The organism is Bradyrhizobium lablabi, from assembly GCF_001440475.1.
GTDB lineage: Bacteria > Pseudomonadota > Alphaproteobacteria > Rhizobiales > Xanthobacteraceae > Bradyrhizobium > Bradyrhizobium lablabi.
This window is the reverse complement of sequence record NZ_LLYB01000103.1, coordinates 148-95,750: the sequence shown is the minus strand read 5'-3', so window position 1 is coordinate 95,750 and position 95,603 is coordinate 148. Positions and strand designations below refer to the sequence as shown.

Below are 95,603 nucleotides of genomic sequence, written 5' to 3'. Positions count from 1 at the left end.
CCCGCGGTCCCGTGTGCAATTGCACTTCAGGAAATGCGCACACGAGCATACAGGTACAGCCGCAGCAGCCCGGCATTCCCTGCGCAATGGGTTTACGGCTTATGCCGCGCTCTCCCTGGAGACGAATTCATCTTGCCTCCATCACCGGCGAATTGACGGTTCACCGAAACCCGGTCGGGCTTCGAAAAACCTCCGCCGGCTTGACACCAGCCACGGGCGCCAGGACCACACGGTTTTGCCGTACGCAGCTTCCTCTGCCGAAGACATCGACCAGCCAAGTGCTTGCCGGCCGAAGTTCTGACGGAGGCGTTTAAGCGCCGTACGTCCTGCGCGCCGTATTCGCTCACGGAGAACCGCCCTGCGAACACCNTCTCGCGCCCGACGCTGCCGCGTCCNNNACCGCAACCCGCCCCAACGTTCGTGACGATGGCCAACGCCCCTCTTCTCGGGACGGGATGGCGGGAGTTGTAGGGGTGATTTGGGTCGCGCGCGAAGCGGTTTATTTTTCGACGCGGGACTGGACGGGGCAAATCAGATTGAAGTTGCGGGGGAAATTCGCGTATTCGCGTAGCGCCCCGGGGCCCTCGAATTGGACTGCCTTAGCAAGTAGGTTGTCCGCATGAGCCAAGCGACATACGGGGACAAAGCAAGACCCGGATGCCGCTTCGCGCATCCGGGCTACGCTTCGTCCTCGCCGCTGCTTCGCACCTAGTTGTAGCCGCTGGTGCCGGCCGACGTGCCGCCGAATTGAGAATCGCCAGTGCCGCTCAACGTGGTCGGACCATCCGGATTTCCGTTCGGATTGCCGTAGTTCGGATGCAGGACGACGTGCGGAGCAGCGTATCTGACTACATGTTCATGATGCGCCGTATTTGCGAATGCATACGTGCTTGAGAGCATTGACGCGGCGACCAGCACTGTCATTGCGACTTTCATGGCTTCTTCCTTTCGAGTTGCTATGCAAAGACCGTTACACAATGAACAGGTGGGTTCGCTCTCCGTCGTTTCCATTAAATTCGGGTTTAGTGAGGTTGCCCGTGCCTGGCAGCGATAGTCGCGCCGTGGATTCTGTTGACGCTCGCACAATTTCTATCGGTATTGCGCGCTAACGCGGCGTGGAGTCCGGGTTCGGCAGGCATAGCGAAAGCAGCAAGAAGCCCGCATGAGCGCAAGCGATATGCGGGACCACTGGCCCCGGATGTCGCTTCCGCCTTCGCTCGTTGAGCTGCGGCGGACAGGCCGCTCATCCGGGCTACGAGTTCTCCCGCGCCCCTACTCCGCCCGATGGCACACCGCCTCGACCTTGTTGCCGTCGGGATCGCGCAGGAAGGCGGCGTAATAGGCGGCATGATAATGGCGGAGGCCCGGGGGGCCGTCATCGGTCCCGCCGGCGGCGATGCCGGCGCGCCAGAAGGCGTCGACCTCGGCTCGCGATTTGGCCTTGAAGCACCAGTGACGGCCGGTGGCTTCGTCCGGTTCCGCGCCCTTGTAGATGGCGACGTAGACGCGGTCCGGATGTGCTGCGTCGGCGCGCTCGCCGTAGCCGAGCCAGCGGTCGCTGCGGCCGACCTTGACGACGTCGAGGGCTGCCATGATCGCGTCGTAGAAGCGCTCGGCGGCGGCGAAATCGGATACGGTGATGGAGACGTGGTCGAGCATCGATCAGGCCCTCGGTGAGAAGCGAGCTATCTCCGTCGTCATTACGAGGAGCGAAGCGACGAAGCTATCCATCTCTCCGCGTGTGGCGCTATGGATTGCTTCCGCCTTCGCTAAAGCTACGGCGGACAAGTCGCTTCGCTCGCAATGACGGGGATAGGCCAGCGCTCTATTATCTCAGGACGCCAGCTTCAGCCGCTCCAGCGCTTCCTGCAGCTTGGCCTTGCGCGCCACGGCCGCCTCGCGCTTTTCCTTTTCCTCTTCGACGATCTCTTCGGGCGCGTTGGCCACGAATTTCTCGTTGCCGAGCTTGGCGTCGACGCGCTTGATGTCGGCGTCGGCCTTGACGATTTCCTTGTCGAGCCGGGTCTTTTCGGCCGAAAGATCGATCACGCCCTTGAGCGGCAGTGCCACGACTTCGCCGCGCACCAGCAATTGCACCGCGCCTTCCGGCGGACGGTCGGCAAACGAGATATCCGACAGACGCGCCAGACGCTTGACGATGTCGCTCCAACGTCCCGCGCGGTCCTTGGTCTCGGCAGACGCCGCCGACAGCACCAGCGAAATCAAGGTCGCCGGCGGAATATTCATTTCCGATTTCAACGAGCGGATCGCGGTGATGAGATCGACCACCCAGCCGATTTCGGCTTCTGCCGCGGGATCGCTGAAATCGCCGGCATCCAGCGCGGCCATCACGGGCGCAATCAAGGGATCACCGGGACCTGCCATCGCCATCGAAGCGATCTGTTCTTCGCTCACCGCGCTCGCCTTGCGCGGCCATTCGGCCAGCACCAGCAAGCCGTCGCGCTTCGCCGTCACCGCCCAGAGTTCTTCGGTGATGAACGGCATGAACGGGTGCAGCAATTTGAGGATCTCGTCGCGTGCCCAGGCGATCATGGCGCGGGTCTCGGCTTTCGCCGCGCCCTCCTCGCCCATCAGCAACGGTTTGGCGAGTTCGACATACCAGTCGCAATAAATGTTCAGGACGAAGCGATACATCGCGTTCGCCGCGTCGTTGAAACGATATGCCTCGATCGCCTCGGTCACCTCGCGCGTGGCGCGCGAGGTTTCGTGCGCGATCCAGCGGTTCAACGTTTCCTTCGCCGCCGTCGGCTCGAAGCCGTCGGGCTTGTCGCAGCCGTTCATCTCGGCAAAGCGGCAGGCATTCCAGAGCTTGGTCGCAAAATTGCGATTGATCTCGACCAGTTGCGGCGAGAGCTTGATGTCGTGGTTGAGCGCCGCACCGCGCGCCAGCGCGAAGCGCAGCGCGTCCGCGCCGAAATCGTCGATCACGCCGAGCGGATCGATGACGTTGCCTTTCGACTTCGACATCTTCGCACCCTTCTCGTCGCGGACGAGACGGTGGATGTAGACGGTGGAGAACGGCGCATCCTTCATGAAGTGCAAGCCCATCATCATCATCCGGGCGACCCAGAAGAAGATGATGTCCCACCCGGTGACGAGCACGTTGGTCGGGTAATAGCGCTTCACTTCCGCGGTGTCGTCGGGCCAGCCGAGCGTCGAGAACGGCCACAGGCCCGAGGAGAACCAGGTGTCGAGCACATCCTCATCGCGCGTGATGAAGCCCTCGCGCTTGGCGGAGTCTTCCGCCATCGCCCGCCCCTGCTCTTCGGTGATGACTTCCTGCTCGACGTAGTAGCCGAGCGCGTTGCCGACGGCCTCTTCCTCGGTCTCGGCGACGAACACCTTGCCGTCGGGCCCATACCAGGCCGGAATCTGATGGCCCCACCAGAGCTGGCGCGAGATGCACCACGGCTGGATGTTCTCCATCCATTCGAAATAGGTCTTTTCCCAGTTCTTCGGCACGAAGCTGGTCGCGCCCGAGCGCACCGCAGCGATGGCCGGCTGCGCCATGGTCTTGGCGTCGACATACCACTGGTCGGTCAGATAGGGCTCGATCACCACGTTGGAGCGGTCGCCATGCGGCACCATGTGCGTGTTCGGCTCGATCTTTTCCAGGAAGCCAAAATCCTCCAGCCGCGCCACGATCTTCTTGCGCGCGGCGAAGCGGTCGGCATTGTGCAGCTCTTCGGCGAGCATCAGCGCGCCTTCCGGCAATCCGCGCAGATAATCCTCGTTGTCGACGAGCGCCAGGCAGCCCTCGCGGTCGAACACGTTGATCTGCGGCAGGCCGTGACGCTTGCCGACCTCGAAGTCGTTGAAGTCATGCGCCGGCGTGATCTTGACCGCGCCCGATCCCTTCTCGGGATCGGCGTAATCGTCGCCGACGATCGGGATGCGGCGGCCGACCAGCGGCAGGATCACGTGCTGGCCGATCAGGTGGCCGATCCGTTCATTGTCAGGATGTATAGCAACCGCGGTGTCGCCGAGCATCGTCTCGGGCCGCGTCGTCGCCACAACGACAAACGTCGAGGGATCGTCGGGGCTGAAAGTCTTGCCCGAGATCGGATAGCGCAGATACCAGAGGCTGCCCTTGACCTCGACCTGCTGCACCTCGAGATCGGAGATCGCAGTGAGCAGTTTCGGGTCCCAGTTGACCAGCCGCTTGTCCTTGTAGATCAGGCCTTCGCGGTGCAGCTCGACGAACACCTTCACGACCGCGCGCGAAAGGCCCTCGTCCATCGTAAAACGTTCGCGCGACCAGTCGCAGGAAGCGCCTAGGCGCTTCAACTGGTTGACGATGGTGCCGCCGCTCTCGGCCTTCCACTGCCAGACGCGCTCGAGGAATTTGGCGCGGCCAAGGTCGCGGCGGCCCGGCTCCTGCCGTTCCATCAATTGCCGCTCGACCACCATCTGGGTCGCGATGCCGGCATGGTCGGTGCCGGGCTGCCACAACACGTCGCGGCCGCGCATGCGCTCGAAGCGGCAGAGGATGTCCTGCAGCGTGTTGTTCAGCGCGTGGCCCATATGCAGCGAGCCCGTCACGTTCGGCGGCGGGATCACGATGGTGAACGGCGCGGCGTCTTTCCGTTCCGGACGGCCGGCCATGAACGCGCCGCTCTCCTCCCAGATCCGGGACATGCGGCTTTCGATATCGGCGGGCTGGTAGTTTTTCTCGATCATGACAATGCAATTGGGGTGCTGGGGAAGCGCCTTCGAGCCATCCGTTACCGGACTGCTCAAAGAATACGCATCAAATCAACCTGGTAGCGGCCGGTTCTGATGTGATCGACGCCGGACGGCCCCTAGAAAGCCGCCACAGCGCCTCAAGTCAACCTGACAACTTTGGTCCGGGGCAGCCGGAAGCCGCGATAACGCCGGTTTGAATATCCTGATGGGGGCCTGATGCCGTCTCGCCAGGCGTCCTGGAACTAGCGCCCGCGCGAAACCCGCTCGATCTCGGCCTTGACGATCCGCTCCACCAGGCCCGGCAGATTGTCGTCCAGCCAGGACTTCAGCATCGGCCGCAGCATTTCCTTGACCAGATCTTCCAGTGTTCGCGCGTTGTTGCTCAGCACGGTATTGGCCAGGGAATTGAAGGCGGACTCGACGGCGGAAACGGTTGAACGCGACAAGATCGGTGGCCCGGGTGGTGAGTTGTCGAACGGCGGCTCTTGGACCGGCTGCCTGGCCCTGCGGGCCTCGCTGAATTCGATGTCGTCCGCCGGCTCGATCTTGCTGAACGACGATGCCGGTGGCGGTGGCGGCGCCGGATCAGGCAACGCCATCTCGTCAGTGAGTTCGAACACGTCGGCCTCCGGCTGCGCCGCCGGCCTGACATCGGCCTCGGGCGTCGCCGCATCGAGGCTCGCCAGCATCGCGTCGATGTCGTCCTGGTTGTTGCTGGCGGCCGGTTCGGGCGCCGGCGCTGGCGCGGGCTTCGGCGCCGCCGGCTTCGGCGCGGGAGCAATCGCCGAGGGCGGAATGTCCTTCATCACCGGTTTCGGTGCCGGCGCGGCAGCGGCCTCCGGCCTGGCGGCCGCGGGCTTGGCCTCGTCGTCAGCGATGATGCGACGGATCGACGCCAGAATCTCCTCCATCGAGGGCTCTTGGACCTTTGCAGGTTGCGTCATCTCCGACTCCACATCGAAACCATTTTATACCAAAGCCACGAAGGAATTGCCGGTTCCGGATATGCAGGCCGGGAATTTCACCGCAGAAGCCTGACTTGTCCCCAGATCAAGCCCGCCCGCTGTATCGCGCGGGAGGTCCTGCTTCCCCCTCAAGACAACCCGACGCGCGTCCATGAGATGCAAGGACGCGGGCCACGAATCGCTCAGCTCGCCCCGGAAACGGTACGTCATGGCCACAAATGATTGCAAGCAAAGCGCCCGGCGCAACAGGCGCCGGGCGTCGATATTCGTCCCGACTGTGCGGGAATAGACTCAGATATCAGCGGCCGTCGGGCGTGCGAACGCCAGCCCAGCTGTCGCGTACCTGATGATAGTGCACGCTCGGATCGTAGACGGTGGTGGGCAGGTTGAGCACCTGCGGCGACAGCCGCCCGATCGTGTTCAGCACCGAATATGAGGCCACCACGCGATCGTGCTGGGCGGTGACGAGCGCAACACGCGCATTCACCAGCGCCTGCTGTGCGTTGAGCACGTCGAGCGTGGTGCGCTGTCCGGCCTTGGCTTCCTCGCGCACGCCGTTGAGCGCGATTTCCGACGCCTGGACCTGCGATTGCGCCGATTGCACCTGCGCCTTGCCGGCAACGAGTTGCCCCCATGCCGTGACCACGTTGGCGCGGGTCTGATCCCGGGTCTGGTCGAGAACGAGGCGCTGCTGTGCCACCGTTTCCTTGGACTGGCGGATCAGCGAGTATTCGGCGCCGCCCTGATAGATCGGAACGTTGAGCTGCGCGACCGCGGACGCGCCGAACGAGCGGAACTGGATCAGGCTCTGCTCATAGGACTGTTGCACGGAGGCCTGCAGCGTGACCACCGGCAACAGCGCGCCTTCGGCCACCTTGACCTGGAGATAGCTGACATCGATGCCGAACATCGCCGCGGTGACGTTCGGATTTTGCGTCAGGCCGAGTTCGACGGCGGCCGGCAGCGTCGACGGCAGGAAGCGGTCGACCGGCGAGCCCGGCGCCAAGTTTTCCGGCTCGTTGCCGATGATGCGGCGGAAGTTCGAGCGCGTCGTCGTCAGATTGGCTTCCGCGGTCAGAAGCTGGGTCTTGCCGGCGGCGAGTTGCGCTTCTGACTGCGCCACGTCGGTGCGGGTGACTTCACCGACATTGAAGCGGTCGCGCGTCTGCTTCAGCGTCTGCTCGAGCACGCGAACGTTGCTCTTCTGCACCTCGACGATCGCGGAATCGCGCAGGTAGTCCATGTAGATCGTGGCGCCGCTGAGCAGCACGGTCTGTTCGAGCGACCGCAGCGCCTCGCGCGCGCCGGAGACCTGGCCTTCCGCCGCCCTGGTCCGGTTCGCGGTTTGCTGGCCGTTGAACAGCGTCTGCGTGATGGTGGCGCCGACGCTGCGCGGCGGGTTGGCGCCGTGGATCGGGGTTCTCACGAGGTTGTTCGCGTCGCCGCCCTGCGTGCTCAGCGTATCCGTATATTGATAGCCCGCGCTCGCCGTGACCGCGACCCTCGGACGGTAGCCCGACAGCGCTTGCGGCACGTTCTCGTCGGTGATGCGCACCTGCGCGCGCTGCGCATTGAGCTGCGGATTGTTCTGATAGGCGCGCACCAAGGCCGCCTCAATCGTGTCGGCCAAAACGGGCGTCGAGCCCATGCATACTAATAGAAGGGCCGAAGCTGCTGCCCCGGCAAATTCCTTCACCCCACGCATCCCAAGCAATCCGATCTTTTTGGTCGCCCGGCCCATGACCATGGTCCCACATGATCATTAACCGAACGTCGCTTCATTCGAAGTGAGTCCCAGCTCACCTTAGTCCGCACGTAAGCTCTACGGAACTACCCCGGAAGGATACTCCGTCGAAACTCTTCACGTGGGGCAATCCGGCCACACTTCTGATTTCGAAGAGGATTTAGCCGGCCACGGAGGGCAAATATTGGGCGTCGGAAGGGCTGAAACGCTAGAAAACGAAGGCCGGAACAAGTTCCATGCCCGGCAGCACCGGGGCAGCAGCGTCGAACAGCGTGCGATGACCGAAATCGCCGTGCGAAGCGGTCACGATGGTAGCCCGTGCAGGTCGCGACGTCGCAAAAACGCCGACCAATCGGCCACCGCTGCGCAATTGTCCGTAGAGCTGCTCCGGCACGATCTCGGTCGCGCCATTCAGTATGATGACATCATAAGGCGCGCTCGCCGCGTCTCCATCCGCCGTCGCCGCGGTCCGGACCGCAACATTTCCACAGCCATTGGCGGCCAGAATCGTCTGCGCCTTCGTCGCCAGCGTCGAATCGCTTTCCGTCGCGCTCACCTGGGACGCGAATCGGGCGATCACGGCGGCGGCGTATCCGGTGGCGCAGCCGACCACCAGGATGCGGTCGCTCTCCTTGATCTCGGCCGCCTGCAGCATCTTCGCCAGCACCGCGGGCTTGATCAGGTAGCGCTTGGCCGCGCCGCCTTCGCTGACGTCGAGATCGAGGTCCAGATAGGCCAGGGCCCGCTTGTTCTCGGGAACGAAGGCCTCCCGCGGCACCGCCAGCATGGCATCGATGATTCGGGAATCGGTCACGTCGCTCGGACGCACCTGACCATCGACCATATTCTGGCGCGCGGCCGCAAAACCGGACATAGGCTAAGACCCTGAAAGCATGCGGCGTTACCGCAGGAGAACTGGAACCGGGAGCTGAAAGCTAAGGCCATCTTTTGGTACAAGCTCCGGCAAAACGCAACATGCGCCCGGCTGCGGCCGGGTTATCCGCCACTGACGCGGAAAAGCCGTCTACTCGACCGTGACCGCCAGCCGGGCGATCAGCCGCGCGACCTCGTCCAAATGGTCGGTATCGTGCGCCTCATCGTGCGCTTCAATGGCCTGGGCGAGCCGAAGCAGGCATTCGTCGTCGCTCATGGCGGGAATGTCGCTCGGGACGATTGAAGGAACAGACTGAGTCAGGTCGGTTGCAATGGCTGGCATCGAATCAGCTCCCTTGAAACCCGGTACACCGGAGGCTCCGGCCCGATTGAGTCGAATTGGCGGCCGATCCATGCCGGTTGGGGATGACGGAATTGCACGGGATTGGTTCCGCTGCCCGCCCGAGACGCCTAAAATGCCGACAAATCATTGTCGGACTGGGACTTTCCGGCCCGCTTCAGGCAAATGCGCCGGCTGTGATTTGGTCCTTTGCAAGCCCGGAAGGCTTTGTTATACGCTCCCCGCTCGCGAGCCTTCGGTTCGCCTATTCCTCGGTAGCTCAGCGGTAGAGCATTCGACTGTTAATCGAATGGTCGCTGGTTCGAATCCAGCCCGGGGAGCCAGCCATGGCGTTTGCCCTCACGGCTTTTGTCGATTCTCCAACACGACAGATAATCTACGCGGTCCCGGCCGGGAGAATACCCATTGCCGTGCCTCGATTTAAAGCCTGTCAGCGCGGGATTTCCGAGAAGAGCTCAGCGCCTGCCCTCCAGCAGGCGGGCCTGATTACCTGTTTACCCTATCGGCAAAGGCCTATGGCAAAGGTTCGGGGCCTCGATCCGGGCCGCCCGCCGTGAAGCGAGCGCGCGCCACCATGCAACCTCTCGGTATTTAATTTTGGAAATTAAACATACCACACTTGACTACCTATATAATACCTGAAAAGGTTCCATTAAATTAAATGCAAAAAATGGGGCATCATACTATGAGCAGGATATTTAAATTATTGGCCGCGGGCTTGTTCGCCGGTTTGGCGCATGCCCCGGCAAACGCAGCCGTCGTGAGCTTCACCGGTGACGGCAATTTTTCCAACATCTCGAATTGCAACGGCGGCAGCCCGACCTGCTCCATTACCAATAACAACAACGTGCTCAAAATGTCGGGCGCGGCGAATAATAACAAGCCGAGCACGCTGACGATCACGGATATCGCCGGCAACATCACGACGAACCAGAACGATTACGTCATCGGCAAGATCACCTGGGTGAATCTTGCGACCTACAACACCGACCAGAACTTCAACGTCCAATATACCTTCACGCTGAATTTCACATCGCCGANACAGCACGTTTGATTCTCAGGTGTTCAACCTGAACATCCAGCAGACGACCAANCCCGTCGCCTGACAACGTGTTCAACATCAGCCAGACACTGCTCAACAACCTTGGTCCGTTCACCCTCAATGGCGTCAAGGTGTCCGACATCCACTTCGCTGAATATGGCGATGGCTGGTACGACAAAAACACCGGCAAATGGACGAACCCCGAGGGCAAGACGTCGACGCTCAAGATCCTGGCAGACTTCACCTTCGAAACCGCCGCGCCGCCGGTGCCGGAACCCTCAACCTGGGCGATGATGATCCTCGGTTTTGCGGGCGTCGGCTTCATGGCCTATCGCCGCAAGCGTAATGGAAGCGCACTTACGGCGGCCTGATCGCCCGCGCTGAATAAAATTCGAAAGCCGCCCTGCTCCGGGCGGCTTTTTCTTTGCGGGCCTCTCCTTACTTCGCCGCAATGGCCGCAACAAACAGCGCGCAGGCCAGCGTGGACGCGAACGTCCGCACGTGGTTCCACATGGTCCAGTCCGTCAGGTAGCGCGCCCACAGCGAGGCGGCCTCCTGGCTTGCGGGATCGGCCGCGGCAAGCGCGTTGTTCAGCGGCACGTTGAAGATCATGGTGACGACGAACATGCCGAGCACGTAGAGCACGCCGCCGGCCAGCATCGCCATTGCGCCAGGCTCGCCCCAGCGCACCAGCGCCATCACCGCCAGCACAGCGCTCGTTGCTGTCGTTGCCAGGAAGACCGGCAGGAACAGCGACTGCACGATGACGACATTGATCGCATTCATCGTGGCCATGCCGGCGGCCTGACCGACGCGGTCGAGCGCCGTCATGATGAAGGTCGAGAATGCGAAATAAAGCCCGGCGAGCAGGCCGCAGCCGATGGCGGAGAACCACAGCAAGCCCGTGATCAACATCTGCAGCATGATCAAGCTCCCCACACACCGGTCGCGGCGGTCCGGCGGGCGTAGTCCGAAAAGTCTCGCGCGGGGCGGCCGAGCGCCTGCTCGACGCCATGCGCGACGGCGGAATTGCGCCCGTCGAGCACGACGGTAAACAGCTCCAGCATCAGCTCGATGACCTCCTCGGGCACATGGGGGCGCATGGCGGCGGCAAAATCCTGCGGCGCGACCTGCTGGTACTGAACCGGGCGCCCCGCGGCCTCGGCGATCTCGGCCACGGCCTGCGCAAAGGTCAGCGCGCGCGGTCCCGTCACCTCATAGAGCTTGCCGGCATGGCGTTCTTCCGTCAGCGCCGCGACCACGACCTCGGCGATATCGTCGACATCGATGAACGGTTCGGGCACCGCGCCCACCGGCAGTGCGATCTCGCCGGCCAGCACGCCGTCGAGCAGATAGCCTTCGGAAAAATTCTGATCGAACCAGCTCGCGCGCACGATGGTCCAGGCAACGCCGGACCGCTGCAGCGCCGCCTCCGCCCGCTCGGCGCCCGGCTCGCCGCGGCCCGACAACAGGACGACGCGCTCAAGGCCGTTCTCGCGCGCCAGCCGGCCGACTTGCGCGATCGCCTCGGCCGCGCCTTCGACGGCAATATCCGGCTGGTAGGTGACGTAGGCCATCGAGACGCCGGCAAGCGCCGCCGGCCACGTTTCGGGCCGGGTCCAGTCGAACGGCAGGGACGTCGAACGCGACACCGGCCGGGTCGAGATCCCGCGCGACTGCAGCAGCGCATTGACGCGCGCACCGGTCTTGCCGGCGCCGCCGATGATCAGGATGGGGAGTTCGGACATTGGAAAATCCTTTCAGGACGCAATACGAGAATGTCTCGTATTTGCTAAATGCGATAAACTCTCGTATTGGTAACGTCAAGTCGCTTTTATGTGAGAGGACCGATGCCGCGGGCGAAAGCCGGACAGAAAACAACCGCCAAGGCTGCGCCTGCGTTGGCGCGCCTGGTCCCGACCCAGCAGCGCAGCCGCGAGCGGTTCGAGAAAATCCTGGCATGTGCTGCGGAACTGATTGCGGAGAAAGGCAGCGAAGCCTTCCGCATGAGCGACGTCGTCGAACGCAGCGGTGTGCCGTTCGGCTCGCTCTATCAGTACTTTCCGGACAAGACGGCGATCATCGGCACGCTGGCGGAACGCTACAACGCGGTCGGCCGCGACTGCGTCCGGCGCGACCTCGCGGTGGTCAAGGCTACCCGCGATCTGCATCCGGCGTTATGCCGCATTACCGACAGCTACTATCGGATGTTCATGGACGTGCCTGTCATGCGCGACATCTGGCAGGCGACGCAGGCCGACCGTGCCCTGCAGAAGCTCGACGAGGAAGACGGCGCCTATCTCGCCGGGCTGCTCGACGAGGCGCTGCGGCGGATCGCGCCCGATGTGCCCGCATCCGCGCTGGCCTCGTTTTCCCAACTGATGATGACGCTGATCGCTGCGACCGTCCGCCACGCCATCACGCAGGACGCGAAGGAAGCCGCCCGCATCCTCACTCTATTCAAGCGGATGCTGCCGAAGAATCTGGCGGCCCTGGAGGCGTGAGGATGTCGCGCGAGTGCCGGGTCGCGCCCCTCACCGCTCGAACACTGCAGCGCAAGCCGAGCTCAGGCTTCCCTTTTGCCTGCGCAGGCAGGCGGTGATCGCCCGCACATTGGGGATTTCGCCGGCGCAGAGCCGGTAGACGTCGGGCGTACAGGCCCTGCGCTGTTCCGGCGTGCCCTGCTGGGCATGGACTGAGCTGCCCGCCATCAGCATCAGCAGGAAACCGAGCATTGACGCCCGGCGGTAACGACGGAGCAGTGCCGCACTTCGCGCAAACCTTGCCTTCATGACCGCGCCTCCTGGGTTGCACCCGCCCTCACAAGGCAGGCTTCATCCAGCCGGATACGCGAACTAAATTTTGCAAAATGTGATTTTTCTCACACGCGCCCCGCGTGCGAAGCGCCTAACGTTCGCGCGGGAACTCACATTTCATTAACCAGCCTTGCCGCGGCCGCCGAATCGTTAAAATTCGAGCGATCTGCTCAATCTGGAAACAAACTTGTTTTGCGACCGTCGCCCTCTGGAGCCCCGGAGAGCGCGATGAGCGAAGCTGAATACAATTTGCTGCTGGAAGCCGTTCAAACGGCCATCGCGCCAGCACCGGAGGATGAACTCGTGGTCCAGACCCAACGCTCTTATCCGTCGCCGCGCGCCGCCAACGACAACCGGACCCTTTGGCCGCTGGTTCCGTTCCCCGAGGGCTGGCAGGCCGCCTACTGAAAACGGCCGGCTTGCGGCGGCCCCTCATATAGTCAGCCTAAGTCATTGATTATATGGATGGAGGCCACGACCAGAATTGAACTGGTGTGCACGGTTTTGCAATTCTGACGATCATGTACCTGTTCGTCCCATTCCGTAACCATCCAGTTGCTCTGGTTGAACTACCTGCCGCAACAAATATCAGGCGCTGTTGTCCAGTCACCGGTTGTGCGCCCTAGTTGGGTAGCGAATCCGCGCCACCGATCCGCCTTCGCGCAAGTACGTCATGGATTGTGGGGATACAATCGGTCTCGTCCGTACCATCCCGCCCTTCGTACCCGACTCGAGATTCAAGCGCGGGCCCAGCATGCGATGCGATTTGAGATCGGCCTATGTCGACAGACTTGTAGGAGTCTGGCGTGGATCATTGCACGAAATGGCTCTAGCGCACGGGAGAGCAGGAATATCGGCATGACGCTTTCGGATACGTCGAGAGCGTTCGTCCTATGCTCTTTCTAGCGCTATCTATGATCAGGTCGACGTGGATGCCTTGGCGACCTGGTGCGATATCTCATTCAGATGCAGTTGCTTGACTTCGATGTCGACGTTCGACGCGAGCGCGGCGCCGATTCCGCGCGCGGGACAGATCGCGCCGAACAGGCGAGCGTTCTCATAGTTGGGTTGATCGGCGGGTTGACGCGGTCTCGTTGCAAGCGGTCCCTGCAATCGCCTTCCGGAGTACTCACAATTGGTGGCTGCACAACCCCCCGATGAACTCGGTCGACATGTTTTATCCTGGACCCTTTTGTGATATCCGCACGCCCTCACTACTGTGAGCAGGAAGGGGACGCCATGGGCGGATTCGATCTTCCGGTAGTAGTCATCGGTGCGGGGCCATTTGGCGTCTCGACCGCGGCCCATTTGCAATCTTGCGGCATGGAGTTCCGTATCTTCGGCTCGCCGATGAATCGGTGGCGGACGCAAATGCCGGCGGGCATGTTCCTCAAGTCTGACGGATTCGCTTCGAACCTCGCGGATCCGACCGGGCGCCACACCTTAGAGCAGTTCTGTGAGGAGGCTGCGCTGCCCTACGGGGACGAGCCTGTGTCGCTCGAAACATTTACCCGATACGCAGTATCGTTTCAGCAGCGGCTCGTTCCCATGGTTGAAGATGTATCGGTCACCGCGCTGGATCGACAATCCAACAGGTTTCAGTTGCGGTTGGCCACGGGCGAAGAGGTGAGAGCCACCAAGGTGGTTGTTGCGACCGGGCTGTCGCACGCCGAATACATCCCTGCTGAGCTGGCGAAATTGCCTGCGGAACTGCTGTCCCACAGCAGCAATCACTACGATCTGGGCAAATTCAAAGGACGCGAGGTAGTCGTCATCGGTAGCGGTCAATCGGCGCTCGAGACGGCCGCTCTCCTATACGAAGGGCAAGCGACGGTAAGGCTGCTCGTACGGCGCCCATCAATCGAGTGGCTTGATGGTCCAACGCCAGGACCGCGATCGCTGTGGCAACGGGTGCGCCGGCCAGCCTCGCCGATGGGAAATGGGCTTAAACTGTGGTTTTGCGCCACTGCTCCGATGGTGTTCTATCACCTGCCCGAGCAACTGCGCATCGATGTGGTGCGGACGTACGGGCAACGTCGCGGGACGCCTCTAGAGGTGCTTGGCCCAGCGGGTTCGTGGTGGCTCAAAGAGCGGGTCGTGGGCCGAGTACCGATATTGCTGGGTCACAACGTGCAAAGAGCCGAAATGAATGGCAGCAAAGTGGTTCTGCACGTCGCCGGCCCAGATGGAAGATCTCGCCATCTCACCGCCGACCACATCATTGCAGCGACCGGCTATCGCTTTAGCGTAGGATCACTCCCATTTCTAAGTCAGAGGCTGAAATCCGAGTTGCGCTGCGTACAGGAGGCTCCCTCGCTGTCGTCCAGTTTCGAGTCCACGATCCCAGGCCTCTATTTCACTGGCATAGCCAGTGCGTACAATTTTGGACCCGTGATGCGGTTCCTATGCGGCACGGACTACGCGGCCCGGTGCATCTCCAGCGATATTGCCCGTAAGCAAAATCGTTCTCGGTCGTCAGCTTCTGNTCGAACTTGCTTCCGCACGCAATCGAACCGCTTGTTGAGACAAATGGCGAGTNGCAAACGAAGGTATGTCGCCCTTCCCGGTACTCATCCTGAAGACCGGCCACTATGTCTTGCATCATGGTGGCCTCGGCATAATTCGAAGCCTGGGGATGCTGGGAACACCGGTATTTTCAGTTATCGAGGATCACTTCGCGCCGGCCGCCCTTTCTAAATATCTGACAGGAACATTCGTCTGGGACACGCGCGATTTGCCAAGATCGCGGCTGCTTGAGGGGTTGGAAAGGATTGGACGACAGCTAAAACGGCCCACGATCCTCGTTCCAACAGATGATGCTGGTGCGATCTTGATTGCCGAGGAGGCCGTCACATTGCGGCAATGGTTCTTGTTTCCGGACGTGCGTTCAGACATTCCACGGAGCTTGGCCGACAAATCACGCCTGCATGCACTGTGCAAGCAACTCCGGGTACCGTGTCCTCAAGCAATATCACCCCGCACGATTTCGGAGGTTTACGAATTTGGTGACACTGCAGCCTTCCCGCTGGTGGTCAAGCCATCGAAGCCGTGGCTTAAGCCAAGGATCAAAACGTCCATTGTTCACTCCCCGCAGGAACTCCTCGATCTCTACCGCCGATCAGAAGAGCAGGTTCGTTCCAATTTGCTGATCCAGGAATACATTCGTGATGGGGAGGATTGGCTCTTTAACGGATATTGCAACGCGACGTCGGAGTGCCTGGTTGGCTTCACAGGCAGAAAGCTGCGCTCTTTTCCGCCTCATTTAGGTTGCGCAACGTTGGGGCGATCTGTCTCCAACCCCGCGCTCCTCCGGCAGGCCGAGGCTCTGGTCAAAGCCATTCCTTATGCCGGCATAATGGACGTCGACTATCGATTCGATAAACGAGATGGTCAATACAAACTGCTTGATTTCAACCCGCGCATCGGCGCTCAGTTTCGCTTGTTCGAAGATAGCGAGAGAATTGACGTCGTGAGAGCGCTCTATCGCGATCTCACGGGCGTGTCCGTGCGAAAGTCTCCACAGATCGATGGGCGAGTGTTTGTTGTCGAGCCCCATGATTTCGTCACCAGCATGCACCACATCTTGCGTCGCGGGCTCTCGGTCAAAAATTGGTGGCAATCATTCAAGGGGACCAGGGAATTTGCCTGGTTCAGATGGAATGATCCGGTTCCATTCATCATGATTTGGATACGGCTTGCCATGGAATCCGTCGCCAAAGCGGTGCGTGTTCTGCATTTTCCCTTCCGTAGGTCGCAACCCCTGCACGGCTGATCGGCAGCGCGCCACTTCTCCTGTTAGCCTTGAGTAAGATTGGAGCGTTGACGATGACGAATGTTGCGCGCTGGTGGCGGACACCCTGAGGGGGCTTCTGCCGCCGAGGAAGCCCAAAAACGGTTGGAAATCGTGATCTCTCGGTATGGCTCGGATTCCCCCTCCTAGACCATCAAACGAACTGGCCTCGGCGTTGGGCAATGGGGATAGCCGCCGGGGGCCGCTTCGCTTCCTCAACCCGCTTTTCCGACGCGCGATCCAGCCGGCAAGTTCCTACCCGGGATGCAGGAGGACGCCGCCGCGATGGTCGATCGGCCAATATCGGGGGCTCGCGACAAAGGGCGCAAGGGGTAAAGGTCGCAAAGCGGTAGCAGACACGTTCCCACGAACAAGCGAAGAAACCATTTCCTATTAGAATCAAAAGGATAGAGTGGAGGCCACGACCAGAATTGAACTGGTGTACACGGTTTTGCAGACCGTTGCGTAACCACTCCGCCACGTGGCCCCATCGGAGCGGATCAATACAGGCGATCAATCACTTAGGCAACCTTCCTCTACTGCCTCTCCTAAGCTTCTGAAACTCCGATTCCGTCGCTATTTTAAAACTCGCGTGCGCGGTCTGACGTGGCACCGTCCACCAGATCATGTTCAGTGCGCATCCTAAATGTGTCGGCCTGCTACCGGCAGCTTGCGAAGGAGCGCCAGTGGCTCGGCACCGGCGCAATTGAAGGCGAGCGGCCGGTTAGGCCTCAGCGTTCTCAATTAGTCAGCCGAATAAACCTATGTCTGATTGAGAGCAGGCGAAGTCTGGTTTCTGTAGCTCTCACGACCGACTCAGCTGGGGAGAGCCGATGCCACGCTACTACTTCGACTTTCGAGACGGAGATAATCTGTCATTTGATGAAGACGGGATGGAGCTTTCGAGCATCGCGTCTGTCCAGGAAGAGGCCGCGAAAACCTTGGCAGAGATGGCCCGGGACACGGTGCGCTCCCCAAAATTCGATGGCACCGAACACCGTCGAATGGCGGTCGAGGTCAGAAATGACGCTGGCCCTGTCCTGCAAGTGAAATTCACATTTGAGGTCGCCAGGTACCTGAGCTGATTGCCTGAACAAGAGAAGGGCCTCAAGCGGCCGCCGAGACCCTCCTTGGGCTGAGGTGTCGTCCGTAGGGGGAAGATGCGATATCGCTTCAACCCACTTCGTTCGCATTCCTAACGCGCCTCAGTCGGCGGAGGTATCGCCGAGGCGATTGTTCCGAAGCCCCAGCTTGGCCGTCCTCGCGCGGATGCCCCCGACGGTCCGCTTCATTTCCAGCGCAATCGCCCTCGGTGGCTTGCCGCTGCCGATCAACGATCGCAACAGTGCATCGTCGTCCGTGGTCCATTCAGCGCCGCTCAGTTGAAAGCGCTCCTCGCGGTTCGCTTCCCTGGCTGGCGTCGCAAACCGCTGCCAGCCCAGCGTCTCCTCGAAAATGACGACGAAGGCAATCCAGAGAACGACGGCGCGTCCCTCCGACAAGACAGCCGCTTTGAGATGTTCTGCGCCGAAGGTCGCCGGCCGCAAGGCGTCCAGTGCGGGCCAGATGTCGCCCACGATCGAATTGACGACATGGACGTACAGCGACACGACGGGGCCGGAGATGATGGCGCCGATGGCCGCGATCAGCCAAAGCGGCAGCCTTCCCTGAACGCGTTTGCTCACCAATTGGGTGGCAAAGCCGGTCAGCCACCAGGGGACAATGGCGAGCGAGAGGACATAGGCGATCGCGCCCTCGGTTCCGAAAATTGACACATATGGTCCGAGAACGGTGGAAAGCATCGCCAGCACGATCGGAACGGCGCAGAAGAAAACGAGATCGAGCTTGGCCTGCTTCGACAGGCGCAACTGCGCAGCCAATTCCATACCGTTGCTCCCTCTATCCGACTTGTCCGTGATAGTGCGCACACAGGAATGCAGCAACTTCGTGATAGTATAACACTACCGTCCGCCCTTGACCCTCGCACAACGCCCGACTAACAGTGAGGCGAAGGAGAGCCTGCTTGAAGCGCGTTGGATCACGCATTGCGAATTACGATTGGCGACGACTGATCACGGTCGTGTGCCTCTCCGCATTCGTTCTGCTGACCATCTGCCACGCAGGCCATTGCTTCGCACAGCCCACCGCCAAGACGACTTGGAGCATGGCCGCCGCGGATGGAACGGATCACGGCGCTGCTGCCGGCGCCGAGTCCGTCTGTCAATTCTGCGTGCAGATCGCGGAAGAGCTGACATTCGTGGCCCTGGCCGGCCACAACCCCCACAGCGTGCGGGTTGAAACCGTCGTGTCCAAACTTTCGACACGGCCGATTCCGGCAGAATTTCCACCACCCATAGCCTGACATCGCAAAGACCGCGCTTGCCGCGGCGGACGTGACGCGTCCGTTTGCCGGCAGCACTGCTGCATCTTTCGATGATTCGGGAATTCAAACTTCATGCGCGCGCGCCTTCCGTTCGCCGTCGCTGCCATCGCAAGCCTTCTCGTCGCCCAGACGCACGCCCAAGCGAGCGAGCGCGTGCTGACGCTTGCGGGCGCGCTGTCGCGCGCGCTGGCCACCAACCCGCGACTGACCGCCGCCGAGCGCGATATCGGCATCGCCACCGGCCGGCGCATTCAGGCAGGCGCGATTCCCAATCCCGAGCTTTCGGCCGAACTGGATGACTCGCTCGGCAGCGGCAAGTATCGCGGCACCAGATCAGCGGAAACGACACTACAGATCAGCCAGGTCGTCGAACTCTGGGGCAAGCGCGACGCCCGCATCGCCGCCGGCATGGCCGAGGTCGATGCCGTCACATGGCAACGCCGCGCCACGCGGCTTGAGATTCTCTCCGAGACGGCGATTGCGTTCTTTTCGGTGCTCGGCCTGCAGCGCCGCGTCGAGATTCTCACCGAGCAGGTTGCCTCGCTCAATCGCCTGACCCCGCTCCTGCAGCGGCGGATCGACGCCGGCGCGGCATCTCCCGCCGAGACCGGCCGCTCGACCATCGCCGCCGACCTCGTGCGCGTCGATCTCGAGCGTACGCGCGGAATGCTCGCCAGCGCACGGCGCGAACTGGCGATCCTGATGGGCGACAACGCGCCGTCGTTTGCTTCGGTGACGGGGCGGTCGGTCGCTATCGGCAGCGCGCCGCCATTCGCGAAGATTCTCGCGGCGATCGAATCAAATCCGGCGCTGATGCGCTGGACGTCGGTCCGGGCGCAACGCAATGCCGAACTGTTGATCGCGCGGCTGAAGCCCTACCCCGATCTGCGGCTCTCGGCAGGCTGGCGGCACTATAACGAAACCGGCGACGACGCCGTGAGACTCGGCGTTTCGGTTGCCCTGCCGATCTGGGATCAGAACAAGGGCGACATTCTCGCAGCCCAGCAAAACCTGGAGAAGACGCGCGCCGAGCGGGCCATCAACCGCGCGGCGCTGCTGCTGGTGGCGGGGCGCGCCTACGACACGCTGACATCATCGCTTCGCGAACTTCAGATCCTGCGCGACTCCACGATTCCGACCGCCCGGACCTCCGCCGCCGCGATCGAGGCCGGTTTCGAACAGGGCCGATTCACGCTGCTCGAAGTGCTCGATGTGCTCGGCTCCGTCGGGCAGGCCAATCTGCGCGAACAGGAGGCGACCCAGAATCTTCATACCGCAATCGCGACGCTCGAGGGTCTCGTCGGCGATCCCTTTGTGCTGGCCCGAGGAGCGAACCGATGAGGCGAATTGTCACCGCTGCTGTGGTGCTTCTGCTGCTGGCCGGCGCGGTCTTTGCCGGCATGAAGATCCTCGACGCCCCATCGCCGGGCAAGGGCAGCACGACCACGGGCCATGGCCATGGCGAGGAGGAACACGGCCATGGCGGCGACGGCGTCACGATGAGTGACGCCAAGGTGCTGGCTGCAGGCATCGAGCTGGAAAAGGTGCAGCCGGGAACGCTCCGAGACGTCCTGCGCCTCAACGGCATTCTCCAGGCCAATCAGGAACAGACCGTGCAGATCACGCCGCGCTTTCCAGGCATCGTCCGCGAGGTGAAGAAGCGCGTTGGCGACGCCGTGCAGAAGAACGAGATCGTCGCCACGATCGAAAGCAACCAGAGTCTCACGCTGTACGAATTGCGCGCCCCGATTTCGGGAACTGTCATCGACCGACAGATATCGCTCGGCGAATACGCCTCCGAACAGAAGCCGGCGTTCACCGTGTCCGATCTCTCGACGGTGTGGGTCGACCTTGCGGTCCCGCGCCGCGACTTCCGTCGCGTCAAGGTCGGCGACGCTGTGATGATCGATGTCGAGGATGGCGGTCCGCCAATCGACGCCAAGATCAGTTACGTGTCCCCGATCGGCGCCGCCGAAACGCAAAGCGCGCTCGCCCGCGCTACCGCCGCCAATGCCGGCGGCCGCCTGCGCCCCGGCCTTTTCGTCACGGCACGTCTGATTCTTTCGGAAAAGAAAGCCCCGCTGGTGATCAAACTCAGCGCGCTCCAGACGCTGGAGAACCGCAATGTCGTCTTCGCGCGCGAGGGGGACAAGTTCGCAGCCCGTGAGGTCGAATTNGGGCGACAAGGACGGCGAGCACGCCGAAGTGCTGTTCGGGTTGAGCGAGGGTNGACGTCTATGCGGCGCGTAACAGCTTCGTCATCAAGGCCGAAATAGGCAAGGCCAGTGCCGCGCACGAGCATTGAGATCCGCCATGATTGAAGCCATCCTTGCGTTCTCGGTCCGCCAGCGCTGGCTGGTGATGATTATTGTATCAGGCATCGCGGCATTCGGCGCCTGGTCGTTCACGCGGCTGCCGATCGACGCCGTGCCCGACATCACCAACGTGCAGGTGCAGATCAACAGCACCGCCCCCGGCTATTCGCCGCTCGAAGTCGAACAGCGGATCACCTTCCCCATCGAAACCGCGATGGGCGGCTTGCCGCACCTCGAATACACCCGCTCGCTGTCGCGCTACGGCTTGAGCCAGGTCACGGTCGTGTTTGGGGACGGGACCGATATCTACTTCGCGCGCCAGCTCGTCAACGAGCGCATCCAGCAGGTGAAGGACCAGCTTCCGCCGGGCGTCGCAACAGCCATGGGGCCGGTGTCCACCGGCCTTGGCGAGATCTTCCAGTTCGCCGTCGAGGCGAGGCCGAATGCCAGGAACGCCGACGGGCAGCCCTACTCCGCGACCGAGCTCCGCACTATCCAGGACTGGATCATCAAGCCCCAGTTGCGCACCGTTCCCGGTGTCGTCGAGGTCAACACGATCGGCGGCTACCAGCGGCAATTCCATGTTCTGCCGGACCCGGCCCGCCTGATGGCCTACAAGCTGTCGTTCCGCGACATCATGACGGCGCTTGCATCCAACAATGCCAATGTCGGCGCCGGCTACATCGAGCGCAATGGCGAACAGTATCTGGTGCGCACCCCCGGCCAGGTCGCTGATATCAACGAGATCAGGGACATCGTGATCGGCTCGCGGCAGGGCGTGCCTATTCGCATCTCGGATGTCGCGACCGTGGAGGAAGGCAAGGAGCTTCGCACCGGGGCCGCCAACGTCAACGGCAAGGAAGCCGTGATCGGCACGGCGATGCTGCTGATCGGCGAGAACAGCCGCGCCGTGGCGCAGCGCGTCGACCAGAAGCTGAAGGCGGTGGCCCCTTCGCTGCCGGAAGGCGTCGTCGCGCGCACGCTGTACGACCGCACCGCGCTGGTTGAAGCCACGATCGCGACCGTCGAGAAGAACCTGCTCGAAGGCGCCCTGCTCGTCGTCGCCGTGCTGTTTCTGGTGCTCGGCAATTTCCGGGCCGCGATTGCGACCGCCTGCGTCATTCCGCTGGCGATGCTGATCACCGTGATCGGGATGGTCCATAGCAAGACCAGCGCCAATCTGCTGAGCCTCGGCGCCATCGATTTCGGCATCATCATCGACGGCGCCGTGATCATCGTCGAGAACTGCCTGCGCCTGCTCGCGCGGGAGCAGACCCGCCGCGGCCGGATGCTTGCGACGCAGGAGCGGTTCGACGTCATCATCAAAGGCGCCAAGGAGGTTATCAGCCCGAGCCTGTTCGGCACGCTGATCATTGCCGTGGTCTATCTCCCGATCCTTACGCTGACCGGCATCGAAGGAAAGATGTTCAAGCCGATGGCGATCACCGTGCTGATGGCGCTCGGGGCGGCGGCGGTCCTTTCCCTGACATTCGTGCCGGCGGCCGTCGCCCTGCTGGTCCGCGGCAGGGTTTCCGAGCATGAGAACTGGTTCATGCGGATGAGCAGCCGGCTGTACGCCCCGATGCTCCACGCCAGCATCCGAAATCGGGGTGTCGTTGCGCTTTCCGCTGCGATCATCGTGGTGCTGACGGGCCTGGTTGCGAGCCGCATGGGCGGCGAGTTCATTCCGAGCCTCGATGAAGGCGACATCGCATTGCACGCCATGCGCATTCCCGGAACCAGCCTCAGCCAGGCGATGGAGATGCAGAAGACGCTGGAGACTGCGATCCGCGAATTTCCCGAGGTGAAGGAAGTGTTCTCCAAGGTCGGCACGGCCGAAGTCGCCACCGATCCGATGCCGCCGAACGTTGCCGACAATTTCATCATGTTGAAGCCGCGCGACCAGTGGCCGGATCCCAAAAGGTCGAAATCCGACCTCCTCGATGCCCTGGAGAAGCGGGTCGAGGAAGTTCCGGGCAACAACTATGAATTCACCCAGCCGATCCAGATGCGTTTCAACGAGCTGATCTCGGGTGTCCGCAGCGACGTCGGCATCAAGATATTCGGTGACAATCTCGATACGCTGTTGCAGGTCGCGGGTCGCGTACAGGGCGTCGTTCAGAAGATTCCCGGAGCCGCCGACGTCAAGACCGAGCAGGTCAGCGGGCTGCCGGTGCTGACGGTCAAGCTGAACCGGGGCGCGCTGGCGCGCTACGGCCTGTCTGCCGCAGACGTCCAGAACATTGTCGAGGTCGCCATCGGCGGCAAGCATGCCGGCCTGGTGTTCGAGGGTGACCGTCGCTTCGAACTCGTCGTCCGGCTACCCGAACATCTGCGCGTCGATACCGACGCCATCCGCTCCCTGCCCATCCCGCTTCCGGCGCTGGAGGAAAAGAGTGCAGTCGCCGGCGCCGGGGCACGCGCGGCGCCGGCGAGCCTTTCGCCGGCCTTGCAGCGCTACGTTCCGCTCTCCGCGGTTGCGACGGTGGAGTCCGCGCCCGGTCCGAACCAGATCAGCCGCGAGAACGGCAAGCGGCGCGTCGTCGTCACCGCCAATGTGCGTGGCCGCGACCTCGGCTCCTTCGTTTCGGAAGCGCAGGCGGCGATCGCCCGCGACGTTCAATTGCCGGCGGGCTACTGGATCGGCTGGGGCGGCCAGTTCGAGCAACTGGTCTCGGCCGCCAAGCGCCTCACCATCGTAGTGCCGGTCGCGCTGCTGTTGATCTTCCTGCTGCTGTTCATGAGCCTTGGTTCGGCAGCCGACGCCGCGCTGGTGTTCAGCGGCGTGCCGCTCGCGCTCACCGGAGGCGTGGCCGCGCTCCTGCTGCGCGGCATTCCGCTGTCGATCAGCGCCGGCATCGGGTTCATCGCGCTGTCAGGCGTCGCCGTGCTGAACGGTCTCGTCATCATCGCCTTTATCGAGAAACTGCGACGCGAAGGCCGGTCGGTGATCGATGCCGTGACCGAAGGCGCCCTCACCCGGCTGCGCCCGGTGCTGATGACGGCGCTTGTCGCTTCCCTCGGCTTCGTGCCGATGGCGATCGCCACGGGTGCGGGCGCAGAGGTGCAGCGCCCACTGGCCACCGTGGTCATTGGCGGCATCATCTCCTCGACCATTCTCACCTTGCTCGTGCTGCCGGCGCTCTACGTGCTGTTCCGGCGCGATTCAGCGCCCGTCGCCGCTCAACCCCAACCAACCAATGGAGTACAACATGCGTAAACTCGCGATGATCGTCGCTGCTTCCGCCCTGCTCGGATCGCCTGCATTTGCCCAGCAGCATGATCACAGCAACATCCGGGGTCCCAATGGCGGCCCGGTCAAGGACGTCGCTGGTGTCCATGCCGAGTTCGTCGCGTCCGGTACCACGGTGAGGTTCCATATTCTCAACGAGGACAACAAGCCGGTCGCGGCCAAGGGCTTTACCGGCGCGGCCTTGATCGTGAGCGGCTCGGAGCGCGAGACCGTTGAGCTCACCGCCGGCGACAATTTCCTCAAGGGCGAGGCGAAGAAGGCCCTTCCGTCCGGCGCGGCCGTTACCCTGCAGGTCAAGACTGATGCCGGAAAATCCGGCCAGGCCCGCTTCAACAAGTAGACCGGGCGGAACCGGACGGCGCCAACCCGCGGCGCCGTTCCGTTATCGTGTTCGCTCAGGCCCGCCCCATCGCCTGAAGCCGTGGCCGTCCACCGGCAGGCTCGAGCGAGCGGCGCAATTGCTCCTCCAGTTCGTCCAACAGGAAGAAGCTGACGTCGTCGACGGAGCCGCGTCCCTTGGCGAAGGGCTGTTCGAGCAGCCGGATCAGGTACAGGACGTAGACGAACATGTAGGTGATGAATCCGAACAGCAAGGCCGCGGCCGGATCGCCCTCCGTCTTCAGCATGAGCAACAACACGATGATCGAGAATACCAGTGTCTGCACGAGCACATGCACCGAAGGAACGAACTCGACGCGCTGGATGGTGTAGATCCGCAGCAGGGCCCGGCGGATCGTGTCCTGGTTGGCGCGAAGGCGCACCACGAAATTCGCGGCCATGCCCATGCCTTCCAGGCGCCCGAGGATAGGCGTCAGCTTGCCAAGCTCGGCGAGCACGGGGGCAATGTTCTTGTGGTCATAGGTGTGGCCGAGACCGTCACGCAGCTTTCGGATCACGCCGAGGAGGATCAGCCGCGCTTCCCTGAGATTGAAGCGCTCGTTGGTCGGCGCGAAGCATTCCAGATCGCCGTCGATCGCCTCGATCGCGGTGCGCAGGACCGTCGGGATCTGCTCGGCTTCCTTGTAGTCCTTGAGAATGCTCGACAGCAGGAAGCCGATAATGAAGATGGCGCCGCCGATGCCGCTCGTCACCAGGCCGTTGAGATCGAGGAATTCGAACCCGAAATAGTGAACCATCGCCTTGACGCTACCCAGCACCAGCACGACGGCGCCGACCGTGAAGAACAGGCGAAATTTCTTCCTAAGGCTGAGTTCGGACCCGCCGAAAGGAAGATGCGAGGAGATCGAAGACGGCAAAGCGTGAATATCCTTTCCCTGGAGAACGAAGGCGGAAACAGTTCCGCCCGTTCCAATCGAGCATTTGCCAATCCAGCATTTCCGGGGGCGAATCCATCGAATTTCGAAGCCGGTTGTCCACCATGCTTCGAACGTCGCAGGCCCTGCAGATCGGTGCTGAAGACGGCCGCGCCGCAGCCGCTGGATTACAGATGCATTTGGCCGCAGATAATCATCAAGCGCGCAAATGGCTCCCGGTTTCCGGTCGCGGCGTTGGCGACATATCGCCACAACGGCGCCTCAGGCCGCCGTCGGGGGCCCATTGATCGGCCTGAATTGCCGGTGCGCCGTTAGAATATCCAGCTAATGGCCGCGACGATGAACGGTGCGGCCATTAGCAGAACCGGCCATAGCCGGAATATCACGCGGCCAGATTACTACCTGCGGCAATTTTCTTCTTGAGGGCTTCACAGACGGTGCGCACTTCTGACGTCATCAAGGAACAATCCTCGATCTGCAGGAAGTAGCGCTTGCCTTCCTCGCGATAGTTCGCCGCCAACTCCCTGATCTCGGTCACCATGGCGTGAACGCCCGCGACCATCGCCTCACACTTCTTGGCGGCCTCGGACAGTTCGGCGCCGAGCGCTTCAATCTCTTTCACAGCCGCGTCGTATTCGCGGACCACGGCCTCGGCCGAGAGCTTGCCGACCTGATTGACGCCTTCCTTGTGCTCGACGTAATCGGGCATCGGGCCCTTCGGCAACGGATGATCGTAGCCGTTGGACGCTCCTCCGATTACCGGCCCTCGCCGGGTTCTGTTGATGATGTCGCCGATTTCCCCTTCAAGTTCATCAGCGTCGAGTAACGGAGAACGCGTGAGAATTTCTGTGCTTAAAGTCATCGACTATCGCTCCAAATTGTTACGCGGAGAGTGCCGAATTTAGCATCGTCAAGAGCGGTGTCACCCTTGTCCACAGCCGTTTCTGGGGCAAACAAGGGGTAGTTATGTCGTGATGCGGACATTGGAACCCGGCCCGGAGCAGCCCCCGCACGGCGAGCGTGACCACCCCATAGCGCGTCGCGCGGGAGCGACAGGAGTCGGCGCCAACGGTCCCTTCGAGCGCCGCCGTTACCCCCGCTTGCGCCGCCGCCAGTCGCGCTTCTTCGGCTTCGGCGCAAGTTCTGGCTTCTCCGCCTGCACCTCGCGATACCGTGCCAGCATCCGATCGAAACTGGCGTTGAGCGCTTCTGCGATCTCGGGCCGCTTTTCGAGCCTGGCCAGCAGCAGGCCTGCGGCCTCGATGGTGGAGAGGCCGTCGCGGCGCGGTTCCTTGCGCAGCTTGCCGTAACGCGAGGGGCGCTTCGGCCCGAGAATGACGCGCTGGCACTTCAGCATCCACGCATTGCGCCACCACAGCGCCTTAGCCTGGCTCCAGGTTCCGTCAAGCAGCACGACGCCTTCGATATCTCCAAGGATGGCGCGCTGGTGCGGCTCGATTTCCCCCTTGCGGTTGATCGCGACGATCTCGGCATCGGTATCGAGGTCGGCGACCTTGGCCGAGCCGAGATAGAGCACAGCCCAGCGCGAGGGATCGTGAACCGTCCGTCCCAGAGCCTTGGACAGGCTCGGCCAGGACAGGCCGATTTTAACCACCGCACCCTCGAAATGCTGCGCCGTCAGCCGCGCCGTGCCGAGCGCCCTGTCCTGCTCCTGCGGATGTTGCAGAATCAGCAACGAGATCCTGCTTTCGACCGGGGTGACGCTGTCGCAGATGCAGAGCGGCAGCGGCTTGCCGCAACGTGGACAGTCCGGAACGGCCTCAACAGTGGCGCCGGTCTGGGAATGGGATGGGTCTGACATCCGCCCGCTATACGCTGTCCGTGCCCGGGTATTCAACTACTCGGCGGGGGCTGCGACCGCGGCCGGCCGGGATCGCTGGCGCAGCCGGTCGATCAGCAGGTAGATCACCGGCGTGGTGTAGAGCGTCAGGATTTGCGAAACGAACAGGCCGCCGATGATGGTGATGCCGAGCGGCCGGCGCAGCTCGGTGCCGGGCCCGGTGGCGATGACCAGCGGAATGCCGGCGAACAGCGCCGCCATTGTCGTCATCAGGATCGGGCGGAAGCGGGCGCGGCAGGCCTCGAAGATCGCATCCGCCGAGGACAGGCCGCGGTTGCGCTCGGCATCGAGCGCGAAATCGACCATCATGATACCGTTCTTCTTGACGATANCCGATCAAGAGAATGATGCCGACGAAGGCGATCACGGTGAGCGGCGTGTTGGTCACCTGCAGTGCCAGCAGCGCCCCTAACCCCGCCGACGGCAGCGTCGAGATGATCGTGATCGGATGCGCCAGGCTCTCATAGAGCACGCCGAGCACGATATACATCGCGACCAGCGCGCCGAGGATCAATAGCGGCTGCCGCCCGCTGGTCTTGTTGAAATCGCCGGCGTTGCCGTCNAAAACTGCCGCGGATGCCTTCCGGCATGTGCAGTTCCTCGACCGCGCGCTGGATGTTTGTGGTCGCGACTTCCAGCGGCACGTCGGGCAGCAGGTTGAACGAGACCGTCGTCGAAGGGAACGATTGCGAGTGATAGACCGCCAGCGGCGACAGGCCGCGCTGGTAGCGCACCACGGCCGATAGCGGCACCTGGGCGTCGTTGGCGCCGGCCACGAAAATGCGCTCCAGATTGGACGGATCCGCCTGGAATTTCGGGTCGATCTCCAGCACCACCATGTACTGGTTGCGCTGGGTATAGATGATCGAAATCTGCCGCTGCGCGAACGCATTGTTCAGGGCATTGTCGATGTCCTGGACGCGAACGCCCAGGCTCGATGCGGTCTTGCGGTCGATCACCAGCGACAATTGCAATCCACCGGGATCGCGGTCGCTGGAGATGTCGGTGATGCCCTCCACCGTCTCCATGCGCTTGGCGACGATGGGCGCCCATTTCTGCAAGAGGTCGAGGTTGGTGCTCGCCAGCGTATATTGATAGTCGGAATCGCTCTGCCGGCCGCCGGTGCGGATGTCCTGTGCCGCGAACATGAACAGGCGGATGCCGGCCACCCGGTAGAGATTGCGCCGCAGGCGATCGATCACCTGCGCCGTCGACACGCCTTCCCGCTCCTCCGGCGGTTTCAGGCTGATGAACATGGTGCCGCGGTTGGAACCGCCGCCGCCCGGCCCGGCACTGCCGCCGAGCGAGGAGCCGACGCCTGCGACCGCCGGATCGGCCATCACGATGTCAGCCAGTTGCTGCTGCAGCCCCAGCATCGCCTGGAACGAGGTATCGGCTGACGCGCGCGTGGAGCCGATCACGAAGCCGCTGTCGTCGGTCGGAAAATAACCCTTCGGCGTCTTGATGTAGAGCACCACCGTCAGGGCGATGGTGGCAAAGAACACGAGCAGCGTCAGGAACGGGAAGTTCAATACCGCGCGCAAGGTCGAGGCATAGAAGGCGACGATGCGCGACAGCGTGCCCTCGACGAGGCGGTCGAACCATGTCGCATGGTCGGACGTCGCTTCCTTGATGTAATGCGCGCAGATCATCGGCGTGATCGTGAGCGACACCACGGTCGAGACCACGATGGCAAAGGTCAGCGTCAGCGAAAACTCGCGCAGCAGCCGGCCGACGATGCCGTCCATGAAGATCAGCGGCGTGAACGCCGCGATCAAGGACAGGCTGATCGACAGCACGGTAAAGCCGATCTGCTTGGCACCTTCGAGCGCCGCCGGATACGGCGCCATGCCCTGTTCGAGGTTACGGTACATGTTCTCGATCATGACGATGGCATCGTCGACCACGAAGCCGACCGAGATCGCCAGCGCCATCAAGGACAGATTGTCGATCGAGAAGCCGGCGAGCCACATCCCGGCGCAGGTGCCGGCCAGCGCCAGCGGCACCGAGACGCCGGCCGCGATTGTCGGCGTCAGCCGCCGCAGGAAGGCGAATACGACGACCATGACCAGGAAGGCGGTCGCCAGCAGCGTGAACTGCATGTCCAGCACGCTGGCGCGGATGGTGCCGGTGCGGTCGACCAAGGTCGAAATTTCCACCCCGCCAGGCAGCCACTGTTTCAGTTCCGGCAACAGCGCCCTCACCCGATCGACGGTGTCGATCACATTGGCANCCCTGCTTGGTGATCTGGATCAGCACCGCCGGCTGCTTGTTGAACCAGGCGATCGAGCGGCTGTTGCGGACGGAATCCTCGACGTCGGCGACGTCGGCGAGGCGGACGAAATTGCCGCCCGCGCTCTTGACGATGATGTCGCGGAATTCGATCGCGGTGCGCATCTGCCGGTTGGTCGAGATCGTCTCGCTCTGGCGGCCGCCGTTGAAGATCCCGACCGGCCCCAGCGGATTGGCGTTGATGATCGCCTGACGAACGTCGTCGGTTGCAATTCCCGCATTCGACAGCGCCACGGGATTCAGCGCGATGCGCACCGCCGGCTGGTCGGCGCCGGTGACGTTGACCTCGCCAACACCAGGCACCTGCGAGATGCGCTGCGCGATCACGGTGTCGGCGACGTCATACATCGCGCTCGTCGTCAGCGTCTTCGAGGTCAGCGCCAGCACGAACACCGGCGCCGCCGCAGGGTTGGCCTTGCGGAAGCGCGGCAGCGAGGGCAGGTCGCTCGGCAGATCGGCCAGCGATGCGTTGATCGCAGCCTGCACGTCGCGCGCGGCGCGGTCGATGTCGCGGCCGATCGAGAATTGCAACTGGATGCTGGTGGAGCCGAGCGAACTGGTCGAGGTGATCTGGTCGAGGCCCGCGATCTGGCCGAGACGGCGCTCCAAGGGCGCTGCGACGGTCGACGCCATCACGGAAGGGTCAGCGCCCGGCCGCGTCGCGGACACCCGGATCATCGGGAAATCGACGTTCGGAACGGATGACACCGGCAGGAAGACGTAGGCGACGATGCCGACCAGGAAGAGCCCAATCGCCAGCAGCGTGGTGCCAACCGGCCGCCGAATGAAGGGCTCCGAGATCGATGCCATCTACTGCATCCCCTCGGTGGCGCCGGCGACCGTGGGTCCGGGCGGCCCCGGGTCCGGCACGGTCTTCTCGATTTTGCGATTGATCCGGTCGAGCGCCAGATAGATCACCGGCGTCGTATAGAGCGTCAGCAACTGGCTCAGCAGCAGACCGCCGATGATGGAAATGCCGAGCGGAAAACGCAACTCGGCGCCGGTGCCGCTCTCGATCGCCAGCGGCAATGCGCCGAACAGCGCGGCCAGCGTCGTCATCATGATCGGGCGGAAGCGCAGCAGGCAGGCCTGCACGATCGCCTCGTACGGCGACATGCCCTGATGCCGCTCCGCCTCCAGCGCGAAGTCGATCATCATGATCGCGTTCTTCTTGACGATGCCCATCAAGAGAATGATGCCGATCAGGCCGATCACCGAGAGGTCCTGCCCGAACAGCATCAAGGCCAGAATGGCGCCGACGCCTGCGGAGGGCAGCGTCGAGAGGATGGTGATCGGGTGGATGTAGCTCTCGTAGAGCACACCCAGCACGATGTAGATCGTGACGATCGCCGCCAGAATCAGCCAGGGCTGGCCGGCCAGCGATTTGGAGAACTCGGCCGCATCGCCCGCATAGACGCCGACGATGCTGCCGGGCATGCCGATCCTGGTCTCGATCTTCTTGAGCTCCTCGACGGCATCGCCGAGCGCCTCGCCGGGCCCGAGGTTGAAGCTGAGCGAGACGGCCGGGAACTGCGCCAGATGCGAAATCGCCAGCGGCGCGGTGGTGCGGGTCAGCGTCGCCACCGCCGACAGCGGCACCTGTGCGTTAGGCCCGCCGACAACGGTACTCGCTGTCCCCGGCAGATAAAGCTTTGAGAGGATCGAAGGATCGCGCTGGTACATCGGCATCGCCTCCAGCACCACGCGGTACTGGTTGGCCTGGCCGTAAATCGTCGAAATCTGCCGCTGCGCGAAGGCGTCGTTGAGGGTGTCGTTGACCGCCTGGATGTTGACGCCGAGCTGGCCGGCGCGCTGACGATCGATATTGAGCGCGGCACGCAGGCCGCCCTCCTGCGCTTCCGACGAGACGTCGCGGAACAGCGGATCCTTGCGCATTTCGGCAATCAGCTTCTGCGACCACAGCGACACTTCCGCCGCGTCGGTGCCGGTCAGCGTATACTGGTACTGCGAGCGGCTCGACTGGGTCGAAATCTGCACGTCCTGCACCGGTTGGAAATAGATGGTCATGCCGGGGATGGAAGCGGTGCGCCGCTTCAGGCGGTCGACCACGACCGAAATATCATCCTCCCGCTCGCCGCGCGGCCGCAGCGTCATCACGAGACGCCCGACATTGGTGGTCGGATTGACCGAGCCGGCGCCGATCACGGAGACCACGCCGACGACATCCGGATCGGCCTGGATCGCGGCCGCGGCCGCCGCCTGCCGGCTCTGCATCTCGGCAAAGGAAACGTCGGGGCCCGCCTCGGTCACCGCCGTGATCGACGCGGTGTCCTGCAGCGGCAGGAAACCTTTCGGCGCGGCCACATACATCAGAAGCGTCGCGACAATGGTGGCGAAGGTCACCACCAGCGTCGCGCGCTGGCGCTGCAGCACCCACAGCAGCGTGCGATGGTAGAAGGCGACCATGCGGTCGATGAGGCGACTGACGGCCGCAAGGCCGGGGACCGTCATCTCCTCGCCGACATGCTTGAGCAGCCGCGAACACATCATCGGCGTCAGCGTCAGCGACACGATCGCCGAGGTCACGACCGCAATCGTCAGCGTCAGCGCGAACTCGCGGAACATGCGTCCGACCAGCCCGGACATGAACAATAGCGGGATGAAGACCGCGATCAGCGATACCGTCAGCGAGATCACGGTGAAGCCGATTTCGCTGGCGCCCTTCAGCGACGCCTCCATCACGGACTCGCCGTTTTCCATGTGACGGACGATGTTCTCGATCATCACGATGGCGTCGTCGACCACGAAGCCGGTGCCGATCGTGAGCGCCATCAGCGACAGATTGTCGAGGCTGAAGCCTGCGAAATACATGATGCCGAAGCTCGTGATCAGCGACAGCGGCAGTGCCACGCCCGCGATCAGGGTGGCGCGGAGCGAGCGCAGGAACAACAGCACCACCAGCGTCACCAGCACTACGGCAAGAATCAGCGTGAACTGGACGTCCCGCACCGAGGCGCGAATGGTAACGGTGCGGTCGGAGACCACGTTCAGTTTGACGCCGGCCGGGATCGAGCGTTGCAGCTTGGGAATTTCCTCCCGGATCTGCCTGACGACCTCGATGACGTTGGCGCCGGGCTGCCGCTGGATGTCGATGATCACGGCCGGCGTGCCCTGATACCAGCCGCCGGTCCGATCGTTCTCCAGCCCATCGATGATGATGGCGACGTCGCCGATCGTGACCNCCGGGGAGCCGTTGCGATAGGCGATGATGATCGGCTTGTAGGCTTCCGCCGCCGCGATCTGGTCGTTGGCGGCGATGGTATAGGCCTGCTGCGCGCCATCGAGCGATCCCTTCGGCCCCGACACATTGGCGCCCGCGATGGCATTGCGCAGGTCCTCCATCGAGATGCCGTAGGCGGCGAGCCGTGCCAGATCGGCCTGCACCCGCACCGCCGGCTTCAGCCCGCCGAGGATAGCGACGCGTCCGACGCCGGAAATCTGGCTGAGCCGCTGGCCGAGGAGCGTGTCGGCGATATCGCTCATCGCACGCAGCGAGATCGTCTCCGACGTCAGCGCCAGCGTCAGCACCGGCGCATCCGCCGGATTGACCTTGGCGTAGGTCGGCGGATACGGCAGGTTTTTCGGCAAGATCCCCGCGGCGGCATTGATCGCGGCCTGCACGTCCTGGGTGGCGCCGTCGATGTCGCGGTTGAGGTCGAACTGCAGCGAGATCTGGCTGACACCGTAGGAAGAGGTCGACTGCATCGACGACAGCGACGGGATCTGCCCGAGCTGGCGCTCCAGCGGCGCGGTGATCAGGGACGCCACCACATCGGGGCTCGCGCCCGGCAGTTGCGTCGTCACCTGCACGGTCGGGAAATCGACCTGCGGCAGCGCCGATACCGGCAGCGCCCAATAGCCGAGCGCGCCGCCGATCATCAGCGCGATCCCCAACAGCGAGGTCGCGATCGGCCGGCGGATGAACGGTTCGGATACGCTCATGGTTGCGTACTCATGGCTTTGCGAAGTTGGTTCAGACGATCAAGGCTGCGACTTCGCCGCGCCGCCCGATGGCTCGCCTCTCGCTGGTCCGGTTTGTCCCTTCTGGTCGCCCTCGCCGCGCTCCCGCTTGCCGCGGTGCTCCCCGTCCTTGCCAGGACCAGCTTCCTTGCCAGGACCGCCTTCCTTGCCTGGACCGCCCTTGGCATCCGGGCTGCGGCTGCGCTTGCGCGGCGCCAGATCGGCGGTCGGCGCCCGGTCGTCGGTGCCGATCAGGACCTTGGCGCCGTCGGACAGGTTTGCAAAGCCTGTCGTCACGACGCGATCGGACGTCGAGAGCCCGCTCGCGATCACCGCGTCGTTCTCGTTCTGCTGCGTCACCACGATCGCCTTGGCGGTCGCAATATCGCCCGGCCCGATCACATAGCTGAACGTGCCGGCGGGGCCGCGCTGCACCGCCGAGGTCGGCACCACGATCACCTTATCCAGCGTTTCGACCTTCAGCCGAACATTGACGAACTGGCCGGGCCAGAGCTGGAATTTGGCGTTCGGAAACTCCGCCTTCAGCTTCAGCGTGCCCGTGGTCGGATCGACCTGATTGTCGATACCCTTCAGCGTGCCGGTATCGGCGACCGCCACGCCGTCATTGCCGAACACGTCCACCGCGAGCGGTCCCTTGGCGGCAGCGGCGTTGACGCGCACGATCTGCTGTTGCGGCAGGCTGAACTGCACCGCGATCGGCTGCAACTGCGTCAGGATGACGAGCCCGGTCGCGTCTGCGGCGCGGATGATATTGCCCTGGTCGACCTGACGCAGGCCCGCGCGCCCGGTCAGCGGCGCGATGATTTTGGTGTAGCCGAGCATCGCCTGCGCATTGTCGATCGCCGCCTGGTCGGCCTTCACCAGCGCCTCCTGCTGGGCGACCACCGCGCGTTGCGTATCGGCCTGCTGCTTGGAGCCGGCGTTCGAGGCGGCAAGCTGCTGATAGCGCGCCAGATCGAGCTTCTGGTTGGCGAGCAGCGCCTCGTCCTGCGCCTTCTTGGCCACCGCCTGATCGTACTGCGCCTGGTAGATCACCGGATCGATCTCGGCCAGCACGTCGCCCTGCTTGACGTCCTGGCCTTCGACGAAGTTGACCTTGATCAGCTTGCCGTCGACCTGCGAGCGCACTGTCACCGTATTCAGCGCACGGACCGAGCCGACCGCGTCGAGATAGACCGGGACATCCTGCGTGCGCGGCGTCGCCGCCAGTACCGGCACCGGGAGGTCAGGGCGTGCGCCGGGCCCGTTGCGGCCGCCCGGCTTCTGCTGAAAGGCGTTCCAGCCGAGATAGCCGAGCCCGCCGAGGATCAGCAGCGTGATCGTCAGCGACACCATCCGCCGGCCAATGCCGCGCGCGACGCGCTTTCCCGCCGTCTTCGCGTCGTGGTTCACTTCCGGCTTAAAGAGCATCGACCGGCCTTTCCATCCTTGGCTCCCAGCCGCCCCCCAGCGCCTGATAGAGGCTGACGATCGCCTGCAGCCGGGCCAGTTGGGCCTGCCACAGCAAATCCTCCGCCTGGAATAACGTCGTCTGCGTATTTAGCACAGTTACGATATCGGCGGTTCCAGCCCGCAACTGCTGCTCGGCAAGCTGGAAGGCCCGCCGCGATGCCGCCACCACTTCGCGCTGCAGCCGCAGCCTCTCCGTGGTCTGGCGGATCGAGTACAGGGCGTTATCGACATCGGCAAAGGCCTGCACCACGGTCTTGCGATAGATCTGCAGCAACTCGTCCTGCCGCGCTTTGGTGAACTCGAAATTGCCGAGGATCCTGCCGCCGTCGAAGATCGGCTGGGTCAGGCTGCCGACCATGCTGAAGAAGGCGGCGTGCGGCTGAAACAGCGAGGACAGCGCCGAGCTTTGATAGCCGCCCTGCCCGGTCAATTGAATGCTTGGAAAGAACTGCGCGCGGGCATTGCCGACATTGGCGGTCGCCGAGGCAAGCTGCGCCTCCTGTCGGCGGATGTCAGGGCGCTGCGTCAGCAACTCCGACGGCAGGCCGGGCGTGACCCGCGGCGAGGCGATCTGGTTGAGCGACCCGCCCTTGACGCGAACGGATTCCGGCGGCCGCGACACCAGGGTTGCCAGCGCGTTGATGTTCTGGTCGAGCGTCTGTTTCAGCGGTGGCACCTGCGCGCGCTGGTTGGCGACCACACTCTCCTGCTGCGCGACGTCGAGGTCGGTTCCGGTGCCGGCTTTGAAGCGGTCGCGGATGGCGTTGAGGATGCGCTCGGCGCTGGCGATGTTCTGCTGCGCGGTCCGAAGCCGGTCCTGCGCGGTCAGCACCTGGAAATAGGCGTTGGCCACCGTCGTCAGCGTGGTCAGCGCGACGACGTCGCGGTCGAAGCGGTTGGCGATCGCGGTCTCTTCGGCGGCTTGCGCGGCGTCGCGGTTCTTGCCCCAGAAGTCCAGCTCGTAACTGGCGCTGAGCGAGGCGGAGTAATTGACGACCTCACGGCCGCCAATGCTCAGGCCGCTGGCGCTGGATCCGGAGGTGCGGGAATAGCTCTCCGAGCCGTTGCCGTTGAGCGTAGGCAACAGCGCCGCGCCTGCGATTCGCGCCTGCGCATCGGCCTGTTGGAACCTCGCCGTGGCGGCGGCGATGTCCAGATTGACGGTCTGCGCCTCCTCCATCAGGTCCGTTAGCTCCCGCGAGCGGAAGCCGCGCCACCAGTCGAGCGTCGGCGGCGCATCCTTGGGCTTCGAAAGCCGGGCCGCCTTGTAGCCCTCGGGAATGTCGAGCGCGGGATCGGGCAGGTCCTTGGTCAGGATACAGCCCGCGGAACTGGCAACCAGGCCAAGCACCGCAAGCGATCGCGCCAGCCGCTTGCCGCCGGGGACGAGAGCACACCAGCCTTCCGTCGCCGCAGTTACAATTCGCTGGGTCACACCCGTTCTCCACCGGGCAAATCCCGGCTCGACGCGCGACGAGCGCTTCTCCTGGTGGCCTGCAACTTCACGGGGTGATGCTTCCGTTAGAACTGAGCGGATATTAGCCTTGCGACTCAAGCGCGGACAGCCCCGCGCAGGTCTTCACCCATAGTCGGTTCGGGCGCGCAAAACAGCCGGCAAAGCGTTCGGTCCCTCTTATTTTATAGAGTTTCCAGTCATATCGGGACGCCGCAGGACCGCCGGAATCTTACGAAGATTTCATGGGGCTTTTCCCCTGTCCTGACGCCCGGAATCCGCCTCCCGAGCAGCGAAAGCCGTTGCCTGTGGCCGATTTGAAACTCCGGGAACAGCCCACCGTATCTCGCCCCGTGCAATGGAGGGCCAAAAATGCGCGTTGCGGTGGTGGGTACGGGAATCAGCGGCAACGCCGCGGCCTGGATCTTGTCGAAACATTATCCGGTCACGGTCTACGACCGCGAACTCTGGCCCGGCGGCCACAGCCACACCGTCAGCATCGATTATGACGGCGACAGGCTTGCCGTCGACATCGGCTTCATTGTCTACAACGAACTGAACTATCCCGACCTCACGGCGCTGTTTGCCCATCTTGGCGTCGAAACCGTCGAAAGCTGCATGAGCTTTGCCGTGACGGCGGACACCGGCCGCTTCGAGTGGAAAGGCGGCGGCAACAACTGGTTCGAGACCGCTTGCGGGCTGTTCGCGCAACCCATCAACCTGTTGTCGCCCTCCTACCTCTGGATGCTGCGCGATATCCTTACCTTCAACCAGCAGAGCGTCGAGGATTACGCCGCGGGCAAACTGGCGGGACTGACGCTTCGCGAATATTTCCGCACGCGTCATTTTGCGCCGCGGCTGTTGACCGACTATCTGGCGCCGATGGGCGCCGCGATCTGGTCGGCGCCATCGAGCGAGATCCTGGATTTCCCGGCCGAAAACTTCGTCGCCTTTTTCGCCAATCATCGCCTGCTGCAATATGACCGCCCGGTCTGGCGCACCGTGAAGGGCGGCAGCCAGCGCTATGTCGACAAACTGACCGCCTCATTCCGCGACCGGATCAAGCTCGGCTGCGCCGTCACCGCCATCGAGCGCACCGCGCATGGCGTCGTCGTGCACGACAGCCACGGCAAGACCAGCGCCTACGACCATGTCGTGATTGCGTCCCACAGCGATCAGGCACTGGCGATGCTGTCGGACGCCGACGATCGCGAGCGTTCAATCCTTGGCGCTATCGGCTATTCCCCCAACACGATTTACCTGCATCGCGACACCAGCCTGATGCCGAAGCGCCGGCGCGCCTGGGCCGCGTGGAATTTCCTGCGCTGGCCGCGTCAGGGAGGCGTCGACCCAAGCGTCGACAACGACGTCTCCGTCACCTACTGGATGAACGAGCTGCAGGGCATCGATCCCGACAAGCCGCTGTTCGTCAGCCTCAACCCGCCGATCGCGCCCGATCCCACGTTGACCTTCCGCAAGTATCGCTGCGAGCATCCGCAATATAACGCGGCCGCCTTTGCCGCCCAGAAGCGCCTGCCCGAAATTCAAGGCAAGCGGCATACCTGGTTCTGCGGCGCATGGACCGGATACGGTTTCCACGAGGACGGATTGCGCTCGGGCCTTGCGGTCGCCGAAGCGCTCGGCGCGACGACGCCATGGCGCGAAGCGCCGCGAGCGCTGGCGGAAGCCGCGGAGTAACCCCATGCGGGAAACACCGACAACAGCCGACGCTGCGGCGCTTTACATCGGCGACGTCATGCATGCGCGGTTGAGGCCGATCGGCCATCGCTTCAGCTACCGTGTGATGAGCCTGCTGATCGATCTGGACCGGCTGGAAGACGCGGACCGGCAGTCGCCGCTGTTCGGCGTCAACCGCGCGGCGCTCTACAGTTTTCACGAGGCCGACCATGGCACGCGAGATGGCTCATCCCTGCGCGCCTATGCGCAGCGTTGCGCAGCCGAGCGCGGCATCGACCTCACGGGCGGACGGGTGCTGCTGCTCTGCTATCCCCGCCTGCTCGGCTACGCATTCAATCCGTTGTCGGTCTATTTCTGCTATCGCGCGCGCGGTGATCTGGCGCTCCTGATCTACGAGGTGCGCAACACCTTTGGCGATATCCACGCTTACGTCCTTCCGGTGACTTCTGGCGATGTCAGTTGTGCCGGCGTGCGGCAGCGGCAGGACAAGCTGTTCTACGTCTCACCCTTTATCGAGATGGCGATGCGCTACCATTTTCGCGTGCTGCCGCCGGGCGAGCGTGTGCAGTTGCGAATTCTGGAAACCAGCCGCGAAGGCCCCCTGCTCGCTGCAACCTTCAATGGTCGCCGCCACACGCTCAACACCAAGGAGTTGTTACGGGCGTGCTTCGCTCTGCCGCTGGTCACCTTCAAGGTGATGGCGGCGATCCACTGGGAAGCGCTGCGGCTCTGGCTCAAGGGCGCGCGGCTGGTGCCGCGGCAGCATGCCGCCTTCAATACCGGCTTGGCGAGCGGGAACGGCAACGATTATACTTCGCCAGCGTTGTCCGCCCATGCCAAAGACTGAGCAGGGCCGATCGGCCATGCGAAGTCGGGGTAAACCGACGTTCGATGGATCGCACATGTCCGAGTTGATTTCGGTCACATCGGAAACCGTAGACGCAACGTTTCCGGAATTGCCCCGCCTGGTCCGTCTGGCGCTGGGCTTCGGTTCAAAGCTGCAACATGGCACGCTCGACGTGACGCTGGCCGACGGTCGCATGGTGCGGCTGGGCGGCAACGGGCCGGGCCCGGCGGCGGCGATGAAGATCTACGATTACGGCTTTGCCTCGCGGCTCCTGCGCGGCGGCGACATCGGCATTGCCGAAGCCTATCTGCGCGGCGAATGGGACACGCCCGACCTCACGCAATTCCTCTATCTGTTCTGCGTCAACCAGGATTGGATGCAGACGATGCTGGTCGCCAACCCGCTGGCGCGCACGCTGCAGTTCGTCAGGCATTGGCTCAACCGCAATACGCGGCGGCAGGCCCGACGCAACATCTATGCGCATTACGACATCGGCAACGCCTTCTATTCGGCGTGGCTCGATCCCAGCATGACCTATTCGTCTGCCTTGTTCGAGGACGACACGCCCGACCTGACGGCCGCGCAACACAACAAGTATCGGCGGCTGGCCGAGGCCATCGATCTGCGGCCGGGCCAGAAGCTGCTGGAGATCGGGTGCGGCTGGGGCGGCTTTGCCGAATATGCCGCCAGGACGTTCGGCGCCAAGGTCACAGGCCTCACCATCAGCAAGGAGCAGCGCGATTTCGCTGCTGCGCGGATTCACAATGCCGGGCTCAGCGACAAGGTCGAGATCAAGCTCAGGGATTATCGCGACGAACGCGACCGCTACGACCGCATCGCCTCGATCGAGATGATCGAGGCCGTCGGGGAGCAATTCTGGCCGAACTATTTTTCACAGTTGCGCGACCGCCTGCTGCCCGGAGGGCTCGCCGGCATCCAGGCCATCACCATCCAGGACAACCTGTTCCAGACCTATCGCCGCGAAGTCGACTTCATCCAGCGCTACGTTTTCCCGGGCGGCATGCTGCCCTCGCCGCAGATTCTGAAAATGCTGGGCGAGCGTTTCGGCGTTCCCGTCATCCGCGAGCGCATCTTTGGGCAAGATTATGCCAAGACGCTTGCGATCTGGCGAAACAATTTCCGCGCGGCTTGGCCTAACCTGATGCCATCAGGTTTCGACGATCGCTTCCGGCGACTCTGGGAATATTACCTCGCCTATTGCGAGGCCGGTTTCCTGTCGGGAAATATCGATGTGCGCCAGGTGGTATTTGCGAAATCGGGCTGACCTGCCCTGCCCCAACGCTGGCTTGTGTGGCTAGCGGCCCTCCAGTAGGGTCGCTCAACGATTAGGCAAACGAACCGGCGATTTCAACGACATGGCCTTCCACAAAGACGTTATCGAAGCGATCGGCAATACGCCCCTCATCAAGCTGAAGCACGCTTCCGAAGCCACCGGCTGCACCATTCTCGGCAAGGCCGAATTCATGAATCCCGGCCAGTCGGTCAAGGACCGCGCCGGCAAGTGGATGATCCTGGAGGCCGAGAAGCGCGGCGAGCTGAAGCCCGGCGGCCTGGTGGTTGAATCGACCGCCGGCAACACCGGCATCGGTCTCGCCGTGGTCGCCAGCGCGCGCGGTTACCGCACGCTGATCCTGATCCCGGAAACGCAGAGCCAGGAAAAGAAGGATATGTTGCGGCTGTGCGGCGCCGAGCTCGTCGAGGTGCCGCAGCTGCCATACGCCAATCCGAACAACTATCAGCATGTCGGCCGGCGGCTGGCCGCCCAGCTTCGCAAGACCGAGCCGAACGGCGTTCTGTTCGCCGACCAATGGAACAATCTCGACAACGCCAAGGCGCATTATGAGTCGACCGGACCGGAGATCTGGGAACAGACCGGCGGCAAGATCGACGGCTTCATCTGCTCGGTCGGCACCGGCGGCACGCTGGCCGGCACCAGCCGCTTTCTGAAGGAGAAGCACCCGGGCATCGTCAACGCCTGCGCCGATCCGCATGGTTTTGCGATGTACGAGTTGTTCAAGCACGGCAAGGCCAAATCGACACCGGGCGACTCGATCACCGAAGGCATCGGGCTCGGTCGCGTCACGCCGGTCGTCGAGACCGCGAAGGTTGACGACGCTTTCCTGATTTCAGACGAGGAAGCCGTGACGGTGATCTATGACCTGCTCGAGCACGAGGGCCTCTGCCTCGGCGGCTCGACCGGCGTCAACGTCGCCGGCGCAATCCGTCTCGCCAAGCAGCTCGGACCGGGCAAGACCATCGTCACCATCCTGGCGGACTCCGGCAATCGCTATCAGTCAAAGCTGTTCAATCCGGAGTTCATGCGCTCGAAGAATTTGCCGGTGCCGGCCTGGCTGGAGAAGCGCCCCCAGATCGACGTGCCGTTCGAGAAGACGTGAGGGCGTCAGAGCCGGCGGCGCTGGAGAGCAATTCGACGGACGGCCCCATATCCGAGAGGAAAAGCCGCCGCTCAAAGTCGGTCTGCGACGGCTAATTCTCGTTCAGGCTTTACTTTAGCTTGTACGTGCCAGTCTGGTGATTGCAGTCCTGGAAAGTTCCAACCTTGATAGCCGGAAACGGACCCAAGGGGTGGACCGTGCCGACGGTCTTCATCCCCTCGTATTTTCCAGTGCCGGCAACATTTTCCCGCGTGAGACTTCCATCACTTGCGAGCGAAAAATATGCGAGACGTTTATCGCCGTCCACATCGACCGTTTCGCATACCGTGGACCCTGTAAATTTTCCGTCCAGTGAGGCGTTCATGCCCACGCAGCGGAACGTGTTCTTGTCAAACATTCCGTCGGGAGGATTGCTGCGGGTAGTACCCGTCATTTCATAACTTGAGGCGGTGTGGTTTTTGGAAAATGTGATCACGTTGTTAACGCCGGACCAGCAGGCAGTGTAGTCGTAGCTGCCCTCCTTTGGCAGCTCCACCGCTAGTGCAGAAGGTGCGGAAGCAAAAACAAGGAAGGCGAAAAAATACCGTTGCATGGCATTTCCCTCCTGAGATCGTTTCAAGATCTGTCCAGCTTGAGCGGGACAGCGAAGTAATATCACAACGCTTCAATGCATGCGGAGATATGCGCTCAGGTTGCCGCGAATTGGAGGGAGGAAGCGTATAGCCGCTCTTGGCAATGAGGTTGCGAACTGGCTGGCCAGCAGGCGGAAAGGTTTAGCCGCGGCACGACCGCGCCCATTTACGAGGAATAGGTCGGGGCGGACAGATTACCAAACAATTTCAACTTCCGAATGGAGCACGGCGAAATCCGGGGTGCGCATGACGCGCAAAACTCCCGAATTGCGTTGCGCTCCATCCGGACTACTTTGAGCTAATGCCGCAGGATCTGGCTCAGGAACAGCTTCGTCCGCGCGTGCTGCGGGTTGGCGAAGAATTCATGCGGCGTGTTTGACTCGATCACCTGCCCCGCATCCATGAACACGACGCGGTTGGCGACTTCGCGGGCAAATCCCATCTCGTGGGTGACGACCAGCATGGTCATGCCCTCCTTGGCGAGGTCGACCATGGTGTCGAGCACTTCCTTGACCATTTCGGGATCGAGCGCCGAGGTCGGCTCGTCGAACAGCATGACCTTCGGGTTCATGGTCAGCGCGCGGGCAATCGCCACGCGCTGCTGCTGACCGCCCGACATCTGGCCCGGATATTTGTTGGCCTGATGCGGGATCTTGACCCGCTCCAGGAATTTCATCGCGGTGGCTTCGGCATCCTTTTTCGGGATGTTGCGCACCCAGATCGGCGCCAGCGTGCAGTTCTCCAGCACGGTCAGATGCGGAAACAGGTTGAAGCTCTGGAACACCATGCCGACCTCGCGCCGGACCTCGTCGACCCGCTTCAGGTTCGGCCCGAGCTCGATGCCCTCGACCACGATCTGGCCTTCCTGGAATTCCTCCAGCGCGTTGATGCAGCGGATCAGCGTCGACTTGCCCGAGCCTGACGGGCCGCAGATCACGATGCGCTCGCCCTTGGCGACGTCGAGGTTGATGTCGCGCAGCACGTGAAAATCGCCGTACCATTTGTTGAGTGCGTTGATGCCAACGATCGAGTTTGCGGTCATGGTGATGTACTCAGTTGCGACGATGAGCGTTCAGCCGGTTCTCGACGAACATCGAGTAACGCGACATCCCGAAACAGAAGACGAAATAGATGATCCCGGTGAAGGCAAAGCCGGTGAACAGCGTGGTCGGCGTCGACCAGACCGGGTCGCTGAAGGACGCCCTGAGCTGCCCGAGCAAATCGAACAGCGCGACGATCGAGACCAGCGAGGTATCCTTGAACAGCGCGATGAAGCTGTTGACGAGGCCGGGGATGACGTGGCGCAGCGCCTGCGGCATCACGATCAGCCCCGTGGTCTTGGCCCAGGACAGGCCGAGCGCGCTCGCGGCCTCCGCCTGCCCGCGCGGGATCGCCGCCAGGCCGCCACGGATCACCTCGGCCTGGTAGGCGCCGGCGAACAGCGCAATGCCGATCAGGGCGCGCATCAACCCGTCGATGGTGAAGCCGGTCGGAACGAACAGCGGCAGCATGTAGGTTGCGAAGAACAGCACGGTGATCAGCGGAACGCCGCGCCAGAACTCGATGAAGGCGATTGAGAAAACCCGGATCAGCGGAATGGTCGAACGACGCCCGAGCGCCAGCGCGATGCCGACCGGCATCGAGGCGACGATGCCGACGACCGACACCACCAGCGTCACCAAAAGCCCGCCCCAGAGCCGCGTATCGACCTCCGGCAGTCCGCCACGGTCGAGCCCCATGATCGCAATCACGACGGCGATGCCGACAAAGATCGCAAGCGTGGTGGCGACGGCGCGCAAGCTCCCCGTCAGCCAGAACAGCAGCGCCGAGATGATCACGGCGGTCGCCGCGAGGTCGGCCCAGACCGGACGTCCGTAGGCCTGGATCTGGTCGCGCAGCCAAGTCAGCGGCAGAAGTATCCAGCTCACCACGGTGCTCAGCAGCACCAGCAGCTTGCCTATCACCCACAGCAGCGGTCCGATAACGGACGTCGCCTCGCCCGATGCCGCCAGCTTCCTGCCGCCCTCGCCGATACTGTCGTTGAAGCCGGAGAGAAGCGCGCCCGTCCAGCTCACCCCGAAGCCGCCGAGTCCGCCGCCGCGCAGCAGGAAGAAGGCAACGACCGGGAGCGCGACGAAGAACAGGATGGCGTTCGGACCCTTGCCCGGCAAACGCGGAATCAATAGCGGCACCAAGAGGATCGCCGCAAGAGCGAAAGTCAGATTGACCCGCCAGCGCTCCGGCTCCGGGTAGAAGCCGTAGATGAATTGCGAAAACTTGGCCTGAATGAAGGGCCAGCAGGCGCCAACCACATCGTTCGGACCTTTCGGCAGGCAGGCGGTGCGGTCCGTGCCGGTCCAGACGGCGTCGATGAACGCGAATCTCACGGCGGGAACGACGATGACCCACAGCAGCAGCAGGCTGACGACCGTGATCAGGATGTTGGTCGGGGAATTGAACAGCCGCGTGCGCAGGAAGCCGATGAAGCCGGTGGTCTTCACCGGCGCCGGCCGCTCCGGCACCAGATCCTGGCGGACGAAATTGGATGCCGTGGTGTCGCTCATCCGCCCATGCTCCGGCTGATGCGCCATCCATAGAAACTCATGATCGCGCTGGTGACCAGCGAGATCAGGAGATAGACGCCCATGGTGATGCCGATGATTTCAATCGCCTGTCCGGTCTGGCTCAGCGTCGTGCCCGCAAATACCGAGACGAGGTCCGGATAGCCGATCGCGACCGCCAGCGAGGAGTTCTTGGTCAGGTTGAGATACTGGTTGGTGAGCGGCGGCAGGATCACCCGCATCGCCTGCGGGATCACGATCAACCGCAGCACCGAGCCGCGCTGCAGTCCGAGCGAGGAGCCTGCCTCCATCTGCCCCTTGTGCACGGAGATAATACCTGCGCGCACGATCTCGGCGATAAAGGCCGCTGTGTAGGTCGATAACGCCACCGTCAGCGCGACGAATTCCGGAATGAGGCGTGAGCCGCCGGCGAAGTTGAAGCCCTTGAGCACCGGCACCTCCCACGTAACGGGGGTGCCGAAGATCAGCATGCTGATCAGCGGCAGGCCGATAATCATGCCGAGCGCATAGGGCCAGACCTTGATCACCTTGCCGCTTTGAAAGAGCTGACGGCGCGCATAACGCCACAACACGATGGAGGCTACGATCGCCACCAGCAGGGCGACGACGAACGGTTCGAAGCCCGCCTGGCCGACCGGCTTAGGAACGATCAGGCCGCGATTGCTGAGAAAGATGCTGTCGAAGATCGAAATGCTCTGCCGCGGGTTGGGCAATGCGGCGAGCACGGCCAAATACCAGAACAGGATCTGGAACAGGACCGGCAGGTTGCGGATCAGTTCGACATAGCCGCCCGAGATCCGCGACAGCAGCCAGTTCGGCGACAGCCGACCGAGGGCGACCAGGAATCCGATGATGGTGGCGAAGAAAATGCCGATCACCGAGACCAGCAGCGTGTTGAGCAGGCCGACCAGAAAGACCCGCGTATAGGGATCAGATCCCGAATACGGGATCAGGCTTTGGCTGACATCAAAGCCGGCATTGTTGGCCAGGAAGCCGAAGCCCGCGGTGATCCGCTGGGCCTGCAGGTTGGCGCGGGCGTTGGCGACGATCTCGTAGGAGATCCAGGCGAGCGCGGCGACGAACAGCAGCTGGAGCACGAAGCCGCTCCAGCCCGCCCGGCCGCCCAGCGCCCGCTGCAGCTTGGGAATGAGCTGCGACGGTGGTTTTCGGGGTTCGATGGCCATCGCCGCAGCCCTTCTCGCTGGTGCTTAGCGGATCGGCGGGGCGTACTGGATACCGCCCTTGCTCCAGAGGTTGTTGAGGCCGCGGGCAATGCCGAGCTTGGAACCGGAGCCGACGTTACGCTCGAAGGATTCCCCGTAGTTGCCTGTCGCCCTCACGATGCGCACCATCCAGTCCTTGGTCAGGCCGAGCTGCTCACCCAGATTGCCGTCAGTGCCGACCGCGCGCTTGACCTCCGGCTTGTCGGACTTGGCCATCTCGTCGATGTTCTTTTGGGTCATGCCGAGCTCTTCGGCGCCGACCATCGCGAACAGCGTCCATTTCACGATGTCGAACCACTGATCGTCGCCATGGCGAACCATCGGTCCGAGCGGTTCCTTCGAGATCACTTCGGGCAACACGACGTGATCGGCGGGATTGGCGACCTTCAGACGCTCGGCATAAAGCTGGGAGACGTCCGAGGTGAAGACGTCGCAGCGGCCGGACTCATAGGCCTTGACGGTTTCGTCGGCGGTCGCGAACGCGATCACCTCATACTTCATGTTGTTGCCCTTGAAGTAGTCGGCGAGGTTCTGCTCGGTCGTGGTGCCGGTCTGAACGCAGACGGAGGCGCTGTTGAGCTCCAGCGCCGAGTTCACCTTCAGCGACTTCTTCACCAGGAAGCCCTGGCCGTCATAATAGGTCACGCCGGTGAAGTTGGCGCCGAGCGAGGTATCGCGCGACAGCGTCCAGGTGGTGTTGCGCGACAGCACGTCGATCTCGCCGGACTGCAACGCGGTGAAGCGGTCCTTGGCCGACAGCGGGACGAACTTGATCTTGGTGGCGTCGTTGAAGATGGCGGCCGCGACCGCCCGGCAGATGTCGACGTCGAGACCGGTCCAGTTACCCTTGTCGTCCGGCGACGAGAAGCCCGGCAGGCCCTGGCTGACCCCGCAGGACAGCATGCCGCGGTCCTTGACCGTCTTGAGGGTTTGCGCCGAGGCGGCCTGGGCCGAGAGGGCAGCAGCAGCGGCAAGGGTAACAACCAGAGATACGCGTTTCATGGGTTAGGCCTTTCAAGGGGACGTCCGGAGATTCTTTTTTAGGCAACGCCTGACGTTGTGGGGCCAACCCGCTGATCCCTCGCTGAAAAGCGTCATCGTGACCGTGCATTTGACATGCCAATCCGGTCAGGCGGTGGATCAGGTATCGCGGCAGGCCCCTCAACTTGCAGCGACTGTTAGTTGGTTCGCATCTCAGAACGACTAGCGTGCCGGGTCAAGGGGTTGACTGCCGTCTTCTGTGTCTTGTTATTAAGTCGCCCGGCTCCGACCCGCCGCCGGCGGTGTTTTCGCGATCAAGTTGCGCCTGCGGCATAACGTCTTGGATAATGCAAACGCATGAGTTTTTCGAACGACGGCCCGTCCAACCCGCAAAAACCCGAAACCAGGCTGGTCACTTCCGGCCGCGACACCAAGGGGCAAAGGGGCTTCGTCAACCCGGCGGTCTTCCACGGGTCGACCGTGCTTTACCCGACCGCCGAGGACCTGCACGCCCACCGCGCCGAATTCACCTACGGGCGCCACGGCAGCCCGACCACGCGGGCGCTGCAGGACGTGCTGATGTCGCTGGAGGGCCCGCAATGCGCCGGCGTCGGCCTGGTGCCGTCCGGCCTTGCCGCCATCAGCACCACCCTGCTCTCGGTCCTGAAGGCCGGCGACCATCTGCTGGTGACCGACAATGTCTACCGGCCCTCGCGCAATTTCTGCAACGGCATGCTGGCCCGCTACGGCGTCGAGGTCACCTATTTCGACCCGCTGATTGGCGCTGCAATCGAAAAACTGTTCAAACCGAACACCAAGGCGGTGCTGGTCGAGGCGCCCGGCTCGCAGTCGTTCGAGATGACCGACATCCCCGCCATCGCCGCCGTCGCGCATGCGAGGGACGCGCTGGTCATCGACGACAATACCTGGGCGACCGCGCTGTTTCACCGCTCGCTCGACCAGGGCGTCGACATCAGCATGCAGGCCGCCACCAAATATATCGGCGGCCATTCCGACATCATGTTCGGCACGATTTCGGCGAATGCAAAAGCCTGGCCGCTGATCGCCGAGGGCATTCGCCTGCTCGGCGTTTGCGCCGGGCCGGACGACGTATTCCTGGCGCTGCGCGGCGTCCGCACGCTCTCGGTGCGGCTCGCGCAGCATTACCGCTCCGGCCTGGAAATGGCGCGCTGGCTCGCCGGCCGGCCAGAAGTCCTGCAGGTCCTGCATCCGGCGATCGAAAGCCATCCGGGCCATGCGATCTGGAAGCGCGACTTCACCGGCGCCTCCGGCCTGTTCAGCATTGTGCTGAAACCGGTGCCGCAGCAGGCGGTCGACACCCTGCTCAATACGGTCAAGCTGTTCGGCATGGGCTTTTCGTGGGGCGGCTTCGAAAGCCTCATCATCCCGTTCGACTGCAATGAATATCGCACCGCGACAAAATGGTCGCCCGGCGGGCCGACGCTGCGGCTGCACATCGGCCTGGAGAATGTCGACGATCTCAAGGCCGATCTCGAACGCGGCTTTGCGGCGCTGAGGGCCACCGCTTAGGCGGGCAGCTCACGCCGTCCGGCTTCCCACCCTGGCGGCGGCGGCCATCTCGGCGGCGAGCAACAAGGCTGCCCGGCTGGCGCCGACCGAGGCGACGCCTTTGCCTGCGATGTCATAGGCCGTGCCATGCGCCGGCGTGCAGATCGGAAACGGGAAGCCGCCCAGGATCGTCACCCCGCGATCGAAGCCCATCAGCTTCATCGCGATCTGGCCCTGGTCATGATACATCGTCAGCACCGCATCAAAGGCGCCGTTCTTGGCGCGCAGGAAAACCGTATCGGCCGGAAACGGCCCCTCCGCCGCTATTCCTTCAGCCCGGCCGGCCGCGACCGCGGGCTCGATCACATCGATCTCCTCGCGGCCGAAATTGCCGCCGTCACCGGCATGCGGGTTGAGCCCGGCGACCGCGATACGGGGCTCGGCAAAGCCGGCCCGTCGCATGCAGGCATCCGTCAGTTTCAGCGCGCGATGAATGCGTTCGACTGATAGCCGCGAGGCCACGTCCTTGAGCGGGATGTGCGAGGTGACGCGGGCATTCCAGAGCCTGTCGAGCACGTTGAATTCGCTGGCCGGCGTTTTCAGGCCGGCGACCTCGGCGGAAAATGCAATCTCGTCGTCATACTCGGCGCGTGCGAGGCGCATCGCCTTCTTGTTGAACGGCGTGAAGCAGACCGCATCGGCCTGCCCCTCGCGCGCCAGCGTCAGCGCATGACGATAATTCTCCAGCGCGAACGCACCGCCGGCCTGGCTGGCGACACCGCGCTCGATGGTCGCGGGATCGAGATGGCCGAGATCCATGAAGGCGGCGTCACCGATTGCTTTGGGGTCCGCGGACGGTGGCACATTCGGCAAATCCGCCTTGACGCCGGCCACACGCGCGCCCTCGTCGAAAACGCGGCGGTCTCCGATCACGAGCAGGCGCGCGCGGGAGCGTATTTCGTCTGAACAGGCGAGTTTTGCGGTCAGCTCCGGGCTGATTCCGGCGGGGTCTCCCATCGCCAGCGCGATCAGCGGCTTGCCGGGGCTTTGCACGTTCATATGATCCTCACCTTCTCCTGAGCTGATACGTCCGGCTTGCGCAACAGACGTACGATCTGCAAAGCGAGCGGAAGCAGCAACAGCGCGATCCCTGCCAGGACGAGGGTCGTCACCAGCCGGTTTGCAAAGAATATTCCGAGCGACCCCTTGGACATCAGCATGGCCTGCCGGAATGCGTCCTCGGCCTTGTCGCCAATCACGATCGCCAGCACCAGCGGCGCCAACGGATAGTGCAGCTTCTTGAAGAGATAGCCGACGACGCCGAAGCCGAGCATCAGGACGACGTCGAGATAGGAGTTCGAGACCGAATAGGCGCCGACGACGCAGATGATGACGATCAGGGGCGCGATGACGGCGAACGGAATCCGCATCAAGGCGGCGAACACGGGAACGGTGAGCAGCACGAGCGCCACCGCGACGATGTTGCCGACATACATCGAGGCGATCAGCCCCCAGACGAAATCCTTCTGGTCGACGAACAGCATCGGCCCGGGATTCAGTCCCCAGATCATCAGCCCGCCCATCATCACGGCGGCCGTCGCCGAGCCGGGAATGCCGAGCGAGAGCATCGGCAACAGCGCGCTGGTGCCGGCGGCATGGTCGGCGGTCTCCGGCGCAACGATGCCCTCGGCCTCACCGGTGCCGAAACGTGCGCCGTTGCGCGAGAAGCGCTTGGCGATGCCATAGCTCATGAAGGAAGCGGCGGTCGGGCCGCCCGGCGTGATGCCCATCCAGCAGCCGATGGCGGCGCTGCGCAGCAACGCGATGCCATGGTGCGGCAGGCGGCCCAGCGCCCGGAAGACTTCCTTCCAGTCGACGCGCGACGATACCGCGCGGGCAGAAAACTCCTCCTCCACCGCAATCAGCAACTCGCCGATGCCGAACAGCCCCATGACGGCAACGACGAAGCTGACGCCCTTGACCAGTTCGTCGATGCCCATGGTGAGCCGCACGCTGCCCGAGACCGTATCGATGCCGATCGCGGCGATGGCAAAGCCGATCGCGAGCGCCACCACGGTCTTGATCGGCGCCGCGCCGCCCATGCCGACGAAGCTGGCGAAGGCGAGGAAATAGACCGCGAAATATTCCGGCGGTCCGAAGGCGAGCGCCACCTGCGCCACCCAGGACGCCAGAAACGTAATCAGGATCACGCCGACCAGCGCGCCAAACGCGGCCGAGCCGAAGGCGGTGGCCAGCGCCGTCGTCGGCCGGCCGTCGCGCGCCATCGGATAGCCGTCAAAGGTGGTGGCGACCGACGACGGTTCACCGGGAATGTTGAACAGTATCGACGTCACCGACCCGCCGAACAGCGCGCCCCAATACATGCTCGACAACAGGATGATCGCCGACACCGGCTGCATGCCGAAGGTCAGCGGCAGCAGCAGCGACACTCCGTTGGGCGCGCCGAGCCCGGGCAGAACGCCGACGAGAATGCCGAGCAGAACGCCGATCACCATCAGCGTCAAATGCGGAACGGTGACCGCGATGGTGAAGCCGTGCAGCAGCGATTCAAGATTTTCCATCGCCCGCCCCTTCAGAAACCGAACGCGGCAGCGAGCGCGCCGTGCGGCAGCGACACGTGGAACATGCGCTCGAACACGACGTAGAGCGCAAGCGGCGTAGCCGCGGCGATGACAAGCGCGCTCAGGACCGATCGCCTTCTCGGCAGTGCCAGGACCGCAAAGACGTAAGCAGCTGAGGCGAGATACATCCCGACCATTGGAATGACGGCAACGAAGATCGCGGCTGGAACGAACAATCCTGCGAGGCGGCGCAACTCGGACGGCGTGACGGCTACCCTGACAATGGCGAGGGTGCCGCGTCCAAGCGCGCCCTGCCCCAGATTGTAGAGGCTGCCGAGCACGATGATGATTCCGGTGAGGAACGGAAACGTGCCGGCATCGACGCCGGCGCTCGACCAGCCGATGCCGTTGTCGAGGCTGGACACCACGACCACCACACCGAAGATTCCGGTTAGCACCGCGGCGGCTATCTCGAGCGCGCGTCGGGAGATCATCGCGTCCTGCCCTACTTCACCAGCCAGCCCTGCTCGCCCGCGACCTGCTTCACATGTTCGAGGTCCTGCTTGATGAAATTGTCGAACGCGGTGCCGGTCAGGAAGGTGTCCACCTGCGAGGTCTTCTCGATGTACTCCTTCCATTCCGGCGTCGCCTGCACCTTCTTCATGAGATCGACGTAGTAGGCCGCCTGCTCCGGGCTGACCTTGCCAGGCAGCCAGACTGTGCGCGGCTGCTCATATTGCGAAATAGCGAGCCCCTGCTCGACGCAGGTCGGCACGTCGCTCCAGCCTTCCGACGTCGTGACCTTCGGCCCTTGCGGCAGCCGCTTCGGGCTGAAGGCGCAGAGCGGGCGCTGGGTGCTGCCGCGCCATTGCCCAAGGCTTTCGGAAGGGTTGTTGACATGCGCATCGATATGGCCGCCGGCCAGTTGCACGGCGGCCTCGGCGCCGCTCTTGAAGGGGATGTAGGTGAATTTGACCTTCGCCGCCTTCTCGATCATCCGCGTCAGCACCTCGTCGGTGTCCTTGGACTGGGCGCCGCCCATCTTGAACTCGGTCGCGGCCGCCGCCTTGAGGAAATCACTCGCGGTTTTGTACGGCGCATCCTGCTTCACCCAGAGCAGGAACTCATCCTGCGCCATCGCCGCGATCGGGGTGAGGTCGGTGTAGTTGAAGGCGACCTTGGAGACGAGCGGCTGCTGCCATGCGTTCGAGGTGCCAAAGATTACCTTATAAGGATCGCCGGCGGACGCCTTGCCGTAGACATAACCTTCCGCCCCGCTGCCGCCGCCCTTGTTGACGACCACGACCGGCTGGTCGGTCAGCTTGTATTTGGTGATGATGCTCTGGACGGCGCGGGCGAGATTGTCGGTGCCGCCGCCCGGCCCGGCCGTGGCGACGAACTCGATCGGCTTCTGCGGCTGCCAGGCAGCATCGGCCGGAAGCGCGCCCGCGAGCATGAACGCTGCCGTGGACAGCAGCAGTTTTGACGTGATCTTCATGGCTTCCTCCCGGTAGGTATTTTTTGTTGTCGTTCGTATTCTCGTTTTCTCGTCAGGCGACCTGCTCCTTGCGATCGACCGATGCGGCGACGATCGTGCCTTCCCGCTCGAACGCGTCGATCTCCGCCTGATCAAAACCGTGTTCGCGCAGCACCTCGCGCGTATGCTCGCCATAGACCGGCGCGCCCGAACGCACCTTGCCGGGGGTTGCCGAGAATTTGACCGGCAGTCCGATCGTCTTCACCGGCCCGAGCGTCGAATGTTCGACCTCGACCACCATGTCGCGCGCCAGCGTCTGCGGATCGTTCAGCGCTTCCAGCATGTCGTGCACGGGACCGCAGGGCACGCCCTTCTCGTCGAGTGCCGCCAGCCAGTGCGCCCGCGTCTGTGTTCGGAAGCGCGCGCTCAATTCGGCTTCGAGATCCTTCAGGTTCGCCATGCGGTCGGAGCCGTTGACGAAGCGCGGATCGGCCGCCAGTTCCAGCGCGCCGAGCGCTTCCAGCATCAGCAGCCAATGCTTCTTGTTGGCGCCGCCGACCACGAGCCAGCCGTCGGATGCCTCGAACGCCTGATAGGGCGCGTTGAGCGGATGGGCCGAGCCCATGGCGCGCGGCGCCACATTGCTGGCGAGCGCAATGGTCGACTGCCAGTAGGTCTGGACCAGCGCCGCCTCGTAGAGCGATGTCTCCACCCATTGCCCTTCGCCGGTCTTGAGCCGGTGCGAATAGGCGGCGAGAATCCCCATGCTGGCCAGCAGGCCGGCGGTGATATCGGACAGCGGCGGACCGCATTTGACCGGCGGACCATCCGGCCGCTCGCCCGTGAAACTCATGATGCCGCTCATCGCTTGCGCGACCAGATCGAAGCCGCGGCGATGCTTGTACGGCCCGGTGCGGCCGAAACCGGACAGCGAGCAATAGATCAGCGCCGGAAAATCCTTATGCAATTCCTCATAGCCAAAGCCGAGCCGCTCCATCGCGCCCGGTGCGAAATTCTCGACCAGCACGTCGGCGCCTGAAATCAGCCGCCGCAGCACTTCCTTGCCGCCTGCGGTCTTGAGGTCGAGCACGATGCCGCGCTTGTTGCGGTTCATCATCAGGAAGGAGGCCGCCTCGTCGCCGATCTTCGGCGGCACTGAGTGCCTTGTGTCGTCGCCGTTCGGCCATTTCTCGATCTTGATGACATCGGCGCCCATGTCGGCGAGCATCAGGGTGCAGGTCGGGCCCGCCATCACATGGGTGAGATCGATGACCTTGAGGCCGGCGAGCGGCCCCGAACGCGGCGTCTTGTCGTTATGAAGGGACATGCGGGCTCCTATTGGCCGCGCCATTGCGGCGCGCGCTTGGTGAGAAACGCGTCGAGCCCTTCACGGAAATCCTGGCTGGTGTAGCACATCAGGATGAGGTCCTCGCCCTCGTCGCGCGTCAGCCGTTTCTGCAAGCGCGCAACCGCCTGCTTGGTCGCGCTCAGCGTCAGAGGCGCGTGGCCGGCAACGAGCCGTGCGATCTCGTCGGCGCGTTTGTCGAGCGCGGCCAGATCATCCAACACTTCATTGAGCAGGCCTAACGAGGCCGCCTCCTCGGCTTCGATCAGCCGTGCCGTGAAGATCAGATCCTTGACGCGTGCCGGACCGATCAACGCGGTGATGCGGCCGACATTCGACATCGACAGGCAATTGCCGAGCGTGCGCGCGATCGGAAATCCCATCCGCGTGCTCCCTGTGCCGATGCGCAGATCGCAGCAGGCCGCAATGCCCGCGCCGCCACCGGTGCAGGCGCCGTTGATGGCGGCAATGGTCGGCACCCGGCATGTTTCGAGAATGCCGAGGACGCGATCGATGCGGTTCTCATAATCGATCGCATCCTGCGGCGTCTTGAAGGCACGGAATTGATTGATGTCGGTGCCGGCCGCAAACGCCTTGTCACCGGCGCCCCGCAACAGCAGCACCTTGATCGCCTGGTCGCGGTTGGCGCGTTCGCAGATCTCGGCCAGCCGCTCGTACATCTCGAAGGTGAAGGCGTTGCGCGCCTGCGGCCGGTTGAAGGTTACCCGGCCGATGCCGTCGTCGAGGGCAAACAGGAGATCATCCTCCCGTACCGTTACGTCCTGATCCATCCCGATGGCCTTTCTTAATTGATTTTTACCAGTCTGAATTCAAAATTAAGGTTTATCAAGCTGGAACTGACAAAATTCTGATGATATAGCCATTTTTGAATTCAAATTGGATCCAGGGCGATGCTGCATGAGGAAGTCGTAGGCCGCGTCCGCGCCATGCTGCTCGATGGCGAGATCCCGCCGGGCGCGCGGATTCCCGAGCGCGACCTCTGTGAAAAGCTGCAGATCTCGCGCACGCCGCTGCGCGAAGCCCTCAAGGTGCTTGCCGCCGAAGGCCTGGTCCAATTGCTGCCAAACCGCGGCTCGCGCGCGGCGAGGCTGACGGACAAGGACATGCGCGACCTGTTCGAGGTCTGTCAGGGGCTCGAAGCCCTGGCCGGCGAACTCGCCTGCGAGCGCATCACGGATGCCGAGATCGCCGGCGTCGCCGACGCCCATGCCGCGATGGTGCGGCACTACGGAGATCGCGACCTGCTGCAGTACTACCGCTGCAACCGCTTCATCCACGAGGCGATCATCACGGCTGCCGGCAACCCGGTGCTGTCAAGTCTGTATGAATCCGTCACGGCCCGCATTCGCCGTGCCCGCTACGTCACGCCGATGACGCCGCGGCGCTGGGCGCTGGCGGTTCAGGAGCACGAAGCGATCCTCAACGCCCTGCAACGACGCGACGGCGTGGGGCTGTCGCATATCCTGCGCGCGCATCTGCGCCACAAGCGCGAAGAGGTCTTGCAGGCCGGCTTCGCGGAAACCGCGCCTCTCGAACAAGCTCGCGCATCATAGCAGCGTCAGGCGTGAGGCCTGATCGGAAGCGCACGTCCATCCATAATGGCAGGCTGGATCGATAGCGCGTGCCTGCACTGAGCGGCTTTCCGGGTTTTTGCAGGACGCGGCCTTTTCCCGAACGATAACCAGTCGTTCACCATGACCGTGAATCCCGCTCTTGCGATCGGCCAAATCGGCCACCCCTCAAGTTCCCTTATACCTTTGATGCCTAGTCATGGCCTTCGGGGACCTTCACTGCCGTGCCGTTGGGGCGTCCCGGCGTAAGAGTAGATCGTAAGCGTATGAACATCGCACGTCTCGTCGTTCTGGCCATCGCACTGAGTGCAGGCGGTGTCGCCGCCTATCTCGCCCGTGGCACCGACAACAAATCGCAACCGCCGGCCGAACCGGTCGCCAATTTACCGACAGTGGAAATTCTGGTCGCGAAGTCCGACATCGGGCTCGGCCAGGCAGTCAAGCCGGAGGACCTGCAATGGCAGGCCTGGCCGGCTGCGACCGCCAATAGCAACCTGATCGATCGTGCGAGCAAGGCCGAGGCCATCAATGAACTCGCCGGCTCGATCGCGCGCAACCCGTTCTTCGCGGGCGAACCGATCCGCGAACAGAAACTGGTCAAGGCCAACGGCTCCGGCTTCATGGCAGCCATCCTGCCGACCGGCATGCGGGCGCTCTCGACCGAGATCTCGCCGGAAACCGGCGCCGGCGGCTTCATCCTGCCCAACGACCGCGTCGACGTCATCCTTTCCAGGCGCGAGAAGAATCCGGACGGCAGGGGCGCGGACGTCATCCAGTCGGACATCATTCTCTCCAACATCCGCGTGCTCGCGATCGATCAGGCGCCGAAGGAAAAAGAGGGCATGAACTCCCTCGTCGGCCGCACCGTCACGCTCGAACTGAAGCCCGAGCAGGCCGAGACGATGGCGCGTGCACGCCAGAGCGGCACGCTGTCGCTCGCGCTGCGCAGCATCACCGATGCCAATGCGGCCGAAGGCCGTTCCGAGGAACAGACTCAAAAACGAAAAGAGAGCGTCTCCGTGGTTCGCTACGGAGTCTCTAGTCAAACGACGGCACAGAAGTGACCGAAAGGACGGCTGCGATGAAGTTTGGGGTAAATCAGTCAGCGATGCGAACCGTGGCGGGGCGCGCATTGTTATTGTCGGCCGTCACCGCGCTGGCGCTCGGGCCGCTGCTGCCCGTGGTCGCAGCCGAAACCGAGAAGGACCCGGTAACGACTTCCGCCATCGGCCCGGCCAAGATGCGCTTCCTGGCGCTCGGCATCGGCAAGTCGATGGTCGTCGACCTGCCGCGCGACGTGAAGGATGTGCTGGTCGCCGATCCGAAGATCGCGAATGCAGTCATTCGCTCCCCGCAACGCGCCTATATCATCGGCGGCGCCGTCGGCCAGACCAACGTGGTGTTCTTCGACGGCGACGGCCAGCAGATCGCTTCCTACGACATCGCGGTCAAGCGCGATCTCAACGGCGTGCGCGCCGCGCTGAAGCAGGCGATGCCGGGGATTCAGATCGAGGGCGTCGGCGACAGCGTGCTGCTGACCGGCTCGGTGTCGAGCCCGGTCGAAGCCCAGCAGGCCGGCGAGATCGCCGCGCGGCTGGTCGGCGGATCCGAGAAGGTCGTCAACTCGATCGTGGTTCGCGGCCGCGACCAGGTGATGTTGAAGGTCACCGTCGCGGAAGTCCGGCGGGACATCATCAAGCAATTGGGCATCGATCTCAGTGCCAGCATGAATTACGGCACCGCGGCGGTCGTTTTCAAAAACAGCAATCCGTTCACCGCCAACAGTGCACCGCTCGTCGCCGACAACGGCCTGGTCGGCGCGGCTTTGAACAAAGCTGGTGTGCCGACGGTCACCGCTACCCTGCGCGCGATGGAGAGCGCGGGCGTGGTGCGGACGCTGGCCGAACCAAATCTGACGGCGATCTCCGGCGAGGCGGCGACGTTTATTTCCGGCGGCGAATTTCCCATTCCGACCGGCGTGACCTGCCAAACAACAACGCCCGGTGGCCTGCAAAATTGCGTCCAGACGGTCAGCTTCAAGAAATTCGGCATCTCGCTCAACTTCACGCCGGTCGTGCTGACCGAGGGGCGGATCAGCCTGAGNGATGACCGAAGTGTCGGAAGTCTCGACCGAAAACGCTTTGATGGGCGGTAGTGGCGGAACAACGATTCCCTCGATCAAGACGCGTCGCGCGGAAACCACGCTGGAAATTCCGTCCGGCGGCTCAGTGGCGATGGCGGGACTGATCCAGGAACAAACCAAGCAGGCCATCAACGGACTGCCCGGCGTGGACCAGATACCGATCTTCGGACAGCTTTTCAGGAGCCAGGACTTCGTCAACCACCAGACCGAGTTGATGGTCATCGTCACGCCCTATGTCGTCCGGGCTGTCGCGCAGAAAGAACTGTCGCGGCCCGATGACGGCTTCGCATCAGCGTCCGATTCCCAGTCCGCACTGCTCGGGCGCATCAACCGCGTCTACGGTGTCGCCGCCCGCGTCGATCCCGTCGCCGGGGTCCAGGGCAATTTCGGCTTCATCATTGATTGAAATTCAGAACTGTTCACCGCGTGGGGACGAGGACAGAAATGGTGACAAAGAGAATACCGCTCCATCGCATCAAGGCCCTGGGACTGCTTGGCGCCCTCCTCGGCCTATCGGCGACGCTCGGTGCCTGCACGTGGCAGTCCACGGAAGTCGTGACGACCGCGAGCGTACCTGAAGATTACCGCCAGCGTCATCCGATTGCCGTGACCGAAGCCAACCACTCGATCGTCGTGTTCGTCGGCCGTGGCCGCGGCGGCCTCTCCGGGCCGCAGCGCACCGACGTCATGGGACTGGCGCAAACCTGGACGCGCGAAGGGACCAGCGCAATCATCGCCGATGTTCCGATCGACACGGCGAACGCACGTGCGGCCGCAGCGTCGTATCAGGAAATCCGGTCGCTATTGATGGCGGGCGGCGTGCCCTCCCGCGCGATCTCGTTGCGTCACTACTATCCCGACGATCCCCGCACCCTGCCGACGATCAGGCTGAGTTATCCGAAGATCAAGGCGGTAGCCGGCCCTTGCGGCCTGTGGCCGCAAGACCTCGGCCCGAACATCGACAACGTCGCCTACAACGAAAATCGCTCCTATTACAATTTCGGCTGCGCCAGCCAGCGCAACCTCGCCGCGATGATCGACAATCCCGCCGATCTCGAACAGCCGCGTCCGGAGAGCCCCGCTTATACGGCGCGGCGCTCGATCGCCTACGACAAATTCCGCAAGGGCACTTCGACCGCCACCACCTATCCCGAAGCCGATAAGGCCAAACTCAGCGATACAGGCAAATGATCAGCCGCGTCTTTCAAAACTCCGACGATCAACTGGACCAAACGCCGCCGCAGCCCGAGGAATACATCTCGCCGGCGCCACGCGTATCGGTGCAGGCCTTCTGCGCCAGCGTCGCCATCGCGACCGCGGTGCGCGCGGCGAGCGAAGACCGCCGTCTCGGCAAGGCCCACCTTTCGGTTCACATGGGCGGCATTGCCGCCGCCATCGAGGCCTACCACACGGCGCCGACGCCGAACGTGATCCTGTTGGAGAGCGATCCCGGCACCGACATTCTCGAAGGGCTCGATGAGCTCGCCGCCGTGTGCGACGCCGGAACGCGCGTCGTCGTGATCGGCAACGCCAACGACATGACGCCCTATCGCGAGCTGGTGCGGCGCGGCGTCAGCGACTACGTGACCGGACCGATCGGGCCGATCGACGTCGTGCGCGCGATATGCGGGCTCTACGCGGCCTCCGAAGCCGTGGCGATCGGCCGTATCGTTGCGGTCGTCGGCGCCAAGGGCGGCGTCGGCGCGTCCACCGTCGCGCACAACGTCGCCTGGGCGATCGCACGCGATCTGGCGCTCGATTCCGTCGTGATCGATCTCGACCTCGCCTTCGGCACCGCCAGCCTCGATTACAATCAGGATCCGGTTCAGGGCATCGCCAACGCCATCTTCCAGCAGGAGAGGCCGGACTCCGCCTTTATGGAGCGTCTGCTGGCCAAATGCACCGACCGCCTCAATCTGCTGGCGGCGCCGGCGACGCTGGACCAGGTCTACGATTTCGGCGCCGATGCGTTCGACGCGATCTTCGACACGATGCGCATGACGACCCCCTGCATCGTGCTCGACGTGCCGCATCAATGGTCGGCATGGACCAAGCGCACGCTGGTCGGCGCGGATGACATTCTGATCGTCGCCGAGCCCGATCTCGCCAACATGCGCAACGCCAAGAACATGCTGAACGTGCTGAAGGCGGCGCGACCCAACGACCGGCCGCCGCTCTATTGCCTCAACCAGGTCGGCATGCACAAGCGTCCGGAGATCACCACGCGCGAATTCGCCAAGGCGATCGAGAGCCAACCGATCGCCGCCATTCCGTTCGATTCGAAGATGTTCGGCACCGCCGCCAATAACGGCCAGATGATCGCGCAGATCTCAGCCAAGCATCGCACCACCCAGATGTTCCTGCAGATTGCGCAGCGCGTGACGGGTCATGCCGTGACCAAGCGGACGTCTTTCCTGACACCGCTGATCAAGAAGCTGCAGGGCACGACGGCCCGCAGGGCTTGAGCAAGAACGGCGTCAGCGGCCCGCCCGCAGACGCCCATGGCTTTTCAAACGAAAGGAATCGGTTCGACTGGTTCTGATTCAATCAGAACCGGTCGAACTCAGTCGGTGCGTCGGGCCGCGGCGATCGGCATCTTGTCGGCCTCGGCGCGCGCATTTTCCCTGTCTTTCCGCGCCAGCAACTGCTTCAACTGCGTGACATTGGCGGCGGCCTCGGCCGGCGGCAGATCGGCCTTCACGATCTTTTCCGCCTCGGTGAAATTGCCCTGCAGGCCGACGGCCAGCGCCAGGTTGGCGCGCACGCGCGGATCGTTCCCCGCAAGGCGGTAGGCACGGCGCAGCGTTTCTTCCGCCTTCGCCAGATCTTTCGAAAGCACGTAGGACAGGCCGAGATTGGACAGCACCGACGGATGGTCGGGCACGATTTTCAGCGCGTTCGCATAATATTGCCGCGCCTCCTCAAATCGGCCGAGTTGGTCCAGCGTTGCCCCCTGCGCCGAAAGCAGCCGCCAATCGGGATCCTCCGGGCTGTGGGCGCGGCCGAGCACGTCGAAGGCCTGCTGGAAATTGCCGTTGTCCGCCAACGCCCGGCCATAGGCGGCGAGCAACGGCTTGTTGGTGGGATGGGCGATGGAGGCCTGTTCGAGCACCGCAACCGCCTGCGACCGCTGTCCCGTCGCGCGGAGTGCCTTGCCGTATTTCAGCGCAGCATCGGCATCCTTGGGATTGGCGCGGTATCGCTCCTGATAGGTTTCGATGTCACGGCGCGGATCGATAGCGGGGCCGGTGTCAGCCTTTTCGCCAATCGAACCTGTAATGTCCGCTAGTCCCGAGGTCTGGCAGCCGCCGAGCCCCAGCGCCAGAACCAGAATGGATGCGCAGGCAAGATGCCGCGCGACGCGGGGCGGATGGGATGACTTCTGAACCATGTAGCGGGACTCACGGCGGGAACTGTCCAGCAGTGTTCCCAGCTTAACCCTAAATTCAGGTTAAACCCGCCCGCCTTGGCGGTAATCAATGACCATTGCGGCCCCGTGGCGGGCCGCCCCACGGCCCTGCCCGAACCGGCGGCTGCCGGGCGACCTAGTCGAGGAATTGCGCGCCGAACTCGCAGCCGATCCGCCAGGCCAGCCGGCACTGACGCGGCCGGCCTTCCGAGAAAATCACGGTGAATTCGGATGGGATTTCGGAATATTCGGCGATGATCTTCACGCCGCCGTCCGACATGTCCGTAATCATGCAGTCGCGCGGCAATCCGCCGGTCGCGAACTGTATTTTTGCAAAGTTTCTGCACGCACGACGTACGCTTGCGCGGCGATTCGCTGCCAACATGTCCACCCTGGCCCTTGCTCGATGTGATTCACTCGAAGGTGGATCAGCTTTACCGAAGAATTGTTGGAATTGGCCTAGCGCGGCGGCGCGCAATGTAATCGATATGTTCGAACTCCGTTTACCGAATCCGGACCGCTCGGTGACAGCGAAGCCTCCGAACCACGGGTTAACGCCGCCCGCGGCAACGCTCCTGCATCGCAATTTTCGGCAAATTAAAGGGTTGATCCCCCCTCGTTAGGCGGTAGCCTGATCGTTCGACTCGATTTGGCGGAAACTTAAGCGCATGGGAAGTCTCGTTCTTCTGGATCTGATGGGCGGCGTGGCGTTGCTGCTGTGGGGCCTGCACATGGTCCACAGCGGGATTTTGCGCGCGTTCGGGCCGGACCTTCGCCTGCTGCTGGCAAAGGCCCTCGGCAACCGTCTCTCCGCCTTCGCCGCCGGCCTCGGCCTGACCGCGCTGCTCCAGAGCAGCACCGCAACCGCGCTGATCACGAGTTCGTTTACGTCGGAGGGGCTCGTCAGCCTGGTCCCTGCCCTCGCCATCATGCTCGGCGCCAATGTCGGCACCACGCTGATCGTGCAGATCCTCTCGTTCAACATTGCCGCCGTCGCGCCCGTGCTGTTCATCATCGGCCTGGTTTCCTTCCGCAGCGGGCCGCGTTCGCGCATCAAGGACATCGGCCGCGTCTTTATCGGGCTCGGCCTGATGCTGCTGGCGCTGCACATCCTGCTCAATACGCTGGCGCCGGCGGAGAATGCGCCGGGCGTGCGCGTGTTCATGACCGCCATCACCGGCGATCCCGTGCTCTGCATCATGTTCGCCGCGATAGTGACCTGGCTGGTGCATTCCTCGGTTGCCAGCGTGCTGCTGATCATGTCGCTGGCCTATGCGCATTTCATCACGCCCTATGCGGCGCTGGCGCTCGTGCTCGGCGCCAATCTCGGCAGCGCCATCAATCCGATGGTCGCAGGCACACGCCGCGACAATCCCGCGAGCTATCGCCTTCCGCTCGGCAACCTCGCCAACCGGCTCATCGGCATCCTGCTGGTTGCGCCGTTCCTGCAGCCGATCGCTGATATCCTGACGGCGTGGCAGCCGGATGCCGCCAAGGCAACCGCCCTGTTCCACATCGCCTTCAACGTCGTGACCGCCCTTGTCTTCATCGGCCTGCTCGACGGCATGGCGCGGCTGTTGAAGACCGTGCTGCCCGAGCGCGCCAAGGTGAGCGATCCGTCAGGGCCGCGCTATCTCGACGAGAGCGCGCTGGAGACGCCCTCGCTCGCGCTGGCGGATGCCGCACGCGAGGCGCTGCATATGGGCGATCACGTCGAAATCATGCTGCGCAAGGTGATGGCGGCGATGATGACCAACGACCGCGCGCTGGTCGACGAGGTCTCGCGGATGGACAACAGCGTCGACAGCCTCGACGAGGCGATCAAGCTCTATGTCACCAAACTCACCCGCGGCAGCCTCGACGAGCGCGAAGGGCAGCGGGCGATGGAGATCGTCTCCTTCGCCATCAACCTCGAGCATATCGGCGACATCATCGACAAGAATCTCAGCGAACTCGCCACCAAGAAGATCAAGCGCCGGTTCCAGTTCTCCCCTGAAGGCGCCGAGGAGCTCTCCGCCTTTCACAAGCGCACGATGGATTCGCTTCGGATCGCCTTCGGGGTGTTCATGTCGGGCGACCTCAACGAGGCGCGAAAGCTGCTGGCCGAAAAGGCCGCGCTGCGCAATGCCGAGCTCGCCGCCACCGAGCGGCACCTCGACCGCCTACGCGAGGGCCGGCCCGAAACCATCGAGACCACATCGCTTCATCTCGACGTGTTGCGCGATCTCAGGCGCATCCACTCGCATATCTGCTCGGTCGCCTATCCCGTGCTGGACGCCGCCGGCGAACTCGCCGCCCATCGCAGCGCCGAAAGCGAATTGGCCGCGCTGCCTGCGCCGGCGCCGAGCCGCTGACCGTCAGCGGTCCAGCGTCTTCGAGGCCTTGCCGCGATGCTTGACGATCAGCATGATGTTTCTGATGTAGATGATCGTGGCCGCCGCCTGGCCGGCAATGATCACCGGCTCTCGCTTGGCGATGCCGTAGACCAGCGTCATCAGCCCGCCTCCCATCGAGAAGAACCAGAACGCGATCGGTATCACGCTTCGTCCGGCGCGCTCGCTCGAGATCCACTGCACCAGGAAGCGCGCCGTGAACAGCAATTGCGCGACCAGCCCGAAGGCCAGCCAGAAATCGAACTTGGCCACGAAGACGTCATAGAGATAGTCGCCGAGCGCAGCGCCGTATTGAATCAGCATCAGAGAACCTCGGTCGCAACGGGCGTCGTCTTCTTGCGGCGGATCAACCACCACACGCCGGCGAGATCCATGATCCCGATCCATAGCCGGTCAAAGAAGCCGTAATTGGATACGCCGGAATGGCGCGGGCGGTCGATCACATCGACGTAAGCGATATCGAAGCCTTCGCGGCGTACCAGCGCCGGCAGAAACCGGTGCAGCCCGTCGAAATAGGGCATCGACAGGAACACCTCGCGCGGGAATGCCTTCAATCCGCAGCCGGTGTCGCGGGTGCCGTCGCGCAGGATCGAGTTGCGCACGCCATTGGCGATCCGCGACTGCAGCTTCTTGAAACCGGTGTCCTTGCGCCCCACCCGCTGCCCGGCCGCAAGGCCGACACGGCCGCCGCCTTTTTCGATCGCCGCGATCAGGTCCGGCAGGAACGCTGGATTGTTCTGCCCGTCGCCATCCAGCGTCGCCACGATGGTGCCGCGCGCGGCCCGCACTCCGCTGCGCACCGCCGCCGATTGCCCTGATGAGGCGGCGTGCTTCAGTTGCCGGAGCTGGGGGTGCTGCTTCATCAGCGCCGCCAGCCGGTCGGCGGTCGCATCCGTCGAGCCGTCATTGACGTAGATGATCTCGTAGGCCCAGCGGCTGCCGAGCGCGCCGACGATTTCCGCAATCAGCGGCGCGACGTTATCAGCCTCGTTGCGCACCGGCACAACGATTGAAACGGCGACCGCATCTCTGTCGGCAGGTGTCAAATCGGTACTCGTCTGGTTGGTTGGAAGACCCCGGAACCGGGCGGATCGGGCCGTCAGGCGGCGTCCGCTTTTATGGGGCCAAAGCGCCCCGGGCAACCCTTTTGAGGCGCCCCGACGAGGGCCCGACAAGGGACACGATGCTGCCGTCGCGCTGGATCGCGAATCCGAGCCGGCGGGCCGCAAACCAGTATCGCACGAACATCGCGCCGATGATGCCGACCAGGGCCCCGGCCACGACGTCGCTCGGATGATGGGCCAGCAGCACCAGACGGCTCGCCGCAATGATCAGGGCGTAGACGGCCATCGCATGGCGGGCCTGGGGCCAGACCACCGACACGGCGAAAGCGAGCGCAAAGGCGGTCGTGGCATGGCCGGAAGGAAAGCTGTAATAGGCCGGATTTCCCGCGAAGTGCGAAAAATGGAACGCGTTGGCTTCGCCGCCAACAAACGGCCGGCCGCGGCCGACGCAATATTTCAGCACCTCGGTCACGAGATTGGAAACGGCCACGGCAAGAAAGAGGAATTGCAGCCGCGTTCCGAGGCCAAGCAGCAGCGAGCGTCGGATACCATGCAGGGCCGGTGCTGCGATCGCGACCGCGATCAGCAATATTCCCAGCGCCGTCAGCACATATTCGTCCTTGCCGAAATCGGTGAGAATGCGGAGCCACCACAGCGAAGGGGTGCCGCGCTTCGGCATCTGGCTGATTTCCCAGGCATCAATCACGTACATCAGCACGATGATCGAAGCGCCAAGGCCGGCCGACAGCCACAGCACGTGGCGCGCCGCGCGGCGGGCGGCTTCGGCGCGCCGCGAATGCGACGGCGTGCGCACGAGCTGCGCCAGTGACAGCCACGCCAGCATCGCGAAGCGCGAAAGATAGTTTTTGGAATCGACGACAGCAGGGCTTGCGGGCATCTTATTCCGTGCCTTCCGAGCGGAAGATGGCGATCGAGATCGCCTTGCCCTGCGAGATGTTATAACCCTCGATCCGCTTCGCCACGTTGTAGCGCAGTCCGATCGCTTCGGCGCGCTGGACGAAGGCGCGTTCGGTGCGCGATTCCACCAGCGCAAAGCGGCAACTGCCCTGCCCCAGGAAATCGGCCGCGCCGGAACCGTCGGTGAGCAGCGTGCCGGTGCCGGTCATGAAGACGAGGCTCGGCTCGTGAAAGCCGGCCGCTGCGGCCTTCGGCCCGACGCAGACCACGTTGCGAAGCGCCCGCGCAACCTCGGCGCTCGGAAACATCGCGGTCAACGACGGCATCACGATGCCGTAGATAGCGACCGCCAGAAACATCGCCGCAACTACGGCATTCAACAATGAACGTTCGGCGCGGCTGTCCTCGAACATCCACCACGCGATCAGGCCGAAGATCATCGCCGCCGCCAGGAACGGCCAGGCCGGAAACGCCGGGTAGTGCGTCAGCTTGATGGCGCCGATGACGGCGATCACGGCCGCCCCCGCCGGAACGACGAACCACCAGGCGGCACCACGCCTCAGCCAGGATCGCGACAGCACGCGGCGCTCCAGCGCGCCGGCAGTCAGGATCGCAATCGCCGGATAGAGCGGCAGCACGTAATGCGGCAGCTTGGTCAAGACCGCCTCGAACACGATCCATGACGGGACCAGCCAGGCCAGCAGATATTGCGCGCCGGGCTCGCGCCGCGCGCGCCATACCGCCGGTGCCGCCATTCCCGCCAGCGGCGCGCCCGGCCAGAACGTGACCCAGAACAGCAGGAGATAAAGGCCGGGCGGCGCGCCGTGGGATTCCTGCGCGCCGATCTTGCTCAGCATGTCGCCGCCGAGCGAATTGGAGAAGAACGCCTCGCCTGCGCGCCAGAAGATCGCAACGAACCAGGGCAGCACCAGCACCAGCGTCCACATCAGGCCCCAGACCGGCCGCAGCCGCCACAGCCATGCCGCCGAGCGATCCAGGATCGCGAGCGCCACGATGGTCAGGCCGACAAACATCAGGATCAGCGGCCCCTTGATCAGGATGCCGCCGGCCAGCGCCGTCCAGAAGATCGCGGGCGCGGTCCAGGGCGGATGCGCCGGGTCCTCGCCGCGCTGCCAGGACAGATAGACCCGCGCCATCGCCCCCATCGCGGCGACAACGGTCATCAGCAGCATCGCGTCGGTCTTGGCCAGCCTCGCCTCGGCGCCGAGCAGGACGGAACTGCACATCATCAATGCCGCCAGCGCCGCGCCCCGTCGCGTGACGAAGGCGAGCGCCGTCCAATAGGTCAGAAGAACCGCGCCGATGGCGCCGATCAGCGAGGGAATCCGGTAGAGCCAGATGCGGAGCTGCGCCCGCGGCAGCCCGAGCGCCGACGCCGTCTCCACCACCGCGGCCTGCATCCAATAGATGCCGACCGGCTTCTTGTAGCGAACGTCGTCCTGGAAGCGGATATCGACGAAATCGCCGCTTTCGACCATCTGCTTGGTCGCCTGCGCAAAGCGCGCCTCGTCGCGGTCGATCGCCGGAATGTTGAAGAAACCGGGCAGGAAAAGCACGAACCCGCAGAGCACCAGAAACACGATGGCGCGCAAATGGTTGGCCGTGGCGAAGTCGAACACGACGGCCAGCCTGCGGCCGGAATGCGCAGGTTTTACAGGCTGTTGGCCCGCTCCAAAGCGTGGGGGTTGGAAGGTTTCCACCATGCTGTTCGCATAGTATGAAACCGCACTGCAAACAACACCGCAGACCCCTTAAGTCGTGGTCAACAGAGCGTTTTTCCTCACTGTACCCGGATGACCACGGTATCGGCCGCGCCGGTGGCATCGATCACGGTCAGCCGGGCAAAACCCGGTCCGGGCGGATCCACCAGCCGCTGGCGGCGGCTGTCGATCTCGCCGACCGAGGCGCCGTTCAGCATGACGGTCAGCGGCAGCACGCCGCCCGCGACCTTGACCGGCATCGCGGCGGCCTGCCGGTCGTCGGAACGGTCGATATCGATCCGCGAGCCGTTGAGGGGGAACTGGATGCGCGGCGCCTGCTCGCTGCCGGTCCGGATCAGTTCGCCGACGGGGCGGAAGCGCTTGAGCGGCAGCGGCAGCTTGGCATTGCCAGCAATCAGAACGCCCTTAGGGGCCCTCGGCAGCGCCGCCGGGATTTTACCGGTGCGCGCAAAGGCATCGAACAGGATTGGAGCTGCGGCAGTGCGGCCGACCAGGCCCGGCACCGGCGCACCGTCGGGACGCCCCACCCACACACCGATGGTGATGCGGCCATCGAAGCCGACCGACCACGCGTCGCGATAGCCGTAGCTGGTGCCGGTCTTGAACGCGATCCTGTTGTGCACGCCGTTTTCCGGCGGCGGCGTGCCGAGCAGGACATTGCCAACCTGCCAGGCCGCGGCCTGGTCCATCAGCCGCATCGGTTCGCGATCGTCGTTGGCGAGCATGATCTCGCGCAACGGTTTTGCCGCGCCAAGCCGCGCCAGCCCGGCATAGAGCTGCGCCAGATCCTGCAAGGTGACGCCGACGCCGCCAAGGCCCATGGCAAGGCCCGGCGCCTCATCCTTCGGCAGTACGAGGTTGCCGCCGGCTTGCTTCAGCCGCGACGACAGCCGGCTGGAGCCGACGCGGTCGAGCAGCGCAATCGCCGGCACATTCAGCGAGAGCTGCAGCGCCTTGCGCACCGGCACCGTGCCCTGAAACGTCATGTCGAAATTTTCCGGCGCATAGGAGCCGAAACGAATGGGACGATCGTCGATCAGGCTCTCCGGATGCACAAAGCCGTCCTCGAAGGCGAGCCCGTAGATGAACGGTTTCAGCGTCGATCCCGGCGAGCGCACCGCGCGGGTCATGTCGACCTGACCGGCGCGGCGTTCGTCGAAATAATCCGCCGAGCCGACGCGCGCCAGCACGTCACCGCTTTCATTGTCGACCGCGATGATGGCGACCGAGATATTCGGCCCCTGCGCCACCGCGCGGTCGCGCGCCAGCGCTTCCAGCGTCTTCTGCAGGCCCGCATCCAGCGTGAGCTTCACCAGCGGCGTATCCTTCACTGTCGCCATCGCGGCGTCGGAGGAATGCGGTGCCAGAATTGGCATCGGCTTGCGCAGCCGCGGCACGGTGACCGCCTTGGCCTGCGCCGCGTCCTCTTTCGACACCACGCCGTCCTCGACCATCCGCGCCAGCACGCGATCGCGCGCGGCATGCGCGGCTTCCGGATGACGATCGAGCCGGCGGCGTTCCGGCGATTGCGGCAGCGCGACCAGAAGGGCTGCTTCCGCGAGCGATAGCCGCTTCGGCTCCTTGCCGAAATAGCCGATCGAGGCGGCGCGGATGCCTTCGAGATTGCCGCCGAACGGCGCCAGCGCCAGATAGAGGTCGAGGATTTCGTCCTTACTTAGTTGCCGCTCGAGCTGAACCGCGCGCACCATCTGGCGCAGCTTGGCGTAGATCGAGCGCTCGTGCCGCGGCTCCATCAGCCGCGCCAGTTGCATCGTAATCGTCGAGCCGCCGGAGACGATGTGGCCGCGCGTGCCGAACTGCAGCGCCGCGCGCCCCAGCGCCAGCGGATCGACGCCGCCATGCGACCAGAACCGGCGGTCCTCATAGGCCAGCAACAGCTTGAGATAGCCGGGATCGACCGCGGTCCTCGCGTCGACCGGCAGCCGCCAGCGACCGTCGGCCATCGCATAGGCGCGCAGCAGCTTGCCATTGCGATCGACGATCGTGGCCGAGACCTTTCGCGCCTCGCCCAGCGGCAGCGGCCCGAGCGATACGACCCAGGCGGTGAAGGCGGTAGTGCTGACGATCAGCACGAAGGCGACAGCTACCGCGATTCGGAAAAAGCGGCGGCGGCCAATACCACCGCCATGCCCGGGCATAGCCGTCCGAAGGACGGCGTCGCTTCCGCTCGCCTGTGCCCGGGCATCCACGTCTCTGCCCGACGAAGAACTATGGTTGCCCTTCCCGCTCATTTGGCCGGACGCACCTCGACCGAGCCGGTGCCGGTGCGGCCGTAGCGCGAGGGGTTGTACATGTCCTCGACATAGGCCTGCGGCAGCACGTATTTGCCGGGCGACACCGCGCGCACGATGTAGGCCACCGTGAACACCGACTGGTCGTCGCTGGCGCGGTCGATCGCCGCCGTAAAGCGGTCGTCGCGGAACTCGGTATGCTCCGGCTCCTCGCCGTCCTCGATCCAGTCCAGCGTGCCCGAGTCACCCGACGACACCAGCCGCGGATTGTCGATCTCGAGGCCGGCCGGGAGATAGTCGGCCACCATGATGTGTCCGTATTCCGGCTTGGCCTCGGTGATCTTCAGCACCACGGCGAAGCGATCGTTCTGTTTCGCCTTGGTGACGTCGGCGGGCTTGCCGTCGAGCGTGAAATAATTGCGCTCGATCTTGAAGCCGTTCGACGCCGCGGGCTCGGGAGTGACCGGCGAGCCCGAGACCGAGACCACCGCCTGCACCGGTGCATCGCCGGTATTGGTGATCTTGACCGGCTTGCCGGCCAGCGCCTCGGCCTTGTAGCTGCGATAGACCGCCGCCTTCACCGGCGATCCATCGATGTCCAGCGTCAGCGTTTCCTTCGACAGCGCCCGCGCCGCCAGCACCATCCACGCATTCTCCTGCGTGGATGTGTAGGGCGTAAGCCCCCGCGCCGCCTCGACCCGCTGGACGGCCTGCGTCAGCGTTGCCCGCGGCGCGTTGCCTTCGCTGGCGAGCGACACCAGCGCCGCGGCATCGCGCAGCGCCGAGCCGTAATCGACGCGGCCGAACTCGATCACGGGCTTTGGCGCCAGCGCATCGAGCGCCGCGCCGTAAACCCGCTCCGCCCGCGTCTTGTCCCCGACCAGGGCCAGCGCCGCCGCGAGCTGCGACTTCGCGATTGGAGTCGCGAGGTTCGACAACTTGGTATCGGCGAGATAGCGCAGGTCGCCGATCGGCGCTGCGCCATTGCGCGCGAGCACGTAGAGGCCGTAGGCCAGATCGCGGCCGCCGTCCTTTTCCGGCTCGTTGGCGTTGACCACCGAGTTCCTGATGCGGTCGAGCGCGTTCTTGAACAGTACATCCGGCACCGCAAAGCCCTTTTCGCGGGCGCGCGTCAGGAAGTCCGTCACATAGGCATCGAGCCAGGCGTCGTCGCCGCCGGCCGACCACAGGCCGAACGAGCCGTTCGAGCCCTGCCTCGCAAGGAGACGCTCGATGGCGTCCTTGATGCGCTGGTCGACGGCGGTGTCCATCGCAAGATGCGCGCCGGCCGCGAGGTCGTTGACATAGAGCAGCGGCATCGCGCGGCTGGTGATCTGCTCGGAACAGCCGTGCGGATAGCGATCCAGCGCCTTCAGGATGGTCGCCGCATCGAGTGCGGTGGACAGGCTGACCGACAACGACACGCCGCCCGTGCCCGAGACGAGGTCGGAGAACATGTCCGGCGTCAGCGTCAGGCTCTCGCCCTTGGCCAATGTCCGGATCGAACGCCGCGCCAGCACCTGCGTCGCCGCCTTGACGTCGAGCGCATAGTGCCGCGCCAGCGTCAGCCCGTTCGGGCCCTTGATGTCGACGTCGAGATTGGCGGTGCCCGCGCCGCCGGCATCGAGCGCCAGCGACATCGAGGTCCGCTGCTTCGCCGCCAGCTTCACGGTCGTGGTCGGATTGCCCGTCACCTTCACCGGGCCCGAGGTCTTCACGCTGATGCTGTAGTCACCGGGCGCGCCCTCGACATTGTCGAGATCGAAACTCATCGTGCCCTTGTCGCCATTGAGCAGGAAGCGCGGCAGCGTCGCCGTCAGCACCACGGGATCGCGCACGGTGACATCGATGGTGGCGCGGCCGAGCTTGGTCGCCGTCCAGGCCACCGCCATCACCCGCGCGGTGCCGGCGAATTCCGGAATGTCGAAGCCGATCTCGGCAGTGCCGTCGGCGCCGACCGTGACGATGCCGGAATAGAGCGCGAGCGGCTTTTGCGTGGGCGGTGAGCCCTGCAATTCGGCGCCGGAGGCGTCGCCGCCGGTCCGGATCTGGCCGCGCGTGCCCTGCATGCCGTCGATCAACTGGCCGTAGAGGTCGCGGATCTCGGCCGTGAGGCGGCGCTGGCCGAGATAGTAGTCATCCGGCGCCGGCGGCTTGTAGTTGGTCAGGTTGAGAATGCCGACATCGACCGCGGCGACCACGATCTTGGCGTCCTCGCCCGGGTTGAGCCCGCCGAGCTTGACCGGGATCTTCAGTGCGGTGCCAGGCCGAACCAGCGGCGGCGGCGACAGCGCGACCTGCAACGTGCGGGTCTTCTTGTCGATGCCGAACCATTTCAGGCCGATCGCCCGTCCAGGCATCCGCAGCGCCGCAGCGTCCAGCGGACGGCGCAGCGTCGCCAGCACATAGGCGCCGGTGCCCCAATCCTTGCCGACGGTCAGCCTGACCTGCTGGGTGCCTTCCTTGACGTCGACGGTCTGGGTCGTCAGCAGGCGGTCGCCGAGCACGTTGACCGTCAGTTTGCCGGCGGTGCGGGCATTGACCGAAACCACCATCGTGTCGCCAGAGGCGTATTCCGGCTTGTCGACCGAGGTCTCCAGGAGGTCCGGCGTATCGGCGCCGCCGTCGGAGTACCAGCCGACATCGAACTGCACCGAGGTGACCGGGCCGTCCGCTTCCGTCGACTTGACGTCGAGGCGATAGCGGCCAGGCTCCGGCGAGACCGACACCCGCGCCGCCTTGTCGGCCGTGAGCGTCAGATCGCCATCGGCGACGCGCTTGGTCGATTTGACCGGCTCATATTCCCAGGACGAGTTCTGGCGATACCACTGATAACGCGACTCCATCTTCAGCAGTTCGTAGCGCAGGCCATCCCGCGAAAGTTGCTTGCCGTCGGGGCCGACGAACACGACGTCGAACTCGGCCTTGTCGCCCTCAGCGACGCTCTTGTCGCCGAATAGCGGCTTGATGCCGATCAGCGCGGCTTGCGGAGCCACCGGGAGCACCAGCTTGCGCTCGACCGCGCGGCCGCCGGTCTCCACCATGCGGATGAAGATCTGCGCCTCCTGCGGGCGGGTCGACGTCGGCGCCTTGGCCAGCGACACCGGAAAGGTCGCGACGCCATTGGCGTCGGCTTCGGGCAGGTTCTCGATCGGGGTCCGCTCGTTGCTGGCGGTCTCTTCATCGGCCACGCCGAACTGATAGCCGGGATAGCCCGGCCGCCCGGATGCCGCGGGGGCGACCAGCATGTCGCCTTCGAGCTGCAGGCCCGATGCCGGCGCACCATAAAGGAACTTGCCGGCGACCTTCAGTTCAACCGGAGCTTCGGCCTTGATCATCTTATCCTTGGCCGAGACGTCGAACTCGATCCGTTCGGGGATGTAGTCCTCGACCATGAAGGTGGTCTCGCCGACCGATGAGCCCTTGGGGTCGGTAAAGGCGCGTACCCGCCAGGTCCCGGTCGGGACTGCGGAATTGAGCGCAACGGCAATGGAGCGTCCGCCCGCGCCCTGGTCAGGGAGCTGGGCGCGGCGGAACTCGACACCGTCTGGCCGTTCGATCACCAGCGTCAGCGGCCCGCCGGCCATGGCGTTGCCCTGCCCGTCACGGAGAAGCGCAGTCAGATAAACCGTCTCGTTCGAGCGGTAGACGCCGCGCTCGGCATAGACGAAGGCGTCGGCGCCGGGAGGAACCACCCGCCCGGACACGCCGCGGTCGGTGAGGTCGAAGGCGTTGGTTTTCAGGCTGAGGAAGGCGTAGTCGGCCTTGTCGCTCATGACCGTCAGCAGCGCCGGTGACAGTCCGCCCTCGCCGCGCGCCAATCCGGCCTCGAACAGCACATGGCCGGCATCGTCGGTCTTGCGCGTTGCCAGGATCTCGTTGTTGCGGGCGACCAGCCGCACCTCGGCCTTGGCAACCGCTTCGGTCGAAGCCAGCGAATTGACGAAGACATGGATGCCGTCATTACCGGAAAACGCCGTCAGTCCCATGTCGGAGACGATGAACCACTGCGTCGCCAGCGAACCGTCATCGTCGCCGCCGCTGCCGGGGCCCTTGGCCGCCGCCGTCATGACATAGACGCCGGGCTGCAGGTCGCCGAGCGCCTGATCGACCGGGAATGCCGTCACCACGTCCTGGTTCAGCGTGGTCGCGGTCGCAAGCTCGCCCGACCACACCTTTACCCCACGCTCTTCGCCGAGAGCGGATAGCTGGTAGCTGGAAAGCGTCTTCTGAAAATCGCTGTCGACCACGGTGTTGATCAGGTTGCGGTCGCCGATCCGGAACACGTTGACGTTCACTGACGGCGTATTGACGCTGACCAGCGGAATGCCGCGCTGGCCGGTGCGCGGCAGCACATAGGCCCGCCCCGTGAAGCGCACGAACGGCTTGCGGTCGCGGACATAGATGTTGAACTCGGCCGATTTCGGCAGGCTCTCCTTCACCGTGGACGGCAGGCCGGCGCGCAGATTGATGTTGTAGCGCTCGCCATGCTTCAGCCCGTCGACGCAGAGCTGCTTGCCCTCGCTGGTCAGCGCCGGCTTGTCGGTGCCGGCCAGCGCCACGAACGGCGCGAAGTCGACCCGCTTGGCGAGATCCTCGGAGAACTGGAAACAGGCCCGCGGCGAGGCGCCGTCAGAATCGACGGTGTAATCCAGCAGCCGGAAACCATGCTGGTCGCGCATCTTCTCGTACTGGCCGCGAACCTCGGCGACCTCGCGCATGTCGAGCGACAGGCGCAACGCATCCAGCGCCGGACGCCATAGCTTGCGCTCGGACATCGCCCGTCCCAGCACCGCCAGCGCATCGGCCTCCTCGGCCTGGTTGCCGGCGCGCTGATAGGCGATGTAGGCCGCGGTCGAGGCGCGTTCGTACAGGAAGGTCTGTTCGCTGGAACTGGCGGCGCGGATCTGGAAAATGGTCTTGGCGAGTTTTAGCCAATTTGCACTGTCTTCCGGCGTGGTGGCGGCGATCTGGCCGAGGACCTGCAAGCCGACCCGGAAGTCGGAGCGCTTGAAGGCGACGTCGGCGTCGTTGCGCAGTGTGGCGGAGGATTTGGCGACCGGCCCCGCCTCGCTCTTGATCTGGGCCTCCAGCTTCACGGCCGAATCGGCGAGGTCGTCGCGCTTGAAGGCCTTGTCCGCGGCGCCAGCCGCCGTCAGGCCAAGCGCCAGCGTGGCGCAAATCACTGTGGCGCGAACCAAACCGATCATGATGGGCTCCTTGCCGCGGACAGATGCCGCGTAACGATCAAAAAAGGCGCGAAAAGGTGACGGACTGATGACGGTGATGTCGGCTTGCGAAGGGGTCGCATGCATGGCGCAAGACAGTCCAAACGTTACCACCCGCCCCCGGCGGCGGGTAGCCGGCAGGCAGGCCTGTGTCAGGGCGGGCCACAGGAGATAGCCCGCCGTCTGCCTTAGTCGTGAACTTGAGGAAATCGGTTCGACCGGCTTGGCGGGAAAGCGGATTTTTCATATTGGCAGTGCTAGAGAGGCCTGGAGAGGCCAAGGCGATGGCCAGCCGGCTATCGCCCGGACGGTCCCGTAGCTCAACTGGATAGAGTAGCGGATTTCTACTCCGCGGGTTGCAGGTTCGAATCCTGCCGGGATCGCCAACGCCGCTGTGCCCTTTTCCGCAATTTCGACTTCATTCTCGTCTCGGTTTGGATTCTGGGCGTATGATGCCGGCCAGTAATTGCTTCCCTTGCCCTGACAAAGGATGCGCTCGTCATGCCAAAGAAGGGAATCACGGGCCACGACGAATGGGTCATCACGGAAGCGCTGGCGACGGCGCTGGTCGCGCTCGAGCAGCTCGAACCGACCCAGCAATCGCGCCAGCAGATGGATGACATCCGCAAACTCCTGGCCGCGAACTGCCAGCCGGGGACGCTGAACCTGCATCTCGCCCAGGCGAAATGCCGGCTGAACCCCCACGGTGATCGGGCCGCCATCTATCGCGAGTACGGGTTTGAGGATTGGGAAGTCTGAACAGCGGCTACTTGTGCCTGCTGGAACAAGCACCCGGCGCTGGTGTTTTTGTCGTTGGGAGAGGACCGCGACAATGCCGAGGGGAAGTCTGGAGGACATCAGGATGAAGTTGCCGCACGCATCTGCCACAGCAACAGCTTTGACGATTTTGGCCGCGACGATCGCCCTGCCCGCACCGGCATCTGCGCAGACCTACGATCCGAGCTATCCCGTTTGCCTGCAGGTCTACCAGGGCTTCGTCGACTACTACTTCGAGTGCCACTATCGAACGATGGCGCAGTGTCAGATGTCGGCGTCGGGCCGCTCCGCGCAATGCGTGGTCAATCCCTATTACGGCGGACCGAACGCCGGGCGCAGCAAACGCCAGAAGCGGTATCAGCAGTACTGATCGCCGGTTCGGTTCGCCGCGTCGCCGTTCACCAGCCGTACGTGCCGAGCGCGAGCGGCGGCCGCTGAGCCTTGGCCGTTCGCATATCGTCGGGCCTCAGGCAGCGCCGGGCTGCTTCGATCTCGGCATCGCTCGCGCCCTTGCTGCGCGCCCACTGCTCCGCGGCCGGCGCACTGTATTTCGCCACGTAGTAGCGCACGACCGGGCATGAAATTCGACGTAGAACTCCGGACTGCTCACCCGCAACTCCGGCGCTTGAAGTCCCCAGACACAGCGCCAGCACGCACATCCAACGTAAAGCCATGCGATTCCCCTCTCCATGTTAGAGAGGCTGGCTTTCACTGATGCATCAAGCCTGTTTGTGAGTTCCGCACACGGAACGGCCGTAGCTGTGTTGAACCCGCAACTGTACGGGCCCGGACGGGCATACTTTCTGCGATCATTAAAATTGATTGTTTACGAATAAGACCGAACCTGATTGCCGCCTGGAGGCAATTCGCTAAGCCGCTGCTTGGCAAGCCAGGCGTGAACCGTTGGTAGCCGAGAATGGAATTCGAACGCCGATCCGTCACGAGGACGATGATATCGAAAAAGGCGCTGCTGTTCTTCGATGCGCAGCGCGGCGTCCTCACCTGCCGCGTACAGGACGTGACGAATTCCGGGGCCGGAATTGAACTCCACGACCTCAATTTGCTGCCGCTGAATTTCGAACTGACGTTCGACAATTTTCACACCATTCGCGAATGCCGCGTAATCTGGCGGCAAGGCGATTTCGTCGGCGTCGCGTTTCAGAACTGATCTGCCCGTTCCACCGCCATCGCAGCGCTGAGACTCAAGTGCGGTCCGCTCCGTCCGGACGCAAAGCGGCGGATGGAACAAACTGCCCCAGAATTGGAACCAACACCAGAGTTCCGCGTCGACTCCCTGCTTTCAATGCCGCTCGGGTTCCACCGGCCGGCAACCCAACGCCGGGTTACCGGCCTGGCGCATCCATTTCCGCCAGCATCATTTGGAATCTGTGACGGGAGTTCAGCATGTCCTGGGATCGTCCGTTCGCTCAGCCCGTACCGCTCCCGGCGGGAGCGCCTGCGCGGACGCTGCGAGACGCCGCCGATTACATCAGGAACCTGCCTCAGTCGGAACGTGATCGTCAGGAATGGCGGCTTGCGGTTCAGATGCTGATTGATGCCGCCGAAGACCGCGGTCCCATGCTGTTCGCGCGCATGGGAATTGTCAGAGCTTTGGAAGCGAGTGTCGAAAGCCCACCCAGCCCCGAAAATCAGGGCCTACCCCCTCGCCGACTTGAAGAGAGGCCGTGATGCCGTCATCCGGCTCCGGATGAGGCATAGCCAAGCATATCGCCGAGCCACTCAACACGTCTCCGCTCGAGCAACAGTTCGCACGTGCAATGAAGGACATCGGAACGATATCCGCAGGCGCCAGCAAGCCAATCTGCGGATACCAGAGCGACAGTACGCCACAACCGAAGGCTGTAACTCTTCCTAGGCTACGTGCCTGATGCGGAAGTCGTCGATCCGCTTGCCGGACTTCAACTTGGCGGCGAGCCAGCGAGGCGTCTTTCCGCGTCCCGCCCAGGTCTCGGACGGCCGATCCGGATTCCGAAACTTCGGAACGACTGTCGGATATGGCCGCTTCCCTGTCGATGAGCTTGCGCGCTCACCTTCGACGCCGCCCTTGAGTTGCTTCAAGCGATCTTCAAGCACGCGCTTTTCCGCAAGCAGCGTCGCCGCAAGCCTGGAAGCTACTTCTTCGTGTAGTGCCCACAATTCATCGGTGGACATCGATTTGAAGTTAGTTCGGTTCACGACCGTCCCCAATCATGATTCGATTTTCGGTTGTCATCGTTCGCAGAAAACATGAGGAGAATAAGGCCAATTCAGAACCTCTTTCAGGCCGAAAAGTTCCAGCCGGTTGGCATCATCAGAGAACGCAACCATAACGGAGTCTGTTTGTAGACGCACCCATTTTCCTCTTCACAACTGTTGATTGATCGGACTGATCAGCGCAGTACTCGCGAAGATAGAAACTTAATGGCCTCTCGTTGACGGTTCCCTAATCGCAACCGCGTTCATCATCAGCGTGAATGCTTGCTCTGCGCAGGTTCCCGCTGCGAAGTTTGCCGAAGGTTAGCACCGGCTATTCTCGACGTGCGATATCATCCGGATTACCCAACTCGGCGCAATACCGCCGTACCCCCGCCATGCCCGCGCCAAAGTCGAACGGGAACGTGCGGCTGGAACCTCCGGCGGGCATGAGCTCGCGCGCAACAGAATGTTGACGTCATGGCAGGAAGTCGCCACCGCGAAGGCCACGGTGCTTCCAGGCTGCGGTTCGCGGCGCTCGCGCTGGCGCTGACCTCATCGCATGCCTGCGCCGATACGTTTCAGGAAAAGTGGATGGGACGGATCGCTCGCCCACCGGCGGACGATCAGGAAGCCTCCGTCTACTGGGAAGACAAGTGGGACGCACGCGGGAAGCGCTTCAAGGCCAACGAGGTCTCCTGCGCGCATCGCACCGAGGCGTTCGGCACGATCTTCGTCGTCACCAATCTCGAGAACGGCAAGAAGATCCGCTGTCCGGTGCAGGACCGCGGTCCCTACGCCCGCGGCCGGGTGCTCGACTTCTCGCTCGGCGCCGCGCGGCAGATCGGCTGCGACGGCTTGTGCCGCGTCTCCGTGCGCCGCGCTGGCTACGAGTAGCAAGCGCATCGCCAGACATCTTCCAGGTGCGGCCGAAACCGACCTGCTGTTGCCGGCGGGTGACATCGCTCGCGCATGAATTCGATAGTCTGGTTCCGTTTCGCGCAATCTTTGTTGGTGGCATTTTCCATGAAGAGGTTAGGCCTCAACAGCCGCTGGGCGGGCTTGCTTAGCCCCCCTGCTTCAGAGCGCGATGGGTTGCCCATAATAGCCGAGCGCACGTCTCCCTGGGGTAGGTGATAGGAGCGGCGCCCGGCTATTCGGGCCGCGCGGCGGTGCGGCTCTAACAGGAACTCATTTATGACTTAAGGGAACTTTAAAAAGTTGTTGAATCATAACGATTTTATTACCAATTCCGATTCCCGGCATTGGGCACGGGGATTCGGGAGAACCAAAACGGCGCAAATCGGGGCCGGAATGCCTCAACGCAAGGAACGTTGATCGGCTGCTGGACCGAGGGGTCGGGGCGGACGGCGCGGGCCACCGGCTATTCTTCGGATACCGCCTGAAACGGCAAATCCACATCAAGAACCAGGCCCAGGAATACGGCAACGCCGCCGATGACCGCCATCAACTCCAGGAGGATGAAGGCCAACAGCGCGCTCATTCCGATTGCCGCTTTTTTCCAGCCGTTCCACATGGAAATCCCCTTAACACCGAAAATCCCCCCGCCGGAGCAAAACGCGAACTTATGGCTAATGTGGAACCGCCTCGATCGGCCGCCCGGTCGCCGGCATTGAAGTCCATGTAGCCGGCTGCCAGCATTGCCCCCAAACGTGGCACGTCGAAAGGAAAGCGCGATGAAAAGGATCGGCCGCACGGTCATCTACGTCATGCTGGTCATCGTGGTGCTGCTGATCATCTGGCAATTTCTCGGATCGCTGTGATCGTCCCGCCCATGCTCGGCGAGCGCGTGCGGCGTTCTTCTTCGCGATGTGATGGAAATGTCGATGAAGCGGGCCGAACGGCGGAAACGGCTCGGGTATGGGATCAAGGAGAAGACGAGGCCCGGAGTGCCTAGGAGTCCGGGCCTCGTGGCCTCCAGTGGTAGCACTCGTCGTGATGAACGAGCGCCCTGCCCCCCGCTGCAAGCGACGGCGTTATAAATCGTCGTTATCGGTGCGGCCAATCCGTACGAGTACGGTGCGCGGCCGTTGCGCGGTTCTGTGTGACAAATTGATCGGCAAAGCGCGGCGAAGGATCACAAGAACAATGATGCGTGGCCTCTACCGCTTATCGAACGGAATATACTGATGATACTCCTTCGGCACCGAGCTCCGGTAGCGTGCGGGCACGGTGCCACGGTCGATCGAATGGTCGATCTCCTGCTGCCGGGTCATTTTGGCCGGCTTCTTTTTCTTCGGCGCCGCCTTTTTCTCAACCGCCGCCGTTTCCGGAGCGGTGGTCGACGATGATGCCGCCGGCGCCGGCGCGGTCCCGCCTCCCGGCGCGTCCTGCGCCAGCGCGGCGCCCGGCGCGAGTACGAGGGCCGCCGACGCGGCCGCCAGGAAACGAGACAGTTTTCGCATGGGAAACTCCAGCTCCGGGGCCCCCTCCAGCGCGACCCTATTACGTCCCTTGCCGTCCGCACACCGGCATTTTGGCGACGCGGACGGCGGCCGCGGTCTGGCTGTGCTTGGCCCGGCTGCAGGTCGTGAAGACGAAGGCGAGCCGGCTGCACTGCCAGTCCGGACCAAGGGCGGCGCTGGCGGCTGGCTCGGGATAGGACACGCCGGCCACGATGAAGCCTATGAAGGCCAGCGCGGCAATGGCGGCGGTGACAACGAGGTTCTTGCGGGTCCACCAATTGTGGGGCATGGCGGTCGCTCCTGTTTCGGAACGGCCGGAGAATAGGAACGACCCGCCGCGGTTCCTGTGAACTGGTTCACATTACACGGGTTTGTGCGCAGGCCCGCTGGATGCCGAAATTTGTATAACTCGCGCAAATCCGTTGCGGGTGCGCAACCTTTGGTCGAGACTGACCGTTCGGGGCGAATCGCGTGTGCGGGGCGTGCGATGGACAGGCAGGAAGCGGTTTACGACCATAACAGGTACAAGCAATTGCTGGCGGAAGCGGTCGACGAGACCAGGCGGCTTGAGCTGATCGAGATCATGATCCGCGAGAAAGCCCGCGACAGGCTGGAGGCGCAGCGGGCCGCAGATCGGGCAGCGATGACGGCCATGACGGTCGCGCGCGTTCTCGGACAGGGTGGACGTCGCGGCAGCTTCTAGAGCATGATCCGGACCCGAAGGGCCGCGTTAACGCAAAGTGCGTAGCGATTTTCCCTCGCGCCAAACGCGGACGCGTTTGCGCGGCGATCATGCTCAAACAAAAAGATAAAGCGGGATGACGTTTCGAAGAAAGGTCATCACGCTTTGGGACGGTACCGGTCAGTTTTCCGACGCGAGCATCACCAGCGAGCCGAGCAGACCAATCAGCGCGCAGGCGAGCAGGCTATATTGCACGAACGCCAGCTCCATGCGCGGGGATTCGCTCGCCGTGGCCATCTCGTACAGCAGCCAACCCGATGTAGCCCCGCTCATCAGCATCAATTTGGCCCATTTGCTGTTCACGCAAGCCTCCCCTGCTCTGCCGGCCCCCTTTCGACGCTGGCATTTTGCCCCGGGTTCACTTACCTAGTCGCCATTCCGCGCCGGTAGCGCGTCCAACCCCAAGAGTGAAAGCGACAAGGCCTCTTTATGAGTGGATTCAAGGAACCGGGTTTCGCGGACCGCCAGAAGGCCGCGATGCAGGCGCGGCAGAACATTTTGAACAAGTTTCGCGCCCAGCCGGGGCCCGACGATCCCGAGGTGAAGCGCCGTCAGGCCGAGCGCGAGGCCATTGCCGCCGCCCGCGCCAAGGCGAAAGAGGCCAAGGAAGCCGAAAAGGCCGAACAGAAACGTCTGGAGGCCGAGGCCGCCGCAGCGGAGGCCGCCAGGCTCGCGCGCGAGAAGGAAGAGGAAGCGGCCCGACAGGCAGCGCTGGAGGCCGAGCAGAAGGCCAAGCGCGACGCCCGTTACGCCGCGCGCAAGAGCAAGGGCAAGAAGCGGTAGGCGCGCCTCGTATCGCGGCCTATTGCCGGCGACCAATGCACGCTTTGCTCGTCATTCCGGAGCGATGCAAAGCATCGACCTCAGGTGCGCAATGGCGCACCTGAGGTCTGGTCCTTCGGACCAATGACGGCTACTTAGTTCTTCTTCATGGCGTCATCTTTTTTCACGCCGTCTTTCATCATGCCGTCGTGCTTCATGCCGTCCTTCTTCATCATGCCGTCCTGTTTCTTCATCGCGTCCCTGGACATGGACTCCTGCTTCATGCCGTCGCCCTTGCCCATCTTGTCCTGAGCGAAAGTGGCGGGCGCGAACGCAAGGCCGAGCGAAACGAGCGCGGCAGCAAGGCCGAGGCCGATACGGGTCGTGGTGGTCATGGGGTGGTCGTCCTTTGGGGTTGGATGGAGTCCTCGAAAGCGACATCTGCCGCCTCCCCAACGACGATTCCGCGACCGGCTTTGTTACCGGCCCGAAGTGCTTCCGAAGTCACGGTTAGTTGAAGCGGGCAAGTTAATTGTCGGTAACGCTCCACGGGAGCCCAGTGTTGGACGCATTATTGACGGAGTCTTCTGCGAACGGCTGTTCCCGGGCGTTCGCCGCAGCCGCATCAAGCCTTGATCCGGGGCTGGGATCAGGGCTTGCCGTCGCACACCGCCTCGACCTATCACACCGCCTCGAACTATCAGACTAGAGCCACTTCGGTTGAAGACCGGCTAATATGGGCTCAAGCCGGTCACGATTGCCGACCCAAGAACCAGTTGCAGGGGAAGAACCATGCTCACACGCCGCCATCTCGTCGTATCCGCACTTGCCGCACCCGCCATCCTTCGTTTCGGCACCGGCACCGCCCGCGCCGCCACCACGCTGAAGATCTCGCACCAGTTCCCGGGCGGCACTATTGATAAAGGCGACTTCCGCGATCGGCTCTGCCGCATGTTTGCGGCCGAAGTCGCCAAGCGCTCTGGCGGCGAGATCGCAGCCGAGGTCTATCCGAATTCCTCGCTGATCAAGACCAACGCGCAATTCTCGGCGATGCGCAAGGGCGCACTCGATATCAGCCTCTATCCGATGCCTTATGCCGGCGGCGAATTGCCGGAGACCAATATCGGCCTGATGCCGGGTCTGGTCGCGACCTATGACCAGGGCCTGCGCTGGAAGAAAGAGCCGGTCGGCAAGGCGCTGACCGACTTCCTCGCCGACAAGGGCATCATCCTCTTGTCCTGGATCTGGCAGGCCGGCGGCGTCGCCAGCCGCTCCAGGCCGATCGTCGCGCCTGAAGATGCCAAGGGGCTCAAGGTGCGCGGCGGCTCGCGCGAAATGGATATGGTGCTGCAGACCGCGGGCGCCGCGGTGCTGTCGGTGCCGTCCAATGAAATCTACGCCGCGATGCAGACCGGCGCCTGCGATGCCGGCATCACCTCCTCGACCAGCCTGATCTCGTTCCGCCTCGAAGAGGTCGCGAAATGCCTGACCTCGGGCGCCGGCGCCTCCTACTGGTTCATGCTGGAGCCCTTGATGATGTCGAAGGCGATCTTCGACAAGCTGCCCAAGAACCAGCAGGACATCATCCTGTCGGTCGGCAGCGAACTGGAAGCGTTCGGCCGCAAGGGCGCGCAGGACGACGATATCGAAGTCGCCAAGGTTTATGAGAAGGCCGGCGCCAAGGTCAGCCAGCTCGATGTCGCTACCGTCGGCAAGTGGCGGGACATTGCGCGCGACACCGCGTGGAAGGACTACAGCGCCAAGACGGCGACGTCGGCCAACCTGCTGAAACTCGCCAGCGACGTTGCCGCATGATGCATGGTCCGATTCCGGATCAACAGGACCATTCCGAGATCGCCACGGGCAACCCGCTCGTGGCGGCGCTCGGTCGGGCGCTGGCGCTCTGCAACCGCGTCATCGTGGTCTTTGCCGCGCTCGCGCTGATCGCGGCCTGCGTGATCCTCAGTTACAGCGTGCTCGGCCGCGCGCTGTTCCACAGCGCCAATTACTGGCAGGACGAAGCCGCGGTGTTTCTGCTCGTCGGCGCCACCTTCATGACCGCGGCCTATGTGCAGGGCCAGCGCGGCCATATCGGCATCGAGGCCTTTGTCGGGTTGATGTCGCCGCTCGCCAACCGCATCCGGCTGTGGCTGGTCGATGTCGCGAGCCTGTTGTTCTGCGCGTTTTTCGCGTGGAAATCCTGGACGCTGGCGCATGAGGCTTACGTCGACGGCCAGGTGTCGAACTCGATGTGGTCGCCCCCGCTTGCGATCCCCTATGTGCTGATGGCGCTGGGCATGACGCTGTTGTGCCTGCAAATCCTGTTGCAGATCATTATTCCCTTTGCTGGTGCTTCACGTCGATGAGCGTTCTTGGAATTGGTATCAGTTACGGCGTAGCTACCCTGTTCGCGATGTTTTCGGGCATGCCCATCGCCTTTGCCTTGGGCGCGGTCGCCGTCGTCTTCATGGCGATCTTCATGCCGACGGCCTCGCTCGATACGGTGACGCAGAACGTCTACGAGGAAATGGCCTCGATCACGCTGCTGTCGATCCCGCTGTTCATCCTCAAGGGCGCCGCAATCGGCAAGTCCCGCGCCGGGCAGGATCTCTATTCGGCGCTGCATGCCTGGCTGCATCGTGTGCCCGGCGGGCTTGGCGTCGCCAACGTCTTTGCCTGCGCGCTGTTTGCGGCGATGGCGGGTTCCTCGCCGGCGACCTGCTCGGCGATCGGTTCGGCCGGCATTCCCGAGATGCGCAAGCGCGGTTATTCCGGCGGCTTTGCCGCAGGCATCATTGCCGCCGGCGGCACGCTCGGCATCCTGCTGCCGCCCTCGATCACCATGATCCTGTTCGCGGTCGCCGCGGAGAAATCGCTGGGACGGCTGTTCCTCGCCGGCATCGGCCCGGGTCTGCTGCTGGTGACTTTATTCGGCATCTACGCGGTGCTGCGCTTCCGCCGGGAGTTTGCGGCGGCGCAGGCGCTCTATGAGAAGTCCGGCACGGAGTCCGCGATCCTGCACCGCGACGAATTCACCATGGCCGAGCGCTTCACCATGCTGCCGCGGGTGATCCCGTTCGTGCTGCTGCTCACCGGCGTGATGATCGCGCTCTATGGCGGCTACGCCACGCCATCGGAAACGGCGGGCCTCGGCGGCCTGCTGGCGCTGGTGCTGATCGCGATGATCTACAGCGTATGGCGGCCGAGCGACCTCTCGCCGATCCTGACATCCACCATCCGTGAATCCACCATGCTGATGATGATCATCGGCATGTCGCTGCTCTATTCCTACGTGATGAGCTACCTGCACATCTCGCAGTCGGCGGCGGAATCCATCGTCGCCATGCATCTGCCGCGCTGGGAATTGCTGGCCGCGATCTTGCTGATGGTGGTCGTGCTCGGCTTCTTCCTGCCGCCCGTCTCGATCATCCTGATGACCGCGCCGATCATCCTGCCGCCGCTGCGCGCCGCCAATTTCGACATCATCTGGTTCGGCGTCGTCATGACCATCGTGATGGAGATGGGGCTGATCCACCCGCCGGTCGGCTTGAACATCTTCGTCATCCGCAACGTCGCACCGGATATTCCGCTCAGCGAAGTGATCTGGGGCACGCTGCCCTTCGTGCTGCTGATGATGCTGGCGGTGCTGCTGCTGTGCTTCTTCCCGAGTATCTCGACCTGGCTGCCGGATCTGGTGATGGGGCCGGACGGGGGAAGGTGAATTAACCCGTCGCTCTTGCCGTCATTGCGAGCGAAGCGAAGCAATCACCCGCCACGCATGGGGAGAGATGGATTGCTTCGTCGCTTTGCTCCTCGCAATGACGGGCGGCTAGCCGCTCCTCGCCTTCAACGCTTGGAGTTAGGCGCGATTGATCCGCCACTGACCACCTGCAGCAGATCCGTCCTGACAGCCTCGATATGCCGCTCCAGGAACCGGCAGGCCTCTTCGATCTGCTTTGCCCGGCACAGCGCGATCAGGTGGGCGTGCTCTTTCTCGGCTATGCCCATCGCCTTGGTGTTGGAGAGCTGCAGGCGCGTGTAGCGGTCGCTGGTCTGTAAGAGCGCGATGACGATCGCCTTGGTGCGTGGCTGCCGCGCGTGAACATACATCGCCATATGGAAATCGGCATTGAGCCGGCCCCATTCGGTGACGTTGCGCGCCTTGATCGCTTTCTCGAAGCGTTTCTGGATATCGTCCAGTTCGGCAAAATCCGCTTCCACAAAATGCGGCGCCGACTGCGCGAGCAGCCGTGGCTCCATGATCCCGCGGAGATCAAACACGTCGTTGATCTCGTCCAGCGACAGCTCCGAGACGATCGCGCCCTTTTGCGGAACGATGCGCACCAGCCCTTCGGCCTCGAGTTGAAACAGCGCCTCGCGCACGGGGATGCGGCTCACGCCGTAGGTATCGCCCAGCGCGTCCTGCCGCAGTTGAGAGCCGGCCGGATAGGTACCGTCGAGAATGGCCTGCCTGAGCTGGTCGACGATCGCCGCCGACAGCGTCCGGTGCTTCAGAGCGCCCTTCATTCGATCTTCCGTCGTCATCGCCGGCCTTTCTGATCCGAGGCGGCACAGTTTTCGCACGTCGATATGGCGGCAACCCAGCAAAAGCTGAGGAGGCTCCACAATCTCCATTTGACAAGATTGTATAAATTATACATTTTACAAGTGCACGACAAATTACAGGGGGCGGCTGGGCTCATATGACCGAGCAGACGATTGCGGATGCGCCGGCGTTCAGCGCCCGGCGGATCGTTGTCAGGGCCTCTACCCTCCTGCTCGCTTTCGAGCGCATCGCCTTGATGGGGCTGATGTATCTGCTGACGGCCCTGATCCTGGTGAATGTCGTCACCCGCTATTCACACTTCCCGATCTACTGGATCGATGAATCGGCCGTCTATTGCGTGGTCTGGCTGACCTTCATCGGCGCCTCCGCCATGACGCGGCTGCGGCTCGACTTCGCGGTCTCCATGATGACCGAGCGTCTTTCGGCGCAGAATCAGAAGATCGCGAAGATCATGGCGACCGGCATGGTCGTGGTGTTCGGCGTCGCGCTGATCATCACCTGCTTCCTCTGGATGGACCCGATCGGTCTTGCGCGTGCCGGCTTCGACGCCCGCAAGCTCGCCGCCGAGACCTTCAACTTCCTCTACACCGAGCGCACGCAGACGCTGAACTGGCCGACCTGGGTGGTCTACCTGACGCTGCCGATCTTCGCGGTGTCCATGACCGTGCATGGCCTCGCCAACCTGCTCGAAGATCTCGAGCTGGTGCCGCGGACTCCGCCGAAAGGCTTCCAGCTCTCCGAGCTCGACGGGGTCAACTGATGATCACGTCGGCTGCCTTTATCGCGATCATGCTGGTCGGCGTGCCGATCGGGCTTTGTCTCTGCCTTGCCGGGTTCGTCTACATCATTGCATCAGGCAATCCGGTGCTGTTCCAGTCCTATCCGCTGCAACTGTTCGGCGGCGTCGACAGCTACGGCCTGATTGCCATTCCCCTCTTCATCCTGATCGGCGAGATCATGAACGGCGGCGGCATCACGCGGCGTATCGTCGACATGGCGATGGCCTTTGTCGGCTCGCTGAAGGGTGGGCTGGCCTACGTCAACATCCTCGCCAACATGTTCATCTCCTCCATCCTCGGCTCGGCCACCGCGCAGGTCGCGATCATGGCGCAGATCATGGTCCCGGAGATGGAGAAGAAGGGTTACGACAAGACCTTTGCGGCAGGGCTGACCGCCTATGGCGGCATGCTCGGGCCGATCATTCCGCCATCGGTGATGTTCGTCGTCTACAGCGTGCTGGCGCAAGTATCAGTCAGCGACATGCTGATTGCCGGCATCGTGCCGGGCGTGATCCTGACGGCGATGTTCTGCATCGTCATCGCGCTGATGGGATACATCTACAATTATCCCAAGGCCGATTATCAGACCCCGCGGCAGCGGGTTGCGACGATCCTGCGGACATCGCCGACGCTGCTGATCCCCATCGTGATCGTCGGCAGCATTTTGGGCGGGCTCGCCAACGCGACGGAATCCGCCGCCGTCGGCGCAGTCGCCGCCGCTCTCATCGGCAAATTCTGGACCAAGGAGTTCGAGTTCTCGCAATTGCCGCAGATGATGCTGCGCGCCGGCATCTATTCGGCCATCGTGCTGTTCCTGGTCGCAGCCGCCGCCGTGTTCTCCTGGGTGCTGATCTTCGGCAAGGTGCCGCAGGAAACGGCAAGCTGGATCCAGTCGGTGGCCAAGGATCCGGTCAGCTTCATGCTGCTTTGCAACGTGATCCTGCTGATCATCGGCACCGTCATCGACGGCATCCCCGGCCTGATCATGACGGTGCCGATTCTGCTGCCGGTCGCGACCGAGATCTATCACATCGATCCGCGCCAGTTCGGTGTCGTCGTGGTGATCAATCTGGTGCTCGGATTGCTCTCGCCCCCGGTCGGCCTTTGCTTCTTCGTCGCGGCTGCGGTGACCGGCGCCAAGCCCGGCAAGATGTTCATGGTGACGCTGCCCCTGTTCGGCATCTCCTGCATCCTGCTGGTGCTGCTCTCGCTCTACCCGTCCCTCTCCCTCGTCCTCATCAAGTAGGTTCAAACCCTCAAGGAGCCCTTCGCCATGTCGCTTTCCCGTCGCCGCTTCCTTGCCGCCAGCGCGGCCGTGCCGCTGTTCGCGCCGTCGCTGGCGCTCGCTCAGGCCAAGGAGTTTCGCCTCGGCCTGATCACGCCCAACGGCCATTCCTGGAACAAGGCGGCGCTGAAGCTCGGCGACGATCTCAAGGCGGCCACCAACGGCCGCCTGACCATGACGGTGTTTCATTCCGGCCAGCTCGGCAACGAGCCGGCGATGATGCAGCAATTGCAGTCCGGCGCGCTCGACATGGGCTTCATCCAGGCGGCCGAGCTCGGCTCGCGGGTGCCGCATATCGCCGCGATCAACGCGCCCTATATCGTGCGCTCGACGCCTTCGGTGGCGAAATTCGTCCGCCATCCGGCGGCGATCAAGCTGTTCGACGTGCTGCCGCAGGAAACCGGCACGATCGGCCTCGGCTGGGGCATCACCGGCATGCGCGCGGTGTTCTCATCCAAGGACCTGGCGTCATTAGCCGACATCAAGGGCATGAAGCTGCGCATCAACCCGACGCCGGTCTATCGCGATTTCTATTCGTCGCTGGGCGCGGCGCCGACGCCGATCCCGACGCCGCAGGTGTTCGATGCCATGGCGAACGGCCAGGTCAACGGCCTCGAAGCGGACCTGGAGTTCTCCTGGAACCAGCGTTTCGACAAGGTGTCGAAAGTGATCCTGCAGATGAACGCCGTCTTCATGCCGATGGCCGCCGTCGTCTCCGGCCGCGTCTGGCAGTCGCTGCCGGCGGCCGATCGCGAGCTGATCACCAAGACGGTGAAATCGACGCTCGACGCGCAGATCGATGAACTCGCCGGCAATGAGCCGAAGCTGATCGAGAATTTCAAGAACGCGCCGATCCCGATCCGCCAGGTCGACGCCAAGGATACCGAGGCCGTCATTGCCGAGTTCGACAAGCTCTGGCTGCCCAAGGCCCCGGTCCTCGCCGAACTGCGAAAGGTCGGCGCGACGCTCTGATCCCATCCATCGTTTTCAAGCCAAAACCCCGGCGGATTTTGACAATCCGCCGGCACTATTCCAATTGGAGCCAAACAAATGAGCCCACGCATTTCCTGGGAAGGCGTCTTTCCGGCCGTTACCACGCAATTCAATGACGACCTGTCGCTCAATATCGACGCAACCGCCAAGGTCATGGACGGCCTGATCCGCGACGGCGTTTCCGGACTGATCGTCTGCGGCTCCGTCGGCGAGAACACCTCGCTGGAGCGCAAGGAAAAGATCGCCATCATGGAGACGGCCAAGTCCGTCGCCGCCGGCCGCGTCCCCGTGCTGTGCGGCATCGCCGAGTTCACCACAGCCTTTGCCGTCGAGACCGCCAAGGAAGCGGCGCGTGTCGGCATCGACGGCGTGATGGTGATGCCGGCGCTGGTCTATTCCTCCAAGCCGCATGAAACCGCCGCGCATTTTCGCTCGGTCGCCAGCGCGACTGATCTGCCTGTGATGCTCTACAACAATCCGCCGATCTACAAGAACGACGTGACGCCGGACATTCTGGCTTCGCTCGCCGACGTCGAAACCGTCGTCTGCTTCAAGGATTCTTCCGGTGACACGCGGCGCTTCATCGACACCCGCAACATGGTCGGCGACCGCTTCGTCCTGTTCGCCGGCCTCGACGACGTCATCGTCGAGAGCGTCGCCATGGGCGCCGTGGGCTGGGTGTCGGGCATGTCGAACGCCTTCCCGCGTGAAGGCGAGACGCTGTTCCGCCTTGCCAAGGCCGGACGCTATGCCGAGGCGATGCCGCTGTACGAGTGGTTCATGCCGCTATTGCACCTCGACGCCCGTCCGGACCTCGTCCAGTGCATCAAGCTGTGCGAGCACATCATGGGCCGCGGCACCGCGCTGACCCGCCCGCCGCGGCTGGCGCTGCTGCCGCAAGAGAAGGCCGAGGTCGAGGCGATGATGGCGAAAGCGCTGAAGAACCGGCCGGTGCTGCCGAATGTCGGCCTGAAGGCCGCGTAAGCGGTCTACTTGGCAGTCAACGTCGCCGCCACGCGTGTTCGTGGCGGCGCCGAAAGGCCCGGTCTACTCGCCCCACAGAGCCGGTGTGTAATTCACTGTCACCTGCCCTACCCGGGTTTCGCGCTTGAATGCTTTAGCGAGTGCAGGCAAGCGAATGTCCAGCGTGGAATCTGCGGCCCATTGAATCTTCAGGTCATGACTTCCATCCAGTACCAGGAAGTCGACGTTACGCTTTCGAGAAAACGTCCGGCCGTTCGGGACCAGACTTACATGCGTATTCAATGGCGGTATCGGCCCGCAGTATACTTCGAATACGACCGCGGAGAGTTTGCCATTTGGATCGGGCGTAACGCTCTTCACCGGTACCTGGCACAGTCCGACCGCATTCTCCCAATCGTAAGCGGAATCGACATAGGACAGGAGTACCAGCAGGGCAGTCATCGTAGCGGCTATCGCCGCTAACGTCCTTACCCTCCGCGTCATGCCTTGCCGGCGGCCTTCTTCGCATTCAGCGCCGCCGCGACGCGGCTGACCGGTAGACGGCCGATCAACCCGCTCACCACGTTGGTCGCCGCGACCAGTTTTGCCATATCGACGCCGGTCGCAATGCCCATGCCTTCGAGCATGTAGACGACATCCTCCGTCGCGACGTTACCCGTCGCGCCGGGGGCATAGGGGCAGCCGCCGAGACCGCCGGCGGCGGAATCGATCACGCGGCAGCCCTCCTCCATGCCGGCATAGAGATTGGCGAGCGCTTGGCCGTAGGTGTCGTGGAAATGCATGGCGAGATTGGCCATCGGCACGTGGCCGGCGACGGCGCGCAATAGCTGTCGCGCCTTCACGGGCGTACCGACGCCGATAGTGTCGCCGAGCGAGATTTCGTAGCAGCCGAGGTCCCATAGAACTTTGGCGACATCAACCACCGCCTGCGGCTTGATCTCGCCCTCATAGGGGCAGCCGAGCACGGTGGAGATATAGCCGCGCACGCGGACGCCGTCGGCCTTGGCGCGGGCCAGCACCGGCCTGAACCGCTCGATGGATTCCTCGATCGAGCAGTTGATGTTGGCGCGGGAAAAGCCTTCCGATGCCGCGGCGAATACCGCGATCAGTTTCGCGCCCGCGGCCTGTGAAGCCTCGTAGCCCTTCTCGTTCGGCACCAGCACCGGCAATTCGCATTCCGTATGATGGCTAACGCCACGCAACACGTCGGCCGACCCGACCATCTGCGGAATAGCCTTGGGCGAAACGAACGCGCCGACCTCCACTGCCTTGAGCCCGGCGGCGATCAACGCCTCGACGAAGGTGATCCGATCGGCGACGCTGATTGGCGTCTTCTCGTTCTGCAGCCCGTCACGCGGGCCGACTTCGACGATGTGGACGGTATCGCTCATGATGCCGCCGGTTCGACTTCGGCCAGCTCGACGCCTTCGCCGACGATATCGCCGACCTTGCACCTGATCTTCTTCAACACGCCGGCAAAGGGCGCGCGGAGCGTCTGCTCCATCTTCATGACTTCCAGCGTCAGGATCGCCGCGCCTTTTTCCAGTGTCGCCCCCTCTTCGGCCAGTAGCGCGACCACGGTGCCCGGCAGCGGCGCCACGATCTTGTCCTCGCCGACCTGCTCCTCGGTCTCGCCGCCGAACGGATCGACCCAGTGCAGGTCAAAGCGGCCGTGGCGGGTGCGCAGGTAAAGCTCGTGCCCTTCGATGACAGCCGTAACGCGCGACTTCATCCCTTCGATCGTCAGGTCGAAACTGCCGTCATCGGCCGGCGAGACTGCGAACACGAACTGATGCTTGCCAATCGATAACGTCGATGGCCCATTGCCATAGCGCAGCGTCACCTTGGTCTCGGCGCCCTGCCCCTGGCGGAACGAAAATACCCGTTGCCGCTGTCCGACCGGCATCCAGCCGAAAGTTTGCCAGGGCGAATGCGCTTCCCGGCGCGCCGCCTTCTGCTCGTCGTTCACGATGGCCGCGACGGCAGCGCAAAGCTCGAGGTCGCCGGGCGCGCCGGAGGCTTCCGTCAGCTTCTTCAGCTCACGCTCGATGAAGCCAGTGTCGATGGTGTTGGCGCGCACGTTCGGATGCGTGATCAGCGCCGACAGGAACGGGATGTTGGTGACGATGCCGCGGACGTCGGTCTCTTCCAGCCCGCGGTTGAGCCGCTCGATCGCCGCCTGCCGCGTCGGCGCCCACGCGATGACTTTTGCAAGCATGGCGTCGTAGTAGGGCGACACGGCATCGCCGTCGCGATAGCCGGAATCGATCCGCAGTCCGTCGACGGCATCGGGCGTGCGCCACGTCCTGATCCGGCCGACCGATGGCATAAAGTTCTTCTGCGGATTTTCGGCATAGACCCGCGCCTCGATGGCGTGGCCGTTCAGCTTGATCTCGTTCTGCCCCAGCGGCAGTTTTTCGCCGAACGCGACCCGCAACTGCCATTCGACGAGGTCAACACCGGTGATCAGTTCGGTCACGGGATGCTCGACTTGCAGGCGGGTGTTCATTTCGATGAAGAACACCTCCTTGCCGTCGGAGACGAATTCGATGGTGCCGGCGCCGACATAGTTCACGGCGGCGGCCGCCTTGCGCGCGGCGGCGCACACCGTCTCGCGCTGGTTGGCATCGAGCGTCGGCGACGGTGCCTCCTCGATTACCTTCTGGTGCCGCCGCTGCAGCGTGCATTCGCGCTCCCATAGCGAGAGCAGATTGCCATGGCTGTCGCCGATGATCTGCACCTCGATATGCCGGGGATTCTGCACGAACTTTTCGATCAGCATGCGGTCGTCGCCGAACGCCGCCTTGGCCTCGCGCTTGGCGCTGACGATGGCAGCCGAAAGCTCGCCGGCTGAATTCACCACGCGCATGCCGCGCCCGCCGCCGCCCGCGGACGCCTTGACCAGTACGGGGAAGCCGATCGCATCAGCGGCTTTTGCCAGCGTCGCCTCGTCCTGCGCCTCGCCGTGATAGCCCGGCACCAGCGGCACGCCGGCCTTTTCCATCAGCGCCTTGGAGCCGGATTTTGAGCCCATCGCGGTCATCATTTCCGCAGTCGGTCCGACGAACACCAATCCGGCTTTCAGACACGCGTCTGCGAACTCGGCGTTTTCCGACAGAAAACCATAGCCGGGATGCACGGCCTCGGCGCCGGTCTGGCGCGCCGCCTCGATCACGCGTTCGATGTTGAGATAGCTGTCGCGCGCCCGCGCCGGTCCCAGCAACACGGCCTCATCGGCCATGGCGACATGCATGGCGTCGCGGTCCGCCTCGGAATAGACGGCAACGGTGCGCAGGCCCATGGCCCGCGCGCTGCGGATGACACGGCAGGCGATCTCGCCGCGGTTGGCGATCAGGAGTGTCCGAAAACGCCGGTAGAGCTTTGCGCGGTCCATCATCACATCCTGAACAGGCCGAATTTCGTGGGTTCGATCGGCGCATTCGCCGCTGCCGACAATCCAAGGCCAAGCACCAGGCGGGTGTCGGCAGGATCGATCACGCCGTCATCCCACAGCCGCGCGGTGGCGTAATAGGGATTGCCCTGGCTTTCATACTGCGCGCGGATGGGGCTACGGAATTTGTCCTCGTCCTCGGCCGACCAGCTCTCGCCCTTGGCCTCGATATTATCGCGGCGGACCTGGCTCAGCACCATGGAGGCCTGCTCGCCGCCCATCACTGAGATGCGTGCGTTCGGCCACATCCACAGGAAGCGCGGAGAATAGGCGCGGCCAGACATGCCGTAATTACCGGCGCCGTAGGAGCCGCCGATCACGACGGTGAATTTCGGCACGCCGGCGGTTGCCACCGCCGTGACCAGCTTGGCGCCGTCGCGCGCGATGCCGCCGGCCTCGTATTTCTTGCCGACCATGAAGCCGGTGATGTTCTGCAAAAACACCAGCGGGATATTGCGCTGGCAGCACAGTTCGATGAAGTGCGCGCCCTTCAGCGAGCTCTCGCTGAACAGGATGCCGTTATTGGCGATGATGCCGACCGGATAGCCCCAGATATGGGCGAAGCCGCAGATCAGCGTCGTGCCGTAGAGTTTCTTGAACTCATCGAACTCCGAGCCGTCGACGATCCGCGCGATGATGTCGTGCACATCGAACGGCTTTCTGCCGTCGGCGGACACCACGCCGTAGATTTCCTCGGCGGGAAACAGCGGCTCGCGGGGTTCGCGCATGTTCAGCGCAGCCCTGGCAGGTTGCTTCAACGTCGCGACGATGCGCCGGGCGATCCCGATCGCATGGGCATCGTTCTGCGCGTAATGATCGGTGACGCCGGAATGGCGGGAATGCACATCGGCGCCGCCGAGTTCTTCCGCCGAAACCACCTCGCCGGTCGCAGCCTTCACCAAAGGCGGGCCGCCGAGGAAGATGGTGCCCTGGTTGCGCACGATGATGCTCTCGTCCGACATCGCAGGCACATAGGCGCCGCCCGCGGTGCAGGAACCCATCACGATCGCGATCTGCGGGATGCCCATCGAGGACATCTGCGCCTGGTTATAGAAGATGCGGCCGAAATGCCGCTCGTCCGGGAAGATCTCATCCTGCATCGGCAGGAAAGCACCACCGGAATCGACCATGTAGACGCAAGGCAGATTGTTCTGCCGCGCGATGTCCTGCGCGCGCAGGTGCTTCTTCACCGTCATCGGATAATAGGTGCCGCCCTTGATGGTGGCGTCGTTGGCGACGATGACGCATTCGCGGCCCGAAATGCGCCCGACGCCGGTGATGACGCTGGCCGAATGGACATCGCCGCCATAGAGGCCGTGGGCGGCGAGCGGCGACAATTCCAAAAAGGCGGTGCCGGGGTCGACCAGCAGGTCGACGCGCTCACGCGCCAGCATCTTGCCGCGTGAGGTATGCCGCTTGCGCGAGGCCTCGCCGCCGCCGCCAGAGACGACTTTCAGTTTCTCGCGAAGCTCCGCCACCAGGCCACGCATGACGTCGGCGTTGCGGGCAAATTCGGAGGATTTTGGGTCGATGGTGGAATGAAGCGGCATGGTCGGCATTTTCTCTGAATGTTGCAGAGCCGTTGAGATGGCTTCAAGACGGGTCGGATCTGGAAACTGAAGCGGACGCGACAGCCTGTACCATCTTCGCCCCGATGTGAAGTTCAGGCGGTCTTTTCGAACAGTTCCCGCCCGATCAGCATGCGACGGATTTCGCTGGTGCCGGCGCCGATCTCGTAGAGCTTGGCGTCGCGCAGCAGCCGCCCGGTCGGGTAATCGTTGATGTAGCCATTGCCGCCGAGGAGCTGGATCGCGTCGAGCGCGCATTGCGTGGCTTTTTCCGCGGCGTAGAGAATGGCACCGGCGGCATCCTCGCGCGTGGTCTCACCACGGTCGCAAGCCTTGGCCACCGCGTACNATAGGCCCGCGAGGCGTTCATGGTGGTGTACATGTCGGCGATCTTGCCCTGCACCAGCTGGAAGGTGCCGATCGGTTCGCCGAACTGCC

At 63.5% G+C, this 95,603-nt stretch carries 80 protein-coding genes, 3 tRNA genes and 11 pseudogenes; 39 read left to right on the top strand and 55 right to left on the bottom strand.

Annotated features, from left to right (window positions below; all coding sequences use genetic code 11):
• Positions 1-708: 708 nt before the first annotated feature.
• The 7 genes from CQ14_RS30425 to CQ14_RS30390 all read right to left on the bottom strand — a co-directional run bounded on the left by CQ14_RS30425 (position 709) and on the right by CQ14_RS30390 (position 8,632).
• Positions 709-936 (bottom strand): hypothetical protein, encoded by a 228-nt coding sequence (locus CQ14_RS30425; protein WP_057861492.1) that lies wholly within the window; start codon positions 934-936, stop codon positions 709-711.
• A gap of 336 nt (positions 937-1,272) precedes the next feature.
• A complete protein-coding gene (locus tag CQ14_RS30420; protein ID WP_057861491.1) occupies positions 1,273-1,659 on the bottom strand; it encodes a VOC family protein in 387 nt (128 codons plus the stop codon).
• 174 nt (positions 1,660-1,833) lie between these two features.
• The gene (locus CQ14_RS30415) at positions 1,834-4,701 is read right to left on the bottom strand and encodes a valine--tRNA ligase (RefSeq protein WP_057861490.1); all 2,868 of its coding nucleotides are present in this window, start codon (positions 4,699-4,701) and stop codon (positions 1,834-1,836) included.
• Between the two features lie 248 nt (positions 4,702-4,949).
• The gene (locus CQ14_RS30410; protein ID WP_057861527.1) at positions 4,950-5,651 is read right to left on the bottom strand and encodes a PopZ family protein; all 702 of its coding nucleotides are present in this window, start codon (positions 5,649-5,651) and stop codon (positions 4,950-4,952) included.
• A gap of 319 nt (positions 5,652-5,970) precedes the next feature.
• Positions 5,971-7,377 carry a TolC family outer membrane protein gene (locus tag CQ14_RS30400; RefSeq protein ID WP_057861526.1) on the bottom strand — a complete coding sequence of 469 codons (1,407 nt, stop codon included), beginning with the start codon at positions 7,375-7,377 and terminating at the stop codon, positions 5,971-5,973.
• A gap of 247 nt (positions 7,378-7,624) precedes the next feature.
• On the bottom strand, positions 7,625-8,290 hold the full coding sequence (locus CQ14_RS30395) for a protein-L-isoaspartate O-methyltransferase family protein (RefSeq protein WP_057861488.1): 666 nt from the start codon (positions 8,288-8,290) through the stop codon (positions 7,625-7,627).
• A 150-nt stretch (positions 8,291-8,440) separates the two neighbouring features.
• A complete protein-coding gene (locus CQ14_RS30390) occupies positions 8,441-8,632 on the bottom strand; it encodes a hypothetical protein (RefSeq protein WP_057861525.1) in 192 nt (63 codons plus the stop codon).
• Positions 8,633-8,898: 266 nt separating this feature from the next.
• Here CQ14_RS30390 and CQ14_RS30385 point away from each other — a divergent pair.
• From CQ14_RS30385 to CQ14_RS47915, 3 genes and pseudogenes are all read left to right on the top strand, one after another.
• Positions 8,899-8,973 (top strand) — tRNA-Asn (locus CQ14_RS30385).
• A 362-nt stretch (positions 8,974-9,335) separates the two neighbouring features.
• A pseudogene (locus CQ14_RS48390) lies at positions 9,336-9,690 on the top strand (choice-of-anchor K domain-containing protein); the annotation flags it as partial.
• A 54-nt stretch (positions 9,691-9,744) separates the two neighbouring features.
• On the top strand, positions 9,745-10,063 hold a 319-nt coding region (locus CQ14_RS47915; RefSeq protein ID WP_156435619.1), incomplete at its 5' end, for a PEPxxWA-CTERM sorting domain-containing protein.
• 67 nt (positions 10,064-10,130) lie between these two features.
• Here CQ14_RS47915 and CQ14_RS30370 read toward each other — a convergent pair.
• Both CQ14_RS30370 and CQ14_RS30365 read right to left on the bottom strand, forming a co-directional pair.
• Complete coding sequence (locus CQ14_RS30370) at positions 10,131-10,616, bottom strand: anthrone oxygenase family protein (RefSeq protein ID WP_057861485.1); 486 nt, start codon at positions 10,614-10,616, stop codon at positions 10,131-10,133.
• A 2-nt stretch (positions 10,617-10,618) separates the two neighbouring features.
• The gene (locus CQ14_RS30365; RefSeq protein WP_057861484.1) at positions 10,619-11,440 is read right to left on the bottom strand and encodes an NmrA family NAD(P)-binding protein; all 822 of its coding nucleotides are present in this window, start codon (positions 11,438-11,440) and stop codon (positions 10,619-10,621) included.
• A 102-nt stretch (positions 11,441-11,542) separates the two neighbouring features.
• On the opposite strand from CQ14_RS30365, the gene CQ14_RS30360 reads away from it, so the two are divergent.
• Entirely contained in the window at positions 11,543-12,196 is a 654-nt protein-coding gene (locus CQ14_RS30360; protein ID WP_057861483.1) for a TetR/AcrR family transcriptional regulator, read from the top strand.
• Between the two features lie 30 nt (positions 12,197-12,226).
• Here the strand turns inward: CQ14_RS30360 and CQ14_RS30355 are convergent, their stop codons facing one another.
• Complete coding sequence (locus tag CQ14_RS30355; RefSeq protein ID WP_057861482.1) at positions 12,227-12,484, bottom strand: hypothetical protein; 258 nt, start codon at positions 12,482-12,484, stop codon at positions 12,227-12,229.
• Between the two features lie 252 nt (positions 12,485-12,736).
• Between CQ14_RS30355 and CQ14_RS30350 the strand changes: the two genes are divergently transcribed.
• The 3 genes and pseudogenes from CQ14_RS30350 to CQ14_RS42675 form a co-directional block, all read left to right on the top strand.
• Entirely contained in the window at positions 12,737-12,916 is a 180-nt protein-coding gene (locus CQ14_RS30350) for a hypothetical protein (protein WP_057861481.1), read from the top strand.
• 831 nt (positions 12,917-13,747) lie between these two features.
• Positions 13,748-14,993 (top strand): annotated as a pseudogene (locus tag CQ14_RS48385) (NAD(P)-binding domain-containing protein); the annotation flags it as partial.
• 54 nt (positions 14,994-15,047) lie between these two features.
• On the top strand, positions 15,048-16,280 hold a 1,233-nt coding region (locus tag CQ14_RS42675), incomplete at its 5' end, for a carboxylate--amine ligase (protein ID WP_210183176.1).
• 431 nt (positions 16,281-16,711) lie between these two features.
• Here CQ14_RS42675 and CQ14_RS30330 read toward each other — a convergent pair.
• A tRNA-Cys gene (locus CQ14_RS30330) sits at positions 16,712-16,785 on the bottom strand.
• A gap of 346 nt (positions 16,786-17,131) precedes the next feature.
• On the opposite strand from CQ14_RS30330, the gene CQ14_RS30325 reads away from it, so the two are divergent.
• The gene (locus CQ14_RS30325; RefSeq protein WP_057861477.1) at positions 17,132-17,383 is read left to right on the top strand and encodes a DUF6894 family protein; all 252 of its coding nucleotides are present in this window, start codon (positions 17,132-17,134) and stop codon (positions 17,381-17,383) included.
• Positions 17,384-17,503: 120 nt separating this feature from the next.
• Here CQ14_RS30325 and CQ14_RS30320 read toward each other — a convergent pair whose 3' ends face one another.
• Positions 17,504-18,184, bottom strand: coding sequence for a hypothetical protein (locus CQ14_RS30320; protein WP_057861476.1), 681 nt, complete (start codon positions 18,182-18,184; stop codon positions 17,504-17,506).
• A 137-nt stretch (positions 18,185-18,321) separates the two neighbouring features.
• On the opposite strand from CQ14_RS30320, the gene CQ14_RS30315 reads away from it, so the two are divergent.
• The 5 genes and pseudogenes from CQ14_RS30315 to CQ14_RS30295 all read left to right on the top strand — a co-directional run bounded on the left by CQ14_RS30315 (position 18,322) and on the right by CQ14_RS30295 (position 24,589).
• On the top strand, positions 18,322-18,660 hold the full coding sequence (locus CQ14_RS30315; protein WP_057861475.1) for a hypothetical protein: 339 nt from the start codon (positions 18,322-18,324) through the stop codon (positions 18,658-18,660).
• Positions 18,661-18,753: 93 nt separating this feature from the next.
• The gene (gene ihpA / locus CQ14_RS30310; protein ID WP_057861474.1) at positions 18,754-20,022 is read left to right on the top strand and encodes a divalent metal ion exporter subunit IhpA; all 1,269 of its coding nucleotides are present in this window, start codon (positions 18,754-18,756) and stop codon (positions 20,020-20,022) included.
• Positions 20,019-20,857: pseudogene (locus CQ14_RS30305) on the top strand (efflux RND transporter periplasmic adaptor subunit); the annotation flags it as partial. The gene ihpA and the pseudogene CQ14_RS30305, both read left to right, overlap by 4 nt.
• A gap of 137 nt (positions 20,858-20,994) precedes the next feature.
• The gene (locus CQ14_RS30300) at positions 20,995-24,216 is read left to right on the top strand and encodes an efflux RND transporter permease subunit (protein WP_057861473.1); all 3,222 of its coding nucleotides are present in this window, start codon (positions 20,995-20,997) and stop codon (positions 24,214-24,216) included.
• Positions 24,209-24,589 (top strand): hypothetical protein, encoded by a 381-nt coding sequence (locus CQ14_RS30295; protein ID WP_057861472.1) that lies wholly within the window; start codon positions 24,209-24,211, stop codon positions 24,587-24,589. Before CQ14_RS30300 ends, CQ14_RS30295 begins: the two co-directional genes overlap by 8 nt.
• A gap of 55 nt (positions 24,590-24,644) precedes the next feature.
• Here the strand turns inward: CQ14_RS30295 and CQ14_RS30290 are convergent, their stop codons facing one another.
• The 11 genes and pseudogenes from CQ14_RS30290 to CQ14_RS30260 form a co-directional block, all read right to left on the bottom strand.
• Entirely contained in the window at positions 24,645-25,505 is an 861-nt protein-coding gene (locus tag CQ14_RS30290; protein WP_057861471.1) for a hypothetical protein, read from the bottom strand.
• Between the two features lie 400 nt (positions 25,506-25,905).
• Positions 25,906-26,385, bottom strand: coding sequence for a hypothetical protein (locus CQ14_RS30285; RefSeq protein WP_199805649.1), 480 nt, complete (start codon positions 26,383-26,385; stop codon positions 25,906-25,908).
• Positions 26,386-26,613: 228 nt separating this feature from the next.
• Positions 26,614-27,345: a tRNA-uridine aminocarboxypropyltransferase gene (locus tag CQ14_RS30280; RefSeq protein WP_057861470.1), complete on the bottom strand. Its 732-nt coding sequence runs from the start codon at positions 27,343-27,345 to the stop codon at positions 26,614-26,616.
• A gap of 36 nt (positions 27,346-27,381) precedes the next feature.
• Positions 27,382-27,715 (bottom strand): annotated as a pseudogene (locus CQ14_RS47010) (efflux RND transporter permease subunit); the annotation flags it as partial.
• A 1-nt stretch (position 27,716) separates the two neighbouring features.
• Positions 27,717-27,946 (bottom strand): annotated as a pseudogene (locus CQ14_RS47005) (efflux RND transporter permease subunit); the annotation flags it as partial.
• 1 nt (position 27,947) lies between these two features.
• Positions 27,948-29,616, bottom strand: a pseudogene (locus tag CQ14_RS47000) (efflux RND transporter permease subunit); the annotation flags it as partial.
• A 1-nt stretch (position 29,617) separates the two neighbouring features.
• Positions 29,618-30,486: pseudogene (locus CQ14_RS46995) on the bottom strand (efflux RND transporter permease subunit); the annotation flags it as partial.
• Positions 30,487-32,878: pseudogene (locus tag CQ14_RS30270) on the bottom strand (efflux RND transporter permease subunit); the annotation flags it as partial.
• Between the two features lies 1 nt (position 32,879).
• Positions 32,880-33,639: efflux RND transporter permease subunit (locus CQ14_RS46990; protein ID WP_245320619.1), on the bottom strand; the 760-nt coding region annotated here is incomplete at its 3' end.
• A 39-nt stretch (positions 33,640-33,678) separates the two neighbouring features.
• Positions 33,679-35,088 carry an efflux RND transporter periplasmic adaptor subunit gene (locus tag CQ14_RS30265; protein WP_057861468.1) on the bottom strand — a complete coding sequence of 470 codons (1,410 nt, stop codon included), beginning with the start codon at positions 35,086-35,088 and terminating at the stop codon, positions 33,679-33,681.
• Complete coding sequence (locus CQ14_RS30260) at positions 35,078-36,499, bottom strand: efflux transporter outer membrane subunit (RefSeq protein ID WP_245320624.1); 1,422 nt, start codon at positions 36,497-36,499, stop codon at positions 35,078-35,080. Before CQ14_RS30260 ends, CQ14_RS30265 begins: the two co-directional genes overlap by 11 nt.
• 456 nt (positions 36,500-36,955) lie before the next feature.
• Here CQ14_RS30260 and CQ14_RS30255 point away from each other — a divergent pair, with 456 nt between their 5' ends.
• The 4 genes from CQ14_RS30255 to CQ14_RS30240 all read left to right on the top strand — a co-directional run bounded on the left by CQ14_RS30255 (position 36,956) and on the right by CQ14_RS30240 (position 41,545).
• The gene (locus tag CQ14_RS30255; protein ID WP_057861467.1) at positions 36,956-38,281 is read left to right on the top strand and encodes an NAD(P)/FAD-dependent oxidoreductase; all 1,326 of its coding nucleotides are present in this window, start codon (positions 36,956-36,958) and stop codon (positions 38,279-38,281) included.
• A 4-nt stretch (positions 38,282-38,285) separates the two neighbouring features.
• The gene (locus CQ14_RS30250) at positions 38,286-39,128 is read left to right on the top strand and encodes a DUF1365 domain-containing protein (RefSeq protein ID WP_057861466.1); all 843 of its coding nucleotides are present in this window, start codon (positions 38,286-38,288) and stop codon (positions 39,126-39,128) included.
• Positions 39,129-39,183: 55 nt separating this feature from the next.
• Complete coding sequence (locus CQ14_RS30245; RefSeq protein WP_057861465.1) at positions 39,184-40,413, top strand: SAM-dependent methyltransferase; 1,230 nt, start codon at positions 39,184-39,186, stop codon at positions 40,411-40,413.
• A gap of 91 nt (positions 40,414-40,504) precedes the next feature.
• On the top strand, positions 40,505-41,545 hold the full coding sequence (locus CQ14_RS30240) for a cysteine synthase A (RefSeq protein ID WP_057861464.1): 1,041 nt from the start codon (positions 40,505-40,507) through the stop codon (positions 41,543-41,545).
• 109 nt (positions 41,546-41,654) lie between these two features.
• Here CQ14_RS30240 and CQ14_RS30235 read toward each other — a convergent pair whose 3' ends face one another.
• The 5 genes from CQ14_RS30235 to CQ14_RS30215 all read right to left on the bottom strand — a co-directional run bounded on the left by CQ14_RS30235 (position 41,655) and on the right by CQ14_RS30215 (position 46,984).
• On the bottom strand, positions 41,655-42,137 hold the full coding sequence (locus CQ14_RS30235) for a hypothetical protein (RefSeq protein ID WP_057861463.1): 483 nt from the start codon (positions 42,135-42,137) through the stop codon (positions 41,655-41,657).
• Positions 42,138-42,475: 338 nt separating this feature from the next.
• Complete coding sequence (locus CQ14_RS30230; protein WP_057838241.1) at positions 42,476-43,219, bottom strand: amino acid ABC transporter ATP-binding protein; 744 nt, start codon at positions 43,217-43,219, stop codon at positions 42,476-42,478.
• A gap of 10 nt (positions 43,220-43,229) precedes the next feature.
• The gene (locus CQ14_RS30225) at positions 43,230-44,741 is read right to left on the bottom strand and encodes an amino acid ABC transporter permease (protein WP_057861522.1); all 1,512 of its coding nucleotides are present in this window, start codon (positions 44,739-44,741) and stop codon (positions 43,230-43,232) included.
• Positions 44,738-45,943, bottom strand: a complete 1,206-nt coding sequence (locus CQ14_RS30220) for an amino acid ABC transporter permease (RefSeq protein WP_057861462.1) — start codon at positions 45,941-45,943, stop codon at positions 44,738-44,740. Before CQ14_RS30220 ends, CQ14_RS30225 begins: the two co-directional genes overlap by 4 nt.
• A 24-nt stretch (positions 45,944-45,967) precedes the next feature.
• A complete protein-coding gene (locus CQ14_RS30215) occupies positions 45,968-46,984 on the bottom strand; it encodes an amino acid ABC transporter substrate-binding protein (RefSeq protein WP_057861461.1) in 1,017 nt (338 codons plus the stop codon).
• A 336-nt stretch (positions 46,985-47,320) separates the two neighbouring features.
• On the opposite strand from CQ14_RS30215, the gene metC reads away from it, so the two are divergent.
• Positions 47,321-48,514: a cystathionine beta-lyase gene (gene metC / locus CQ14_RS30210; protein WP_057861460.1), complete on the top strand. Its 1,194-nt coding sequence runs from the start codon at positions 47,321-47,323 to the stop codon at positions 48,512-48,514.
• A gap of 9 nt (positions 48,515-48,523) precedes the next feature.
• Here the strand turns inward: metC and CQ14_RS30205 are convergent, their stop codons facing one another.
• Genes CQ14_RS30205 through CQ14_RS30180 form a run of 6 tightly spaced genes read right to left on the bottom strand, consistent with a single transcriptional unit; the run spans position 48,524 to position 54,688 of the window.
• A complete protein-coding gene (locus CQ14_RS30205; protein ID WP_057861459.1) occupies positions 48,524-49,552 on the bottom strand; it encodes a 4-hydroxythreonine-4-phosphate dehydrogenase PdxA in 1,029 nt (342 codons plus the stop codon).
• Positions 49,549-51,075 carry a tripartite tricarboxylate transporter permease gene (locus tag CQ14_RS30200; protein WP_057861458.1) on the bottom strand — a complete coding sequence of 509 codons (1,527 nt, stop codon included), beginning with the start codon at positions 51,073-51,075 and terminating at the stop codon, positions 49,549-49,551. The genes CQ14_RS30205 and CQ14_RS30200 overlap by 4 nt, the downstream gene beginning before the upstream one ends.
• A gap of 11 nt (positions 51,076-51,086) precedes the next feature.
• Positions 51,087-51,569 carry a tripartite tricarboxylate transporter TctB family protein gene (locus tag CQ14_RS30195; protein WP_057861457.1) on the bottom strand — a complete coding sequence of 161 codons (483 nt, stop codon included), beginning with the start codon at positions 51,567-51,569 and terminating at the stop codon, positions 51,087-51,089.
• Positions 51,570-51,580: 11 nt separating this feature from the next.
• Entirely contained in the window at positions 51,581-52,573 is a 993-nt protein-coding gene (locus tag CQ14_RS30190) for a Bug family tripartite tricarboxylate transporter substrate binding protein (RefSeq protein ID WP_057861456.1), read from the bottom strand.
• A 52-nt stretch (positions 52,574-52,625) separates the two neighbouring features.
• Positions 52,626-53,879 carry a CaiB/BaiF CoA transferase family protein gene (locus CQ14_RS30185; RefSeq protein ID WP_057861455.1) on the bottom strand — a complete coding sequence of 418 codons (1,254 nt, stop codon included), beginning with the start codon at positions 53,877-53,879 and terminating at the stop codon, positions 52,626-52,628.
• Positions 53,880-53,887: 8 nt separating this feature from the next.
• Positions 53,888-54,688 (bottom strand): enoyl-CoA hydratase/isomerase family protein, encoded by an 801-nt coding sequence (locus CQ14_RS30180; protein WP_057861454.1) that lies wholly within the window; start codon positions 54,686-54,688, stop codon positions 53,888-53,890.
• Between the two features lie 120 nt (positions 54,689-54,808).
• Between CQ14_RS30180 and CQ14_RS30175 the strand changes: the two genes are divergently transcribed.
• From CQ14_RS30175 to CQ14_RS30155, 6 genes and pseudogenes are all read left to right on the top strand, one after another.
• Positions 54,809-55,471, top strand: a complete 663-nt coding sequence (locus CQ14_RS30175) for a GntR family transcriptional regulator (protein ID WP_057861453.1) — start codon at positions 54,809-54,811, stop codon at positions 55,469-55,471.
• A gap of 284 nt (positions 55,472-55,755) precedes the next feature.
• The gene (gene cpaB / locus CQ14_RS30170; protein WP_057861452.1) at positions 55,756-56,553 is read left to right on the top strand and encodes a Flp pilus assembly protein CpaB; all 798 of its coding nucleotides are present in this window, start codon (positions 55,756-55,758) and stop codon (positions 56,551-56,553) included.
• A 17-nt stretch (positions 56,554-56,570) separates the two neighbouring features.
• A pseudogene (locus CQ14_RS30165) lies at positions 56,571-57,592 on the top strand (type II and III secretion system protein family protein); the annotation flags it as partial.
• A gap of 1 nt (position 57,593) precedes the next feature.
• Positions 57,594-58,038, top strand: a pseudogene (locus CQ14_RS46985) (secretin); the annotation flags it as partial.
• Positions 58,039-58,076: 38 nt separating this feature from the next.
• The gene (locus tag CQ14_RS30160) at positions 58,077-58,823 is read left to right on the top strand and encodes a CpaD family pilus assembly protein (RefSeq protein WP_156435602.1); all 747 of its coding nucleotides are present in this window, start codon (positions 58,077-58,079) and stop codon (positions 58,821-58,823) included.
• Positions 58,820-60,097: a CpaE/TadZ family protein gene (locus tag CQ14_RS30155; protein ID WP_057861451.1), complete on the top strand. Its 1,278-nt coding sequence runs from the start codon at positions 58,820-58,822 to the stop codon at positions 60,095-60,097. Before CQ14_RS30160 ends, CQ14_RS30155 begins: the two co-directional genes overlap by 4 nt.
• 98 nt (positions 60,098-60,195) lie before the next feature.
• On the opposite strand, the gene CQ14_RS30150 is transcribed toward CQ14_RS30155, so the two are convergent.
• Entirely contained in the window at positions 60,196-61,023 is an 828-nt protein-coding gene (locus tag CQ14_RS30150; protein ID WP_057861450.1) for a tetratricopeptide repeat protein, read from the bottom strand.
• A 154-nt stretch (positions 61,024-61,177) separates the two neighbouring features.
• Positions 61,178-61,426 (bottom strand): PilZ domain-containing protein, encoded by a 249-nt coding sequence (locus CQ14_RS47910; RefSeq protein ID WP_057861449.1) that lies wholly within the window; start codon positions 61,424-61,426, stop codon positions 61,178-61,180.
• 283 nt (positions 61,427-61,709) lie between these two features.
• Between CQ14_RS47910 and CQ14_RS30140 the strand changes: the two genes are divergently transcribed.
• On the top strand, positions 61,710-63,395 hold the full coding sequence (locus CQ14_RS30140; protein WP_057861448.1) for a Na/Pi cotransporter family protein: 1,686 nt from the start codon (positions 61,710-61,712) through the stop codon (positions 63,393-63,395).
• 3 nt (positions 63,396-63,398) lie between these two features.
• On the opposite strand, the gene CQ14_RS30135 is transcribed toward CQ14_RS30140, so the two are convergent.
• From CQ14_RS30135 to CQ14_RS30110, 6 genes are all read right to left on the bottom strand, one after another.
• Positions 63,399-63,737, bottom strand: a complete 339-nt coding sequence (locus CQ14_RS30135; protein ID WP_057861447.1) for a lipid-A-disaccharide synthase N-terminal domain-containing protein — start codon at positions 63,735-63,737, stop codon at positions 63,399-63,401.
• Entirely contained in the window at positions 63,737-64,480 is a 744-nt protein-coding gene (locus CQ14_RS30130) for a glycosyltransferase family 2 protein (RefSeq protein ID WP_057861446.1), read from the bottom strand. Before CQ14_RS30130 ends, CQ14_RS30135 begins: the two co-directional genes overlap by 1 nt.
• A gap of 70 nt (positions 64,481-64,550) precedes the next feature.
• A complete protein-coding gene (locus CQ14_RS30125; protein ID WP_430650228.1) occupies positions 64,551-65,342 on the bottom strand; it encodes a phosphatase PAP2 family protein in 792 nt (263 codons plus the stop codon).
• Between the two features lie 55 nt (positions 65,343-65,397).
• Positions 65,398-67,140 (bottom strand): ArnT family glycosyltransferase, encoded by a 1,743-nt coding sequence (locus tag CQ14_RS30120; protein WP_057861444.1) that lies wholly within the window; start codon positions 67,138-67,140, stop codon positions 65,398-65,400.
• Between the two features lie 77 nt (positions 67,141-67,217).
• Complete coding sequence (pbpC, locus tag CQ14_RS30115) at positions 67,218-69,317, bottom strand: penicillin-binding protein 1C (protein WP_057861443.1); 2,100 nt, start codon at positions 69,315-69,317, stop codon at positions 67,218-67,220.
• A gap of 89 nt (positions 69,318-69,406) precedes the next feature.
• Entirely contained in the window at positions 69,407-74,620 is a 5,214-nt protein-coding gene (locus CQ14_RS30110; protein ID WP_057861520.1) for an alpha-2-macroglobulin family protein, read from the bottom strand.
• Positions 74,621-74,947: 327 nt separating this feature from the next.
• Between CQ14_RS30110 and CQ14_RS30105 the strand changes: the two genes are divergently transcribed.
• The 3 genes from CQ14_RS30105 to CQ14_RS30095 all read left to right on the top strand — a co-directional run bounded on the left by CQ14_RS30105 (position 74,948) and on the right by CQ14_RS30095 (position 75,785).
• Positions 74,948-75,024: transfer RNA gene (locus CQ14_RS30105), tRNA-Arg, on the top strand.
• A gap of 115 nt (positions 75,025-75,139) precedes the next feature.
• Positions 75,140-75,397 carry a hypothetical protein gene (locus CQ14_RS30100; protein ID WP_057861442.1) on the top strand — a complete coding sequence of 86 codons (258 nt, stop codon included), beginning with the start codon at positions 75,140-75,142 and terminating at the stop codon, positions 75,395-75,397.
• Between the two features lie 103 nt (positions 75,398-75,500).
• On the top strand, positions 75,501-75,785 hold the full coding sequence (locus tag CQ14_RS30095; protein WP_057861441.1) for a DUF3551 domain-containing protein: 285 nt from the start codon (positions 75,501-75,503) through the stop codon (positions 75,783-75,785).
• A gap of 28 nt (positions 75,786-75,813) precedes the next feature.
• Here CQ14_RS30095 and CQ14_RS30090 read toward each other — a convergent pair whose 3' ends face one another.
• Positions 75,814-76,089, bottom strand: a complete 276-nt coding sequence (locus tag CQ14_RS30090; protein ID WP_057861440.1) for a hypothetical protein — start codon at positions 76,087-76,089, stop codon at positions 75,814-75,816.
• Positions 76,090-76,331: 242 nt separating this feature from the next.
• Between CQ14_RS30090 and CQ14_RS30085 the strand changes: the two genes are divergently transcribed.
• The gene (locus CQ14_RS30085; protein ID WP_057861439.1) at positions 76,332-76,583 is read left to right on the top strand and encodes a PilZ domain-containing protein; all 252 of its coding nucleotides are present in this window, start codon (positions 76,332-76,334) and stop codon (positions 76,581-76,583) included.
• Between the two features lie 704 nt (positions 76,584-77,287).
• Here the strand turns inward: CQ14_RS30085 and CQ14_RS30080 are convergent.
• The gene (locus tag CQ14_RS30080; RefSeq protein ID WP_245320616.1) at positions 77,288-77,611 is read right to left on the bottom strand and encodes an H-NS histone family protein; all 324 of its coding nucleotides are present in this window, start codon (positions 77,609-77,611) and stop codon (positions 77,288-77,290) included.
• Positions 77,612-78,088: 477 nt separating this feature from the next.
• Here CQ14_RS30080 and CQ14_RS30075 point away from each other — a divergent pair, with 477 nt between their 5' ends.
• Positions 78,089-78,505, top strand: coding sequence for a septal ring lytic transglycosylase RlpA family protein (locus CQ14_RS30075; RefSeq protein ID WP_057861437.1), 417 nt, complete (start codon positions 78,089-78,091; stop codon positions 78,503-78,505).
• Positions 78,506-78,992: 487 nt separating this feature from the next.
• Here CQ14_RS30075 and CQ14_RS44000 read toward each other — a convergent pair whose 3' ends face one another.
• The 3 genes from CQ14_RS44000 to CQ14_RS30065 form a co-directional block, all read right to left on the bottom strand.
• Positions 78,993-79,145 (bottom strand): hypothetical protein, encoded by a 153-nt coding sequence (locus tag CQ14_RS44000; RefSeq protein WP_156435597.1) that lies wholly within the window; start codon positions 79,143-79,145, stop codon positions 78,993-78,995.
• A gap of 586 nt (positions 79,146-79,731) precedes the next feature.
• The gene (locus CQ14_RS30070; protein WP_057861436.1) at positions 79,732-80,034 is read right to left on the bottom strand and encodes a hypothetical protein; all 303 of its coding nucleotides are present in this window, start codon (positions 80,032-80,034) and stop codon (positions 79,732-79,734) included.
• A gap of 40 nt (positions 80,035-80,074) precedes the next feature.
• Positions 80,075-80,323: a hypothetical protein gene (locus CQ14_RS30065; protein WP_057861435.1), complete on the bottom strand. Its 249-nt coding sequence runs from the start codon at positions 80,321-80,323 to the stop codon at positions 80,075-80,077.
• Positions 80,324-80,521: 198 nt separating this feature from the next.
• Between CQ14_RS30065 and CQ14_RS30060 the strand changes: the two genes are divergently transcribed.
• Positions 80,522-80,737, top strand: coding sequence for a hypothetical protein (locus CQ14_RS30060; RefSeq protein ID WP_057861434.1), 216 nt, complete (start codon positions 80,522-80,524; stop codon positions 80,735-80,737).
• Positions 80,738-80,896: 159 nt separating this feature from the next.
• Here the strand turns inward: CQ14_RS30060 and CQ14_RS30055 are convergent, their stop codons facing one another.
• The gene (locus CQ14_RS30055; RefSeq protein ID WP_057861433.1) at positions 80,897-81,079 is read right to left on the bottom strand and encodes a hypothetical protein; all 183 of its coding nucleotides are present in this window, start codon (positions 81,077-81,079) and stop codon (positions 80,897-80,899) included.
• A gap of 126 nt (positions 81,080-81,205) precedes the next feature.
• On the opposite strand from CQ14_RS30055, the gene CQ14_RS30050 reads away from it, so the two are divergent.
• Positions 81,206-81,559 (top strand): DUF6481 family protein, encoded by a 354-nt coding sequence (locus CQ14_RS30050; RefSeq protein WP_057861432.1) that lies wholly within the window; start codon positions 81,206-81,208, stop codon positions 81,557-81,559.
• A 134-nt stretch (positions 81,560-81,693) separates the two neighbouring features.
• Here the strand turns inward: CQ14_RS30050 and CQ14_RS30045 are convergent, their stop codons facing one another.
• Positions 81,694-81,933, bottom strand: coding sequence for a pentapeptide MXKDX repeat protein (locus tag CQ14_RS30045; protein WP_057861431.1), 240 nt, complete (start codon positions 81,931-81,933; stop codon positions 81,694-81,696).
• Between the two features lie 397 nt (positions 81,934-82,330).
• On the opposite strand from CQ14_RS30045, the gene CQ14_RS30040 reads away from it, so the two are divergent.
• From CQ14_RS30040 to CQ14_RS30030, 3 genes are read left to right on the top strand one after another with little or no spacing between them, the layout of a single operon-like run.
• A complete protein-coding gene (locus CQ14_RS30040) occupies positions 82,331-83,353 on the top strand; it encodes a TRAP transporter substrate-binding protein (RefSeq protein WP_057861430.1) in 1,023 nt (340 codons plus the stop codon).
• Positions 83,350-83,904 carry a TRAP transporter small permease gene (locus tag CQ14_RS30035; RefSeq protein ID WP_057861429.1) on the top strand — a complete coding sequence of 185 codons (555 nt, stop codon included), beginning with the start codon at positions 83,350-83,352 and terminating at the stop codon, positions 83,902-83,904. Before CQ14_RS30040 ends, CQ14_RS30035 begins: the two co-directional genes overlap by 4 nt.
• A complete protein-coding gene (locus CQ14_RS30030) occupies positions 83,901-85,259 on the top strand; it encodes a TRAP transporter large permease (protein WP_057861428.1) in 1,359 nt (452 codons plus the stop codon). The genes CQ14_RS30035 and CQ14_RS30030 overlap by 4 nt, the downstream gene beginning before the upstream one ends.
• A 125-nt stretch (positions 85,260-85,384) precedes the next feature.
• Here the strand turns inward: CQ14_RS30030 and CQ14_RS30025 are convergent, their stop codons facing one another.
• The gene (locus tag CQ14_RS30025) at positions 85,385-86,065 is read right to left on the bottom strand and encodes a GntR family transcriptional regulator (RefSeq protein ID WP_057861427.1); all 681 of its coding nucleotides are present in this window, start codon (positions 86,063-86,065) and stop codon (positions 85,385-85,387) included.
• A 176-nt stretch (positions 86,066-86,241) separates the two neighbouring features.
• On the opposite strand from CQ14_RS30025, the gene CQ14_RS30020 reads away from it, so the two are divergent.
• The 4 genes from CQ14_RS30020 to CQ14_RS30005 all read left to right on the top strand — a co-directional run bounded on the left by CQ14_RS30020 (position 86,242) and on the right by CQ14_RS30005 (position 90,146).
• Positions 86,242-86,865 carry a TRAP transporter small permease gene (locus CQ14_RS30020; protein WP_057861426.1) on the top strand — a complete coding sequence of 208 codons (624 nt, stop codon included), beginning with the start codon at positions 86,242-86,244 and terminating at the stop codon, positions 86,863-86,865.
• Complete coding sequence (locus tag CQ14_RS30015) at positions 86,865-88,130, top strand: TRAP transporter large permease (protein WP_057861425.1); 1,266 nt, start codon at positions 86,865-86,867, stop codon at positions 88,128-88,130. The genes CQ14_RS30020 and CQ14_RS30015 overlap by 1 nt, the downstream gene beginning before the upstream one ends.
• A gap of 27 nt (positions 88,131-88,157) precedes the next feature.
• Positions 88,158-89,141, top strand: coding sequence for a TRAP transporter substrate-binding protein (locus CQ14_RS30010; protein WP_057861424.1), 984 nt, complete (start codon positions 88,158-88,160; stop codon positions 89,139-89,141).
• Between the two features lie 78 nt (positions 89,142-89,219).
• The gene (locus tag CQ14_RS30005) at positions 89,220-90,146 is read left to right on the top strand and encodes a dihydrodipicolinate synthase family protein (protein ID WP_057861423.1); all 927 of its coding nucleotides are present in this window, start codon (positions 89,220-89,222) and stop codon (positions 90,144-90,146) included.
• A gap of 63 nt (positions 90,147-90,209) precedes the next feature.
• Here the strand turns inward: CQ14_RS30005 and CQ14_RS43995 are convergent, their stop codons facing one another.
• The 5 genes and pseudogenes from CQ14_RS43995 to CQ14_RS46975 all read right to left on the bottom strand — a co-directional run.
• A complete protein-coding gene (locus CQ14_RS43995; protein WP_156435592.1) occupies positions 90,210-90,587 on the bottom strand; it encodes a hypothetical protein in 378 nt (125 codons plus the stop codon).
• A gap of 38 nt (positions 90,588-90,625) precedes the next feature.
• Positions 90,626-91,537 (bottom strand): hydroxymethylglutaryl-CoA lyase, encoded by a 912-nt coding sequence (locus tag CQ14_RS29995; protein WP_057861421.1) that lies wholly within the window; start codon positions 91,535-91,537, stop codon positions 90,626-90,628.
• Positions 91,534-93,540: an acetyl/propionyl/methylcrotonyl-CoA carboxylase subunit alpha gene (locus CQ14_RS29990; RefSeq protein WP_057861420.1), complete on the bottom strand. Its 2,007-nt coding sequence runs from the start codon at positions 93,538-93,540 to the stop codon at positions 91,534-91,536. Before CQ14_RS29990 ends, CQ14_RS29995 begins: the two co-directional genes overlap by 4 nt.
• A gap of 2 nt (positions 93,541-93,542) precedes the next feature.
• On the bottom strand, positions 93,543-95,147 hold the full coding sequence (locus CQ14_RS29985; RefSeq protein WP_057861519.1) for a carboxyl transferase domain-containing protein: 1,605 nt from the start codon (positions 95,145-95,147) through the stop codon (positions 93,543-93,545).
• Positions 95,148-95,260: 113 nt separating this feature from the next.
• A pseudogene (locus CQ14_RS46975) lies at positions 95,261-95,513 on the bottom strand (acyl-CoA dehydrogenase family protein); the annotation flags it as partial.
• Between the last annotated feature and the right edge of the window lie 90 nt (positions 95,514-95,603).

What these genes read in the sequence shown, in the direction of transcription:
- CQ14_RS30425 (WP_057861492.1), bottom strand. Translation starts at nt 936, where the DNA reads ATGAAAGTCGCAATGACAGTGCTGGTCGCCGCGTCAATGCTCTCAAGC.
- CQ14_RS30420 (WP_057861491.1), bottom strand. Translation starts at nt 1,659, where the DNA reads ATGCTCGACCACGTCTCCATCACCGTATCCGATTTCGCCGCCGCCGAG.
- CQ14_RS30415 (WP_057861490.1), bottom strand. Translation starts at nt 4,701, where the DNA reads ATGATCGAGAAAAACTACCAGCCCGCCGATATCGAAAGCCGCATGTCC.
- CQ14_RS30410 (WP_057861527.1), bottom strand. Translation starts at nt 5,651, where the DNA reads ATGACGCAACCTGCAAAGGTCCAAGAGCCCTCGATGGAGGAGATTCTG.
- CQ14_RS30400 (WP_057861526.1), bottom strand. Translation starts at nt 7,377, where the DNA reads ATGCGTGGGGTGAAGGAATTTGCCGGGGCAGCAGCTTCGGCCCTTCTA.
- CQ14_RS30395 (WP_057861488.1), bottom strand. Translation starts at nt 8,290, where the DNA reads ATGTCCGGTTTTGCGGCCGCGCGCCAGAATATGGTCGATGGTCAGGTG.
- CQ14_RS30390 (WP_057861525.1), bottom strand. Translation starts at nt 8,632, where the DNA reads ATGCCAGCCATTGCAACCGACCTGACTCAGTCTGTTCCTTCAATCGTC.
- CQ14_RS30370 (WP_057861485.1), bottom strand. Translation starts at nt 10,616, where the DNA reads ATGCTGCAGATGTTGATCACGGGCTTGCTGTGGTTCTCCGCCATCGGC.
- CQ14_RS30365 (WP_057861484.1), bottom strand. Translation starts at nt 11,440, where the DNA reads ATGTCCGAACTCCCCATCCTGATCATCGGCGGCGCCGGCAAGACCGGT.
- CQ14_RS30360 (WP_057861483.1), top strand. Translation starts at nt 11,543, where the DNA reads ATGCCGCGGGCGAAAGCCGGACAGAAAACAACCGCCAAGGCTGCGCCT.
- CQ14_RS30355 (WP_057861482.1), bottom strand. Translation starts at nt 12,484, where the DNA reads ATGAAGGCAAGGTTTGCGCGAAGTGCGGCACTGCTCCGTCGTTACCGC.
- CQ14_RS30350 (WP_057861481.1), top strand. Translation starts at nt 12,737, where the DNA reads ATGAGCGAAGCTGAATACAATTTGCTGCTGGAAGCCGTTCAAACGGCC.
- CQ14_RS30325 (WP_057861477.1), top strand. Translation starts at nt 17,132, where the DNA reads ATGCCACGCTACTACTTCGACTTTCGAGACGGAGATAATCTGTCATTT.
- CQ14_RS30320 (WP_057861476.1), bottom strand. Translation starts at nt 18,184, where the DNA reads ATGGAATTGGCTGCGCAGTTGCGCCTGTCGAAGCAGGCCAAGCTCGAT.
- ihpA (WP_057861474.1), top strand. Translation starts at nt 18,754, where the DNA reads ATGCGCGCGCGCCTTCCGTTCGCCGTCGCTGCCATCGCAAGCCTTCTC.
- CQ14_RS30300 (WP_057861473.1), top strand. Translation starts at nt 20,995, where the DNA reads ATGATTGAAGCCATCCTTGCGTTCTCGGTCCGCCAGCGCTGGCTGGTG.
- CQ14_RS30295 (WP_057861472.1), top strand. Translation starts at nt 24,209, where the DNA reads ATGCGTAAACTCGCGATGATCGTCGCTGCTTCCGCCCTGCTCGGATCG.
- CQ14_RS30285 (WP_199805649.1), bottom strand. Translation starts at nt 26,385, where the DNA reads ATGACTTTAAGCACAGAAATTCTCACGCGTTCTCCGTTACTCGACGCT.
- CQ14_RS30280 (WP_057861470.1), bottom strand. Translation starts at nt 27,345, where the DNA reads ATGTCAGACCCATCCCATTCCCAGACCGGCGCCACTGTTGAGGCCGTT.
- CQ14_RS30265 (WP_057861468.1), bottom strand. Translation starts at nt 35,088, where the DNA reads ATGCTCTTTAAGCCGGAAGTGAACCACGACGCGAAGACGGCGGGAAAG.
- CQ14_RS30255 (WP_057861467.1), top strand. Translation starts at nt 36,956, where the DNA reads ATGCGCGTTGCGGTGGTGGGTACGGGAATCAGCGGCAACGCCGCGGCC.
- CQ14_RS30250 (WP_057861466.1), top strand. Translation starts at nt 38,286, where the DNA reads ATGCGGGAAACACCGACAACAGCCGACGCTGCGGCGCTTTACATCGGC.
- CQ14_RS30245 (WP_057861465.1), top strand. Translation starts at nt 39,184, where the DNA reads ATGTCCGAGTTGATTTCGGTCACATCGGAAACCGTAGACGCAACGTTT.
- CQ14_RS30240 (WP_057861464.1), top strand. Translation starts at nt 40,505, where the DNA reads ATGGCCTTCCACAAAGACGTTATCGAAGCGATCGGCAATACGCCCCTC.
- CQ14_RS30235 (WP_057861463.1), bottom strand. Translation starts at nt 42,137, where the DNA reads ATGCAACGGTATTTTTTCGCCTTCCTTGTTTTTGCTTCCGCACCTTCT.
- CQ14_RS30230 (WP_057838241.1), bottom strand. Translation starts at nt 43,219, where the DNA reads ATGACCGCAAACTCGATCGTTGGCATCAACGCACTCAACAAATGGTAC.
- CQ14_RS30225 (WP_057861522.1), bottom strand. Translation starts at nt 44,741, where the DNA reads ATGAGCGACACCACGGCATCCAATTTCGTCCGCCAGGATCTGGTGCCG.
- CQ14_RS30220 (WP_057861462.1), bottom strand. Translation starts at nt 45,943, where the DNA reads ATGGCCATCGAACCCCGAAAACCACCGTCGCAGCTCATTCCCAAGCTG.
- CQ14_RS30215 (WP_057861461.1), bottom strand. Translation starts at nt 46,984, where the DNA reads ATGAAACGCGTATCTCTGGTTGTTACCCTTGCCGCTGCTGCTGCCCTC.
- metC (WP_057861460.1), top strand. Translation starts at nt 47,321, where the DNA reads ATGAGTTTTTCGAACGACGGCCCGTCCAACCCGCAAAAACCCGAAACC.
- CQ14_RS30205 (WP_057861459.1), bottom strand. Translation starts at nt 49,552, where the DNA reads ATGAACGTGCAAAGCCCCGGCAAGCCGCTGATCGCGCTGGCGATGGGA.
- CQ14_RS30200 (WP_057861458.1), bottom strand. Translation starts at nt 51,075, where the DNA reads ATGGAAAATCTTGAATCGCTGCTGCACGGCTTCACCATCGCGGTCACC.
- CQ14_RS30195 (WP_057861457.1), bottom strand. Translation starts at nt 51,569, where the DNA reads ATGATCTCCCGACGCGCGCTCGAGATAGCCGCCGCGGTGCTAACCGGA.
- CQ14_RS30190 (WP_057861456.1), bottom strand. Translation starts at nt 52,573, where the DNA reads ATGAAGATCACGTCAAAACTGCTGCTGTCCACGGCAGCGTTCATGCTC.
- CQ14_RS30185 (WP_057861455.1), bottom strand. Translation starts at nt 53,879, where the DNA reads ATGTCCCTTCATAACGACAAGACGCCGCGTTCGGGGCCGCTCGCCGGC.
- CQ14_RS30180 (WP_057861454.1), bottom strand. Translation starts at nt 54,688, where the DNA reads ATGGATCAGGACGTAACGGTACGGGAGGATGATCTCCTGTTTGCCCTC.
- CQ14_RS30175 (WP_057861453.1), top strand. Translation starts at nt 54,809, where the DNA reads ATGCTGCATGAGGAAGTCGTAGGCCGCGTCCGCGCCATGCTGCTCGAT.
- cpaB (WP_057861452.1), top strand. Translation starts at nt 55,756, where the DNA reads ATGAACATCGCACGTCTCGTCGTTCTGGCCATCGCACTGAGTGCAGGC.
- CQ14_RS30160 (WP_156435602.1), top strand. Translation starts at nt 58,077, where the DNA reads ATGGTGACAAAGAGAATACCGCTCCATCGCATCAAGGCCCTGGGACTG.
- CQ14_RS30155 (WP_057861451.1), top strand. Translation starts at nt 58,820, where the DNA reads ATGATCAGCCGCGTCTTTCAAAACTCCGACGATCAACTGGACCAAACG.
- CQ14_RS30150 (WP_057861450.1), bottom strand. Translation starts at nt 61,023, where the DNA reads ATGGTTCAGAAGTCATCCCATCCGCCCCGCGTCGCGCGGCATCTTGCC.
- CQ14_RS47910 (WP_057861449.1), bottom strand. Translation starts at nt 61,426, where the DNA reads ATGTTGGCAGCGAATCGCCGCGCAAGCGTACGTCGTGCGTGCAGAAAC.
- CQ14_RS30140 (WP_057861448.1), top strand. Translation starts at nt 61,710, where the DNA reads ATGGGAAGTCTCGTTCTTCTGGATCTGATGGGCGGCGTGGCGTTGCTG.
- CQ14_RS30135 (WP_057861447.1), bottom strand. Translation starts at nt 63,737, where the DNA reads ATGCTGATTCAATACGGCGCTGCGCTCGGCGACTATCTCTATGACGTC.
- CQ14_RS30125 (WP_430650228.1), bottom strand. Translation starts at nt 65,342, where the DNA reads ATGCTGGCGTGGCTGTCACTGGCGCAGCTCGTGCGCACGCCGTCGCAT.
- CQ14_RS30120 (WP_057861444.1), bottom strand. Translation starts at nt 67,140, where the DNA reads ATGGTGGAAACCTTCCAACCCCCACGCTTTGGAGCGGGCCAACAGCCT.
- pbpC (WP_057861443.1), bottom strand. Translation starts at nt 69,317, where the DNA reads ATGCCCGGGCATGGCGGTGGTATTGGCCGCCGCCGCTTTTTCCGAATC.
- CQ14_RS30110 (WP_057861520.1), bottom strand. Translation starts at nt 74,620, where the DNA reads ATGATCGGTTTGGTTCGCGCCACAGTGATTTGCGCCACGCTGGCGCTT.
- CQ14_RS30100 (WP_057861442.1), top strand. Translation starts at nt 75,140, where the DNA reads ATGCCAAAGAAGGGAATCACGGGCCACGACGAATGGGTCATCACGGAA.
- CQ14_RS30095 (WP_057861441.1), top strand. Translation starts at nt 75,501, where the DNA reads ATGAAGTTGCCGCACGCATCTGCCACAGCAACAGCTTTGACGATTTTG.
- CQ14_RS30090 (WP_057861440.1), bottom strand. Translation starts at nt 76,089, where the DNA reads ATGGCTTTACGTTGGATGTGCGTGCTGGCGCTGTGTCTGGGGACTTCA.
- CQ14_RS30085 (WP_057861439.1), top strand. Translation starts at nt 76,332, where the DNA reads ATGGAATTCGAACGCCGATCCGTCACGAGGACGATGATATCGAAAAAG.
- CQ14_RS30075 (WP_057861437.1), top strand. Translation starts at nt 78,089, where the DNA reads ATGGCAGGAAGTCGCCACCGCGAAGGCCACGGTGCTTCCAGGCTGCGG.
- CQ14_RS44000 (WP_156435597.1), bottom strand. Translation starts at nt 79,145, where the DNA reads ATGTGGAACGGCTGGAAAAAAGCGGCAATCGGAATGAGCGCGCTGTTG.
- CQ14_RS30070 (WP_057861436.1), bottom strand. Translation starts at nt 80,034, where the DNA reads ATGCGAAAACTGTCTCGTTTCCTGGCGGCCGCGTCGGCGGCCCTCGTA.
- CQ14_RS30065 (WP_057861435.1), bottom strand. Translation starts at nt 80,323, where the DNA reads ATGCCCCACAATTGGTGGACCCGCAAGAACCTCGTTGTCACCGCCGCC.
- CQ14_RS30060 (WP_057861434.1), top strand. Translation starts at nt 80,522, where the DNA reads ATGGACAGGCAGGAAGCGGTTTACGACCATAACAGGTACAAGCAATTG.
- CQ14_RS30050 (WP_057861432.1), top strand. Translation starts at nt 81,206, where the DNA reads ATGAGTGGATTCAAGGAACCGGGTTTCGCGGACCGCCAGAAGGCCGCG.
- CQ14_RS30045 (WP_057861431.1), bottom strand. Translation starts at nt 81,933, where the DNA reads ATGACCACCACGACCCGTATCGGCCTCGGCCTTGCTGCCGCGCTCGTT.
- CQ14_RS30040 (WP_057861430.1), top strand. Translation starts at nt 82,331, where the DNA reads ATGCTCACACGCCGCCATCTCGTCGTATCCGCACTTGCCGCACCCGCC.
- CQ14_RS30035 (WP_057861429.1), top strand. Translation starts at nt 83,350, where the DNA reads ATGATGCATGGTCCGATTCCGGATCAACAGGACCATTCCGAGATCGCC.
- CQ14_RS30030 (WP_057861428.1), top strand. Translation starts at nt 83,901, where the DNA reads ATGAGCGTTCTTGGAATTGGTATCAGTTACGGCGTAGCTACCCTGTTC.
- CQ14_RS30025 (WP_057861427.1), bottom strand. Translation starts at nt 86,065, where the DNA reads ATGAAGGGCGCTCTGAAGCACCGGACGCTGTCGGCGGCGATCGTCGAC.
- CQ14_RS30020 (WP_057861426.1), top strand. Translation starts at nt 86,242, where the DNA reads ATGACCGAGCAGACGATTGCGGATGCGCCGGCGTTCAGCGCCCGGCGG.
- CQ14_RS30015 (WP_057861425.1), top strand. Translation starts at nt 86,865, where the DNA reads ATGATCACGTCGGCTGCCTTTATCGCGATCATGCTGGTCGGCGTGCCG.
- CQ14_RS30010 (WP_057861424.1), top strand. Translation starts at nt 88,158, where the DNA reads ATGTCGCTTTCCCGTCGCCGCTTCCTTGCCGCCAGCGCGGCCGTGCCG.
- CQ14_RS30005 (WP_057861423.1), top strand. Translation starts at nt 89,220, where the DNA reads ATGAGCCCACGCATTTCCTGGGAAGGCGTCTTTCCGGCCGTTACCACG.
- CQ14_RS43995 (WP_156435592.1), bottom strand. Translation starts at nt 90,587, where the DNA reads ATGACTGCCCTGCTGGTACTCCTGTCCTATGTCGATTCCGCTTACGAT.
- CQ14_RS29995 (WP_057861421.1), bottom strand. Translation starts at nt 91,537, where the DNA reads ATGAGCGATACCGTCCACATCGTCGAAGTCGGCCCGCGTGACGGGCTG.
- CQ14_RS29990 (WP_057861420.1), bottom strand. Translation starts at nt 93,540, where the DNA reads ATGGACCGCGCAAAGCTCTACCGGCGTTTTCGGACACTCCTGATCGCC.
- CQ14_RS29985 (WP_057861519.1), bottom strand. Translation starts at nt 95,147, where the DNA reads ATGCCGCTTCATTCCACCATCGACCCAAAATCCTCCGAATTTGCCCGC.